The organism is uncultured Draconibacterium sp., assembly GCF_913060805.1.
Taxonomy (GTDB): Bacteria; Bacteroidota; Bacteroidia; order Bacteroidales; family Prolixibacteraceae; genus Draconibacterium.
Map to the genome: position 1 here is coordinate 1 of NZ_CAJXTC010000007.1, position 115,343 is coordinate 115,343.

The window sequence follows — 115,343 nt, forward strand, 5'->3', positions numbered from 1 at the left end:
GAGCCAATGGAAAGCGACACAATTTATGCGAGCATTTGTGCCAACGAATTACCATTCGATTGGAATGGTACAGATATATTCAGTGCCGGACAATATTTAGATACGATTCCTGGCGAGATTGGAGTAGGTTGTGATACGATCCGAATGTTGGATCTGTATATCGAGCCGATGGAAGAGGATACGATGTACTTAAGTTTGTGTACGAATGAATTACCTTATGATTGGAACGGTAATCCAATTGTGTCTGCCGGTCAATACCTGGATACTTTACCGGGAGTTGTAGGTGTAAGTTGTGATACTTTATTGGTATTATTTGTTGATGTTCATGAACCTGATTCCGTATACATTGACACCACCATTTGTGAAGGAGAGCCTACCTTTGCCTGGGGAGTAAATACCATCCATCAGGTAGACTCTTATACAGATAACATTTATACCGATGTTCTTCAAAACCAGTTTGGCTGCGACTCGATCGTTTATCTCGATGTTGAGATACTGCGTCCGTTTGTAATAACAGATACTATTGAAGTTTGCGAAAACGAACCGGCATTTGCATGGCATTCGCTTAATATTCTAACAGACCGGGATAGTATTTACACTGATACACTTTATTACGAGGCTGGTTGCGACTCGCTGCGTTTGGAGTTAACACTTATCTCGCATCCAATTTCGGATACTATTATAGATACAACACTTTGTGAGGGAAGTCCGGAATTTGCATGGAATACACATGTCGTTTCAACTTTTATAGACAGTACCTACCTTGACACGATGACAAACATGTATGGTTGTGATTCAACCATAACACTTAATGTATTTATTTCGCCGGCGATAAAAGATACTTTCCCGCTTGAAGTATGTTACGGAGAGCCAATAGAAGATTGGTATGGACAAACAATATCTTCAACAACCGACAGTATTTACGAACATATTCTACCTGATCCTTCGGGTTGCGATACCTTGTTCTATTATGAAGTAACCATTAATCCGGTAACCGACACAGTGCTGTATTATACATTCTGTGCCGGACCTGGTGATACAACAATAAATAGTCAGACAATTACTTTCGATCAATCGCAGATATATTTTGATACGCTATATGCAGCAAATCAGTTTGACTGCGACTCTACTCTTATTTACGACGTAACTATCCTGGCCCCTGATACAACTCCGGTATACGAAACATACTGTATGGATGAAACTGTGCCCGATTGGAATGGATTGCCAATTCAAACGCAAGCAGATAGTATTTATCAGGCAACCATTACGAATGAAGAGGGCTGCGATTCAGTTGTAATACTTTACACTACAATTATTCAAGGTGGTGCTACTTTCGATACGGTTTATGCTTGTGTAGAATACGAGTGGATTGAAGGTGACGGATCAATTTTAACCGAATCGGGAGACTACTCAAATATCCTTGGCACTGCCACTGCCTGCCCCGATACTACTTGGCTGCATCTGGTAATCAGTAATCCGAAAATCGTCGCTGATCCGGTTAATGTACTTTGTTACGGCGATAGCACCGGAACGATTGATATTGAAGTTACTGGAGGTGTTGAACCGTATAGTTACCAGTGGAGTAACGGAGAAACCATAGAAGATATTAGTGGCTTGCCTGCCGGAACGTATTTCGTAACCGTTACCGATGCACTTTCGGATACACTTGGCTGTTTCGATACATTGACGGTGGTAATTACCGAACCAACTCCGATTACCATAACCGAAGAATTAATAACTCCGGTTCTCGTTGCCGGCGAATCAACCGGAAGCATCGAAGTTTCGGTTAGTGGTGGAACTCCTGACTATGACTTCGCATGGATAAATGTAGCTGGTGATACTGTGGGCTTCGACGAAGATCTGTTCAACCAGCCGGCAGGTGAGTACACTTTAATCGTAACCGATGAATACGATTGTCAGGCAACATTTACTGCTACTATTATTGAACCTGTTCCGATTGACAAATACATGGCACCGCTGGCTGATGAGATTTGTTATGAAGATCTGGAAAATTATCCTGTTGCGAATTCGCTTTCAGAATATTTGGCACTGGATACGACTGCGGATGTTTATTCACTTACCTGCGGACTTGATACTACAACATTCGATGTAGATATTGAAAAAATTACGATCGGAGTTTATTGTTACGAAGAAATTCGTACATACAGTATTGTCGATCTTTGTGGCGACACGCTAAGTGCAACGCATGTAATTATTGTTGATGATCAGGAGGATCCGACAATGTCTTGTCGTTCTCCGATAGTAATTACTAATGATGGAGTACCACCGGCATATGCTTCTGCAGACGAATTTCTGGCTGATGGTGGTATTTTCGATGATAATTGTGGTGTTGTTAGTTTCCGCCAGGTAGGTTCTGATGTTACCGATGGCGGAACAGAGCCGGAAGTGATAACTCGTGTTTACGAAGTGGCAGATTATTGTGGAAATACATTCCAATGTACACAGGAAATACAAATCTATCGTTCTGCTGCTTTCAGTATCGGCTGCGGTGGTTTGCCAAATATAAGTTATGAATGTAGAGAAGATGTACCTGTATATCAAGATTTGGATGAGTTTAGAAATGCAGGCGGTTATGCCCATAGCGACCCATTTGAAATCGATTCATTCTGGGTAAGTACTTCGAGTAATGGACAGACTTGCCCTGAAGAGATTACAGTAACATACTATATTCGAAATGAGAATGGAGAAATTGATTGGTGTAATCAAAAAATTACAGTTGATGATAAAACGCCACCCGAATTTTATTTGCCGGATAAAGTATTTTACGATTGCGATGATGCTAGTGAGTGGTTACGTGACCCACGTAATTTTTATAGCAATGGACTTGATGTAGTTAGATACGGAAGATTTGGAGGAGAGGGGGCTTCAATTTCAGATAACTGTACTGATATGAATAGAGCGAAGGTATATTCCAGCGGACAACTTGCTCCGGTAGGAACCTGCCCAACTTTAATTCAACGTGTTTATACCGCTGAAGATGATTGTGAAAACGAGACTACCATTACAGAAAATATTTACATCTACGATAATATTCCGCCTGTTGTTAATGCTAATTTCCCAACAGAAATTTCGGCTGAGTGTGATATGCCGGAACCTTACACAGATGTTAGTTCTTATGTTACTGAAGATTGTGGTCCGCTCGTAATCGCCTCTCGTGACTCCTTGGGTGGAATGGAAGAAACTGGTGTGGTTTATCGAATTTATACTTTTAGCGATCCATGTAACTCGGTAGAAGTAACTCAGAAGATTACTATTGAACTTACCAATGATCCAAAATTTGATGATATCGATCCATTGTGCCAGTTCTCAGTAGCACCATTATTGCCAACTACATCATTAAATAGTACACCAATTACCGGTTACTGGTTGCCTGATACAATTAGTACCGATCTTGCAGGTACATTTGACTATATCTTCTATCCTGATTCTGGATACTGCGCAGGTCCATACAGTATGAGTATTATAGTTATTCCGGCTATCCAACTGGATACAATTTTGGTTGATCAGGGCTATAATCCAAATCCTGTGGGAAGTATCGCCCTGGATATTAGCGGAGGAAGCGGAGCTTACACCATTAACTGGACCGGACCTGATGGATATACCGATTCGATTAAAGATATTGCCAACTTATATGCCGGCGATTACCGGGTGGAAGTAAGCGACAATATTGGCTGTTACGATAGCCTTTCGGTAACCTTGTTGGCATTTGAACCGGAGTTCAGTTGTCCACCGGATACTGCGATTGAATGTCCGGATGTAACACAATATCCTGCTGCTACAAATATTGATGAGTTTATAGCCATGGGTGGTCATTATCATCCGGGTGAGATATTGGCTGATTTCACAAGTTTCGAAGAAATGGTTTCAAGTGAGCACTGTTTGACTATTGAGCGTACCTATGTGATTGAAGATATTTATGGAAGACTGGATTCATGCAGACAAACCATCGACTTCTACGATACTATTCCGCCGATAATTATTGCACCTGTAGGTGATACTGTTGAATGTTTGTCATCGATAGATTCTGATATCGAAACTTATGCTGATTTTCTGGCATTGGGTGTTCCTGTAGTTGACGACAATTGTGCAATCGATCCGTCGTCATTTACAATTCGCGATACCATTATTTCTCTGCAACCGGGCCGCTCTCAGTTGATCTACTACTACAGTATTGCCGACATGTGCGGAAATATTGGTCGCGATACCTCTTATTATCTCATTATCGATGATAAGGCGCCTGAAGTATTCTGTGCAGATATTACCGTTTACCTGGACGAAAACGGACAGTATCACCTCACTATTCAGGACTCAATTGCTATGATCGATAGTATGTATGATAATTGTACTGCTCTTGAAGATTTGAGGGTTGAGATTGAAATTAAAGAAATTACTTGCGAGGATATAGAATCAGGAACGCAGGCGCGAATTATAGTATACGATGAAGGAGGGCTTTCGGCAGAATGTACCGCCAACATTACAGTTGTTGATACTCTTCCTCCTGAAGCTGTTTGTCAGGATATCACGGTTTACCTGGATGAAAATGGAGAGGTAACAATTACGGCCGAACAAATAAACAATACATCAACCGATAACTGTGAAATCGCATCTATCGATATTTCCAGAGATCGTTTTGACTGTACTGATGTTGGTGATAACCTCGTTCAACTAATTGTTACAGATATTTATGGATATACTGATACCTGTGAAGCAAATGTTACTGTTATTGATGAGATTCCTCCTCAAATTACCTGTATCACGGGAGATACTATACAATTAAGCGAAGAAGATGGTACCTTCTTATTAACATGGAATTATATCACAGAATCAGCCTGGGATGAATGTGGGATTGATACGGTGTTACTGGATCAGTACTTGTTGGATTGTGATGACATTGGACAAACAATAATCACAGCAACAGCTTACGATGTAAATGGCAATTCAAGCAGTTGTACTACAGAGTTTGTGATTATTGGTAATACGCCACCAAATGTTGTAAACGACTCGGCTGTTACACCAATGGATATTGCTGTTGATATACCGGTAACAAATAATGATTTCGACCTGAAGACAAATATTGATATCTCTACGCTTGGTGTTAGGATTAGTCCGCAGCATGGATCTGTTGTTGTAGATAATGAAACAGGAATTGTTACTTATACTCCCGATCTAGGATATGTTGGACCTGACATGTTCATTTATCAAATTTTCGATGATGGTATTCCATGTGAACCAGAGCCTGGAGAAGCCATTGTATTTATCACTGTAATTCCGGCGAACGAACCTCCTGTAGCTGTCGATGATTATTTTGAGGTGCCTTGTGGCGAGTTGTTCGGCAATGTTCTGTATGATAATGGTAATGGGGCAGACTCAGATCCGGATGGTGATGCGATAACAGTGAATCCTGTTCCGGTAACACCTCCTGACAGCGGAGCATTGACCTTGTTCGACGACGGACGATTCGAGTACATTCCGTTTGACGGATTCTTCGGAACCGATAGCTTCCAGTATGTAATTTGCGACAATGGAATTCCATCGTTGTGCGACACTGCCTGGGTTTACATTAAACGCGTTCCGGATAACGATTGCGACGGTGTAGCCGATGCCATTGATATTGATGATGACAACGACGGAATCCGCGATAATATCGAAAATGGTGGTTACTGGCCTGAGGATGGAATGGGACTGGTAGATTCCGATCATGACGGAATTCCTGACTACATGGATATCGATTCGGATAACGATGGAATTCCGGATAATATTGAAGGTCAGGGTGAACACAATTATATACCGCCAACAGGAATTGATGCCAACGGAGATGGTTGGGATGATGTTTACGACGTTTCAATTGGTGGTGTAATTACCTTCGACGAAGAGCTGACCGATACCGATGGCGACTCGATGCCGGATTACCTGGATATTGATTCGGATAACGACGGTGTATTCGATATGATTGAAGGACACGATGCCGACCACAACGGTATTGCCGATGTATTGAGATGGTACAGCGACGAAGACCACGACGGATTGGATGACGCTTACGATACTTATTCGGGATGGGCCGATTACGGAAATGAGATCGGAAGTAACGCACCGTTGCAAGATTTCGATGATGACGGAACCCGCGACTGGCGCGATACCAACGATGAAGATGACGAGTACCCAACAGTAATAGAAGACCTGAATGGTAACGGCGATTACAGCGACGATGACCTCGACCTGGATGGATATCCGGAATACCTGGATACCGAGCTGAACTGCGAGCTGTTTATACCTGAAGGATTCTCGCCAAACGACGATGGTGTTCACGACTTCTTCCAGATCTTGTGTATCCAGAAATATCCGAATAACAAACTCATGATATTCAACCGTAATGGTGTTAAACTTTGGGAGAAGGAGCACTATGGAATCCTTGAAGTTTGGGGAACGTACCAGGATGCATGGTGGTGGGGAACTTCAGAAAACAGACTTACTATTGGCCGATCAGGTGGATTGCCGGCAGGTAACTACATTTATGTACTGATACTGAATGATGGATTGGGTACGGTTAAGAATGGTACGGTAATGTTAGCATACTAAAAAGAATATCACTAAATAGAAAATGAGGATTTCACTTGATGTGAAGTCCTCATTTTTTTTTGTTTTGAGACAAGCTCTGAATGACGAATCGATTCTTAAAGTCAGCCAATCATTTCAGCGCCACCTCAATATCAGCAATAATATCAGCCACATTTTCAATACCCACCGAAAGGCGCATCATGCGGTCGTTTATGCAGGCTGCAATACGTTCTTCTTCGGTGAACTCGGCATAAATAGTCGAGTGCGGGTGAATAATCAGCGATTTGTTGTCGTTCAAATTAGTGGCCCGGCGAATGATTTGCAGCTTGTTCATAAAGGTGTAACAGGCTGCTTTCGATTCCAGCTCGAAACTCATAATCGTTCCCGGAACTCCGTTAAAATATTTTTGCGCTAACTCGTAACGATTATCCATTTCTAATCCAGGGTAACTCACTGTTTTAATTCGCGGATGTGCTTTCATAAATTCGCCTAAAGCCAGGCAGTTCTGGTAGCATTTTTCTACCCGAAGTTCCAGAATGTCGAGCCCCTGAATTTGAAAGCGCGCCGTTTGCGGAGCCATGCTTCCGCCCGTATTTCGGTAAACGTTTTTTCTAACCTTAATAAGAAAGGCATTGTCCTTAAATTTTTCAGTGTATGAAGCCGTGTTCGGATTCTTGTTCCAGTCGAAATTTCCATGATCGACAATGGCACCACCAAACGAAGTAGCTCCTCCCGAAATATATTTTGTGGTTGACATCACCTCGATATTCACACCAAATTTCCCGCCGCTAAAAACATTGGGTGGTGTAATCGTGCTATCGGCAACTAAAACCAGGTTATGTTTTTTTGCCACTCGCGACAACATTTCAATATCAGCAATATCCAGTTGAGGATTGGTTACCGTTTCAAAATAGATGGCACGTGTATTTTCGTCGATCAATTTTTCAATTTCTTCTTCCGAGCTTAAATCGCTAAAACGTGTTTCCATCCCAAATTCAGAAAGTGTGTTTTGTAGCAAGGCATAACTGTGCCCGAACAAACGATTTCCGGAAATAATATTGTCGCCCGTTTTGGTAAGCGCCATAATGGTATTTGTAATGGCTGCCATGCCCGAGCTTACAGCAATTACGCCGCTACTCTGTGTTAGCGCTTTTAATTTTAGCTCGAAATATTCCACGGTTGGGCTTGCCGTTCGCGAGTAAACATGGGCAATGTACTCGCCTCTGAAATTGGCCTCGATCTGTTCGGCCGTATCAAATTCGTAAGCCACCGATTCGTATAAAGGCATTTGCAGTGCCTTGTGTGGATCTTGTTTGGCGTAGGGTACATTTAATGCTGTAGTAGTAAATCCGGTTTTCTTCATTTGTCAATTTTTAACGGCGCAAAAGTAAGCTTTGTATTGCTTTTTTGCCTGTTTAATACAAAATACCAGTTGAAAAAGCCTGACATTTGACATCCCCACAACAATTTTAAAACATAAAAGTTTTTGGGGTGCCAATGCACTATGGTACAATAATTGTTACTTACCTTTGCATTTTAAGTTATAATTAAACAGCATTTAATTTAATACTTATAAACCATGGCGCCCCCCGTCATGGTTTTTTTTATTGTCTTTCCCGGAATAACTCAAAAACGGTATTCCTTTTTCAACTTATCAATTCGATTTCCTGAGTACCGGCAATTTTTCGCAGTTAAATAAATCTGAATCTTCAATGTCATGCATAAGAAGTCTGCACGTCAGACACTTAATGGCTCATAAGGAAAAAGAACTGGTGTTGAAGCGCATTTTCTTTTAATAATCTGCATTTTCACGCACGATTCTCTATCTTTAAAAAACGAATTCGAGCTTGTTGTTCGGATTTGAACGACTTAAAAGAAAGGAGCCCAACCTATGAAAAAATATCTGCCAAAATTAGTTCAGAACGATAAGTGGCTGGAGCCTTATGCCGGAGTAATTTCCGACCGGATGATTCTAGCCGATCGTAAAGAAAAAGAAATTACCGGCGGTAAGTCGCTGGCCGATTTTGCTACCGGACATTTGTATTTTGGTTTGCACCGAACCAATTCGGGGTGGGTAATTCGCGAGTGGGCTCCCAATGCAACCCACATTTATTTGGTTGGTACATTTAACGACTGGCAGGAAAGTGTTGAGTACTCTTTTGCAAGTCTCGATCATGGTGTTTGGGAATTGCATCTTGCGGCCGATCAAATGGCACATGGCGATTTGTATGCTTTAAATGTTCATTGGGCAGTAAATCATGGAAAACGTATTCCTGCCTGGGCTACGCGTGTTGTTCAGGACGAAAATACGCACATGTTTAACGCGCAGGTTTGGGCACCCGAAAATAATTACGAGTGGAAGAATCCGGAGTTTCAGCGTGCCGATGAACAACCACTGATTTACGAAGGTCATGTTGGAATGGCCGGAGAAGAGGAGCGCGTTCACACCTACAATGAATTTCGCGAGCAAATGTTGCCGCGCATAAAAGCCAACGGCTACAATGTTATTCAGTTAATGGCGATTCCGGAGCATCCGTATTACGGGAGTTTTGGTTATCACGTAAGCAGCTTTTTTGCCGCATCGTCGCGTTTTGGAACGCCCGAAGAACTGAAGCAACTGATTGATGAGGCGCACGGAATGGGAATTGCCGTGATTATGGATTTGGTACATTCGCACGCCGTAAAAAACGAAGTTGAAGGACTTGGAAACTACGACGGCACACGCTATCAATTTTTTCACGAGGGTGGAAAAGGCGAGCACCCGGCATGGGACAGCTATTGTTTTAACTACGATAAAAACGAGGTTTTACACTTCCTTTTATCAAATATTAGCTACTGGCTCACAGAGTATAAATTCGATGGATTCCGTTTCGACGGTGTAACCAGCATGTTATATTTTAACCATGGATTGGAAATCGCATTCACCACTTACGACGACTATTTTAATGCCAATGTCGATCAGGAGGCAACTACCTATTTTAAACTGGCAAATAAGTTGATTAAAGAAATTAATCCACGCGCGCTGTCGATTGCTGAAGATATGAGTGGAATGCCCGGACTGGCGACATCAATAGACGATGGCGGTTTAGGGTTTGATTTCCGAATGGCAATGGGCGTTCCTGACTTCTGGATAAAAATGATAAAAGAAAAGTCGGACGACGAATGGGAGGTTGGCGACATTTTTTACCAGCTCACCTCGAAACGAATGGACGAGCAGGTGGTAAGTTATGCCGAGTCGCACGACCAGGCTTTGGTAGGCGATAAAACCATTATTTTCCGATTGATAGATAAAGAGATGTATTTTTCCATGCGAAAAGATCAGCCGAACCTGATCGTTGATCGTGGAATAGCACTGCATAAAATGATCCGTTTGGCAACAGCAAGTACTGCCGGCGGTGCTTACCTGAATTTTATGGGAAATGAATTCGGGCACCCGGAGTGGATCGATTTTCCGCGCGAAGGTAACAACTGGTCGTACAGTCATGCGCGCCGAATTTGGAGCATCTCCGAAGATCAGGACCTGAAATTTCATTGGCTGTATGATTTTGATAAGGAGATGATTCAGCTGATCAACCAAAATAAAATACTTTCCATTCCTCCGGTTGACAAGGTGTTGGAAAATAAACCGGATAAAGTGCTGGCCTACCACCGCGGACTCTTTTTATTTGTTTTCAATTTTAATCCAACGCAGTCGTTTACTGATTATGGAATTCCGTTGGGTGCCGGAAAATATCAAATTGTACTGAATTCGGACTCCGGTCGCTTTGGTGGTCACGATCGGGTTGATGAGGAGATCAGTTACTACACCATGCCAAGCAAAGGAATGGACAGCCAGCATTACCTGAAACTTTACCTGCCGGCGAGAACGGCGCTGGTGCTGAAAAAAGTTGATATCCCGAAAGCGAAATAAATGGCCGAAGCAAAATTTCAAACCATCGTAGATGTGCCGCAATTTCCGTGGCAAACAGGTTATAAAATGAAAAACCTGTTTATGGGATCGTGTTTTACCGAAAATGTCGGGGCAAAAATGGAGGCTCTGAAATACCCGGTCGACATCAATCCATTTGGAATTTTGTATAACCCGCTTTCCGTTGCCAACGGGCTGCAGCTTTTACTCGAAGAAAAGGAGTTTTCAGCCGATGATCTTATAGAACACAATGGCCTTTGGCATAGCTTTAGTCATCATGGCCGATTTTCGAATACCGAGCAAAAGATGGCGCTGGACGACATTAATTCGCGTATTAAAAGTTCTGCATCATTTTTGAAGCAAGCCGATTTTCTGTTTCTCACCTTTGGAACAGCCTGGATTTATCGTTACAAAAAAAGCGGCGAGCTGGTTTCGAATTGCCATAAAATTCCGGCCCGTGAGTTTGTGCGCGAACGTTTGTCGGTGCAGCAGATCGTTGAGGTTTATCGCGATTTGCTAACAAAGATCTGGCAAATAAATCCTGATCTGAAAGTGGTTTTTACGGTCAGCCCAATTCGTCATTGGAAAGATGGCGCCATTGAAAATCAGCGAAGTAAGTCGGCGTTGATACTGGCTGTTGATCAATTGATTCAGGAGCTTGGTGCTGAAAAATGTGCGTATTTTCCGTCGTACGAAATAGTGATGGATGAACTGCGCGATTATCGTTTTTATGCCGAAGATATGTTGCACATTTCGGAGGTGGCCATAAAGCATATTTGGTCGCGTTTTGAAGCGGTACTAATCAATCCTGAAAGTATTGAAATTGCTAGAGAAGTTCAAAAAATAAGCAATGCTGTAAAGCATCGCCCAATCAACAAAAAATCCCTTGAATATTCCAAATTTCTCCTTAGTTTTCTTAATAAATTAGAGTTGCTGGAAAAAAGATTCCCGTATCTTAATTTAAAGTTAGAAAAAGAATATTTTAATGTACAGATTGAGCAATTTGGAGGGGGTGACCAAACAATTGTAAGTTAAATCTCTTAACTTAGTAGGGACAACTTCGTTGTGACTGCTGAACCAATACTCAATTTACCAAAGTGTTACTGATATGCATTACCTTCAATTTGATAAGGAACAGCTGGTAAATCTTGAATATTCGCTGTTCAAAGAAATATTACGATCAAACAGAGCCGGTTCTTATTTAAGTACCACGCTAAATGGGTGCAATACGCGCAAATACCACGGTTTGCTGGTGTGTCCTATTGAGAATTTTGGAGGTGAAAAGCATGTGTTGCTTTCATCGCTCGATGAAACAGTAATACAAAACGAGGCTGAATTCAACCTCGGAATCCACCGCTACAAAGGCGGAACCTACGAACCTAAAGGGCACAAATACATCCGTAATGTGGAGTTTGATGCCATACCAAAAATCACATACCGGGTTGGAGGAGTAGTGCTAACCAAAGAACGACTACTGGTTGAAAAAGAGGAACAAATTCTGATAAAATATACGCTTGAGGAAGCGAAGTCGCCAACAACGCTGCGACTAAAACCGTTTCTGGCTTTCCGAAATATTCATCAGCTGAGTAAGGCAAATATGTTTGTAAACCGTAAGGTTGGCAAAACCAAAAACGGGGTTAAAGCATGTTTGTACGACGGTTACCCCGATTTGTTTATGCAATGCAGCAAAGCGGTTGATTATGTGGCCGCGCCCGACTGGTATTACGATATCGAATACCTGAAAGAACTGAACCGCGGCTACGATTATTTGGAAGATCTTTTTGTGCCGGGCTATTTTGAGTTCCCCATGAAAAAAGGCGAGTCTATCGTTTTTGCCGCGGGTTTAACCGAAGCGAATCCAGTGTCGTTAAAACAACGATTTACCAAAGAGCAGAAAAAACGTGGCGGCAAAGAAACCTTCAACAGTGTTTTGGAGCGGGCCGCGCATCAGTTTATAATGCACGAAGGATACACGGCCGATATTATTGCCGGATTTCCCTGGTACAACAGCATTACGCGCCAAACTTTTGTGTCTCTTCCCGGATTGTGCCTGTCGTTTAACGACCCGAAACTGTGTGAGAAAATACTCGATTCGTACCTGAAATATTTTAACGATGGTTTTTTCCCCGATCAGATCAAGGATAAAGAGCTGCAGTACCATTCTGCCGACACATCGTTGTGGTTTATCTGGGTCATTCAGCAATATTTAAAGAAAAAGAACAATCCAAAGTTTCTGTGGAAAATGTATGGCGAAGTGATCAAAAGGATTCTCAACGCTTATACCGATCAGAAACTGGACTATATAAAAGTGCTGCCCAACGGATTAATTTATGCCGAAAAGGAAGATGCCGCATTAACCTGGATGAATTCGAGCATAGACGAGAAAGCAGTTTTGCCGCGTGCGGGAATGCCGGTTGAAGTGAATGCACTGTGGTTTAACGCCATTTGTTTTGCGCTCGATTTGGCTGATATGGCCGGCGATCGTGAATTTATTACGCAGTGGAAACACATGGTGAATAAAGTGGCGCAGTCGTTCCTGAAAACATTCTGGAGCGAAGGGCACGGTTACCTTGCCGATGTGGTAAAAGATGAGCAGCAAGAATGGGCAGTGAGGCCAAATATGGTAATTGCTGTGGCCATGGATTATACGCCGCTTACCAAAGAACAACAAAAACAAGTGTTAAGTGTGGTGAAGCGAAAACTGCTTACAAACAGGGGGCTGCGAACATTGTCGCCCGACCATTTGCGTTACATTGGCGATATTGACGGTGGTCCGAAAGAACGTGAATTGGCGGTTCATCAGGGAGCAGTTTGGCCCTGGTTGCTACAGTTTTTTGTTGAAGCCTATTTGAAAATTCATAAGCGCGGAGGCTTGCCGTTTGTGAAACAGATTATGGAAAGTTTTGAAGCCGAAATGACAGAACACTGTATCGGGAACATTCCTGAAATGTACGATGGCGATCCGCCGCATGTTGGCAAAGGAGCCATTTCGCAAGCCTGGAATGTGGCAGGCGTTTCGTATGCACTCGATTTGGTGCAGAATTATAATGAATAAGCCAAAGTCGATTGATTTTGGTTGCAACCGGAAAATTAGAAGATTAGATGAAGGTATTAATGTTTGGATGGGAATTTCCTCCCCATATCTCCGGTGGATTGGGGACAGCCTGTTACGGGCTTACAAAAGGAATGGCGGAGATTGAAGATGTCGACGTAACTTTTGTGGTTCCTAAGGCTTTTGGCGACGAAAATCCGTCGCGAATGAAGCTGGTTGGAGCCAATACAATTCCCGTAAACCGAACGACCTTTACTTTTGATGAGGGCGGAAAAACAATGGAATACCTCGAAGTAGATTCGCCCATTCTTCCGTATGTTACCGAAGATGAATTCTGGACACTAAAAAGCAAACGTTACTCGGGCCAGACAAAATTTGTTGAAACCGACGAAAACTCAAAAATAGAATTCAGCGGAGGCTACGGCCCCGATCTGTTAAAAGAAATTCGCGATTACGCGCTTGTGGCCCGTTTAATTGCGGAAGATAATCCCTGCGACATCATTCATGCGCACGATTGGCTCACTTATCCGGCAGGAATTGCTGCCAGTAGGGCCACCGGAAAACCTTTGGTTATTCATGTGCACGCTACTGATTTTGATAGGAGCGGAGGCGATGTAAATCCCAGAGTTTATGCCATTGAGCGCGAAGGAATGGAGGCTGCCGATAAAATTATTGCAGTGAGCAATCTTACCCGAAGAATGGTAATCGATAAGTACGGAATTCCGCCCGAGAAAGTGGTTACCGTTTATAATGCGGTGGAGTCGGTAAATAAAGAAAAAGGAACTTTGCCGCCAAAAGGCGTTAACGATAAAGTGGTTACTTTTTTAGGACGGATAACCATGCAAAAAGGCCCCGGCTATTTTGTTGAAGCTGCCAACCTGGTACTGAAAAAAATGCAAAATGCACGTTTTGTTATGGCCGGAAGCGGCGATATGATGAACGAAATGATTGCGCGAACAGCAGCGCTTGGCATCGCCGATAAGTTTCATTTTACCGGTTTTCTGAAAGGAAACGATGTGAACGATCTTTTTAGCATGACCGATGTGTTTGTTATGCCGTCGGTGTCGGAACCTTTCGGAATTGTTCCGCTTGAAGCCATGCAGTTAAATGTTCCGGTAATTATATCCAACCAGTCGGGGGTGTCGGAAATAGTAAAACATGCCATAAAAATCGATTTTTGGGATACTTATGCAATGGCCGATGCGATTTATGGTGTTTTGAATTATTCCTCTTTGGCACAGCATTTTAAAAGTGCCGGAAAAACCGAAGTGGAAGAATTGAAGTGGACACACTCGGCCAACGAAGTGAGAAAAGTTTACGAGAGTACCTTGCAAGAACATTAACCCAGTTACTATGAAATCAATTTGTTTGTTTTTTCAAATACATCAACCGTTCAGGCATCGTCGCTACCGTTTTTTCGACATCGGTAACGACCACTATTATTACGACGATTATTCGAACGAAAGCATTATCCGAAATATCGCCGACAAAAGTTATTTGCCGGCCAATAAATTGTTGCTTGAGCTGGCGAAAAAACTGGGCAGTAAGTTTAAAGTGGCCTTTTCGATAACCGGCGTGGCCCAAGAGCAGTTTGAGCTTTATGCGCCCGAAGTTATTGAGTCGTTTCAGAAACTGGCAAAAACAGGTTGTGTTGAGTTTTTAGCCGAAACTTACTCGCATTCATTAAGCTCGTTAAAAGATATACATGCTTTTACCGACCAGGTGAAAAAGCACGATGATCAGATATTCCGATTATTCGGACAGAAGCCACGTGTTTTCAGAAATACCGAAATGATCTACTCCGACGAAATCGGGGAAAAAGTGGCAAAGCTGGGTTATTCGGCCATGTTAACCGAAGGAGCTAAACACGTGCTGGGATGGAAAAGTCCGGATTTTCTGTATGTAAATGCCATTAATCCGCGCTTAAAAGTATTAATGCGCAACTATAAACTGAGCGACGATATTGGATTTCGTTTCTCGGATGAAAACTGGGATAAATACCCCTTAACAGCAGAAAAATATGTGAGTTGGCTGGAACATGTTGGCGAAAAAGAAGAGGTAATAAACCTGTTTATGGGTTACGATTCGTTCGGAGCCCGTCAGCCAAAAGAAGCTGGAATATTCGATTTTTTAAAAGCCTTGGCCGAACAGATCGTAAAAAGCGATAAGCTAAAATTTGCAACTCCCTCAGAAGCAGTTGATGAACTTCAGCCGATTTCGGTTGTTAGTGTTCCACATCCAATTTCCTGGAGCGACGAAGAGCGCGACCTTAGCGCCTGGCTTGGAAACGAGATGCAAAAAGAGGCCTTTGAAAAATTGTATGCTATGAAAGATCAAATGGCCCGGTGTACCGACGCCGATCTTCAAAAGGATTGGAATTACCTGCAGGCAAGTGATCACTTTTTTTATATGTCGACTAAGTTTTTTGCCGGTGGTGATCCGCATAAATCGTACAGCCATTTCGATTCGCCTTACGAGGCTTTTATCAATTATATGAATGTGCTGAGCGATTTTAAAATCCGTTTAAATACACACGTTCCCGAAAGTGAAGTGGAAAATGAAATTGCTTCGCTTCATCGAATGCTGGAAGAAAAAGAAGAAAAAATTAAAAGAATGGAAGCCGATTTGCTCCGCTTGCAAAAAGCAAAAAAGCAAAAAACGGCTTCACGAAAAAAGAAATAGGCTATTTATCGCCAACATTAAATTCACTTAACGATAATTATAGAACAAACAATTTGTTGAAATGATAATTTAATTTTGCAGCTCGTTCTAAGCAAGTTAGAGCGATCAGCTTGCCCGCCGGGCATAGTTTGTAATTAATAAAACAAGAAGAAAATGGAAGAGAAAAAATTTATAAAAAACCCGGTAGTGGGAGAGCCGGTATGGAAAAGGATTATTGTAGAATCTAACGTTCCGGAAAGTCTTTCACCACTGCGCGATCTTTCAAAAAACCTGTGGTGGGTTTGGAATACTGAAGCACGCGAATTGTTTCAGGAAATAGATGCGGAAATTTGGGAAGAGTGCGCTCATAACCCAATTGTTTTGCTCGACCAGGTGAGCTACAATCGTTTTAAAGAGCTGGAAAACGATGAAATGTTCTTAGCCCGCATGCACGAAGTAAATGCGAAGTTCAATCAATATCTCGAAGAAAGAAAGAATCTGGCCGGGCCGGAGATTGCTTATTTCAGTATGGAGTATGGATTGCACGACAGCTTAAAGATATTCTCGGGAGGTCTAGGTATTCTTGCCGGCGACTACCTGAAAGAGGCCAGCGATATGAAGACAAATCTTGTTGCCGTAGGTTTGCTGTATCGTTATGGTTATTTTAAACAAAACCTGAATTTGCACGGAGAGCAGATGGCCATTTATGATGCTCAGCAATTCTCTAAAATTCCTGTTCAGCCGGCGCTTGATGCCAATGGCGAATGGGTGAGAGTTGAAGTGCAATATCCGGGAAGAACGGTAATTGGCCGTGTTTGGCAAACCAATATCGGATCGGTGAAACTGTTCTTACTCGACACCGACCATCACGAAAACAGCGATGCCGATCGTTTTGTTACGCACCATTTATATGGCGGCGATAACGAAAACCGACTGAAACAGGAAATGTTACTCGGTTTAGGTGGTATTCAGGCATTAAAAAAACTGGGATACAAATCAGACGTTTACCACTGTAACGAAGGCCATGCGGCGTTTATTGGCATTGAGCGTATTGCCAACATGATGGCAGAAGAAAAACTGTCGTATGCCGAAGCGAAAGAAGTGGTAAATGCATCAACCGTATTTACTACACATACACCTGTTCCGGCGGGTCACGATTCGTTCCACAACGATCTGTTCCGTCATTACATGGATTTCTATCCTGAAAAGCTTGGTTTAAGCTGGGAGAACTTTGAAATGTTGGGTAAAGCACGTGCCGAGGAAGACCACTTTAACATGAGTTATCTGGCCAGCAACCTGTCGCAGGGAATTAACGGCGTTAGTATGTTGCACGGCGATGTAAGTAAGGCCGTTCTTAAAAATCTTTACCAGGGTTATCTTGAAGAAGAGCTGGAGATTGGTTATGTAACCAACGGTGTTCACTATCCAACGTGGGCAGCGCAAGAGTGGAAAGACATTCATAAACGATATTTTGGCGAGCAGTTTCCAGCCAATCAGTTGGATTTTGATGTTTGGAAAAACATTTACAATGTTCCTGATCACGAAATTTGGGAGCTGCGTAAAAAGTTGCGTCAAAAACTGATCAACTACATTAAACAGCGTTTTTCTGATAACTGGATCAAACGTTCGGAGAATCCGAAGTTGATTACCGAGATTCTTGGAAAATTGAATCCAAATACGCTTACCATCGGTTTTGCCCGAAGGTTTGCCACTTATAAACGTGCACATTTGTTGTTCCGCAACCTCGACAGGTTGGCAAAGATCGTAAACGATCCGGCGCGTCCGGTGCAGTTTATCTTTGCAGGTAAAGCGCACCCGGCCGACCAGGCTGGTCAGGACTTGATCAAACACATTGTGGAAGTATCAAAACGTCCTGAGTTCCGCGGTAAAATTCTTTTCGTTCAGAATTACGATATGAACCTGGCAAAAATGCTGTTACAAGGTGTTGACGTTTGGATGAACACACCAACCCGTCCGTTGGAAGCATCGGGAACCAGTGGTGAAAAAGGCGTAATGAACGGAACGTTGCACTTCTCGGTACTCGACGGCTGGTGGGTTGAAGGTTACCAGAAAGATGCCGGTTGGGCACTGCCTGCAGAGCGCGCTTACGATGTTCAGGATTTCCAGGATGAGCTGGATGCTGAAACCATCTACAATATTTTAGAAGAGGAAGTTGTATCGGCATACTACGATCGCAACCAGTACGATGTTCCTGAAAAATGGGTAGGATATGTGAAAAATACCATTGCAAATGTGTCGCCAGACTTTACCACATCGCGAATGATGCGCGACTACAAGGATCGTTATTACAATCCGCAGTATGAACGCACTCAGAAAGTGAAAGCCGACGGTTTTAAACTGGCAAAAGAATTGGCTGCATGGAAAGAAAAAGTTGCCGCAAAATGGGATGAAATTGAAGTGAAAAACATCGAAATTATCGACGGAATTGCGCATACCATGATTATGGGCGACGAGTATCCGGTAAAAGTTTCGGTTGATCTTAAAGGATTGAAGCCCGAGGATGTTGGTTTAGAGTTGGTAATTACAGAAAGTGATGACGACGGACAGGAAAAAATTGTACGAACAATAGAATTTGCTCCAGAAAAATGTGAAGGTACAGGATGTTGTTACAAACACTCCATTTTACCAGATCATCCGGGATCGTTCGCTTACAGTTTCCGTTTGTACGCGAAACATCCGGAACTGCCACACCGCCAGGATTTCCGATTCATTAAATGGATCAGTTAATTCGGCAGTAAAGCCTTGATAATATTTGCAAAAGCAAAATTGAAATACAAAAAAAGGTGCTCGTTTGGGCACCTTTTTTTATTGCTGTGAACCAACGCTGCCGTGCAACTTTAGTTTCAAAAAGCGGACGATTAGCAAAATAGTAATTAGCGTCATTTTTACATTTCATTCAAACTGTTATTTTTACGTCGTAATCAAACGTCTTATGAAACGAGTCTCGGAAGTTCGGGGCGAGTTCCATCTTAGACCATAAAGCAATAAATAAATAAGATGAAACAAGCATGTAAAATAATTACACCCTAAGGGATAATTTGATACGTGCGAGTTCCATACGATACCTTAATAAAAAACAATTTTAATCGTATGAAAAACCGGAAAAAGATTGGTAATAAAATCAAGGAGTTTCGTGAGTTCAGGCAACTCTCGCGCGGTGATTTGGCAATACAGGCTAACTTGGATGAAGCCCAGTTGCAGCTGATTGAAGACGAGGGGAATGTTCCTTCGTTAGGAGTGCTAATTAAAATATCGCGCGCCATGGGCGTTCGAATCGGTACCTTCCTCGACGACCAGGAAACCATTGGTCCGGCTCTGGTAAATGCAGGCAAAGCTGAAGAAAGCCTGAGCTTTTCTACCAAAGACGAAAGTACTCGCGAGCACCTCAACTTTTTCTCGCTGGCACAGGCAAAATCCGGAAGACATATGGAGCCGTTTTTGGTTGAAATAGAACCTGCTGAAGAGTCGGATTATAAACTGTCGTCGCACGAAGGCGAAGAGTTTATCTACGTGCTCGAAGGAAGTATTGAGATCAATTACGGAAAGGAAGTGTACCTCTTAAAAAAAGGCGATACCATCTATCTTGATTCGGTTGTTGCCCACAATATTCACGCAGCCGGCGAACAAGCCGCAAAAATTCTTGCAGTGGTTTACACACCCGTATAATTTAAAAATATTTACATGCAGCTACTTGATTATACCTTAGGAAATATACTTGAAAAATGGGCCTTCGAAACACCAGACAAAGATTTTATTGTTTATCCCGATCGTAACCTGCGGTTTTCATATAAGCAGTTTAACGAACGGGTAGACCGCCTGGCAAAAGGTCTGCTTTTTATCGGTATAAAGCCGGGTGACAAAGTAGGTGTATGGGCAAAAAATGTTCCCGACTGGACAACGCTGATGTTTGCTACAGCCAAAATCGGGGCAATTCTGGTTACGGTAAATACCAATTACAAATTATCGGAGCTGGAATACATTTTAAAAAATGCCGATATAAATTCGCTTTTTATTGTTGACGGTTATCGCGACAGCGATTATGTGAAAATGGTGTTTGAGCTGGTGCCCGAACTAAAATCACAGCCACGTGGTAAACTGAAATCTGAAAAGTTCCCGCAACTAAAAAATGTAGGATTTATTGGTCAGCAAAAACATCGTGGAATGTACAGTACCGATGAGTTGATGTTGCTGGGAAGCCACATCGATGATCTGGAACTGGAAAGCGTAAAACTTGGGCTCAATTGCCACGATGTGGTGAATATGCAATACACCTCGGGAACGACGGGTTTCCCGAAGGGTGTAATGCTTTCGCACCACAATATTCTGAATAACGGATTTGCTACCGGCGAGTGCATGAAATACACCGAAGACGATCGTTTGCTGGTTTGTGTGCCGCTGTTCCATTGTTTTGGATGCGTGCTGGCCGTCTGTTCCATTGTTACGCACGGAGCCACAATGGTATTCACAGAAGATTTTGATCCGCTGCTGGTGCTGGCATCCGTACAAAAGGAAAAATGTACGGCGCTTTACGGGGTGCCAACCATGTTTATTGCCGAGCTGAATCATCCGATGTTCGATATGTTTGATCTGTCGTCGCTGCGCACAGGAATTATGGCGGGGGCACTTTGCCCCATCGAAACCATGCGCCAGGTGATGGATAAAATGAATATGAAAGACATTATTATTGTGTACGGATTAACCGAAAGTTCGCCAGGAATGACGGCAACGCGTACGCATAATTCGGTTGAAGTTCGGTCGACCACAGTTGGTTTCGAATTTCCGAATGTTGAGGTAAAAATTGTAGATCCAGAAACCGGTGAAGAATGTAAGCAGGGAGAACAGGGTGAAATTTGTTGTCGTGGTTACAATGTAATGAAAGGTTATTACAACAATCCGGAAGAAACTGCAAAAGTAATCGATAAAGAAGGGTGGTTGCACTCGGGCGATCTGGCAGTAAAAACCGAAGATGGATTCTATAAAATTACAGGCCGCATAAAAGACATGATTGTGCGCGGTGGCGAAAATATCTACCCGCGCGAGATTGAAAATTACCTGTATCGTTTGCCGCAAATCGAAGCGGTTGAAGTGGCCGGTGTCCCAAGCCAAAAATATGGCGAGGCTGTTGGTGCCTTTATTAAACTGAAAAAGGGAGCATCGCTAACCGAGGAAGAGATTGTTGATTTCTGCCGCGGAAATATTGCCCGTTTTAAAATTCCGAAATACATCTTTTTTGTTGATGGATTCCCGATGACAGCCAGTGGTAAGATCCAAAAATACAAACTGAGTGAAATGTCGGTGGAACTGTGTAAAAATCAGGGGATAGAGATTATTTAGTCCGTGCTTCATCGTTTGATTCTATGGGTAATTAATATTCGATAGGTAGAATCGAATAGCTTTTTGATCTTTTTTAAGAAGTTACGATCTGCAAGGGAAAATCTGAAAACGCTAACATTTTTTGTTCTCCTAACAATTTCAATTAGGGTTTCGTTTATTTTATCCAAATTCACTTAAAAGCAGTAAATCGGCCGGGTTCGGCCGCCGACGAGTATTGATTTTTGTCATGTTTTCGGCATGTAAAAAACGCAATTTTCGCAGCTGTTCAGAAAAGCAGTTTTTTTATGAGTATTTAATTACCACTGCGAAGGGTAATTGATTAGACAGCACAGAGTTTTTTGAAGCCATTTGCAAAACGCAAGTGGCTTTTTTAGTTCCAGAAACCACGAAACTGCAGCCGGATTCCGGTTTTTCAAAGTGGTTATACTATATTTGTGCATCAAAAAAACGCAAATAATCATGGCAAAATACAAACGCATTCTACTAAAACTCAGCGGCGAATCGTTGATGGGTGATCAACAATACGGAATTGACCAGCAACGATTAGGTGATTACGCCGAAGAGATTGCAGAGATTGTAAAATCGGGAGTACAGGTTGGAATTGTAATTGGCGGCGGTAATATTTTTCGCGGATTAAGCGGGGCGGCCAAAGGTTTCGATCGTGTAAAAGGCGACCAAATGGGGATGCTCGCAACAGTAATAAACAGCCTGGCTTTAAACTCGGCCCTGGTTGGTCAGGGAATCAAATCGAAAGTTCTAACGGCTATCCGTATGGAGCCTGTAGGCGAATTCTACTCGAAAGACAAAGCTGTTGAGGCTTTGGAAAATGGCGAGGTGGTAATAATCTCAGCCGGAACCGGTAATCCGTACTTCACTACCGATACTGCAAGTGCGCTTCGTGGAATCGAGATTGAAGCCGATGTAATGCTAAAAGGAACCCGCGTTGACGGTATTTATACGGCCGATCCGGAAAAGGATAAAACAGCCACCAAGTTCGATAAAATCAGTTTCGACGAAATTTATAATCGGAACCTCCGAATAATGGATCTTACGGCTACCACATTGTGTAAAGAAAACAATTTGCCGATTTATGTTTTCAATATGGACCAAAAGGGTAGTTTACAGCGAGTTATGGGTGGTGAAGATCTTGGAACTTTGGTTCATAGCTAAGCTCATTTTATTTGAAATAGGAATAAATTGATTAAAAAATTTTTGGGAATTTATATTTTTTCTATATTTGCTGACAGTCCACAGTTGGATAGACAGTGTTATACCGATGCAAGAAGAAGTAGAATTTATTTTAGATCATTGTAAAGAGAAAATGGCAGCTGCCGTTGAACACCTTGAGAAGGAATTAGTTCACATCCGTGCAGGTAAAGCAAATCCGGCCATGTTGGATGGAGTTCATGTGGAATATTATGGTAGTCAAACGCCACTAAGTCAGGTTTCTAACGTAAGTACACCTGATGCACGAACAATTGCAGTTCAACCATGGGAAAAGAATTTGATCCCGGAAATTGAGAAAGCAATTCAAAATGCAAATCTGGGATTGAACCCGGATAACAACGGCGAGATTATTCGAATTAATATTCCGGTACTGACTGAAGAAAGACGAAGAGGTTTGGTAAAACAAGCCCATCAGGAAGGCGAAAACGCAAAAGTAAGCGTTCGCGGTGCACGAAAAGATTCGAACGATAGTCTTAAGAAACTTTTAAAAGAAGGTTTGTCGGAGGATATCGAGAAAGACGCGGAAGCGGAAGTGCAAAAAATGACTGATGATTTTGGTAAGAAGATCGACGCCTTGGTGGAAGCCAAGGAAGAAGATATAATGACTATTTAATTGTTTCTAGTTTTCTGTTTTCTGAACATTGTTTAATTGTTTTCATGGCTTTGAGGCAGCTTGTAGAAGCTGCCTTTTTTTTTGCCCTAATTTTTACTTCCTTCTGAAGTAATAGCTTTTTCGCTCTTCTTTAATATCAAATGTAAATACCTCTGATTGTGTGTTATGGAACACGGAAAGTAAGCCGATATCGCCGGCGCAGAACAAACTATGGATGCACATTATAAGTGTAAATGCATAAACGAGCGGATGACTAAAAAAGATAATAATCCCGGCAAGTGTGATTAGTTTGACAACTACCAGCGGAGCAAGTGCAACAAAGGTAAACTGACTGCGATTAAAAACATGGCGGTCGGCTTCGGCATAAAAGATAAACTTCTTAAAATACGCCCCATACCTCACATTTTTTGATCCGGTTAGTTTTATGGCAATTCCATGCAGCAATTCATGAATGATAACAAGCAGCGTTACACAAAAAACGATAGCTGCGATGCTGTACCAAAGTGGCTCGTGCATACCTTTAAAACTAAAAACCACTGCCCGTGTAATGATGAATAAACCCAACAAAACCATTGTTGCCTGATACACCATAAATCCCTTTACAAGCCAACCACCTTTTTCCAGTTGCGACAGCACAAACGATTTAATCTCATCATGTTCCAGTTCTGCCAGAAGTTCGTAGTCGTCTCCGTTTTTTAATTCTTCAATCGATGGATTATTCCTTTTCATACCGAATGATCTGATAGAGATCTTTTAAGTTAAAAAGCTTAAACAAGACCGCCAAAATTGCCGAGCCGGCCAGCATTGCCAGGTAGCCGTAAAACCACTGACCGATTTGTTTCGAAACCACCCCAACAACAACTATTGCTCCGGTAAAAAGCACTAGCTGGAGGATGTAAGAAATCTGAGGTTTTATCTTAAAAATGAAAAGGGCAAGGGCAAGTTGGGTAAATCCGGTGAACAGCTGCGTTGATAAACTGGCATATGCCGAGCCGTAAGCCATAAATCGCGGAATTAGCACAAGGTTCAGCACAATATTCAACACCATTCCGCAAAAAGCCATAATGTTCAGTTGTTTCATGCTGCCATTGGCAGTTAGCAAAGTGCCAAAAATATAGGTACAGGCAATGCCAATAAATCCGGTCATCAGTACTCCCAGAATACCGGAAGAATGCTCAGTGCTTGACGTGTATAAAGCTCCCATAATCTCGTTATCGTAGAAGATACTCGAGACTGCAATAATAATTGCCGGCACAATTAAAAGTGTAAAAGAAAGCTTCACCATCTGTCCGACATGCTCTTTTTGTTTGATCATTTTAGCAAATATGGGGAGCAACAATCCGGCGAAAAGCAATCCGAACATCGATACGGCATCCAGCAAACGAAAGGAGTGTGCATAAATACCGGCCTGTTCTTTACCGATGGGATTCGGAAGCAAGCGCTCCAGCATTACAGAGTCAATTCGGTTGTAAAACGACATCAGCAAAATGAGCAGTGCGTAGGGATACGACTTCCGAAGAAATACCCGGAAAAAGGAAAGGTCGAACCGCAATTTTATGCGCCCCGATTTTGCAAGCACTACAACAAAAGTTGTTACAGCAGTCAGCACATAAGCAATGGTTTGCACGTAAACGTACCATTCAATTGAAAATTGGATGTTTGTCCACGATGTGAAAATTAAAATAGCACATAAAACCAGCATGATACTTCGGTCTAAAACCGATATTAAACTATCGGTGCGGAATAGATGCAGGGCGCTAAGATTGGACCTTAAATAGAGCGTGAAAGAGATCAGAAACTGGTTAAATATCAAAAAGAACAGCAGGTGAAACTGAATATTGTTGTACCCGATAATGGCCGCAATTCCTAAGCTGAAAACGGCATAAACAACAGCCAAAACTACCTTCAATCCAATGATATTGGAAAGGTGCTTTGGCAACAAAAAGTTATGCTGTGCAATGTTGCGGTTGTTGTAGTTGGTAATCCCAACATCGAGCAAAATATTAAGCAACATCGAGAAGTTGAACAACGCGAAATACAGACCAAAAGTCTCGTCGCCAACAGTGTTTTGCACCGTCCTGTCGATACCAAAAATCCAGATAGGTTTTATCAGCAGATTCAGGAAAAGTAATAATATCAGGTTGGTTACAAATTTGCGTTTCAAAACACCGTGTTTCTTGAATAGTACCTAGAATTTGAACGCTTAAAAGTAACAAATATTTGAACAGACTTTGTACATTTACGAAAAATCGACAGCACTTATGGTTATTGCCGTAAATACTCGTTTATTAATAAAAGGGAAGCTTGAGGGAATAGGCTGGTTTACTTATGAAACGCTAAAAAGGATGACGATAAATCATCCTGAACATGAGTTTATTTTCATATTCGACAGGCCGTACAATCAGGATTATATTTTTGCCGAAAATGTTACGCCGGTAGTTGTTGGACCACCAACACGCCACCCGGTTTTGTGGTATCTTTGGTTTGAATTTCGGATACCAAGGATTCTGAAAAAATACAAAGCCGATCTTTTTCTTTCGCCCGATGGTTATCTTTCGCAACGCACAAAAGTGCCGCAGTTGGGCGTAATTCACGACATTAACTTTGTGCACCGTCCCGATGATTTGCCTTGGCTAAAAGCTAAATATTACAATCATTATTTTCCGAGATTTGCCCAGCTGGCTAAACGGATCGCCACGGTTTCGTTTTATTCAAAAGAAGATATTACCCGTTCGTTTAAAGTAGACTACGACAAAATTGACGTGGTTTACGACGGAATTAACCAGATTTTTGAGCCCATCTCGGAAGAGGATAAAATGAAGGTGCGCTCCATGTTTACCAAGGGCGCTGAATATTTTCTGTTCGTTGGAGCCTTGCATCCGCGGAAAAATGTTTGTGGTTTGCTAAAGGCTTTTGATGCCTTTAAAAGTGTGGTTGCCGATGGAACAAAACTGGTAATTGTTGGCGGCGAAATGCATAAAACGGGAGATATTTTTGAAACCTACGAAAATATGCGCCATAAAGATGATGTGGTGTTTACGGGGCGGGTAACAACAGCCGATCTGCACGACATTTTTGGGGCCGCAATGGCGCTTACTTTTGTTCCGTTTTTCGAAGGTTTTGGAATTCCGGTGGTGGAGGCCATGAGTGCCGGTGTTCCGGTAATTTGTTCCAATACTACATCGATTCCCGAAGTTGGTGGCAACGCCGTATTGTATGCCGACCCGTTAAAAATCGATCAGATTACCGATGCGATGATTAAGTTGCACAAAGACGTCGATTTGCGAACAGAACTGGTGGAAAAGGGATATCTACAGAAAAATAAATTTAGTTGGGACGAAACCGCGCGTTTGCTGTGGATGAGCGTTGAAAAGAGTCTACAGTAACAGTTTTCAGTTGCAGTTAAAAACAATTTATCAGTTTAACAATTTGTCAATTTGGCCGTTTCATGAATAAACAAAAACTACTTCCCTTTTATAATAAGAATACCATTGAAGCCGGTTGCGACGAAGCCGGACGGGGCTGTTTGGCCGGGCCCGTATTTGCCGCCGCGGTAATTCTTCCGGCCGACTTTGAGAATGAGCTGCTGAATGACTCCAAAAAATTGACTGAAAAACAACGTTACCAGTTGCGTCCGATTGTTGAAGAGCAGGCGCTGGCGTGGGCAGTAGTTGCGGTCGACAACAAGGAAATTGATGAGGTAAATATTCTGAATGCTTCGTTTTTGGCCATGAACCGGGCGGTTGAAAAGCTACAAACGGTTCCGGAACATTTGCTGATAGATGGTAACCGCTTCCGAACAAAAAGCAAAATTCCGTACACCTGTATGATTAAAGGCGACGGACGATTTTATTCCATTGCTGCAGCATCAGTACTGGCAAAAACCTACCGCGACGATTATATGGCAGAGATTCACCAGGAATTTCCCTATTACGATTGGCAAAAGAACAAAGGTTACCCAACAAAAAAACATCGTGCGGCGATAAAAGAACATGGTGCAACCAAATACCATCGGATGACCTTTCGTTTGTTGGATGAACAACTTGCGCTTGAATTTTAAATACTCAAGATAAATAGACTGTTATTGGTATTACGAAAACAATCAATGCCAATCTAAGGAGTGAGGCATCGTTACCATAACGAATGTTGCCTACCCAAGAATTTGGCCATCGTAGTCAGTACGATTGCTGTCCAACCCAGAAGTGGAGCATCGTAGTTTGTACGATTGCTGCCTAACTCAAAAGTGGAGCATCGTAGTTTGTACGATTACCGCCCAACTCAGAAGTGGAGCATCGTAGTCAGTACGTTCGTCAAAAGAGGTATTAAACGTTTTTTTTACCCTTCAGGCAACGTTTTTCATTTACCTTGCATTTTAAAGTTGAAAGCAAACAATTCAAGTGCAACTCGAAAAAGTAATTCATAAAGTAAAAAAGGGCGACCGGCGGGCTCAGAAGCTGCTGTTCGATAAATATGTCGACCGCTTGTTTGCTGTTGCCCGGCGTTATGCTGCTAATGATGAACTGGCAGAGGACGCGCTTTTTCAGGCTTTTATGAAGATCTATACCAAGTTGCCTGAGTTTGAATACATCAACGAGCCGGCGTTGGTAGGGTGGTTAACGCGCATTGTTATTAACCAAACGCTGATGGACAGGCGAAAGGAACTGAGCACCCTTTATAAAGTGGAAACGCTGGACGAAGAACGACACGAAACCAGTTGGATTGAGGAGATGGACGACGGAGCGCTGATTGACCTGGTAAATGAATTGCCGGATGGATACCGAACCGTGTTTTTAATGAATGCTGTGGATGGTTATGCGCATAAAGAGATTGCCGAGGTGTTGGGAATTTCGGAAAGCACATCGCGGTCGCAATTTTTTAAAGCACGCAAATTTTTACAAAAGAAACTCGCACAGGATTATGGACAATCTGGAACATAGAATAAAAAAGGCTATCGAGTCGAACGATAAAAAAACATCGTTCGCCGGAAAAGAGCAAATGTGGAGCCGCCTCGATTCTGAAATGAACGGAAGAAAAGGAGTGGCCGCATTCTGGAGAATTGCCGCGGTTTTTCTGGGTTTATTGCTTACGTTGGGCGTTGTTGCTTCGCTGAACAACCGGGCAAAACAACGTGCAGAAATGGAAAATGTAAAGCACGAAATTACACGATTGCAGCTACTGGTCGACTCATTGCAAACCGTTCCTGCACAAGTACGAACCGAGGTGCAGGTGGTTGAAAAAGAGAAGGTGGTTTACCGCGACAGGGTGGTGGAAAAGGATGTTCCTGATGAAACAATTAAATGGCAGAAAAACTATGAGGATGCAATTGATTCAATGCAAGCACTACAAAATGTAAATGCTGCTTTTAAAGCTGAAATACAAACGCTAAATGAGGAATTGCTTGCTCTAAAAAACCATGCAGCATCTGAAAGCACGGAGCTTCCTCAGTCTGCAAATCCTTTTGAGCTAAAAAGCGAGCGCGTAGAGTTAGGGCCGCAACAAAAACCGTCGGTTAAGTCACCGGAAATGGAAATGAAAGTGTTCCAGAAAAACTTTATCGAGAACCGAAATAACCTGAACAGTACGATATTCAAAAAATGATAAACAAGTAAACCATGAAAACAATTATTACAATTTTTCTTTTTCTTTCGCTGGCATTTTCAGCATCGGCAATGGATGGCTATTTTAAAGCCGACACGGTTCGGTATAAATTCGACAAAATGCTGATTGAGGTGGCCAGTACCAATGCCGTGAAAAAAACGCCACACAAAATGAGCATGCAGGGCAGGGTGGAACAGATACAAAAAGTGTTGGCCGAAATGACTGTTGTGCCACCGGCCGATGATGAAATGATCACCATTGCATTTCGTGACCAGGGCGAAGATATGTGGGTGTGGAATTTCAAAGAGATTGAGTTGTCGCGTAGCAAAAGGAATACCAAAAGCCTGGTGGTTTTCGACGATGGAACCACTTTTGAAAAAGACTTTGGCCGCTACTGCATTTACTTTTCCTATCGCGCCATGGAAATGAAAATCTTTGTCGACGATTTGAATGATCTTGACTTTTTTCTCTCCGATGAATTTGATAAGAAAGCACAACAAAGCGAGGATTTCCTGAAAAAGGAGTACGGCGAAAAGTACAAGAAAGGAATCATTGCCTGGCTCGATTTGCGAGATGACCAGGTGAAAGCTTACTACCAAAGCAACGCTGAAAAAAATCTTGATATGCTTATCATTTCAGGAGGAATCGGATCGGGCTGGATTAAGAATACTTTTGTTTCGGATGTCAATTTCAGACTGGGTGTTTCGTTTAGCAAAAAAGGAATGTTCAAAAATCTGTACGCCATTGATTACAGTATGATGTACGATTTCTCCGAGTCGAACGACAACAAGTTTTTTGAACTCAATCACTTCGTTTCGCTGGCTTGGGAACACAATTTTTCGGATGTTACGGGGCAGGATAAATGGTATGGCTTTTCAGTGGGTTACCTGGTAAAACGCAACAACGACTTCTTTAAAGACAACACCTTTAGAGTGTCGGTGAACAAGAAGATCAACAATACATTTATGATTAAACCTGAACTTTATTTCAACGACTTCTTTAAAAATGTTTATCCGGGAATACGTTTGTCGGTGGCATTTTAAACGGTAGTCTGTTATTGAGCGGGTGACTTGGAGTCACCTGCTCAATAAATCACAAAAAGGCAATTTGTTCGCCCATCCGGATGGTGGTTTCCATCCCTTTTTTTGTGTTTTCAATCAGGTCGGCGTCAAACGCGATCGTTCCTTTTTCGAAGAGCAAAACCAATGTTGAGCCGCCAAAAGCGAAGTAGCCCTTTTCGTCTCCTTTTTCAACTTTTGTTCCGGCCCCGTAGGTTTGAATAATACTACCAACCATAGTTGCGCCCACATCAACAATCAAAATATCGCCGAAGTTTTCAGTTGAAAGTGTACAGTGTTCGCGTTTGTTTTCGCAGAAAATCTTCAGGCTGCCGCGCAATGCAAGTGGCGAAACCGAATAATAATGTCCTTTAATTTTAACCGATTCAGAAGCTTTGCCCGAAGCCGGGAAATGATAGCGGTGATAATCAACCGGTGCTAAGCGAATAATGGCCATTGCTCCCGCTTCATATTTCTGTGCCAGACTTTCATCGTTAAGGAAGGTCTGCAAATTAAATTCAGAGCCTTTTATAAAAAACGACGGAACATCCTTCATCGATTGAAAGGCCAGAATCTTGCCGTCGGCCGGAGAAACAACACCTTCTCCCAATGGGCGAGCATCCGGGTTTAGCTTACGATAGAAAAATTCGTTGAAGGTTTTATAATGCTTAATGTCGCTGAATTCGCATTCGTTTAAATTTATGTGGTGTTCGTTTACAAAATTAGGGATGCGTTTTGCCGAAAGTTTGGAATCCATGTACCAACCGCCCATTGCCGAAACAATTTTGCGTTTAACCAACACGTTCAGAGCAGCATTGCCGGTTGCCGATGTGTACAACCATTTCAGCATTCCTTCGCCGGGAACATTTTCGGTTTTAATTTCCCCGCTTGCTCTTTCTATATATTTTATGGTTTCCATTTTGTTATCCGGCTCAACTTCTTTTTGACAAGAAATAAAAGTAAAAAGAAGCAATACCAAACTTAGACGTTTCATTTGAAATTATTCCGGTTTATAACCTTCGTCAACTAAAAGATTTGGTTTCATCGAGGCTTCAACCGCCAGCTCATCACATCGTTCGTTAAGCGGGTTGTTGGCATGGCCTTTTACCCAAACAAACTTAACTACATGCTTTTTATAAATCTCGAGAAAACGCATCCAAAGATCGGGATTTTTTTTGCCTTTAAAACGCTTCTTCACCCAATTAAACACCCATCCTTTTTCAACCGCATCGGCAACATATTTCGAGTCGGTGTAAATGGTAACATCGCAGCCTTCAATCTTCAGCGATTCCAGTGCCACAATTACCGCCAGCAACTCCATTCGGTTATTGGTGGTATGTTTAAAACCTTCCGAAAGTTCTTTGCGGTGAGGTCCCGAAAGCAGCACAATTCCGTAGCCTCCGTTACCCGGGTTTCCGCGGGCTGCACCATCGGTGTATATCGTAATTTTTGGACGAGCCATTTGTTGATTTGTATTTTGATTACAAAATAGGGAGTATTATTCTAAATAAGCAAACAATGTTTTGGGTAAGCTTATTGAAAAGCGTTACTTCTAATTAAGGTAAACAAAAAACCCCGCCAAAATTGACGAGGTTTTCAATGAATATCTTTAGTTCGCTTAGCGAATAATTGTCATTTCATCAATCAGGTTTTGTGCTCCGGCGTAAATATCAACTACCCAAAGAACAAAACGGATGTCAACGTTAATACAGCGCTGCAGGTTTTCTTCAAAATCAAGGTCGCCACTCATGGCTTCCCAGTTTCCGTCGAAAGCGATACCGATCAGTTCGCCTTTACCGTTAATAACAGGACTTCCAGAGTTACCACCGGTAATATCGTTGTCGGTGATAAAACAAGTGTGCAATTTACCGTCAGCATCGGCATACTCGCCAAAGTCTTTGTCCAACAGCAGCTCTTTCATTCGTTTTGGAACGTCGAACTCGTAATCACCCGGAATTTCTTTTTCAAGGTAACCGTCGGTGGTTGTGTAATATTTGTACGTTACACCATCGCGCGGATCATAAGGCATTACAGTTCCGTAAGTTAAACGCATGGTTGAGTTGGCATCCGGGTAGAATTTTTTGTCAGGTTGCATTTCCATCAAACCGGCAACAAACAATCTTCTACCTTTCAGTAATTTCTCGTTACCTGCCTGTAATCCCATCGATGTTGAGCGGTACATATCAAAAATGTCGACAGCTGCCTGGAAAGCCATATCTTTCTCCAGCACTTTCAGCGTTGGATTTTCGAGGAAATCAGCCAATTCTTCTTTGCTGTCGAAAATTGTTTTCTGAAACATTTTTGCGGTGTACTTTTCGTAGTCGCCTTTGTATTTGTTCAGAATTTCAGAATAGAATGCAGGATAATATTTCGATGAGTTGTTGTCGGCATAAATTTTCATCAGCGCAGCAACGATTTTTTCATCAGTAGCAGCATCGTAATCTTTGAAATAACCGTCTAAAGTTCCTTCTAATCTTGCCGCGAATGCCGCAATTCTATCTTTGTTCTCTTCAGGTTTTTTCAACAGATCTGCCAATTGATTTGCACGGTAAGCAAACATGAAAATTTCGGGTCCGCGCAACAGTGCTTCAGCAGCGTACGACATTGCTTTTTCGGCCTCAACATCCTGATACGATCCTTCGATTAAAGGAAGTGCTTCGCCGTATTTTGCTTTTCTTTCGGCATTGGCATTTACCCAATTGGTAAATTCTTTTTCCAGCTCTTGTTTCTGAGCAATGATACCCAGTTTAGTCAACGCTTCATTTTGTCCGATCGCATTTTTGTAGTAGTTGGCACTGCTGGCATGTTTCGACGCGTACTGAATTTTTGCCTTTTGGCTGGTAGCCATATAGTCAGAAATAATTTCCAGTTTTTTCTCGCGAGCCACAATACGTGCAGTGTTTGTTACTTTCATGGTGTAGTCAATTCCCCACGATGTTTTGTAACGGTTGGTGCTTCCCGGGTATCCAAATACCATGGCAAAGTCGTTCTCTTTTACGCCTTTTAACGAAATTGGCAAGTGGTGTTTTGGCTGGTAAGGAACATTGTCTTCCGAATATTCTGCAGGGCTTCCATCAGGAGCGCAATAAATGCGGAACATCGAGAAGTCGTTGGTGTGGCGAGGCCACATCCAGTTATCAGTGTCGCCACCAAATTTACCCAACGCTTGCGGAGGTGCTCCTACCAAACGTATATCTTTAAACGTTTCGGTAACGAACAGGAAGTACTGATTGGCATTAAAAAAGTCTCTGATGTAAACTTCGTAATGTGTATCACCTTTTGCTTCACGTTCCAACTGGCGGGTGGCTTCATCGATTTTTTGCGCGCGCTCACCTTCGCTCATATCATCGGTAACGTTGGCTAAAACTTTGGCGGTAACATCTTCAACCGAAAGAAGAAAAGTAACTGTTTTTCCCGGGTTAGGAAGTTCTTCGTCTTTCGACATAGCCCAGAAACCATCTTGCAGGTAATCGTGCTCAACGCTCGAGTGTTGCTGAATTTCGCCAAAACCACAGTGGTGGTTGGTTAACAACAACCCGTCTTTCGAAATTACTTCGGCAGTACACGATCCGCGGTCGAGTGCTACGATCGCATCTTTCAGGCTCGATTGATTGATGCTGTAAATATCTTCAGCACTCAATTCGCAGCCCATATCTTGCATGGTTTTAATGTTCAGTTTGTGAATAAGCGAAGGAAGCCACATTCCTTCTTTTGCAACTGCCGAACCAACCATGAAGATCGATATCAACAGTATCAGATTTAATTTTCTCATCATATTATTAATTGTTCTATTCAAAAAATTTGTGCAAATATAGTTTTTCAAAATACTTGACAACGTGATTTATATCTCTTTTGTCCTTCGGTTTAACAGAAAGGAAGACATTATAGACTTTAATTATTAGGTCAATTTACAGGAGCACTTTTAACTTTCCTGTAAATTTTGGTCCGGTTTTAACATTTGTATTTGAAATGCTATCTGAATTACACGAATTACATTATATTGAAAATAAAAAATTGATATGAGCCGATTTGTCCGAATTATTATGTGGGTTTTGTTGTGGGGAGCGCTGTTTGTTGCCATCGCTTATTTTTTGCCCAAAACGGTTGTAGTTGAGCGGAGCACTGATATTCAGGCCCCGACAAAAACCGTGTATGCACAAATTGTTGATTTGCACCAGTGGGATAATTGGTCGCCGTGGAAACGAATTGGCGAAAACGATAGTGTAGAATACATTAACCACGGAATTGGTGTGGGCGGCGGCTATATCTGGAGAAATAAAACCAAAGAAAGCAGTGCAACCATCGAGATTATTAAGGCAGAACCGTTAAGCAAAGTTTCCGTTTTGCTCGATTTTATGGAGCGCGGAGAGGCTTTAAGTAGTTTTAATCTTGCAGAAAAAGACGGGGGAACCACAGTTGACTGGACACTGACTTATGATGTTGGGAATAATCCTTTTGCCCGTTGGGTCGGCTTACTCATGAAAAAAAGTATGGGAACCGATTTCGACAATGGACTGGTAAAATTAAAGGCACTTTGCCAGGTAATTGAGAAAGAGAATGAGCAGGTAATATTGCTCGACGAGGTTAAAGAAATGACCTATGCAGGTATTCGCGAAACAGTACCTTTTATTGAAGTTAGCCGCGAAATGAGTGAAATGTACAGCGAGATAAGCCGTTTTCTGGCGCAAAAGGAAATTGAAATGGCCGGAATGCCTTTTGCCCTTTACCATCTGATGGATGAGGAAAATATTGATTTGGAATGTGGCATCCCGATCGATGCCGATGTTGAAGGAAACAGAACCGTGAAAGTGGCTACTTTCCCTACCACAACTTGTGCTTGCCTCGATTTTTATGGCGACTACAGTAATTTGCAGGAAGGACACATTGCCCTACAAAAATGGGTAGAAGCACATGGTTTTAACCTAGCCAGTGCGCCAATGGAAATTTACCTTACCGATCCGCAACAGGAACCCGATCCGGCAAAATGGTTAACCCGAATTTGCTATCCGGTTGAACAATAGATAATCTGCAAAATCCGTTCGTTATCAATCAATTGGTTAAAAATACCTAAACGGCAGGGCTATGTCTCAATTCTTGCTAAATTTGTAGCCTTAAAATTTTTTGGGGAGTGGAAGAGAAGAAGTTTTTTGATAAACTAAAAAATCAATACCGGTTAATCATTTACAACGATACCACGTTTCAGTCGGTGTGGAGCATGAAGCTTTCGCGACTGAAAGTGTTTACTGTAACCAGTTTAACGTCGGCGATTTTGGTAATACTGGTAATTTTGCTGATTGCAACTACCGGATTGCGCGAATATATTCCGGGTTACCCAAAAGCGGAGTACCGTCAAATGCTGGTGCGTAATGCTTTGGTAGTCGATTCGCTGGAACAGGAGCTGGCAAAACGCGATCAGTTCTTTAAAGGTATTCAGGCAATAATGGCCGGCGAAGTACCCGAAGATGATCAGTTGGCCGCAGCCGATATCGAAAAGGATGAGGTAGAATTTAAACAGTACAATCACGATTCTGTTTTTCAGGATAAATTGCTGGCCGAACAGTTGAGTCTGTCAATCCGAAATGATAACGCTGATGCCACGCAGCTAAGCCAGGTGCACTTTTTTGTACCGGTAAAAGGTGTAATCTCCGAGCATTTTAAAAATACACCCGAGCATTTTGGTGTCGATTTGGTGAGCGAGCCGAACGCCCGAATTTCATCGGTATTAGACGGAACGGTAATTTTTGCCGGCTGGACACTCGAAACAGGCTACGTTGCCTATATTCAGCACGAAGCAAATTTGGTTTCGGTGTATAAACACAACGCCGAATTATTGAAAAAAACCGGGCAGACAGTAAAAGCCGGCGAGGCGATTGCCATAATCGGAAACACAGGAGAATTATCAAGTGGGCCGCACCTGCACTTTGAGTTGTGGCACGATGGAATCGCACTTGATCCGGAACAGTACATTGACTTTTAAGATGAAGAAAAGAATAGCAATTCTTGGATCTACCGGATCCATAGGAACCCAGGCGCTCGAGGTTATTGAGCAAAATCCCGAATTGTTTGAAGTTGAGGTTTTAACAGCAAATAACAGCGTGGAACTGCTCATTCAGCAGGCAAAAAAGTTTCAGCCCAATGTGGTGGTTATCGCCAACAAGGAGAAATACCAACTGGTTAGCGGTGCCCTTGAGGATGAAGATATAAAAGTTTATGCCGGAGAAGAGGCATTAAACCAGGTGGTGGAAATGGATACTGTTGATTTGGTGTTGACTGCCATGGTTGGTTACTCCGGATTGATTCCGACTTATAACGCCGTAAATGCCGGAAAACCAATTGCACTGGCAAATAAAGAAACGCTGGTTGTTGCCGGCGAAATTATAACAAAAGCAGCGCGCGAAAAACAGGTCGACCTGTTGCCGGTTGATTCGGAACACTCGGCCATTTTCCAATGTTTGGTGGGCGAGTTTATGAATCCGATTGAAAAGATTTACCTTACCTGTTCCGGCGGTCCGTTCCGTGGAAAAACACTCGACGATTTGCAGCATGTTACGGTTGATAATGCTTTGGCGCACCCCAACTGGGATATGGGAGCAAAAATCACCATCGATTCGGCAACGCTTATGAACAAAGGATTCGAGGTAATTGAGGCGCACTGGCTTTTTGGTTTGCCTGCTTCAAAAATCGATGTTATCGTTCATCCCGAGTCAATCGTTCACTCCATCGTTCAGTTTGAAGATGGTTCGATGAAAGCGCAAATGGGCTTGCCCGATATGAAGTTGCCCATACAATATGCCATGGGATTTCCGAACAGAATTGCAAATAACTTCCCGCGTTTCAACTTTTTAGATTACCCTAGTTTGCATTTTGAACAGCCAAATACAGAAATTTTTCGTAACCTTGCACTCGCTTTTGCGGCAATGGAAAAGGGCGGAAATATGCCCTGTATTTTAAATGCTGCAAATGAAATAGTTGTTGAGGCATTTTTAAAACGAAAAATTAGCTTTTTACAAATGCCCGAAATAATAGAACAGGCCATGAACAAGGTTGATTTTGTTAATCAGCCAACACTCAATGATTTAATTGAGACCAACAACGAAACAAGAACGGTGGCACAGTTGTTAACAGAAAACAAAATTTAGAAGAATTTAATGGAGTCGATATTAATTAAAACAGCGCAATTACTTTTAAGCCTTTCAATATTAGTGGTTTTACACGAGGCGGGACACTTTATGTTCGCCCGACTTTTTAAAACCCGCGTAGAAAAATTTTACCTCTTTTTTAACCCATGGTTTTCGCTTTTTAAAATGAAAAAGGGCGAAACTGAATACGGAATTGGCTGGTTGCCACTTGGTGGTTACGTGAAAATTTCGGGAATGATCGATGAATCGATGGACAAGGAAGCGATGAAACTTCCGCCTCAACCATGGGAATTTCGTGCAAAACCGGCCTGGCAACGTTTGCTGATTATGGTTGGTGGAGTTTTAATGAACTTCATTTTTGCAATGGTAATTTACATTGGTGTGCTTTATGCCTGGGGCGAACAATACCTGCCCACCGAGAATGTAAAATACGGCGTTGTTGTGAACGAAACCGGTAAGCAACTTGGATTTGAAACAGGCGATAAAATTCTTACCGTTGATAATCAATATATCGAGCAGTTCAGCAAAATTGTACCAACCATTGTTTTAGATGGCGCTAAAACCGTTCAGGTAGAGCGCGACGGGCAAAAGGTTGATGTGCAGATTACAGGCGAAGATCTGGCGCTGTTGCTAAAAAGCAAAGGTATTTGGGAAGAACGTTTTCCTTACGATATTCAGATCGGACGTTTGGCAAAAGATTTTCCGGCACAACAAGCAGGTCTCGAGGTAGGCGATGTTTTAGGAAATGTTGATGGGAGATCGTTTGATTATTACGATCAGTTTACCAGCTATTTAGAGTCGAAGAAGGATCAGGAAATTGCGATCGATATTACCCGCGACGGTCAGCATATGACTAAAACGCTAACGGTAAATGAAGAAGGGAAACTCGGATTTAATCCGGCTTTTAATAATGCTGAAGATATGTTCGAGTTCAAAACCATAAAATATGGTTTTCTTGAGTCGATTCCAGCAGGTATCGATCGTGGTGTTCAAACTACCGGAAATTACCTGAAACAGTTTAAACTGTTCTTCAAAAAAGAAACAAAAGCATACGAATCGTTGGGTGGATTTGCAACCATTGGAAGCATCTTTTCTTCTTCATGGGACTGGGCGCATTTCTGGAATATGACAGCGTTTATTTCAATCATTCTGGCCATTATGAACCTCCTGCCAATTCCGGCACTGGACGGTGGACACGTAATGTTTTTATTTGGCGAAATGATAACCGGACGCAAGCCCGGAGAAAAATTTCTGGAGTATGCTCAAATTGCCGGAATGGTATTACTTTTGGCTTTGGTACTTTATGCCAATGCCAACGATATAATTAAAATGATTAACGGCACATTTTAATGAAAAAAAACTATTTTTGTCGTGGAACCAATTAACTTATTAGATATGAATTTATTTGTAGTAGCAGGATTTATCGGACCTCAGGAAATAATAATCATCTTAATAATTGTTTTACTTCTGTTTGGTGGTCGTAAAATTCCGGAGTTGATGAAAGGACTTGGAAAAGGAATGAAGGAATTTAAAGAAGCCACAAAAGAAGATGAGGCTGACGATAAAAAACCGGAAAGCGAAAAAATCGAAAAGTAATTAATATCGAAATAGATATTACAAATCCCGTTCTGTATTACAGTTACGGGATTTTTTGTATTTCAGCGGATTGCCTTTTCATTTGCCATGTTGCAGATTTACAGTATGGTAAGGTTTTTGTTATCTATCTTAGAAATCCAAAAAAACAGATTATATGAAACGTATTAACCACCTTGTTTTTCTAGTGCTCGTTGCCGCAATTTTTGCGAGCTGCGATTCCGACTCTACTGTTATGTACAAAAATATTACCGGGAAAGCCGGTGAGATGGTTGTCGTAATTTCTAAAGATTCGTGGAATGGAAAACCCGGAGAAGTTGTTCGCGAAACACTGGCGCAGCCGCACGCAGGTTTGCCGCAGGAAGAGCCGCTTTTCGATTTGATTAACGTTCCGCACGAAGCCTTTAAAGATATTTTCAGATCGACACGAAACATTGTACAAACTACTATTTCGCCAAATGTTGATGAGAGCGGAATTAAATTCACCGACGATGTGTGGGCTTATCCACAGGCTACCGTACAAATTAGTGCTAAAAATGCCGACGAGTTTGCAAAGATCTTCGACGAAAATAAGGACAGAATACTATCATATTTTGTACAGGCTGAGAAAGAGCGCGTAACAATGACTTATAAAAACACCTACGAAAAGGCCGTTTTTAATACGCTGAATACCGAGTTCGATGTTACCATGAAAGTGCCTCCGGGCTTCCGTATCATGGAAAATAAAAAGGATTTTTTGTGGGTACAATTCGATTCGCCTGAAATTACCCAGGGAATTGTGATTTATTCGTATCCGTATGTTTCCGACAGTGCATTTACTGTTGGTTACCAGCTGCCAATTCGCGACAGTTTACTTAAAAAATACGTTCCGGGCCCGACTGACGGAAGTTACATGTCGACAGAAAAACGCGTCGACCAGATTAATAATGTAATTAAGCACAATGGAAATTATGCCTCCGAAATGCGTGGTTTGTGGCGTGTAGAGAATGATTTTATGGGTGGACCATACATTTCACTGTCAGAATTGGATGCTTCGAACCAGCGTGTAATTAACGCTTTTGGTTTTGTGTATGCGCCGAGTAAAGATAAACGCAATTTATTGCGTCAGGTTGAAGGGATGATCTATTCGTTAAAACTCAACAACCAGGCTGATAACGATAAACTAAATCAGCAGGATATTGAAATTCAGGTGGAAGGATAGTCGAAAATAATATATACGATATAAAAAAAGCAGGCTGGAAAAATTAATTTCCAGCCTGCTTTTTTTGTATGATTTTGGCTTCTTTCCGTTTAGAAAGCAGCCTTTACAATTTCACTAACATTATCAGAAATACCGTAAGTATAAATGTGCAGCGACGGTACGTTATGTGAAACCAAATCTTTCGATTGGAAAATGGCCCACTCTGTTCCTACACGTCGGGCGTCATCGTTGTTTTTACATTTTGCCAGCTCTTTTGATAATTCCAGTGGTAAGTCGATGCTAAAAATTTTTGGAAGTACCGTTAACTGGTTTTTCAGGTTGATCGGTTTGATACCCGGAATAATTGGCACCGTAATTCCCATTGCACGGCATTTATCAACAAAATCGTAATACACCTGGTTATCGAAAAACATTTGTGTTACAATGTAATCAGCGCCTTCGTCAACTTTTTGTTTCAGGTAAGCCATGTCCTGCTCCATATTGGGCGATTCAAAATGTTTCTCCGGATAACCGGCAACACCAATACAAAAGTCAAGCGGTTTATTGTTTTTCAGATCCGCATCCAGGTATTTTCCTTTTCCGAGATCTTTAATTTGTTTTACTAACTCGTTGGCGTTTGAGTGCCCGTTTTCGGTAGGTTTAAAAACGTGTTGGTTTTTAAGACCATCGCCACGCAGCGCAAGAACATTGTTGATTCCCAGAAAATTCAGGTCGATCAAAACGTGTTCAGTTTCACTTTTGGTAAAACCGCCACACAAAATATGCGGTACTACCGGAATGCCGTATTTGTGCTGAATATCGGCAGCAATAGCCACTGTTCCCGGACGTTTGCGAACTGTTTGTTTTACAATGCTTCTGTCTGCGAGTTCTTTAAATTCAATCTCGTCGCGGTGAGTAGTTATATTAATGTATTTTGGATCGAATTCTGTTAAACTCTCAATCGTTTTATGCAGGCGCGAAACATCGTTGCCCTTTAATGGCGGCAGCAGCTCAAAAGAAAAAACGGTTTTCTTTGCCTGATTTATGGTGTCTATAACTTTCATTATTTAGTCTGTATTTTGTTACGAAGTGCAAAGATAACAAAATCGCACCTCTTTATCTGATTCTAATTATAAGAGCATTATTAGCTGGCATTTATTTAACCGCTGTTTAAAATTTAATGGAAAGAAGTTGGTTGACAGGCACTACTTCAATGTTTTCAGTTAAAAAGAATTTACGTGTCCCCCGGTTAATCAGGTATAATTTATCTAGTTTTAAATCTTCAATAACGCTATGTACCGATCGGGTGGTTTTGGCTGCATCCGAGAATTTTACCTCAAAACCTATTCTTTTGCCGTTTTTTAGTACCAGCAAATCCAATTCGGCTCCGGCATGTGTACGCCAGTAAAAAAAATCGCGGGTGTCGGCATGTTGAATCAATTGCTCAATAACAAATCCTTCCCACGATGCGCCGAGCTTTGGGTGAGTATAAATAGCATCTCCTTCCAGAGATAGCAGGGAATGAAGTATTCCGCTGTCGCGAATGTAAACTTTGGGCGATTTTACCTGACGTTTTTTAAGGTTCTCGTGCCAGGGTTGTAGCTGGCGGACCATAAAGGTTCCGGTTAACAGATCAAGGTAACGTTTTACTGTCGGCTCCGAAACGCCCAGCGAACGCGCAAATTCGGCTCCTGTCCAAATCTGTGCATGATAGTGTGCCAGCATTTGCCAAAACCTTCGTAATGCAACCGGTGCAACGTTAAACCCAATTTGCGAAATATCACGTTCTAAAAATGTTTGGGTAAAATTATTCCGCCAGCTAAAGCTTTGCTTCTCGTTTTCTGCTAAAAACGAACGCGGAAAACCACCACGAAACCATAGCTGTTCCATTTTATCTTTTCCAACTTCGTTGAGCCGAAATCCTGTTAAGTTGATAAATCCTATTCGTCCGGCCAGACTTTCAGATGATTTTCGGATTAAATCTGGCGAGGCACTGCCGAGAATTAGAAACTTCCGGTCTGTATTTTCCTGATCAACCAATACCCGAAGTAATGGAAACAATTCCGGTAGAAGCTGAATCTCGTCGATTATTATAAGTCCTCGCGCATTTTGCAGCAACGATTTTGGAGCTGCTTTTAACAGCTCAAAATCTGCCGGGTCTTCCAAATCAAAAATATTTTCGGGTTGTTGTGAGGAAGCAATTATTCTCGCTAATGTTGTTTTTCCGCATTGTCGAGGCCCTAATATTGCTGTGATTGGGTTAAACCTAATGGATTCTTTTAATTCGTTTACAAACCGTTCTCTTGTTAATAACATAAACCCGTGTTTTCTTTAAAATTACGCTTTTATATTGAAAAAGAAATGTTGGATGTTAGAAATTCAAGATAAACAATAAAAAATAACCTTGAAATACTAATATCAAATATTAGTATTTCAAGGTTAATATTTATTCCGGTAGTCTCACAAAAGTGAGGCTTTTACTAATTTGTTATTTGTAATTCAGGTTTGTTGGCAAGAATTTCTCAACAAATTCTACCGATTCATTTTTACGTTTCGCATAATCTTCCACTTGGTCTTTGCTAATTTTTTCAAGACTGAAATAGCGCGACTCAGGATGCACAAAATACTGTCCTGACACCGATGCGTTTGGATACATGGCAAAGTGCTCTGTTAATGTAATACCAATCTTTTCAGCATCGAGTAGTTTAAATAAGTTCTCTTTTTCGGAGTGTTCCGGACATGCCGGATAGCCCAATGCCGGACGAATTCCCTGGTATTTAATTTTCAGAATCTCATCGAGCGACAGGTTTTCGTCAGGTGCATAACCCCAGTAATTCTTACGAATTTCGAGGTGAAGCAGCTCGGCAAAAGCTTCACTTAAACGATCGGCCAGTGCTTCCACCATAATGGCTTTATAATCGTTGTGTTCCTCGCGGAACTGCTTGGTCCATTTCTCAATGCCAATTCCTGCAGTGGTGGCAAAACCACCACAATAATCCACTTTTCCCGATCCTTTTGGTGCCACAAAATCGGCCAGTCCGAAATTGGCTACACCCTCTTTTTTCTTCTCTTGCTGACGAAGGTGATAGAAACGTCCAATCTCTTTTTCGCACGATTCATCTTCGTAAAGAACTACGTCGTCGCCATCCGATTGCGCCGGCCAAATACCGAAAGCAGCATTGGCCTGCAGCATTTTTTTCTCGATAATTTCATCCAGAAATTCGTTGCCTTCTTTAAACAGTTTTTTGGCTTCTTCGCCCTGTTTTTCATCGGCCAGAATTTGCGGATAATGACCTTTTAATCCCCAGGTGATAAAAAAGAATGTCCAGTCGATGTACTTACGCAATTCTTCCAGCGGGAAGTCGGTCAAATGTTTTACGCCCGTGAAATTCGGTTTATAAATGGGTGTGTTGTTCCAATCGATCGGGAATTTATTCTCGCGTGCTTTTTTAAGGCTTAAGTATTCTTTTGTTTTTCGTTTTCCCTGGAATTCACGAATCTGAGCGTACTCAGCATCCAGATTCTGTAGGAATTTTTCGTTCCTGGAAATCAGGTGGGAAACCACATTAACAGCCAGCGAAGCATCTTTTACATGAACAACCGGTGCCGAATATTCAGGAGCAATTTTAACGGCAGTGTGTATTTTTGACGTGGTTGCACCACCGATCATCACCGGAATATTCATTTTGCGGCGTTCCATTTCTTTGGCAATCTCTACCATAATTTCCAGCGATGGAGTGATCAAACCACTCAACCCGATTACATCCACTTCGTTTTTAATGGCTTCTTCAAGGATTTTTTCGGTTGGTATCATAACGCCTAAATCAATGATTTCGTAGTTGTTACAAGCCAGCACTACACCAACAATGTTTTTGCCAATATCATGTACATCGCCTTTAACGGTGGCCATCAGTACCTTTTTCTGCGACGTGCTGTTTTTGAATTTCGCTTTATCCGCTTCAATAAATGGCAGCAAATAAGCCACAGCTTTTTTCATCACGCGTGCCGATTTGATCACCTGTGGCAGGAACATCTTACCTGAGCCAAACAACTCACCAACGATGTTCATGCCGTCCATCAATGGGCCTTCGATAATGTCTAATGCCGGCGAATATTTCTGAACGGCTTCGGCCATATCTTCGTCAACAAATTCGGGCAATCCTTTTACCAGCGAGTGAGCAATTCGTTTTTCAAGTGGCAGTTCGCGCCATTCGTCTTTTTTCTCTTCTTTTTTCGAAGTCGACTTTAGGTTTTCAGCAAACTCCAACAGCCTTTCCGTAGCATCCGGCCTGCGATTTAATACAAGGTCTTCAATCCGTTCCAGGAAATCTTTTGGAATTTCATCGTAAATCTGCAGCATTCCGGGATTTACAATCCCCATGTCGAGACCCGCTTTTATGGCGTGAAACAGGAACACCGAGTGCATGGCTTCGCGCACCACGTTGTTTCCGCGGAAAGCAAATGAAACATTACTAACACCCGCGCTAACTTTTGCCAGCGGCAGATTCTCTTTTATCCATTTCACCGATTCGATAAACGAAACGGCGTAGTTGTTATGCTCTTCAATTCCGGTACCGATAGTCAGCACGTTTGGATCGAAAATTACATCCTGTGCCGGTAATCCAACCTTTTCGGTAAGAATTTTATAGGCGCGGCTGCATATTTCTTTGCGGCGTTCGGTGTTGTCGGCCTGGCCTTTTTCATCAAAAGCCATAACGATAACGGCAGCACCGTAACGTTTAATTTTTTGTGCCTGCTCGATAAAAACTTCTTCGCCTTCTTTTAAACTTATAGAGTTTACAATGGCTTTTCCCTGCAAACATTTTAACCCGGCTTCAATTACGTGCCATTTTGATGAGTCGATCATTATGGGCAGTTTGGCAATGTCGGGTTCGGCCATAATCAGGTTTAGGAAAGTCGTCATTTCCTTTTCGGCGTCGAGCATGGCATCATCCATGTTTACATCAATTACCTGTGCGCCGTTTTCAACCTGGTGACGTGCAATTGTCAGTGCCTCCTCGTATTTTTCTTCGCTAATCAATCGTGCAAATTTGCGCGATCCGGCAACGTTACAACGTTCTCCTATATTCAGGAAATTGGTATTTTCGGTGATGGTAACCGGCTCCAGACCACTAAGTTTAGTGTAAGTGGTAGCTTCGGCGCGGTGGTGCGGATTTGCTTTGGCCGCCATATCGGCAAAAGCTTTTATGTGGGCAGGTGTTGTACCACAGCAACCACCAATAATATTTACATAGTTATTATCGAGATATTGTTTGATGTGCCCGGCCATAATTTCGGGCGTTTCATCGTACTCGCCAAACTGGTTGGGTAATCCGGCATTGGGGTGCGCACTGATGTGAAACGGTGCTTTCCCGGCCAGCTCTTTTATGTAGGGCTGAAGATCGGTGGCTCCCAACGAACAGTTTAGTCCGATACTTAACAAATCGACATGCGAAACCGAGTTCAGGAAGGCTTCAAGCGTTTGACCTGAAAGTGTACGGCCACTGGCATCGGTTATGGTTCCCGAAACCATCAGCGGGATAGTTATGCCTCTTGCGTCCAATACTTCTTCAATGGCAAAAATGGCTGCCTTGCTATTTAGCGTATCGAAAATTGTTTCGATCAATAACAGATCAACTCCGCCATCGAGCAATGCTTCCACCTGTTCGCGATAGGCGATTTTTACCTCGTCGAATGAGATAGCACGATAACCGGGATCGTTCACATCGGGCGAAAGTGATAAGGTTTTATTGGTAGGACCCACTGATCCTGCAACGTAACGTGGTTTATCCGGATTGACTTCGGTGTATTTGTCGGTCAGTTTTTTGGCCACTTCAGCCGAAGCCTTATTCATTTCATAGACATACTTCTCAGTATTGTAATCGGCCTGCGAAATGCTTGTTGCATTAAAGGTGTTGGTACAGATAATATCAGCACCAGCCTCCAAATATGCCTCATGGATCTCCGAAATTACATCAGGGCGGGTTAGCGACAACATGTCGTTGTTGCCTTTCATATCACTGGGATGATCTTTCAATAATTCGCCCCTGTAATCGGCCTCGTCCAGTTTATATTCCTGAATCAGAGAACCCATTGCTCCATCCAATACCAACACTCTCTTTTTGAGTTCTTCCCGTATGTCTCTTTTATTAATCATTTTTTCTCTCTTTCAATTTCTACGTAACCGTTGTTTGTCTGTTCTCCCCTTGAGGGGATTAAGGGGTGAGTCTATTTCAATATCCTAATTTCGTTGTCTCCTTTAATCCCAATTTTGTCTTCGCAAATAATGAGCAACGATTGTATCTCCTGAAAGTTTTCTGCCTGTTTAATCACTTTCTCAACATGGTCAGGTGTTTTAACCTTATTTCCCAGAGCCGTTGCCAGTGCATCTGCCATAAGAATATCGTTGCAAACCACCACCACGGCATCAGCTTTTCCATAACTTAACGACGGACCAACAGTTCCTGCAGAAGTACAAATCCCAAAGGTACTACTCCCTGCTGAAATTACCAGCCCGATGCGCTCAGATAGAATGGATTCGCCGGCAAAAACCGACAAAACCAATTCGTCCTGTAAAAGCAAATAAATGTCGCCGCCGTTTTCAACTAACAGCTCCTTCACCGAAAAGTTTTTACAAATTTCTTCTCCAATTTCGCGGGCAAACAATCCTGCCACTGCCGACATCGGTCCAATTCCGGCTTTTTCGGCAGCGAGCGCCATTTCTTTGGCTTCATCCGGGGCAAAGTCAGACGGCTGAAACGGTTTAAGGCTTTTCTTGAAAAACGGTTCTTTTTCGATGTAAGCATCGAAAGTTTGGCGTAGCGATCTCATTTTTGCCAAAGCCACTTCGTGCATTTCTTCTTTGTACGATGCCGGATCGACACCGATCCAAAGATCAGTTTCCAGGTGTTTTACCTCGACTCCGGTAAAACGTTCGGTATTAAACTGGCTGCGGTATGTACGTTCTTCAAAAATATTCATTAGACAGAAATTATTTATTACGTCATTCTGAACTTGATTCAGCATCTTTTCAATGAGATTCCGAAACAAGTTCGGAATGACGGTTCATGAGTAAACTTATCTAAAATCAATTTCAAACAAATTCAGTGGGCACGCCGGAATACAAAGTTCGCAAACCACACATTTGCTTTTGTCGAATTCCAGTTCCCACGACTTTTTGTTCATATTTAAAGCTCCGGCAAAACATACGGCGGTGCAGTTTCCGCAATCGATACATTTTTCCTCTTTCCAGCGAATGCGTTTGTCCAACGATTCGCAGGTAATTTTATGGCTTTTAATGTATTCAACACCCTTTTCAATGTTCTCCTTTTTTCCATGAAGCTCCAATAAAAGGCTTCCACGTTTTCCGGGATAAACTTCTGCTTTTAGAATATTAATCCGGATATCGTACTCTTTCACCAGGTGATAGGTAAAAGCTTTGTCGCCGCTTTGCGGAGGGAAGTTCAGTATATATCTTTTCTTAATCATTGTCGACCTCCGTTTCTTTTAGTCCGTTTAATGCTGTATTTGAAGGGAACATTTGCACCGGTTTGGTAACTTCAAATTCGCCGTTTTGCAACCATTTCTTCAGTTCATCTGCAATTTTACGTGCTTTCTTTAAGCTGGCAACAGGGGCTGTTCTTATCTTTTTGCCTTTTACTTTTATGGTTCCCGACTGCAATTCTTCGTAGGTAACCTGCCCCAGTTTTGGTGTTCCAACTGTTCCGTAATCGAGTACCGAAGTTTCAATCTGGCTGTTGTTAATCGATACGCGTTTAGCAATATCAGCATTTAACACCGGGATGGGAATTCCAATTCCTACAAACATACTCACACCATATTTTTCGTACGAAGCCGCCTGAATGTACTCGGGCGACATTTCTTTCAGGTTCCCCATTACCGCAATTGTAGCGGCGTTGGTAACCGGAACTCCCAATTCGTTTTTGGGTTTTGTGGTGTGAAACTGCGTTCCCGGCCAAACGACAAATCCTTGCGTACCACCCAAAAATATACGTGTTCCGAGCCCGATGGTTTTAAACTCCGGATCATTCAGCAGCGGACTTAATTCGCCCGAAGTGGAGTAGGTGGCATTCCGTAAATTGGGTAACAAAGTACCCATGTAGGTATGTTTTATCGTTGATGTGGTGTTTACCGCCACGTTGTAGTTCTGGTAAGCATTTCGCGGATTAAAAAGCGTGAACTCGTTTACCGTATTAATGTTGATCTTGGTTTTTATGTGTTTCCGCGGATAACAATCGGTGCCTTTTGCCCAGGCTTCTAAAAGTACATCTTTGCCTTCCAACAGATCCTGAATAACATGCGCGCCGCCGTATTCCGGATTGTCGGGATCGCAGGCAGTTGCGCCGATGTATGAATCAACAGCGGCGAGCCCTTCGTAGCACGGAACGCCGTTCAAACGTATTTTTTCCATTCGGATTGGCGGATCGGCATGGCCAAAATTTATAATCGCCCCCGACGAACACATGGCGCCAAAGGTTGCTGTGGTTACTACATCTACTTTCTCAACTATTTCTTCGGGCGACATTTCTTTCGCCATCTCTGCAACTTCTTCGGCGGTTAAAACAACTGCTTTTCCGGCCTTCAGTTTTTGGTTAATTTCTTCGTACGATTTTGTTGTCGACATATTTTTTAAGTCGGAAGGTGAAGCTCGAAGTCGGAAGTATAAACTTTCGAAATCGGCTACTGTCTTCATTTAAAGTTCTTAATGATATTTTTACTCGGCTAGTTTTATGCGGTTAAAACCGCTGGCGCATACACATATTTGCCCCGTGCAGATAGCTTGTAAAAAATAATTTGTAGTGCAGTTTCTTCATCGATCGTGTTTTAATTATAATTCCGTTTCCGGCCGGGTATTGGCACCGTTTTATCCGCCGGTTGGCTGACAAGGTTGCCAGAGTTTCGCAGAGCCCGATCTCTCCACTCTTCTGTATAACCAAACACCCTTATTGAAAGAATATTTGATGCCGCAAAGATAGTTGATTTTGTGATTTAACAAATAAACCTCAACTTGCAGTTGACGAATTAAAGATATTTTGAACTATTTATTTAAGAAATGTGAACTATGACAAACAAATTCTTACCAATTCTACTGCTGTTTTTCTGTTTCGCGTGTTCTCCGAAACTGGATCAGGAAACCTACAAAAAGTACCAAAACAGCGGGCAGGAAATTACTGTCAATGTACAAGCAGTGCTTTTGAGTAATGTGGGAAAAGCCATTCAAACCGGCGGACCTGAATATGCTGTTGAGTTTTGTAATCTTGAAGCAAGTTCGATTGTGGATAGTTTGAATGGAGTATTTGATTGTGAAATTTCAAGAGTTTCGGCCAAAAACCGTAATCCGCAAAATGCGCTGGATACTGAGCAGGAAAAACAAATGTGGAAACTTTTTGCTGAAGAACAACTGGCTGACACCTTACTACAAAGTGGCAATGATTTGGTTTATTACAAACCGATCAGAACCGGAATGCCGGCCTGTTTAAAATGTCATGGCAATCCGGAAACGGATATTAACGAGGCCACAAAATTTAAGCTGAAAGAATTGTATCCGGCCGATTTGGCAACGGGTTATAAATTGAATGATTTTCGTGGGCTGTGGAAAGTTGAGTTTAAAGGAGGTTTGTAAACTGGCAGAAAAGAAAACAGGCATTTCGCTAATGGAAATGCCTGCACCTGAAAGTTAGCAAGCGATGTTTTCAGTTCCGTTAATCGCTCATTAGATCTATTTCAAAACAAAAGTATGATGTAATCCTTCATCAGAATTCGGGCCGATCCAAAGATCAAAATCTCCCGGTTCTATTACGTAATCGTCGCCGTTAAAAAACTGCAGATCTTCAGCTTTTAACTCGAAGCTTACCGTTTTAACATCGCCCGGGTTTAAGTTTATCTTTTCAAAACCTTTCAATTCTTTTATTGGTCGGGTAATACTGCCCACTTTGTCGTGCACGTAAAGCTGAACGATCTCTTCGGATTGGTAGTTGCCAATATTCTTAATGTCGGCCGAAACCGTAATTGATCCGTTAGTAGACATTTCGTGCGATGACAATTTTAGATTTTCGTATTTAAACTCGGTATAGCTCAATCCAAAACCAAAGGGCAGGAGAGGAGTAATGCCATAGTCGATGTGCATGGTTTTAAAACCCAGCGACAATTGTTTTGAATCGCGTGGAATATCATCGATATAAGTAACATCGTTCTCGGTAGCCGGGCGGCCGGTGTTTTTACGATAGTAGTAAAACGGAATCTGTCCGGCGCCTTTAACAAATGTAACCGGTAATTTTCCCGATGGAGAGTAGTCGCCAAAAACCAGGTCGGCCACTGCAGGGCCTGCCATTGTTCCCGGATGCCAGGCATAAAGCACGGCGTCGGCCATCTCCATTTCGGCGCCAATTGCCAGCGGTCTGCCGGCCATTACCACTAAAATAAGCGGTTTGCCTGTTTTTTTCAATTCGGTAATCAGTTCCGACTGAACTCCCGGAAGGTCGATCATTCCTCGCGCATTTGCTTCGCCCGAAAGAATGGACTCTTCGCCGGCAAAGAACAAAATGGCATCAGAGCCTTTGGCGGCGGCAACAGCTTGTGCAAATCCTTTTGTCGATTTATCACGGCTGTATTCGAGGCCGGCAATGTAGTGCATTCTCGAACCCAAAATATCGTCGAAAGCCTGCTTTGGTGTTGTTGAGTCTTCACCTTGTCCGTCGAAAATCCAGGTTCCCAACTGGTCGCGTGCAGCATCGGCCAACGGCCCGATTACTGCCAGCGAATGAATATTTCTGGAGATGGGCAAAGTGTTATTGTTGTTTTTCAGCAAAACCATACTTTTTCGTGCTGCTTCGCGCGACACAGCCAAATGGCTTGGTGCCAAAATCGTGTCGGTTGAAACGTGATTGTCGTAAGGTTTATCGAACAATCCGAGCTTGAACTTCACCCGCAAAATATTACCAACATAAGTGTCGATCATCGCTTCGGTTATCACGCCCTCTTCAATCAATGTCTTTAAATTATCGGCGTAACAAGTTGTTGCCATTTCCATATCAACACCGGCTTCTGCAGCAATTTCAGCGGCTTGTTTTTTATCGGCAGCAAAACCGTGGTTGATCATTTCCTCAATCGATCCCCAGTCGCTAACCACCATTCCTTTGTAGCTCCACTCGTCGCGCAAAATTTGTTTTAGCGTGAATTTATTTCCAGAAGTTGGCACTCCGTTCAAGTCGTTAAATGCCGACATAAAAGTTAATGCTCCTGCATCGGCTGCAGCTTTAAACGGACGAAGATGAACGTTTCTGAGCAACGGTTCCGGAATGTAAGTGGTGTTATAATCTCGGCCGGCTTCCGACATTCCGTAACCCACAAAGTGTTTGGCACAGGCTGCCACTGCTGTTGGATCGCTTAAATCACCCTGAATTCCCTTTACCATAGCGGCTGCAAACATCGAAGTCAGCAGCGGATCTTCGCCACAACTTTCGGCAATTCGTCCCCAGCGCGGATCCCACGTAACATCCATCATTGGTGCAAATGTCCAGTTAATTCCCATCGATGAGGCTTCAATCGCCGAAATACGCATCGCTTTTTCAGCCAGCTCGGGCTCCCACGATGCTGCCATTCCCAACGGAATTGGGAAAATGGTGCGATATCCGTGAATTACATCGCGCCCAAAAAGTAGCGGAATGCCGTGTTTGCTTTCTTCCAATGCCACACGCTGAAATTCTGCAACCCGGTCGGCTCCCATCATGTTCAGAAACGATCCAACCTTGCCGTCTCTAATGGCTTGTTTTGTCGCTTCATCGTCGCCAAACGAACCGTCGTTTACCTGTTGCATCTGGCCGATCTTTTCATCCAGCGTCATCTCGCTTAGCAAACTGTTGATTTTCTGTTCAACAGGATCGGGATGATCGGTCAACGTTGCTGTGCAACCTGTCACCAGCCAGGTCCCGATAATTAATATTAAAGCTCTCATTTTCATTATAGTTAGTTTTAGTTCTACATCTCCTGATATACGCGAACGTAATCCACTTCCATCGATTGAGGGAAAATGGAATTATCAACGCCCTGGGCGCCTCCCCAGTTGCCACCAACAGCCACATTCAGGATAAAAAACTGTGGTTTGTCGAATGGCCAGTTATCGTCGTTTTTGCTTGTGGGTGCATAGCGGTGTGTAATATTTTCGGGTGAATCGGTATAAAAAACCAGTTCTTTTTCAGTCCAGAAAAGACCGTAAACATGAAATTCTTCTTCGGCGGTTTGAAGGGGCTTTTTGTTGCCACTTCCGTTTCCGCCAAATCCAGCAGATGTGTGCACTGTTGCATGAACGGTATTGGGTTCGTAACCTACATATTCCATAATATCGATTTCGCCGCAAGCGGGCCAGCCCACGTTGCCAATGTTGGCACCGAGCATCCAGATTGCGGGCCAAATACCTGTTCCCGATGGCAGTTTGGCGCGGATTTCCATGCGTCCGTAGGTAAATTCTTTTTTGCCACTGGTGATCATTCGCGATGAGGTGTACGATCCGGCTACTTTGGCGTCGTTTACTTTTTCGGCGGTAATGGTGAGAATTCCATCCTGAACCACCGCATTGTCTCCGGCGGTATAATTCTGAAGTTCGTTGTTTCCCCAACCTCCCGAGCCGGTTTCGAAGGTCCAGTTGTCGCTATTTACTGCATCTCCATCAAAATTATCTTCCCAAACCAATTCCAATTTCGAGAAGTATTCCGAGTCGTCAGCGGCAATGGTAATATCTTGAGTTGACGAAAAAGTATCTCCGTTTTTGGTAATCATCAACTCAACCGTGTACGTTCCTGCGTAAGGAAAATAGGCCACAGCATTTGTTTCGTTTTCAATGATTTTATTTCTGAACTTCCATTGAAAAGAATCGAAATCGCCAACCGAGGTATTTTTCAGATTGATGTTGTTCGGATTTGTTGCATCTGCTTCGGCCGTAAAACTTATGGCAAAATCGGTGCTGGAAATATTTATCGATTTCGCAGCAGACTTTTGCTCACTGTCGAGGCCAATCACCAAAAGGTTTACGTTATAATCTCCGGCTTCAGGATAATAAACATCGTACGATTGAGATTTTGTCGTGGTCGATTCCGTGCGGCCGTTTCCGAAATTCCAGTTCAATCTTAAATAGTCTCCTTCCGACTCGTTGATAAACCGAACGTTGTTATCATCAATAAATGAATACGAAAAATCGGCAGTAAAACCTGCTTCTGTTCCCTCTTCGCTGCACCCCTTTAAAGGAGCAATGAGAATAAGAAGTGCCAGTAAATAAGGCCAGTTCCGTTTTTGTTTGTTGAATGATTTAAGCATATTTTTTCTTATTGAATTACTATTTTTTGTGACGCAGATCGCTTGCCATCGTCGATCATTACAATGTACTGGCCTTTCCGAAAGCCGGTAGTTTTTATTCCTGTGGTATTGCTGAAAGTTTTGTTTAGTACTAACTTTCCGGAAATATCGAGCAGTTTAACTTCGTAGGTTCCCGGGTTTTTGGCAGTAACCGTAAAATTCTCTTTTACAGGGTTGGGATAGATTTTAAATTCCCTTGCTGAATGTTGGTTAAAACCCACACTTATATCGAGTTGGTACACCCTCAACCAATCGATAAAAACCGAGCAAGGAAATTCTGCTTCATCGTTAACTGCACCGCCATATGAATATTCGCTTCCGGTAACGCCGGCACTTAAAATCGGGTACATTTTATGCTCGAAAGGCTGCCATTCGTTAAAATGATTGGAATATTCAGAAATACCAACTCGCTTCCCATCGCGCATTGCAACTTCAGACTGATCTTCGCCATCTACCGAAAAAGCGCCACCATCGTTTAAATAGTGGATGTGGTACACATTGTCGTCGATAAAAAACTCAATTCGGTCGGAATACCAATCGATACCGTAGGAATGAAAGCCGTAGCTTCCTGCATTTGTATTGTTTTCGTCGGGCGGATAATTTCCGTAACCCGGCTCGGCAGGATTTGGTACTTGCTGCGTTTCGTAGCTGTAATAAAAACCCTGGTGTCCGTGGTTCCAGTCGGTCCATTCGTTGTTTTGCCAAAACCAGGCGTAGTGTACGCTGCCGAGATTATGGAAGGGAATAGATCCAACGTATTCCATAATATCGATTTCGCCACCTTGCGGCCACATCAGGCTGTTCCATCCCCCGGGAATTTCGTCGGGCATCATCCAGAATGCAAAACCTTGCCCCATTTGTTTTACGTCGCGCGGATAAATTCGGGCAACAATGCGGTGTCCCGGTCCCCACGATTTTTTACCGGCCGTGTTTAATCGGGCACTGGTGTAATTTCTGTCGATGTAAAATTCTTTTCGTGTAGTAATTACCAGGCAGCCATCGTCAGCTCCCGGCACGTCGTTGCTAAAACTGATGTTTTCTTCGCGGCTGGTAGCACGATCTACCTGTCCGGTTCCAAAATCGCCATTCACCCCGGTTCCTGTTTCAATATTCCAGTCGTCGAGGTTGAGCTGTCCGGTATTAAAATTGTCTTCCCACAACAATTCGCCAACCTGCCCAAATGTGCTCAGAGCAGTGAAAAGCGTAAATAATATGGAAAGCGTAAGTCTCATTTGTTAGGTGAAATAAAAAGATACCAATAAATGCTGTTGTGTGGAAAATGCTGTCGTAGTTTAGATAATACAAGCCACGGATACCAACTTTTGGGTATCGAAAAAATGGTGTTTAAAAAACTATCGGAAAGGGGAGGATTGCCTCCCCTTTCGATAGCTAAACTCTAATAAATAATCAAATAATCAGGGGGTTAATCTATTTTATTCTGCCGGTACGAATACCCATGTCCAACCGGTTCCTCCGTTGTTGGTTGGTGTAAACAGTACCATTTTGTCTTCAGTAAGCTCAACGATATTATAAATACCGTCAGGATTCACGCGGTCGCCATCATAACCCAAAATTGAAGCTCCGTTAAAAATCAGCTGTTGGTTCTGTGTATCCAATACAAAAGAAGCGTTGGTTACATTGCCGTTGCCATCGTCGTAGATATAATTGGCAGCTCCATCAAGGTTAAAAGTCATGCTTCCGGCGGCATCTCCCGGAGGACAGCAGTCTCCACCTGCATTCCACCATAATCCCCATGGATTACCCGGATCGGCCATAAACCACCACATTCTACCATCAGGATCAGGACCACCATCGAATACCCATGTTTTTCCTGCAGATGTATTGTCGCTAACAAGGTCGTACCAATCCTGCTCAAGCGGAGTGTCGAGTACATCAACGGTTACGTCAATTGTTTTTTCGAAAAACTCGGCTCCTAAGGTTCCCACGAAAGTAAAAGTTGAAGTTCCAGGAATAGGATAAACAATTTCAACTTTATTGGTTAGTGCTACACCAAGGTTGTAGTTCCAGTAACCTGTAACGCCCGGCGTATTCATACTTAATTCGATCGTATTTCCATTCGCTGAGTTTTGAGTAGCAACTAACTCAACGCCTTCAACAGTTGTACTGTTTTCAAGGAATTGTTCGTCTACAATGGCATCGCACGACACAATCATCAGTGCCAGCAATGCAACAAAAATACCTTGTATTATATTATTTCGTTTCATATCTCTTTCTATTAAAATTAAAACCTGTTACCATCCAGGGTTTTGTTCATAAACTTCATTCGATAATCTCACTTCCGTTTCCGGAATTGGAACTAAACCTTTGGTTTCCGGTCTGTAGGTAACCGAGTAGTTTGCGTCGCTTCCTGAGTTTCTAACAGGTATTGTTTCGTTAAAAGCAGTATTTACGTCTCCCCAGCGAACAAGGTCGAACCAACGTAAAGCTTCAAAAGCCAATTCGTGCTTTCTTTCTTCTTTAAGCGCATCAAGAGAATAAGAAACAGGGTCTAATCCTGCTCTGGCTCTTACCTGGTTCATTCCGTCGGCAGTTCCGGTAACTTCAGAGTGCATGAGCAATACATCGGCAAAACGCATGAAAATAAAGTCTTGCGCGTGCATCAGCTGCATATCGGTATTTCCCCAGCCGTACAACTGAACAAACATACCCACGTTTGCCTGGTCGTCGTTGCTGTAATATTGAATAGAAGTATATTTCTTATTGAAAAATCCTGTTTCATGATCACCTTTGTCTCCAACGTAATCGCCGGTTCCCTGGTCGGCCTGACCAACCTGAAGGATCGAACCCAGTTTTCTTGGGTCGTTGTCATCCCATCCGGTAAACAAATTAGGATTAACAGTACACCATCCCCAGCCCTGACCAAAAGGTACTAAAGAGTTATCTCTAAGACCTGTGAACAAAGCGAGTCTGTTGGTATAAATATTTCCGTTCGACCATCCCCAGTCGCCGAAAGAGAATCGTTGTACGAACATCGACTCGTTATTTCCGCGACCAAAAGTTGGTGTGTGGCCATCCTGGCCTACCCACGATAGTCCGTTTTGGTGTGCCCATGGCAATACGGTTGTATCATTAGCGGCAATGTTTACGTACGAGTAAGGCCACAGATTTCTGAAATCATCAACCAGTCCGTAACCGCTATTAGCAATACAGTCATCTAAATAAGCTGCAACATTTGAAGAAGATACTGATCCACCTTCAACCAGTGGAAGATCGCTTGTAGCTTGTCCTTCAATATTGGTCATGTAACCGGTGTAGAACAAAAATACTCTTGCCATGTAAGCTTGTGCTACCCATTTGTTTGCATGTCCGTAATCCGCTTCCGGGATACTGTTGAACGGAACCGATGGCATAGTTTCGATAGCGAGTTTAAGATCTGATGCGATTTGTGCAAAAGTCTCGGTATAAGTGGCTCTTGGAACATCACGTGGTGCATCGAATGTAACGATTAAAGGTACACCACCAAAGAATTTCGCTAAGCGGAAATAGTAGAATGCACGCATAAACAGTGCTTCTCCAATTGCCTGATCTTTATAGCTTTGAGCTTCTTCAGGGCTGCTGAAATAGGCCGAGAAGTCAGCTTCTGCAGTTTTTTCGATAATGGCGCTTGCTCTTGAAATACCATTGTAGCATTGTACCCACATATCTCTGTAAGTATCTTCTGCCGGGTCTTCGAAATTGTCAACCCATTTTGCCGATTTATCATCAGCACCACCGCCGCCAAGCATTAAGTCTGACATTAAACTTGCAGCAACCGATTCGTTACTGTGCACGTTAGGCGTGTAGATTGCATTGTAAACCCCTGCCATTGCCTCCTTAATATCCTGAGGCGTGCTGTAAAAGGTTTCTAAACTTTTTCCGTATAGATTATCGGTATCCAGATAATCCTGACTACAACTCGTTGCAAGTACAAGGCCTGCAATGAATGTTATATATAATAGTTTTTTCATCATCATCAATTTTTAGAATTAAAAGGCAACACTTAGTCCAAACATCACTGTTCTTGGCAGTGGGTATAATCCCAGGTCAATTCCGGATGCCCAACCGGCATCGTGTCCGAAACGAACTTCAGGATCCATTCCATCGTAGCTTGTGAAAGTGTGCAGGTTGTTTACTGCTACGTAAGCTTTTAGCGTTGAAACAGCATCGAAACTTGAAAGTAATTTGCTGAAATCGTATCCAAATGTCAGGTTGTTGATTCTCACATAGTCTGCATCGTGCATGTAAATGTCAGAAACGTACTGCTGGTTACGGTTTGAAACAGAAGACAATCGTGGCATTCTGTCGGAAGTACCTTCGCCGTGCCAACGCTCAAAAACAGATGAGGTGTAGTTTTGTGTTGGACTATCAGCAAATGAACGGTACGACTGCATTACCTGCATTCCGAATTTTCCGGCCAAAGTGGTATTTACATAAAATCCTTTGTAAGCAAGGTTCAACTGCAATCCCATTTCAAAATCAGGATTAGGATTTCCGAGGTAACCTTTATCGTTTTCGTCGATAATACCATCCATGTTTTTATCTACAAAACGAACATCACCAGGGCGTTGGTCATTAAAATAAGGAGATCCGTCAGGACCAACATAAGCATCAACTTCGTCCTGATTCTGCAGAATACCATCTGTTTCGTATCCGTAGAAATAACCAATTGGGAATCCTTCTTCAACTCTTGAAACCTCTGCTGTACCTTGCGAAATTACGTGAGAAGGTCCGTGAATAATACCATCGGTATTGTCAATTCGTGTTACTTCGTTTTTGTTGTGAGCTCCGCTTAAAACAACGGTGTATTTAAAATCACCGATATTATCGTTCCAGTTCACTACCATTTCAAAACCTTTGTTCTCAATATCTCCACCATTGATAAATGGAGCACCGGCGCCTGAAGTACCCAAAATAGGTGCTACAACCAACCAGTCTTTTGTGGTTTTCTTGTACCAGTCTAAGGCAATACCCAATCTTGAATCCAATAATCTGGCATCAAGTCCGATGTTCAACTGCTCCGAAGTTTCCCAGGTTACATCCGGGTTTGGAACTTTTGAAGGATATGCTGTAGTTCCCGATACCGGTTTTGTATCTCCGAAGAAATAACCAGGGAAAGCATAAGTAATTTGCGACGAGTAAATAAAGTTGTCGATTGACTGGTTACCGTTCTGTCCCCAGCTTAAACGCACTTTTGCGAAATCAAGAAAGTCTGAAGTGCTTTCCATAAAGTCTTCGCTGGTAAGTACCCATCCTGCTGAAACTGATGGGAAATATCCCCAACGGTTTCCTTTGGCAAAGTTAGAAGAACCATCAGCACGCATTGTTACCGATAGCAAGTATTTCTCCTGGTAATTGTATTGTGCTCTTGCCATGTACGACATTAAACCACCGCCGCCGGCAGCCCAGTCAGCTCCCCATGTATTGATTTCGCTGATTGAAGAAGGACTTTCGGTATTGTTAATGTATGCGTAGCGAGGATCGCCGGGGAATAATAAATTATTTCTTGATCCGCCAACTTCCATATTAACGTCGTTCTGAAGTAGCTCATAACCAACCAAACCTGTAATATCATGATCTCCAAACTTACGATCGTATGAAAGTGTGGTTGTCCATGTCCAGTTACTTCCCAGGTATTGGTTTTGAGAAGCTCCGTCGGTAGCATCAGTATAAAGCGTACCTAATCGGTAAGTAGGGTTCATCGATCTGCCCCAACCAAACCATGCATCCAATCCGTAAGAAGATCTTAATTTTAAGTCTTTAATAGGTTCAACTATTGCGTACACGTTTCCAACAACGCGGTTTCCTTTTCCATAATTGTAATTTGTAGCATAGTACATCGAGGCAATTGGGTTGGTAGCCTGGTTTACGTCATCCATGGTTGGCGTAAAACCAAATTCGTTGATGTTATTATCAATCGCCGGTTGCCAGTAAGCAGGCATTAACGGGTGCTGAACCAGTGCGTTGTGCAAGTCATTCCAGTAAATGTTACCGGTCCGGGCACTTCTGTTTTCAGTATTGGTATAGGTGATATTTTCACCAACAGTAATAATGTTGTGATTCTTATTCTTTTTCAATACCATTTCTGTATTTAATCGCGCTGTCAATCTTTTGTATCCGGCATCAGTAATTTCGCTTCCGATAATACTTTTTTGGTCGAAATACGAAACACCTGCAGAGTAGGTAATGTCTTTACTTCCTCCGGTGATGTTTAAAGCATGACTTTGCATTGGAACATTACTACTGGTAATTTCATCTATCCAGTTAGTGCCTTCCCAACCGTTTTGAAGAGCTCCCCAAACGTCGTTACCTAGCTGATCTGCCAGTGCGTCGCCATAGTTGCTTCTAAGCCAGTTGTTTCCTGTAATTTCTTTTTGCCAATCAATCGGAGCCTTGCCATCGTTCACAAAACCTTCATCCATAATGTACATGTACTCCTGGGCAGTTAACGGATCCAGGTTTTTATAGATATTCTGAATACCATAATAAGCGTCGTAAGTAATTTTTGCTGGTCGGTCTTCGCTACCTTTTACAGTGGTTACCAACACAACACCGTTTGCCGCTCTCGAACCATAAATGGCTGCCGATGCCGCATCTTTTAATACATCAATCGACTGAATGTCAGAAGGACTCAAATAGTCAATGTCGCCAACTGCAACACCGTCAACAATGTATAAAGGATTCGAATTACCAATGGTTCCTAAACCACGAATAGTTACCCTGGTTCCTGCGCCTGGCGCACCATTGTTACGTGTAATACTAATACCGGCAGCAACACCTTGCAAAGCTTCCATTGCTGAACCTGTATTCAGTTCGGCAATATCTTCACCTTTTACATTTAAGTTTGCACCAGTGGTTAAAGCTTTCTTTTGTACACCATAACCAACAACAACAACTTCATCAACGTTAAACAAATCGGGCTCGAGTTGTACGTTAATCTCAGTTTTTCCTTCTACACCGATAACCTGTGGTTTCATTCCGATATACGAATACACAAGCATTGCATTTGATGGTACTGTCAGTTCATAATTACCATCAAAGTCGGTTACTGTTCCGTCTGTGGTTCCTTGAACTGTGATAGTCACCCCCGGCAGGGGTTGATTATCTTCAGAAGAGGTTACCGTACCTTTCAGAACAACTTCCTGGGCAAAAGCCCCCAAGACGAAAAATGTACCCACGAATAACATGAGCATTTTTCTCATTACTAGTTTTTCTTTCATAGATCTAATTTTGATAATAGTTTTAATAGTAGATACTGAAAGCTCACACACTAAATGTGAAATTTCAATACTTCGTTCTTCAAATTCATGTGAAATAAAATGCAGGAGGTTCTAATAAGACCAAGCTTTAGTTTCATAGAAATAGTGATTAGTTAAAAATTTATTGTTTTAGCTTCCCAAAAGAGGGATTCTCAAGTTTATGACGGCAAATATTTCAACTAGAAAGCTAAATTCCCAATAAAATAGCATCACAATAATTTCTCACATGTATTTCTGAACTACATCAAAAATACATCACAAAAAATTTAAGTATCAGAAAATGAGTAGTATAAAAATTTTAATATAAGGTTAATAGTACCTCATAGCAAATTGTATTATACAACAGAAAATCTATTTATTATAAGTTTATAAGAAATGTTGAAAGGTTTATTTCTCGCGAGAGTTCAAGTTTTTTGCGAAGGCGATAACGGCTGATTTCAACACCGCGATCGGAGATATTTAACAAGGTAGCAATCTCTTTTGTCGACATGTTCATTCGAATGTAAGCACAAAGTCGCAAATCTTTTGGCGACAAGTGAGGGAACTTGTCTTTTAAACGATCAAAGAAATCAGCATGTACTTCTTCAAAATAACTCTCGAATATCTGGTTCTGATTTTGATTGTCGATTTCCTTGTCGATACGTTTTTTAAGTATCGCCATTTTTGTTTTAACCGCTCCGTCAGAAGTTTCATTCGAAACCCGTTTAAGTTCCTCGTTAATCTTCATCAGGAACTTATTTTTATTTACAATACTAAGCGTTTGGTTGGCCAGCTCTTTATCCAGCGAAAGTTTCTGAGCCTGCAACTTTTCGTTTTTTAAGCGAATGATCTCTTTTTCGGCGATCAACGATTGGTCTTTAAATTCTTGTTCTTTTTTGCGCAGCGCCTTTTCGTGCTTTTTGCGTTCCCTTTGTTTCGATTTCTCGAAACGCCGATTAATAAACCAAGCCACAATTAGCACCAAAATAAATACAATGAAAATATAGATGTAAACGGCTGTTTTCGACCGGTGCCACGGAGGCGTGATGACAAATGAAAATTGGGCTTCGTTACTTTCAATACCAAAACTGTTTCGGGCTTTTACCCGAAATATATAGTCGTTTTCCGGAAGGTTGGTTAAATCGCGGTAGTTATCGTTCGACCACGATGACCATGAATCGGAGTAATTATCGATAAAGTAACTAAATTCCAACTGTTCGGGATTCTGATAAAAAGGTGCTGAAAATTTAAAACGAAAAGCATTTTTCTGATAAGGAAATTTGATGGGCTCCACACCTTCTTTTGGATACACGACAGTGTCGAGGTTGGGAACATCTACCTGCGTTATAAAACATTTAAACGGCTGGTCGTGGCGAGTTACAATTCGCGAAGAATAATGTGCAAAGCCGTTTTCGGTGGCAAATATTACGTTATTTAAATCGTACACATATAAAAACTCCCATTCGCGCACCAGTTTGTTGCGTAATTGCCGAAACGGAGTAGTAATTTTAGTGTAGCTGGTATCGTCGTTTTTGTGCAGAACACCTACCTCGTTTTCGGCAATGTACCAGTAATTTCCCTGGAAATCTTTTTCCACATATTTCAGCCGGTTATCCAGGTCGAACATTTCATTTAAACGTGTATTTTCTTCAAACCGATCATTAGCCGCATTGTAGCTGTAAATTCCGTTAACTGTTGATATATACCACGAATCGTCGATTCTGAGAAGCACATTCATCAGGTTTGATGGAAGGCCATCTTTTGCACCGTACAGTTTTATATTGGTGGCCGAATCGCGGCTGGCATTTAGCGTAACACGAAATACACCCTTGGCTCCGTGGCTAATCCAGATATCTCCGTTTTTATCTTCCGACAGAAAACGGCTTGACTCGTAAAAACCGGCTATTTCATGCAGAAATCTCCATTCATTATTTTCGAAATGATATAATGATAGGCCGGAAAATTTACCTCCAATTGCATAATCCGGTTCATTTTTTAGCTGGATAAATGTCCATCCTCCCGGTTCATCATTAATCAGGCGTGCCTGTCTTCCGTTTACAACAAAAGTTCCCAGATTGTGACCACACAATAACTGACCGTTCAATACTTTCAGGCTCCAAACCTGTCCCTCCGTTCCGGGAACTATTTTAAAAGGTTCGGTGCCATTTTGCCCGACAGATGAAAATGGCCGGGTAAAAAGTCCCTGGTTGGTGCCCAGATAAAGAATATTATTTTGAATGACGGAACAGTAACCGGTGCCAATATCTTCGGAGCGGGAGGTATAACTTATCGGAGAATTTAATTCCACGTAATCGATACCATTATCGAGGCCCAGCCACAAGTTGCCCGATCGATCGTTGCTAAGGCTTAGTATCGTGTTGTTTTGCAGACCGTTATTCCGGTTTAAATGCTGAATGATTTCGCCGTCGGAATTCGCAATAATCAGCCCGTTCAATATGGTACCAATGGCCAGGTTGTTCCCATTAAGTTTAACGCCGCAGTACAAAACATCATTTTCGGTTTGTGTGTTGGCAGGAACATCCCACTTTTGGAGTTTCCCATTTTTATATTCGAACCATCCTGATTGAGAAGTTCCAATAAGCAAGTGATTTTCGAAAAAACTAACCATTGATTGAATTTCATGGTCTTTCAACTCATCGGCCCACGGCACTTTATTTACAAAACCGTTGATATATTCAAATAAACCTACTCCGGGTTCGTGAAAAAAGAGTCGGTTGTTGATATAGAAAGAATAATAAAATGCCCTTTCAGGTTTTAGAATATTTATTTTGCCATCGTTGTAAATAAAAATATACTGATAAGATTGAAATACAATTCCATACTGTGTGTCGTAAATTTTCCAAATAACATCAGGGCCGGGAATCTCGTCCGGAATTTTATCGAGTAAACTTGTAAATGCCGGACCGTTTGCTGATGCGGGATCAAAAATTCCAAAATCGTCGTCCATTCCTATGTAAATCACACCATCGTCATCAATACATACCGAGCGAATATTTGAAGTAGACGACACGTTGTACACATCCCAGTTCCGTCCGTCGAAACGTAGTAAACCAAGATTATTGGCGAAGTACATAAAACCATTGGGATCTTGTGCCACACCCCAGTTTTGCGTTCCTGCATTATAAACTGCTTTCGGATAAATTAGAATATTAGGGACTCCAATCCTTTTAACTTGTCCAAAAGCAAGCGCGGGGAAAATGAATATCAGTATGAGTAAAATCTTTTTCAAATCTCAGGTTTGTTGGTAGAATAATAAATTAAAATCAGTTCCTAAAATACAATATTAATATCAAGTGGTGAAATTTGGCGAAAAATCTAATCTTTGCGCCAGATTTCAGGTTGCTGAACATTGGTATCGATTCAAGATTTTTGGTTTTAAAGTGAACGAAAATAAATGTTTGGCTGTATTAGTAAATGGAAGAGAAAAATATGAATATTGATAAATATAAAAATCTGCGTTACCGGCTAATGGAAACAGAAAGCTGGCCACTGAAATATATGTTTAAGTTTATTACGCCTAATGAAGAGGGGAAAGTTGATCAGGTAAAAGCTTTGCTGCCCAAAGAAGGTGAGGTAACTTTTAAGCATACAGCAAGCCTTAAACATGTATCGGTTACCTGTGTGGCGCTTATGGAATCGGCCGATAAAATTGTAGAGATCACCGAAAAGGTGGACAAGATTGAAGGGGTGATTGTGCTTTAAGATTAACTGTAAATCTTGCATAAAAAAAAGCAGCTATATTTTGTACCTGCTTTTCTGTGGGCCCACTTGGGTGGTCCCTTTGACCGTTTTTTCCAACTAGAAAGGTCTGGAGAAGTTGGTGCTGGAGCATCTTATAAATTGATTGGCTCATAAATGGCTCAATTGGCTCATAAATGATTCAATATGGACTCAAAAAGAATCGCGCCATAACTGTACAAAATTCAATTATGAATACCTCAGAGAAAAAGGATCACCCGTAGAATGTTTGATATACCATGAATATGTCCGATAAGTGGTTATAAATTATTGGATATTCGGTGAAACCAAAAAATGCACGCTAATGTTGGAAAACAAAATTACTTACCAATCAGCTTGGTTGTGTTGAGTTTAATGAGCAAATAGGTTTTTCAGTCGGCAAATGCATTGTTGGTTGATTATTAATATAATAAACCTAAAATTGCACAATAAACCAAGTGGGTATATTGTGCAAAAATATGTTTATCATGAAAACTCTTCAGGAATATATAAAGGAAGTCCTCGGTGAAACACTGGTTGTGAACCGGTTACCTGAAAACGAGGTAGCTAAACTTCCAATGTATGTAACCCCTTTGTATACCAGCAAATAAAAAGAATCCTTTCTTTAGATTAAACACGCCAAATCTCTGTTCAGTCCCGAAAATGCTTCCTTCAACATTTTCGGAAAATTTTGTTGTACCCATGTTTTTCCCGACTAAAAAACGAAAAGCACCTCCATCGCTGAAAGTGCCTTGTTTATTAGGGTGGGCCCACCTGGGCTTGAACCAGGGACCCCCTGATTATGAGCGGGAAAAATTTCTTTTTCATCAATTTTCATTTGTCTGTATATATGAGAAAATCAGATATTTAGATGATTTTTGTTTTGAGACCAAATGGTATTTATTTACCTTTATTTGACCATTTGTTGTACCTATGTTGTACCCTAATTTGATGAAATGATTAGTATTAAAACTGTTTTAAGAAAGAAGAAATTACTTACGGGTAAGTACCCCATTTTTTTAAGAATTACCATGAATCGGAAGTCGATATTTTTCCGTACTCCGTATACCTCTTTTGAGAATGAGTGGGACGCTAACCAAGGCATGTTTACAGTAAAAGCGACCGACCACCTACATAAAAACAGGTTACTGTTTAAGTTTATGGACAGAGCCACAAGTGTGATTACCGAGTTGGAGCAAGAAAAAGGGTATTATACACTGGAAGAAGTAGAGGGTGCATTGCGTTTAGAAACCAATCCAAACAGCAAATTGTTGTACCCGTTTTGGGAAGAAATAATTGCAGAACAGAGGCTGGCCGGTAGAACTGGCAACGCAAGGGTGCATGCCGAGGTCCTGACCTCTGTAAAAAGGTTCAGAAATGGCAAAGAGTTAACTTTCTTTCAAATTACTCCTGAATTTCTGGAAAAGTATGAAGTTTGGTTGCGCTCGCGTGGTGGAACGGGTGGCGGTATAGGAGTAAAAATGAGATGTATACGTGCTCTTTTTAATACGGCAATAAGGCGCGGATTAGTAAAGGATAATCTTTATCCGTTCCGTGTTTATAAAGTTTCAAAACATAAATCAAATGGAGTAAAGAGGGCTATAAGTATAGAAGACATTCATAAAATTGCCGGTTTTGATCTAAGCGAACATCCAACATTAATCGATTATCGAAACTATTTTGTATTTAGCTTTTTCACACGAGGGATGAATTTTGCCGATATGATGACTTTAGAATGGAATGATATTGTAGATGATAAAATTTACTATGTCCGTTCAAAGACAAAAAGTAAGTTTCAGATTAAAATACTTCCTCCTGCCCAAAAAATTATTGATTACTATAGGGCTCAAAATCGCGGGACTAAATATGTGTTCCCAATTTTGCTTCAGGATAAAATGACCTTTTCTCATTTGGAGAACCGCAAAAGAAAAATGCTAAAAAGATATAATAACAGGTTGAAGGAAATTGGTGAAGTATGTGAAATTACAAAACCACTGTCAAGCTATGTGGCACGGCACAGTTATGCCAACTGCCTAAAGCAAAAAGGCATAGCAACCGATATTATTAGTGAATCACTTGGGCATCAGAATTTGGCTATTACCCAAGCTTATTTGAAAGAGTTAGACAATACATTGGTTGATGAAGCGATGGAAGTATTATTGTAAAAATTAGAATACTTTTACACCGATGAAACGAGCATGGAAGTACTTCGCATAAAAGAAAGTAGTTAAAATGCGAGTTCCATGTGATACCTCTGAAAATAAACAATTTTAATCACGTGAAAATACAATATTGCTCAGATTTACATTTGGAGTTTCCAGAGAATAAGAAGTATTTATTGGAGAACCCAATAACGCCAGGTGGAGATATTCTTATATTGGCTGGCGACATTGTACCTTTTAAGGTTATGAATGAGCACAATGATTTCTGGGATTATGTATCATCTAATTTTCGTTACACATATTGGGTGCCGGGCAATCATGAATATTATTATTCAGAGATAGGAGAACGTTCGGGAAAGTTCGTTGAAAAAATACGCAGCAATGTTCTTTTGGTTAACAATACTTCATTTGTACACGATGGTGTGAGATTAATTTTCACAACGCTGTGGACTGCTTTGTCGGGAGTTAATCAATTTGCGATACAACAACAACTATCCGATTTCAGGGTGATAAAAAACAAAGGTCGTGTATTTGCCCCGGATGACTATAATCAAATACATAACTCTTGCTTGAGTTATCTAAAGCAAGAATTAGCTAAAAATAATTGCGAGCAAACCATAGTGGTAACCCATCATGTTCCAACAATGCTAAATTATCCCGAGAAATATAAAGGCAGTATCTTAAATGCGGCTTTCGCTGTTGAGTTACATGATTTAATCGCGGATTCGGATATTGATTGCTGGATATTTGGTCACCATCATCAGAATGGTTCTGATTTTACGGTTGGAAAGACAAAACTACTTACCTGCCAGCTTGGTTATGTTGAGTTTAATGAGCATATAGGTTTTTCAGCTGGCAAATGCATTGTTGTTTGATTATTAATATAATAAACCTATATTTGCACAATAAACTTAGTAGGTTTATTGTGCAAAAGACAAGTTTATCATGAAAACACTTCTGGAATATATAAAGGAAGTCCTCGGTGAAACAATTGTTGTGAACCGATTGCCAGAATACGAGATGTCGAAACTTCCGATGTATGTAAGCCAAATGTATAGGATTTATACAACCAGACTTTTAGGAATGGAGTTGGTATTGGCACAACTTATTGATGAAGAAAATATATCAATTGCCCAAACAGAAAAGCAGATAAGAAATCTAAGAAATCTATTCAATAAAACCGTAGTTCTTTTACTCGACCATGTGGTGTCATATAACCGCATCAGGCTAATAAGAAAGAAAGTGAATTTTATTGTGCCAGGGAAACAAGTTTTTTTGCCAGAAATGTTGGTTGACTTAAAGGACGGGAACACCACAAAAAGCTCATTTAAAGAAAAACAGAAATTAATACCATCAGCACAAGTTATTGTACTGTGCCAGATTTTAGGATTAAGCGAGTCGTGGGATATTGAGCAGAAGCCTTTTAAAGAAATAGCTTTAAAATTGAATTATTCTCCAATGGCAATTAGCAAAGCAGTTGAGAATCTTCAGGCACTTGACTTAGTAACAGTTGCTGGTGAAAAAGAAAAATTCGTTCAATTCAATTACGAAAAGGTAAAGCTTTGGGAAAAAATTGATGAAAATGACTTCTGGAATTATCCGGTGTTTAAACGTGTTTATATCGATTCATTACCTCCAGGGATAAAAACATGGGACTGCAACACATCTGCCTTACCTGAATACTCAGATATGAATCCGAGCCGACAAAATTATGTGGCTATAGGAAGAACAGAATACAATAGATTGAACAAACAAAACTTGCTTCGAAATGCCAATCCTACAGAAGGAAACTATTGTATAGAAGTCTGGAAATATAACCCAGGGATTTTAGCAGATGCAGCAATTTTTACAGAGCAGACAGTTGATCCTTTATCTTTGTATTTGACTTTGAAAAGTACACCGGACGAAAGGATTGAAATGGCATTGGAACAAATAAAAGAGAAATACATTTATGGTTAGAGGGCTGGAAATATTCAAAGAGTATTTTAAAGACTATTCTGAAAATTATATAATTATCGGAGGTACGGCATGCGATGTAATTATTGACAATGCCGGATTTGAAGCCAGAGCTACTAGAGACATCGATATAATATTAATCGTCGAAGCTTTATCTAAAGAATTCGTTCAAAAGTTTTGGGAATTCATTAATGATGGTGACTATGAACGGAGAGAAAAAAGTGAAGATGAACGAAAATACTATCGTTTTATTAAGCCAAAAACTGTTGGTTTCCCTCTTCAAATTGAACTCTTTTCTAAGATTCCCGATTTGATGGACCTGGACGGCGAGCCTCAGTTAACTCCCATTCCTGTTGATGATGATTTGTCAAGTCTTTCAGCAATTTTGATGGACGACGAATATTATAAGTTCACCATCGATAATAGCAAGAAGGAAGAAGGTGCCCACTTTGCAGGAACAGAAGCTTTAATTTGCTTAAAAGCAAAAGCATTTCTGGATTTATCGCAACGAAAACTGGAGGGAGAGAAAATTGACGGTCGGAACATCAGAAAACACAAAACAGATATATTTCGATTGGCTGTACTTCTGCCAGCAGAGCACAAGGTTGAATTACCGACCGGAATAAAAAGCGATCTTAAGACATTCGTTGACTCAATTTCCAAAGAATTGCCCGACAATGCAATTTTTAAACAAATGGGCATGGGGGCTATCGATGCAGAACCAGTTTTCCAACAAATAAAAATTATCTTTTCTTTAGATTAAACACACCAAATCTCAGTTCAACCCCGTAAACACTTCCTTCAACATTTTCGGAAAATTTTCAAAAGGAAAAGAAATAAATAATGAATGGAAAAGGCGGAAGTGTTGATGTGGGATTTCAAAAAGTTTTAACCGGAGTCTACGCAGGTTAATTCATTTTGAAATTAGGATAGTGCGATGGCAGAAATTAACTCTTCCGTTTTTGGAATGAATGGCTTTATGTCGGAAGCTTTTGAAAACCCGGAGGGCTTGTTTTTCGAAAATGTAAGTATTTTATGAGAGGGGTTGGTCCCTTTTATTGCCAATCTGTTGTCGACAGTATATGATCTTACACAAAACAGAATAGTTCAATTTGTTTTTTTTACTGGCCATGACAACTACCCTTAAATCCTAAACAAACTTTGAACAATTTTCTTTACGTCCAGAACAAGGACAGGATTTATTTTGCAATGTTCTAGTTATCAGTGATTTTGTCAGTCTGTTTCTCTAATGGTCCCTTTTAGGTAACTCTATAATTACTTGTTGTTTAATAATTCAAATATCGTTTAAATATACCAAATTTTATGGAGATGTGATAACATGATTTCAAGATTATTGGGAAATTGTTGATTAGAAAGTAGATTCATCCACCTATGTTTTCTAATTTAACTAATTCAGATGAATAAGCTTGATTGGCATAATAGATCTCGTAATTAATTATCTCAAGTATAAATATTTTAATTCTTCAGGAATTCAATCTTAGGAAATAGCTTCAATAAGACATAAATCCGTTAACCATTTAATTTTAATTGAGACTGGTGAAACAGAAACCAAACTCCTGCATTTAAAGAGCATACTTATTTCTAAGCATTATGTTCAGCCATTTTGAAAGATCCTGGTTAAATTGTAATAAAAAACAATTTTTTAAAAAAAAATATTACTCTGGCAATTGAATATTGTTTGTATATATTTGCATGCTGTAATATGCAGTTTAACAGATGTTTGTGTTGCGCGGTGTATTAAGAAAGTTTTCATTTTTGTGTTAGTTTAGAGTTCTGTCGATAAATTAATTGAACTTTTTTTGATTTTGGATAGTACAGTTAGATTACACTTGCATTTATAAGTCAAACTAAATTAGTAGAACTTGTCTAGAACTGAAAGCGATATCCGGATATGGCAGAATTTTAGGAAGGGGCACAAGGTGGCTTTTCAAAAAATTTACTTCGATCATTATCGATTTTTATATAACTACTGCCGTAAGTTTACGTCTGATACTTCTCTTGTTGAAGATCTGATACAAGATTTATTTATAAATATTTTGGTTCGAAAAGACCGGTTAAGCGATACGGATAATATTCGCCTGTATTTGCTTTGTTCCATACGTAGAAGGCTGTTTAAAGCCTTGAACGACAAGGTGCATAAAGTTACAGATTTGTTCGATCCTCTTAATCCGGATTTTAGTTTTGATGAAGGTATTGAACCTGCGTTTGGCGAAAATGAAGAGGAGAACAGAACGTTGAAAGTACTCTTCAAATCAGTGAATAATCTTGGTGCCCGCCAAAAGGAAATTATTTACATGAAATATTTTTCAGGTTTAAATAATAAAGAAATTGCAGAAGTACTTGGTGTATCGTATCAAACAGTGCGAAATACCTTGTGTAATGCGCTTAAGAATATCCGTAAAGATTTTGATAATGAGCAACCAAAAGGAAAAATGATAGTGCTCCTGAATTTATTTCTGAAAATGGGATAGTACAATACTGAAGATTCTCTATTTTACTGATAAAGAAAGATTTTAATGCAAAGGAAATATACAGATATCGATGATTTTTTGTTTAGTGAAAACTACAACGAGTATGTCATTAAAGAGTCGGTTAGGCAGCAAAAGAAATGGAAAGCTTACTTTAAAGAGTTTCCTGATACAAAATATGCTGCCACGCAAGCTCGCAAAATAATACTTGGATTAGATTCGATGGAGGATTATACTTCTCTAAAAGAAATTCCTGATGTAAAACTTCATAATCAGTTTGAAGATACCTGGAGTAAGTACCGTGGCGAAAAATCGAAGACCGTTTTATTAAAAACATCAAAGGTTATTTATCGCAGCGTGGCGGCAGCAGCTGCAGTTGTTTTCCTAATGATATCATTTACGCTGGTTAATAATTATATCAGCAACAAAAATACAGCACCCGAATATTTTGGAATTTATGTTCCAACAGCTGAACAAAGCAGACTTACACTTCCTGATGGAACTAAAGTTTGGGTGAACTCAGAAACTGAGATAAAATACTCAAACCAGTTTAACACCAAAGAACGCGATATTATTCTGTTAGGCGAAGCTTATTTCGAAGTTGCGCACAACGAAAAGCTCCCCTTTAATGTAATTGCAAACGGTGCAAAAATTAAGGTTACTGGTACTAAATTTAATGTAAAAGGATATGGGGATGACGATAGTGTTGAAACCGTCTTGCTTGAAGGCAGAGTTGAACTAAGCCGTGTGGGAGATAAGTCGGGAAACAGTATTGAATTAGAACCAGGAGATAAGGCAACTTTAAATCTAGAAGATAGCAAAGTGTTAATTTCGCGCGAGGATGTTCTGGATGTTATTGCCTGGAAAGATGGCAAGATGGTATTTCGGAATATTCCTTTACACGAAGTTTGCAAGACGTTACAGCGACATTTTGATGCAGATATCGTTTTAGCAGGTGATGCTGAGAATTTATACAATCATCCATTTACGTTTACCATCGAAAACGAAACTCTCCCAATGATACTCGAATATTTATGCAAGGCTGCACCTCTTATGTACAATACAAAATATATTGATGAAGACGGGCAGAATGGAATTGAAAAGATTGAATATATAGTGAGTGCCAGATAGATTAGCCATACAAGGTTTGGCAACAAAAAAACTAAAAATACATACAGCGAGATAAGCATAGTGCCTTTTTTGGGCATTAAAGTATCTCATAAAACCAAATTAAGAACTAAAAGACTTACCAATGAAATAATACCTAAAAAAACGAAATGGAAAGTGCACCACCACCTTCCATCTCAGATCTGAATTTTTACGATAACAAAAAGAATAAAATTGTCAAATTCAAACCATCACAAAATTATGGAAAAAAATCGAAAAATGGTTGGATCGGATTTTTTGTGTCCCGATCTAACAAAATTGATTAGAATTATGAAACTAACTAGCTTTTTGATATGTTTTGCTGTAGCCCAGGTTTTTGCGGTAAATACTTACGCGCAAGTAACTCGTTTGTCGCTTGATATGAAAGGCGTTACAGTTAAAGATGTCCTATTTGAAATTGAAGGAAGTAGTGAATTTTACTTTCTCTATTCAAACAAACTTATAGACGTAAAACGAAAAGTTGATGTGAACATCAACAATAAAAAAATTGAAGATGTACTTAACGACTTATTTCTTGGAGAAGGTGTAAAATACCTCATCAATGATCGCCAAATTATTTTGAGTTCTGAAGATTTGCAATTTCGCGATTCTGATAACTTCTTACAGCAATCAAGGAAAGTAACAGGAACCGTAAAATCCGAAACAGGAGAAACGCTTCCCGGAGTAACTGTGGTTATTCAAGGAACAACAATTGGTACAGTTACAGATATGGACGGAAAATTTTCGCTGAGTGTTGAAAACAGTTCCCAGGTTCTAGTATTCTCGTTTGTGGGAATGGCAACTCAGGAAGTTTCGGTTGGTAGCCAAAACAATTTTTCGGTTGTTATGCAATCGGAAGCAATTGGAATTGAGGAAGTAGTCGCCATTGGTTACGGAACTGTAAAAAAGAGCGACTTAACCGGTGCTGTGGGGGCAGTTAAGGGCTCGGTAGTGTCCGAACGCCAAACTACTCAGGTTTCGCAAGCTTTACAGGGAGCCATGGCAGGTGTTATGGTAACCCGCGATAATAGTGCGCCTGGAGCTAGCTCAACCATTCGAATCAGGGGGATTACAACAATCGGTGAGAGTAGCCCGCTTGTAATTGTTGATGGAGTCCCGGTTGGAAGTATAAACGATGTAAACCCGAATGACATCGAAAATATTTCAGTACTAAAAGATGCAGCTTCAGCTTCAATATACGGTTCGAGAGCAGCTGCGGGAGTAATCTTGGTTACAACAAAACGTGCAAAATCGGGCGATCTGTCGTTGGATTATAATTTTGAATATGGTATTGAGAAACCTACAGAAATGGTTGATTATACTGATGCGGTTCGTTATATGCAAATGGTAAACGAGTTGCGTTGGAACGATAATGGAAATATTGAAGGTGGTGAATACCCAACATACACGCAGGATCTTGTGGACAATTATGCGTCGCTTAATGCTGAGAATCCTGACCAGTATCCTGATACTGACTGGTCGGCCCTGATATTGAAAGATAACGCACCACGTCAAAGTCATTCGATTGGTATTACTGCCGGATCGAAAGCCGTTAGAACCAAGGCAATTTTATCGTACGACAAAACAGATGGGTTATACATGGGGCGGAGTTACGAACGGCTGACAGCACGCTTTAACAACGATGTTAAAATAAATAACGCTTTGTCTGCTTCAATAGACTTTTACGCAAAGAGGTCTATTTCCAATAATCCGAGTAGAGATCCGATGTATAGCATGCGTATAGCTGCACCAGTTTATGCTGCTGTTTGGTCTAATGGACTGATTGCAGAAGGAAAAGCCGGCGGCAACATTTACGGAGAAATTAAAGAGGGAGGTTATATAACAAATTGGTATAATCAGGTCGGTGGTAAAATTGCTTTAGACTTTACTCCGATTGAAGGACTAAAACTTTCAGCTGTTATTTCTCCGCGGTTCAATTACAACAAAGGAAAAGATTTTCAGAAAAAAGTAGAATATACTAACTACGATGATCCCAATACCTTTGTGGGAACTCTGGCTTATTCTACATCAACAAGTTTAACTGAATCGCGTGATGATAGTTACCAGATAACAAAGCAGTTTATTGCAAATTACACAGAGTCTCTGAACGCGCATAATCTGAATCTGATGGCTGGTTATGAGGATTACTCCGCATTTTATGAAGAATTGGGTGCCTCAAGCGATCAGTTTGAGCTATCATCATTCCCCTATCTTGACCTAGGAAATGAGAACTACCTAAGCAACAGTGGAAATGCATATGAGAATGCCTACCGTTCTTATTTTGGCCGTGTAATGTACAATTACAATAACAGGTATTTCGTACAGGGAAATATTCGTTACGACGGATCATCTCGTTTTGCAAAAGATTACCGCTGGGGAGCTTTCCCATCCTTTTCGGCAGGTTGGGTAATTTCCGAGGAATCATTTATGCAGGATATTTCATTGTTATCATTTCTAAAACTTCGTGCTTCTTGGGGATCATTAGGTAATGAACGTATTGGTAATTATCCATACCAGTCGACAATGGGATATGCACATGCACTTTTTTACCAGGGGCACGAAGTAGTTTCTGCTCAAACAGCAGCGCAGTGGGCTTATGCAATTGAGGATATCTCGTGGGAAACAACCGAATCGCTCGATTTTGGTTTCGATGCGGTTTTCTTTGATAACCGATTTCATGTAACGGCTGATTATTACAGGAAAAAAACAAAAGATATGTTACTCGATTTGGAGATTCCTGATTACATCGGATTTGATAATCCGGATCAAAATACCGGAGAAATGAAAACTAAAGGCTGGGAGCTGGAGTTAAGCTGGAACGACCGTATTGGTGATTTCTCTTACTCCGTATCTGCTAACTTATCCGATTTTACATCTGAAATGGGCGATCTTGGAGGTATTCAATTCCTTGGCAGCCAGGTAAAATTCAAGGGTAGTGAATTCAACGAGTGGTACGGTTACATTTCAGATGGCTTGTATCAAAGGCAGGAAGAGGTGGATAATTCAGCCGTGCTGAATTCGGTTGTAGCTCCCGGCGATATAAAATACAAAGATATCAGTGGACCGGATGGAGTGCCGGATGGTATTATCTCTTCAGATTATGACCGTGTGTTACTTGGAGGTTCATTGCCGCGCTACATGTACGGAGGTAATATTCGTTTAGGTTATAAAAACTTCGATTTCTCGATGGTAATTCAGGGCGTTGGTAAACAAAACGTTCGGATGAGCAATATGATGGTACAACCATTGCTTGACAACTGGGGAAATATGCAGAAAGAAATTGATGGAAATTACTGGAGTGTATACAATTCAGAAGCTGAAAATCTTAGTGTAAAATACCCACGTTTAACCTATAACAACAGAAGCAATAACTATGCAATGTCGGATTACTGGTTGTTTAACGGAAGATATATGCGCTTAAAAAATATGACACTGGGATACAATATCCCGACTTCAGTATGTGAGAAGATGAATATCAATAATATCCGTATTTATGGAACTGTTTCAGATATTTTGTCGATTAATAAATATCCAAAAGGATGGGACCCAGAGGTGTCTGGAAAAGGGTATCCGATTACTGCTTCTTATCTTTTTGGTGTTTCTGTTAAATTTTAAAGGCTAGCAATTATGAAAATTAAATTAATATATACACTATTAGTACTTCTGGTATTTACGGCTTGTGCAGACCTGGATTTAAGTCCGCTGTCTGAAGGATCAAGCGAGAACTGGTATTCTGATGAGACTGAGATAGAAATGGCTATCAACGACCTGTACAGAGAGGTATTCTGGAAAGCAGATGACGATTTATGGACTGACGATATGTTAAATCGTGATGCAACTACTGCCATTACAGGAGGAACCTTAAGTGGCGAAGACGTTACTGTTTCAACCTGGTGGGGACATATTTATAAAGCAATAACACGGGCCAATACACTGTTAAAAAATCTTGATGAAATTACAGATGAAGTTTCGGCTGATAACTTGAATAAGTATAAAGCTAATGCACGATTTAACAGGGCTTCGCAATACTCAATTCTTATTTCACACTGGGGCGACGTAATATTTTCAACTGAAATAATTGGTTTGGATGAATCGTTCACCATGTCGAGAACAGACAAGGAAGTAATACTTCAGCAGATTTATGAAGATTATGATTTTTCAGCTACATATTTACCTTTAAATTACGGTGGCTCTGAAAATCAACAGGCTACAAAAGGTGCAGCTTTAGCAATGAAAGCCAGAATTGCTCTTTATATGGGAGATTTTGATATTGCACGCGACGCCGCCAAAGCATGTATGGATTTGGGGCAATATGTATTGGCTGCAGATTATGGCAAAATGTTTTTGAGTTCAACAAAAAATTCGGAAGAAGCCATTTTTGTAATTCCCCGCTCAGTAGAATTGGGTGTTGCTCCAACATACTGTAAAGGTTTTGCTACACGCAACCCGGGAGGTTATGCAAGATATTCTCCCTCATATGAGCTATTCTCTTCGTACCTATGTACAGATGGTTTACCTATTGATGAATCGGCACTTTACGATCCGCATAATCCGTTTGTAAACCGTGATCCACGTTGTACCGAAACAATTGTTGAATTTCAGACAAGACACCTGGGGTATATGTATCAGCCACATCCCGATTCTTTAACATGTTATAATTTTGGTTCGGGAACTTATGTGAAGAATAACGATTCACGAGCAAATAACCAGTATGCTGCTTTTAACGGGCTGGTATATAAGAAAGGAATTGATGAAGATTATACGGATGATTGGAAAACAGATCCGGATAGAATCGTTATGCGTTATGCAGATGTATTGTTGATGTACGCTGAAGCAAAAATTGAGTTGAACGATATTGACCAATCAGTGTTGGATGCAATTAACCAGGTGCGAGCGCGAGCCTATAAAGTAGATGTTGAAGATGTAGCATCATATCCTTCGGTAACAGCAACTGATCAGGCTGAATTGCGCACAATAATTCGCACTGAAAGACGCATGGAGTTTGCTCTTGAGGGGCTTCGCTATATGGATATTTTACGTTGGAAATTAGCAGAACAAGTTTTAAACTTACCTATTTACGGGGTGTTGGATCCTGAAGAGGCAAGAGAAAAATTGGTTAATACCGGATTGTGGTTTTTTGCTAGTACTCCTGAAATTGACGAAAATGGAATTGCTGATTTTTCCTCAATGTATAACAACGGATATTTGAAGCTTTTAGCATTACGTGTATTCGATCCAGAAAAAAATTATTTATGGCCAATACCTTCGAAAGAGATTCTAATTAACGAGAATCTTGTACAAAATGAAGGCTATTAATAGTTTAGTTATTATGAAGCCTGCCTGAAAAGGCAGGCTTTTTCCCGTGTCTTTGATTCCGTTTTTGTTATGTCGTTCTGTTTTCCTCAGTAGATTTTTTCTGAGTTTTCCGGGTAACCGGTAGCAGGCAAAGTATACTTACTTGCCACTACTATAATGAATATTGGCAGAAAAATTCCACATCTCAAAAATGGAATTGCTACCCGTGTAATATTTTATCACGTTAGATTTTTAATAGTGGAATTAGTATGGTTGAATAAGCAAAATTCTAACATGTAAGCATATAGCATTGTCTTTCCGTGGGGTGATTTTAAGAGAGAATGATCGATCTACATTGCTGTAATTTTCCTGTTAGTTTAAATGAGGAAGAACAATGAGAAACTCAGATCAACTTATTTTAAACGAATTACGAAAGAAGAACAAACACGTTTTTGAGGCAATTTTTTACGAATATCATCAACCTTTGTTAAGGTTTGCCGAACACATTGTTTTTAATCGCGATGTGTGCGAAGATATCGTTCAATCAGTATTTATATCGCTCTGGGAAAATACAGATTCCATACATATTCATAAATCTTTACAATCATGGCTTTTTCAGGCCGTACGTTACAAAGGTCTTACATATCTGCGCGATCTTAATATCCACGACAAGCACAAGTTAATCTATCTTGAATACGAAATCTCTGAAATGATAGAATCGGAAAGCAGCGATACTTCAGAACTGGAAAAGAAAATAAGTAGCGCAATTGAAAACCTCCCTCCCGAAATGCAGAAAATATTTCGCTTAAAATATCTCGAAGGATTAAAAGTGAAAGAAATTGCCACCGAATTTCAGATTTCAGAAAACACCGTAAAGACCCAGCTAAAGCGCGCGAAACGCAACCTTCGGGCGCAACTTTCAAAGGTGTCATTTATCTACTTTTATTTTTAGGAATATTTTTTCCTGCTTTTGTCACCCCTTTACATTTTTCATGGGACATTGATAATGTACAGCAGAGCTAAAGCAATTTATTGCAAGTAATTAGGCGCTAATACATGAATAAAAAACGAAATATTGATTTTAGTCTGATCTGGAAAAAAATTCACCAGAATGAGTCTGACGACAGTGAGCTGAACGAGTGGTTAAATGGATCGGAAAAGAACATAGCCTTTTTCAAAAATGCCAAAAGGTTTTATTACGGGGGATCAACATTTAAAACCAACCCGGTTTCTTCTGACGCCGCTTTCAAAAAACTTCGTACGGTAATTATGCGTCACCGTATTATTCAAATTGGGGCATCGGCAGCAGCAATTCTGGCAGTAGTATTTTCAGTTTCTATTCTGCTTAATAAAACGCACACCGAAGATTTTGTTTCAAGTGCAGAGATTACGCCGGGATCAAACAAGGCAGTTCTTGTGTTGAATAATGGTTCGGAGGTGAATCTTTCAGAGCGGCAGAAAGTGCTCTTAAAAGAGGAAGATACACAAATAACCAGTAATGGTAAAATGCTTGAGTATCATTCTGCAAAAAAGAAAAAAATACACAAAAAGCAAATCATTTATAACACATTAAAAGTGCCACGTGGAGGTCAGTTTTTTGTGGTCTTGTCTGACAGTACCTGTGTTTGGCTAAATGCAGAGTCAGAGCTTCATTATCCGGTTACTTTTTCCGGTAAAAAAAGGGAAGTTACACTGGTTGGTGAAGCTTATTTTGAGGTTGCGAAAAATGAACATCAGCCCTTTATTGTAGATTCTGAAAACCAGAAGATTGAGGTTCTGGGTACATCCTTCAACGTTTCGGCTTACGCAAACAACGAGTTTATAAAAACCACCCTTGTTGAAGGGAGTGTAAAGATCAACAGCTCTACGCAAGAGGTTTTCCTCGAGCCATCGCTTCAGGCAGTAGTCGATCCCAAAAATGGAAATACAGTTACACTGCCGGTAAAGACTGAATTATATACGGGTTGGAAGGAGGGGAATTACTATTTCGAAAATGAAGCGATTGAAACCATCCTGAAAACCATCTCGCGGTGGTACGATTTTGAATACGAATTTAAGAAACCGGCTGCAAAAAAGATGAGATTTACCGGAAGTATAAACAGGGAACAAGAACTGGAAAATATATTTAAAATTATTGAAGAAACTCAACAAATTAAAATGACTGCCTATGAAAGAAAACTTGTGATTCATTAAAAAAAAAAGCGGCAGATGCTGACATCATCTACCGCCAAATACTTTTTAGAATAACCAAAAGATTAATTCCAAATCAAATTTATGAAAAAAAATGAAGGAAAGGCTTCCCTTTTGGGGAGAAGCATGATTTTACGAACGAAGATTACATTACTCTTTGTAGCTCTTTTTGTAATGCAGGGTTTCTCCAGCGTGTACTCGCAAACCGAAATATTAAAGCTAACAAAAACAACAGGAACTATCAGTGAGATACTGGAAGCGATTGACAGACAAAGCGAATTTCGTTTCTTTTATGCCGCTGATTTATTTGATGAAACCGGAGATATAGAAGTGGAAGAAACTGAGCTTACCATGGATGTTTTTCTGGGAAAATACATTGCACCACTGGGCTTTCATTATACTGTTACTGACCGAACCGTTATTATTCGTAAAAAGACCGAAGAGCCGGCGGAAACTAAATCTAAATTAAATGACATTGAGGAAACAATTCCGGTAAAGGGGGTTGTAAGCGATGATATAGGAGCACCACTTCCCGGAGTAACAGTAGTGGTTGTTGGTAGTACCCGTGGAGTAATTACAGATATTGATGGAAAGTTTGAGATTGATGTGGAACCAACTGCAAAATTAAATTTCTCTTTTATTGGCATGACTGACCAGCAAATTGACGTAAGTAACCGCTCAGTTATAAACGTAACACTTCAACAGAAATCAGAAGAACTGGATGATATTACAGTTGTAGCATTCGGCCGGCAAAAGAAAGAGAGTGTTCTGGCTTCAATTAGTACGATAAAAACAGAAGATTTAAAAGTGCCGTCGAGTAACCTTACGACTGCACTGGCAGGTCGGATATCAGGATTGATCTCTTATCAGCGAAGTGGTGAGCCGGGACAGGATGATGCCAGCTTCTTTGTGCGTGGTGTTACTTCTTTCTCGTATGCTTCCGGTCCGCTTATTTTGATTGACGGTGTTGAAATGTCGTCATCGGATTTAGCTCGTTTGCAACCTGATGATATCGCCAGTTTTTCGATTATGAAGGATGCTGCTGCAACTGCACTTTATGGGGCGCGAGGAGCCAATGGTGTTATTCTGGTTACTACAAAAGAAGGTAAAGAAGGAAAAGCAACCATATCTTTTCGTTACGAAACCTCTTTTTCTATGCCGACGCAGGAGGTTGATTTAGCCGATCCGGTTACATATATGAAGATGAATAATGAAGCTGTTCTGGCACGCAATCCCTTATCGGCCGTTCCGTATTCTTACGAGAAAATTGATAATACGATTGCCGGAACCAATCCTTACGTTTACCCGGCTACCGACTGGTATAACATGTTGTTTAAAAACTATACCATAAACCACCGAGCAAATTTTAATGTAAGTGGTGGTGGTAAAGTTGCTCGCTATTATATTGCCGGAACCTACAACCAGGATAATGGTGTTTTAAAAGTAGACCAAAACAATAATTTCAATAATAATATCGATTTAAAAAGGTATCTGCTACGCTCAAATGTCAATATTAATATTACAAAAACAACAGAAGCTGTTGTTCGACTGCACGGAACATTTGACGACTATACCGGGCCTATCGATGGTGGAACTTCATTATATAAAAAGGTAATGCGTTCAGACCCTGTTTTGTTTCCTGCCTATTTTGAGCCCGACGAGCAATATAGCCATGTTACTCATACTCTTTTTGGGAACTATGATCAAGGACAATACATAAATCCCTATGCCGATATGGTAAAAGGCTACAAAGATTATTCAAAATCAAAAATGCTCGCTCAATTTGAATTAAAACAGGATTTGAGTTTTGTAACGGAAGGCTTGAGTATTCGTGGACTTTTTAATACCACCCGCTACTCTTATTTTGACGTTAGCAGATATTATAATCCCTTTTGGTATTCAGTCGCGAGCTACGATAAACCCACTGACACTTATGTCCTAACGCGATTAAATCCGGAAGATGGAACCGAATGGCTTAGCTACGATGAAGGTGCTAAAATTATTTCTTCAACGACCTATGCCGAAGCAGCTATTAATTACGATAGAACCTTTGAAAAGCATAGTGTAAGTGGTTTGCTGGTTACGCAAATGAGAAATAGAATTGAGCCTAATGCTTCGACATTAGCACTTTCACTTCCGTCGCGAAACCTTGGGCTTTCAGGTCGTTTTACCTATTCGTATGACAGTCGTTATTTTACCGAATTCAATTTCGGTTATAATGGTTCCGAAAGGTTTGCCGAAAACGAACGTTTTGGATTCTTTCCATCCGTTGGTGCAGCATGGATAGTTTCAAACGAAGGATTCTGGAACGCGGATATCAGCAAAATCGTTAATAACTTAAAATTGAAGGCAACCTATGGTTTGGTTGGTAACGATGCAATAGGGGATGCTAACGATCGTTTTTTCTACCTGTCAGAGGTTAACCTTAATAATTCCGGAAGGGGTTTTACCTGGGGGGAAGATTCCAAATATTCTGTTAATGGAGTTGGAACATCGCGTTATGCTAACGATCAGATTACTTGGGAAATATCGAAAAAGCTGAATACCGGAATTGAGCTTGGTCTATTTGATAAGCTTAATATTCAGGCTGATTTTTACACCGAGCATCGCACAAATATATTAATGGATCGTGCCGACATTCCGACAACAATGGGATTACAGGCTACGCCTCAAACAAATGTTGGAGAGGCAAAAGGTAAAGGGATTGATCTTTCGGCAGACTATCAGCATTCTATTAACAATGATTTCTGGATTACCGGTCGTGCCAATTTCACATATGCAACATCAAAATTTGAAGTTTACGAAGAGGTTGACAACACAAACACACCCTGGTTATCGCATGTGGGGCAGCCAATTTCGCAAACCTGGGGTTATGTCGCCGAACGTTTGTTTATTGATGAGTACGATGTAATTAATTCTCCGACACAAACTTTTAGTGAGTATATGAGTGGCGATATTAAATACCGCGATATTAACGGAGACGGTCAGATAAACTCCTTGGACAAAGTGCCGATTGGGTATCCTACTCAGCCTGAAATTGTTTACGGTTTTGGTATTTCTACCGGATACAGGAACATTGATTTTTCTTGCTTTTTCCAGGGACTTGCAAGAGAATCGTTCTGGATAGATGCATATAACACTGCTCCATTTATTGATACTGACGGCAGCTCAAGTACCATATCTAAAAATTCATTGCTACAAGTTTATGCCGATAATCATTTTTCAGATGATAATCCTGACATTTATGCTTTGTGGCCTCGTTTATCGGACCAATACATTTCTAACAATACACAAACCAGTACCTGGTTTATGAGAAATGGTTCTTTTTTGCGACTGAAATCGGTTGAGTTCGGGTACACACTACCTAAAATGCTAACTGAACAGATTGGTATTACAAATCTTAGATTTTATTTCTCGGGAACCAACCTGTTAACCTTTAGCAAATTCAAGCTTTGGGATCCTGAAATGGCAGGAAACGGATTGGGCTATCCAATTCAGAAGATATTTAATCTTGGTGTTCAGGTTTCATTCTAAAAAACAGAAAAAATGAAAAAGTTAAAAATTACTGTAATATTATTTATTCTGCTTTTCAACTTTGCGTGTTCCGATTATTTAGATGTGGTTCCGGATAATGTCCCCACAATCGATCATGCTTTTTTGGACAGAACCAGTGCTGAGAGATATTTAGCAACTTGTTATACGTATTTTCCAAATTTATCCGATCCTGCTGGCGATCCGACCATTCTTGGTAGTGATGAATGGTGGGCGATCGAAGAGGATCAGTACTTGGGGCGTTCAGCAAATTTTGCTGGACTAAAAATTAAAAAAGGTGAGCAAAATTCGAACAGCCCTTTCTTTAATGCCTGGGATGGCTACAATGGTGGAAGAGCCTGTTACAGGGCCATTCGCGATTGTAATGTCTTCCTCGAAAATGTCCACAAGGTAGGAAATGACTTAAGCGATGCCGAAAAAAGCCGGTGGATTGCCGAAGTAAAAGTGTTAAAAGCGTATTATCATTTTTACCTGATGAGAATGTATGGACCGATACCGTTGGTTAAAGAGAATTTGCCAATTTCTGCCGGTATTGATGAGGTACGGGTTTACAGAGATTCTTTTGAGGAAGGAATCGATTATATTGTTGGTCTTCTGGAAGAGGCTACTCCCGACTTACCATTGGAAATTCTGAATGTAAGTACCGAGCTGGGACGAATAACAAAGCCTATAGCATTGGCGTTAAAAGCTCAGATATTGGTTACAGCTGCAAGTCCTCTGTTTAATGGCAACTCTGACCTTGTGGGTATGGTTGATAGCCGTGGGATGCAGTTGGTAAATTCTGATTACGATCCTGCAAAATGGGTAAGGGCTGCCACTGCATGTAAGAATGCAATTGATATTTGTTTAATGGCAGGACATGAGCTTTATGAGTTCACCAAGCAAACCAACATCTCTGATTCAACAAAACGTTTAATGTCACTACGACATGTGGTTACCGACCGGTGGAACAAGGAGATTATCTGGACGGAGTCAAAATTGAATATGGATGCCTATCAGTATTCTACTACTCCGTTCTTTACAGTCGAAGAAGCTCAGTGGGGTCATGTTCACCCATTTATGTATCCTACTTTACGAATGGCAGAGCTATTTTACTCGAGTAATGGTGTTCCGATTGATGAAGACACGCAATTTGATTACCAGGGAAGGTTCGATACTGAAGCTGCTCCCGAAGAATCGAAATATTACATCCAGCCTGGTTACGAAACTGCAAAATTGAATATTGGAAGGGAAACAAGGTTTTATGCCAACCTGGCATTTGATGGAGCTACATGGTTTGGAAACGGAAGGTTTAAAGATGTTGGAGATGGAAACATCAACGAGCAACCCTGGATTATTCGCACCAAAAAAGGTGAGCCACAGGGAAAAACATCAAATCTGAGGTATTCCTCATCAGGTTATTGGGTGAAAAAAACAAGTCATTTTGAAAGTGTGAGTTCATCGTCATCTTCAAATGTGAGAGTGCGGTCTACATTCCCGATTATTCGCCTGGCCGATCTGTACTTGTTATATGCTGAAGCGCTCAACGAGTCGCTTGATGCCCCTAATCATGAAGTTTATGAATATATCGACAGAGTGCGTGAACGTGCAGGATTACCGGGAGTTGTTGAAAGTTGGCAAAATGCATCACGCTATCCATCAAAGCCCACCTCTAAAGAGGGAATGCGAGAAATAATTCAGCGTGAAAGAATGATTGAACTTGCATTTGAAGGGAAACGCTTCTGGGATATTCGCCGTTGGAAAACTGCCCTGGAGTGGTTAAATCAGCCAATCAGAGGTTTAAATCCCGACGGGGAAACAGCTGCGGAGTTCAATTCGGTAAGGGTAATTTATACACCACATTTTTCAACAAAAGATTACCTGTTCCCAATTCGACAGTATAACATGAGGGTTAATCCTAACTTGATCCAAAATCCATACTGGCAATAAAAATTGTAAACTTAATTTATGCATGAAATGGAACAAGCATTCAAAAGGACTTTCGTAAGAAATGAAGAAATTGATACGAGTTCCGGAGTTATGCTAAATTTTTAAAATATAAACGAATGAAAAAATATATTATAAACATTGCGTTTCTTATGTTCTTTGTGTATTCGTGTACTGAGGAACAGATTGGGCAGTATCCTGTCGACGATATTCCTCCGCAGGAGGTGTTGAATCCGGTTGTGGAAAATTTTAAAGGAGGAGCATCCATAACATATGATCTGCCCGGTGATAAGGATCTACAGTATGTAAAAGCTGTTTATTCCTTACCAACAGGCGAAGTAAAAGAAAAACTGGCATCATCATTTATTAATGAGTTAACTATTGAAGGTTTTGCCAGAGCAGCAAAAACGAATGTTAACCTAATTTCAGTAGATAAGAGCAGAAATGAATCGGATCCGGTTATCATTGAAATAGAACCGGCTGATTCACCCATTTTCGATGTTTATGCGAGTCTTGCTGTAGTTGCCAGCTTTGGTGGTATTAAAATCACCTGGGAAAACCCGGAACAAAAAGATATTGTGGTAGGAGTGGTTATTAAAAATGAAGATGGCACCTATGATCAGGTGGAAAGTTTTTATACTTCGGTAAGTAATGGTCTGGGAGCTGTGCGGGGTATGGAACCTGTGGAAACTGAATTCGGTGTTTATATTCGGGATGTTTACGATAATTACACTGATACGCTTATTACTGTACTCTCTCCATGGGAAGAATCTGAACTGGATAAGGATCAGTGGCGTGGCTTACCGCTTTGTTCAGAGTTTTCGCTTTCGCAATGGGGAAAACCGATTGAATGTATGTGGGACGGTGCCACAACAAACAGCGACTTTTATTATATAAACAGAACATCTTCCACCCCCATATTCTTTACGATGGATCTGGGTGTGACAACTAAACTTTCGCGCTTTAAGTTTTGGGCTCGTAACGGTTATTATTTTAACCTGCACCATCCAAAGGAGTTTGAAGTTTGGGGAACGAATGATCCGGCTATTGCCAATGCCAACGGTGATGCATGTTCGTGGGATGGCTGGGAATTGCTATACACGGGCATTTCAGAAAAACCATCTGGCCCAGATGTTGTTTCGCAAAGTAATCTGTCAAGCGAAGATTTGGCTCTGGCTATGTCGGGTGAAGAGTTTGAGTTTCCATTGGAAGTTCCTGAAGTACGGTACATTCGTTTCCGTACGCTTCGCACCTGGACTGATTCAAATAGCTCATTCATTGCAGAGTTAACGTTCTGGGGACAGATTAATGAGTAAACACATGGTAAATGAGAGTTAATTTTTATGGAATCAAGTAGTGGTGAAGCAGAACCGATTTCATCAAAATCATTAAAATTTAGAATTAAAACACATGAAAAATATAAAATATTTAGGATTGATATTCGTATCCATGTTTATGATTCTGCTTTCTTGTTCAGATATGAATGATGTTCATGATCAATATCTGCGAGATGGTGAAATTATTTACATCGGACGCGTTGATTCTGCCAAAGTTTTTGCCGGCAATGAGCGATTTGATTTACGCTATTGGATTACTGATCCAAGAGCTAAAGAATTAAAAATCTATTGGGATGAAAAACGTGATTCTGTAGTGGTGCCAATTCCTGAACACTTGGCTTCTGAAAGTATTGATGTTAGTGTTGGAGATGAAACTCCAATGACTGAGGGAAGTTATACATTTCAATTAGTTTCAAATGATAAAGATGGCCTTACATCAGTTGTTTTCGATCAGATCGGAAACGTTTATGGTTCAATGTTTCAATCCACCCTAGTTCAACGGTTTGTAAAAGAAACATCATACAATGCAGATAACAACCAGTTAATCATTACCTGGGGAGATCCAATGTCAGTCAGAGACATAGGTGTTGAAATGACTTATTTCGAAGGAGATGAAGAAAAAGTTATCGAAATATTGAATGAAGATGGTACACAAACGGTAATTGATGATTATAATATTGAAAAGGGAGCAACTTTCAGGACAATGTATTTGCCCGAGGAAGGAGCAATCGATACGTTCTTTACAGCATCGTCTTCAGTTGAGATCATTCAGAATGTAGCACTGAAGAAAATCGTTACCGCGAGCAGTTTCCTCAGAGAAGGATTTGAGGGATCGAATGCTGTTGATGGTGTTATTTCTTCTGCCTCGCGATGGATAACCGTTTCCGATGCAGGACTGGAACACTGGATTGAAATTGATTTGGGACGAGAATATAGTTTAACTTCGTTTAAGGTGTACAAATACCTATACAACCAGTACCTTATTCCAAATTTTTATTTCCAGGTAAATGTTAGTGGTGAATGGGTAAATGCTACTGAAGTGAATAACTTTTTAGGGGAAACCTACACCGGAACTTTTGATGAGGAAATTAGTACAGATAAAGTGCGGATTTTTGTTCCCGATTACGAAGACAACATGGTGAGAATAATGGAAATTGAAGTATATGCTAAGCTTTAGGTAGACAGTAGCTTATAGGGAATAGAGGAGAGGAAAGGCTGCATAATCGTATTTTGAATTATTGGATCAGAATTGCTATCAAATTGAGCTAGAATTCTGTAGAAGTATCCAATTCTTTTGTGTAGCCTTTTTCTTGTTTTTGAACGTCAGATCGATTGTCCTTTGCTCGTTTTTAAAGGGTATATATACAAGAAAGAATTTAAACAACTTAAACCATAGTCAATGAATATTTTATATGCAGGCAGTAAAACTGTTTTTAGGGTACTGGTAAGTGGATTATTTATGGTTGCTTGTTTTTATACAGGGAATGCTCAAACACGGGCAATCCTGAAAAACGACACATTAACACTTTCGAATTCATTAATAAAACGACAATTCCTCTGGAATAATGGAGAGTTGTTAGCTTTAAATTTGACAGATATTCAAAGTGGTAAGAATCTGCTTAAAACAGCGAGCAATCCTGCATTTCGTATTACCGAAAAAATTTCGTTAAAGGAATCATCCTTTAAAACAGAAGAGCTTGCTGCTAACAATCTGCATTACGCCTATTTAAAGGCAGAGGTTATACTTGATTATGGAACTTTTAAACTGAAACGTATATTTCGGATCCTTGAGAATGTGCCGGCAATCGAGTGCGAAAATTATCTTTGGATAGCGGAGGATTCTGATTTTGATAGGACGGAAAACTTTCTGCAAACACCGGTTATACTTGAAAATATCGAAACAAGTATAAAGTATCCGCATTTGAAAGCTGTTGAATTTTTCGATAGAACCGATCAGAATAATAACCTTGTAAAAGAAGAGGACGCGGTGGCATTTACAAATCCTGTGGAGTTAAAAGGTAATTTGTTGCAGATTACTTCTTCTGAATTCGGCGAACCGGGTGTTTTTATACTGAAGAAAGCGCCTTGCTCATTTGTGCAGTTAAGTTATCCCGGCTATGATTTTAAGTCGGCCCGAAATTCGATAAGTGTTGTCGGTGCCGGTATTTCAAACCAAGCCTTAATTAAAGGCGAATGGATAAAACTTTACGGTTCAGTGGTTGGCGTTTTTGATGGCTCCGAACGTGGTTTTACACACGCTTTGCATTCATATCAGAAATCAATTCGCAGAACTTTTGCCGAACGCGATGAAATGATCATGATGAATACCTGGGGTGACAGAAACAAGGATGCCAGCATCAGCGAAGCGTTTTTAAAAGCCGAATTGGATGCCTGCGAAAAGTTAGGTGTTTCACATTTTCAGGTCGACGATGGCTGGCAACAGGGACTTTCGCAAAACTCTGCTCAGGCGGCCGGAGATAAATGGGATTTGTGGTCGAAAGAAGACTGGGAACCTCATGCAGAACGTTTGCCAAATGGCTTTAAACCAATCGTAGAATATGCCCGAAAAAAGAATATTCAGCTTGGGCTTTGGTTTGCTCCAAGTAATTATAATAGTTATGAAAACTGGGAGATGGATGCAGAAATTATTCTGAATTTATATCACACTTATTCCATTCGATACTTTAAAATTGATGGAACGATGTTGCCCGACAAGCTTGCTGATCATCGTTTACGAATGCTTTTTGATAAAGTGTCAACCGAGTCCGATGGAAATATTGTAATCAATCTGGATGCTACAGCCGGCAACCGAGCCGGGTATCATTACCTGAGTTCATACGGCAATATTTTCCTTGAAAATCGCTATACCGATTGGGGGAATTATTATCCGCACTGGACGCTTCGAAATTTGTGGCAACTATCTGCCTATGTTCCTACCAGAAATTTCCAGATTGAGTTTCTGAATAAATGGCGCAATAAAGCCGTTTATGGCGAAGATGATCCATTGGCGCCGTATTTCATTCCGTTCGAGTACCAATTTGCAATTACCATGATGGCGCAGCCACTGGCCTGGTTTGAAGGAACCGGTTTGCCGGAAGAAGCAATGAATATTGGAGGTGTCATAAAAAAATACCGCAGCATTCAGGCCGATATTCACACAGGCGATATTTATCCTATTGGAGACGAACCCAGTGGTTATGGCTGGACAGGTTTTCAGTCGGTTAAAGATGAAAAAAGCGGTTATGTACTGGTCTTTCGTGAGAAAAACAAGGAAGCATCCCGGTTGATGAAAACACTGTTGCCTGAGAAAAAAAATATAGTGTTGACACCCGTTTTAGGCCAGGGGAAACGAATTGAAACCATGCCTGATTCAAACCATGAAATACAGTTAGAGTTACCTGACGAGTTTTCTTACTGTTTATATGAATATACCGTTGAAGATTAGAATAAATTTCCTGAGTTTGTTAGCATGCAGATAAAGATGCCATTATATGGTTCCTGTTTCATAATCCTTGTTTTAATTTTCGGTTTATGTGCATGTAATGTGGAAAAACAAAAGGAACAGAATTTAAAACAAACCAAACGAATAACACTCCTTGGTTTGGGAGATTCGATTACCGAAGGAGGAGAAGCTTTTCATTCGTATCTGTTTCCGTTGTGGGAGCGTTTATTTACCGCTGGCTACCAGGTCGATTTTATCGGGCCGCGAAGTAGTAAATGTCGCATCGGGCAAATTAAACATTGTGGTTTTAGCGGAAAAGATGCTGAGTTTCTGGACACACAAACCGATAGCATTTACCGCACATTTCCGGCTGATGTGGTGTTGCTTCATTCCGGTCACAACCATTTTAATTCCGAAAGTCCGGTTCAAGGAATTGTGAAGGCTCAAAAATCAATAATTACCAAAATATTGGCCATTAATCCTGATGCAAAAGTTCTGGTTGCAAACGTTATTGAAAGTGGCAAGTTGCCTAAATATGCCTATCTCCCTGAGTTGAATCAGAAGATTGAGAAGATGGTGGATGAGTTGAATCTTCCAAATGTTATTTTAGTAGATCAGTCAAAAGGTTTTAAATGGGAAAAGCATAGCATCAACGATAAAGTGCATCCAAATTCTGATGGTGCTGAATTAATGGCTAATGTATGGTTTGAGACTTTAAAAGAGATTCTACCAGAGCCTGCACATGCTTTTCAACCGGAAGTAGTAAATTATAAAACTACAAAACAAGGAAGTTTAGATCTTCATATTTTTAATCCTGAAGATTTCTCTGAAAAGCAGAAGCATCCGGCGATTGTATTCTTTTTCGCCGGTGGCTGGAACCTGGGAACGCCCTTGCAGTTTTATCGCGAATGTGCCTATTACGCATCAAAAGGATTTGTAGCTATTTCTGCCGATTACCGTATCAATTACCTTAACCACTCAACACCATTTGAAAGTGTGGAAGATGCCAAAGATGCAATTCGCTGGGTTTGTGCAAATGCCGATGAGTGGGACATTGATCCGCGGCGTATTGTTGCAGCAGGGGCTTCTGCCGGTGGGCACTTGGCAGCCGCTACCGGAACGCTGAGAGAGGAGGGAGCAAATGATTGTAAACCGAATTTATTGCTGTTGTATTACCCGGTTATCGACAACAGTGAAAATGGTTATGGCCCCGACACGATTAGAAGTAACTATCAGAAAATATCGCCTCTGCATAATATCGATTCAGAAACGCCACCGGCACTTTTTATTCTGGGAACTGAAGATCCGTATATTCCGGTAAATACTGCCAAGGTATTTCAGGCGCGTATGGAAGAAAATGGAGTTGAGTGTGAACTACATCTTATTGAAGGAGCCGGACACCCGATTTTTTATTATTCGAAGACTTTGACACAGGAATTTTACACCATTAGAAAACTCACCGATGAGTTTCTTTTCAAGTATGGCTATCTGAATAAATTTCGGAAGGGGAACAATAATGGCTGGTACAAATTGGATAAAACAGCATTATAAAAGTAAATATCTGAAAAACGGAATATACATGTTACAGGAAAAAATCAATAAAGCTATGAAATACACATTCTTAATTACTTTTTTATTTTGCTCATTTTTGCTTTCAGCACAAAAAAACTCAGTGCTTATTGAAGCCGAAAGTTTCAGTGAGAAAGGTGGCTGGGTTGTCGATCAGCAATTTATGGACCTAATGGGATCGTCGTATCTGATGGCCCATGGAATGGGAGTTCCTGTGCCCGATGCAAAAGCAACAATTATGGTTCCTTCAACCGGAGAATACAAGGTTTTTGTACGCACGTTCAACTGGACTTCGCCATGGTATAAAGGCGAAGGTCCCGGGAAGTTCAAACTCTTGATCAACGGTAATCCTGTAGGCGATGTTTTAGGAAATTCAGGTTCTGAGTGGATGTGGCAAAGAGCCGGAGAGGTGAACATACCGAATAAAGAAGTAACGCTAAGTTTACACGATCTGACCGGCTTTAACGGCCGTGTAGATGCAATTTATCTTACAAAAGGCGATGTTGTACCTCCTGCAGATTTGGCGTCGCTGACCAGGTTCAGAAATAAACTGCTTGGTTTACCCAAAAAACCAACAGATGCGGGTGAATTTGATTTAGTGGTAGTCGGTGGCGGTGTGGCTGGAGTGTCTGCTGCAATATCCGGTGCCCGACTGGGAATAAAAGTGGCACTTATTCAGGATCGCCCGGTTTTAGGAGGAAATAACAGTTCTGAGGTTCGTGTACATTTGGGCGGTAGAGTTATGGTTGAGCCTAATCCTTCACTGGGTAAGATCGTTAATGAAATTGGGCCAACCAAAGAAGGAAACGCCCAGCCTGCAGCTTATTACGAAGATGATAAGAAAATGAGCATGGTACTGGCTGAAGAAAATATTACATTGTTTGCAAGTTGTCGGGCTTTTGCTGTAAAAAAGAAAAGTTCGCGGATTACACAGGTAATTGCTAAAAATATCGAAACCTCGGAAGAATTATCTTTTTCTGCTCCCTTGTTTGCCGATTGTACCGGTGACGGAACCATTGGTTATTTGGCAGGAGCCGACTTTGCAATGGGCCGTGAAGGACGGAATGAATACGACGAACCCAGTGCCCCAGAAGTTGCTGACGGTATGACGATGGGTGCTTCTGTTCAGTGGTATTCGCGCGAAGGTGAAAATGCAAGTTCATTTCCTGATTTTCAATATGGAGTTGAATTTAATCAAGCAAATACACAGCACGTAACAATGGGAGAATGGACCTGGGAAACCGGTATGAACTATGATCAGATTTCAGAATTCGAACGAATCAGAGATTATGGATTGTTGGTCGTGTATTCCAACTGGTCATTCCTAAAAAATCACAGTGCGGAGAAAGATAAATACCAAAACCGAAAACTTGCCTGGGTGGCCTATGTTGCTGGAAAGAGAGAGTCGAGGCGATTAATGGGAGATGTGATTCTAAAAGAGCAGGATCTTACTGATTATGTGGTTTATCCTGATGGCTCAGCACCAACTTCATGGAGTATCGATTTGCATTACCCCGATCCTATAAATACCAAACACTTTCCTGAAAATGAATTTAAATCAATTGCTGTTCATAAAACCATTCATTTATATCCAATTCCTTATCGTTGCTTTTATTCGCGCAATGTGGATAACCTTTTTATGGCCGGACGAAATATTAGTGTAACGCATGTTGCGTTGGGAACGGTTCGCGTGATGCGTACCACAGGGATGATGGGCGAAGTAGTAGGAATGGCCGCATCTATTGCAACTGAACATGATACTAATCCGCGCGGAGTTTACGAAAACTATTTGGGTGAGCTAAAAAGTTTAATTGATAATGGAGTTGGTAAGTACGACATGGAGAATGCACAGGAATATAACATGGGAAGAACTTTAGGACCCAAAAAGTAGAATTACACAAAACAGCATTAAATGGTTAATGATAGAAAACTCACCAGTTATATACAGCTGGCGATAGTAATTGTTTTGTTTATTGGTTTTGCAACAGCGTGCACCCAAAATGAAAAGGGTAACGATCCATTAAACAGTCGGATAAATGGACTTGTTGCTCAAATGACCCTGAACGAAAAGCTGGGGCAACTCTCTCAGCGATTTGTTGAGGATATAGATCAGGAATTACTTGATGATATTAAGGCCGGAAAGGTTGGGTCGGTGTTAAACGGAGGAACCAATTTTGTTTCACCGGAAGAGCGAAACCGCATACAGCAAGCTGCTGTTGAAGGTTCTCGATTAGGAATTCCGATCATTTTCGGCCACGACGTAATTCATGGATTTCGTACGATTTTTCCCACTTCGCTGGCTCAATCGTGTAGCTGGAATCCGGAACTGGTTCGCAAGGCAGCTTCTATTGCCGCGTTGGAATCTTCTGCTTCCGGTGTCGACTGGACTTTCGCGCCGATGGTAGATGTCTCGCGAGACCCGCGCTGGGGAAGAATTGCTGAAAGTTACGGTGAGGATACTTATTTGAATTCAGTGCTTGGAGCTGCTGCTGTTAAAGGATTTCAGGGCGAGGATTTAACTGATGAAAGAAGCGTGGTTGCCTGCATGAAACACTTTGTTGGATACGGTGTTGCCATGGGGGGACGCGATTATCAATATACTGATATCTCTGAAAGAAGCATGCACGAAGTTTATTTGCCATCGTTTAAAGCGGGGGTTGAAGCCGGTGCTTTAACGGTGATGAGTTCTTTCAACGATATAAACGGTGTGCCGTCGTCGGCAAATAAAAAATACCTGCGCGAAACACTAAAAGAAAAATGGGGCTTTGAAGGTTTCGTGGTTAGCGACTGGGACGCGGTCTCAGAATTAATTCTGCATGGTTATGCCGCTGATTCAGTAAGTGCCGCTGTCAGGGCTCTGGAGGGAGGCGTTGATATGGAAATGAAAACACTGACCTACCGAAAATTGAAAGGTCTGGTTGAAAATGGTCAGTTTCCGGAATCGATAATTGACGAAGCAGTTAAACGAATTCTTTTTGTGAAAATGAAAAAGGGACTGTTTCAAAATCCTTATGTTGATACAACCCGGATGAGCCGTGAATTACTTACAAAAGAATCAAGGGAGTTTGCGCGTAAAGCTGGTCGCGAGTCGATGGTGCTTTTAAAAAATGAAAAACATGTACTTCCGCTTACCGAGAAAATAAAATCGGTAGCTGTTCTTGGTCCTTTTGCCGAAGAATCGGAGTTAATGGGTTGGTGGAAATCCACAGGAAAAACTAGCGATGTGATTACGCCGTTAGACGGCTTAAAAGCTAATGCCCCTCACGGACTTCAGGTAACAACAAAAGTGACCAATGCAACCGATGTAGTAATTGTTTGCCTGGGAGAACCTTATAATATGTTTGGCGAAAATCATAGCCGTTCAGATATTCAGCTATACAAAGATCAGGAGGAGTTGCTAAAGAAACTAGCCAAAAGTGGAAAGCCGGTTATCACGGTAATCTTTAACGGGCGGCCATTGGATTTAAGTAATGTTGTCCCGGTATCGGATGTTGTATTACTGGCCTGGCATCCGGGAACTGAAGCCGGAAATTCATTAGCCGATGTGCTGTATGGAAAATACAATCCGGCGGGAAGATTAACCACCAGTTTCCCAAAATCAGTGGGACAACTGCCAGTATTTTATAATCACCGGAGTAGTGGCAGACCACAGTCTAACGATTATGAAGATTTGAATGCTCAGCCGCTTTTCCCTTTCGGTTACGGACTAAGTTACTCTTCGTTTAAATATGATGCTTTGCACTTATCGGCAAAAACACTTTATACCAACGATTCATTAGTAATTCAGGCTAAAATTACCAACGAAAGTGAGTTGGCCGGAGAAGAAGTGGTTCAATTGTATATCCGCGATTTGGTCGGCTCAACAACGCGTCCTGTTAAAGAACTGAAAGGATTTAAAAAGATTTGGCTGGACGCTGGTGAGTCAAAACTGGTAAGTTTTATACTAAAACCGGAAGAACTGTGTGTGTTGGATGAAAACTTCGAACCAAAGCTTGAAGCCGGAGAATTTCAACTTTGGCTGGGACCAAACTCCAAGGAGGGGCTTCAGGGAGCTCTCGAACTGGAAACAACGCCAAAGAATTAATACTTAAATTTCTGACTCGAATAAACTTGTAATGAAATCAAATGAACTAATAATAAGCCTGTTGCTGTTGTTGCTAAGTACAATGTCTCAGGCGGCACGAATTGATTTAACGATCAATAATAAATGGAAGTTTTACAAAGGAGAATTAGAAGGGCCCGAGATGTGGGAAACGGTAAAATGGGACAATTTAACCATTCCACACTCGTACAACACAGAAGATATTTATGACGAGCCAACGGGTTATTATCGTGGCGAAACCTGTTACCGAAAGGAGCTGACTAATTTGCTGAAAGGGCAGGAGTATTCGCTGTATTTCGAGGGAGTAAATCAAGAGGCTGAGGTGTATGTTAACAATCAACTGGCAGGCACACACAAAGGAGGTTACACCGGGTTTGTTGTTCCAATTTCTGCCTTTTTGAACGACGATGGCACGAACATCATCTTCGTAAAAGTAAATAACAGATTTAGTAAAGACATTCCTACTTTGAGTGCCGATTTCAGTTTTATGGGAGGGATTTACCGCGATGTGCATTTGATTGCCACTCCTTCGGTTCATTTTGCTTTAAACGAATATGGCTCGTTGGGGGTATACATTTCTTCACCGGAAGTCTCCGAAAAGAAGGCCAAGATTAAGGTTCAGGCACTTGTTCAAAACGATTCAGATAAAAAGAAAGATGTAAAAGTTTCTATTTCTATAAACGATGCCAATGGAAACATTGTAAGTAAATTCGACCGTGAAATTTCAGTTTCGGCAAATGAAACAGAAGAGTTTTTGGCCGATATGCCGGAATTGGAAGCGCCAAATTTATGGTCCCCTGATTCTCCCTATTTGTACCAGGTGGAATGTCTGTTGTGCGAATCAGGTTCTGATGAAGTTATTGACGAAGTTTCATCAGCATATGGAGTGCGGTGGTACGAATTTGATGCCGAAAAGGGTTTTTATATCAACGGTGAATTTTGCAAATTGATAGGACCAAACAGGCATCAGGATTATCAGGGGCTGGCAAATGCCTTACCCGATGCCTTGCACGAAAATGATGTGCGCTATCTGAAAGAAATGGGAGCTAACTACCTTCGGATTGCGCATTATCCGCAAGATCCTAGAATCCTTGAATTGTGTGACAAGATTGGAATAATTACTTCTGTTGAAATTCCGATTGTAAATTACATTACTGAATCGGAAGCCTTTTATAACAATTGCAAGCACATGATGAAGGAGATGATTCATCAGAATTTCAATCATCCTTCAGTTGTAATCTGGGCTTATATGAACGAAGTTTTGATCAACGATTTATACAGCAAACAACCGGAAAGACGTGAAATTTATATAGAGAATTTGTGTCATTTGGCCGGAGAGCTGGATTTGATAGCTCGTAGCCTGGATAGTGAGCGATATACAATGATTCCTAATCATGGCGATTTCTGGAAATACAACAATGTCGGGCTCACGAAGATCCCGATGATTGTGGGTTGGAACCTGTATCAGGGTTGGTATGGCGACGATTTAAATAAGTTTCAGGAATACCTTGAGATGCATCATTGGATACTGCCGGATAAGCCGGTTATTGTTACCGAATACGGTGCCGGTGCAGACCCACGTTTGCGCTCCGACCATCCTGAACGTTTTGACTTCTCATTGGAATACGAACAGGTTTATCATCAGCACTACATAAAAGAGATAATGAAGCGTGATTTTGTTGTTGGTGCAAACGTATGGAATTTGGCTGATTTTAGCTCTGAATACAGGGGCGACTCCGATCCTCACATCAACAGCAAAGGACTGATGAGCCACGACCGTCGCCCAAAAGATTCGTATTTATATTATCAGGCGGCCTTATTAAAAAAGCCTTTTGTGGCAGTTGCATCGAAGATTTCTCCTTTTCGTTCGGGTATTGCAGATCGCGACAACGAAAATATTTGTACAAAACGAATAGAAGTATACAGCAATCAGCCGGAGGTTGAGTTGTTTCAAAATGGAGTTTCGTTGGGCGTTAAAACGATTGATAATTTTGTCGCCAGTTGGGAGGTGCCATTTACGAATGGTAGCAATATCCTGCAGGTAAAAGCTGCTTCCGGAGTTCAGGATTTTCATAAAATACAGTTTAAAATTCAGCCCAACCAGGTTTCAACGTTTAATGTAAATCAGAAATTATGCATTTCGTTTGGCGATGTCAGAGAATTTTGGGACGACCTGACCAATGAGGTTTGGATTCCTTCGAAGGAATATGAAAAGGGAAGCTGGGGAACAGTTGGTGGCGAAACTTTTCGGCTAAATAATGGGAAAAGTTATGGTGCAAATAAAGAGATTTTTGGTACTTCAAATGATCCGATCTTTCAAACTCAACAAGAAGACATTGGGTCTTTTAAAGCCGATGTTCCAACAGGGGAATATGAAGTAACTTTACATTTTGCCGAGATCGCCGTAGAAAATGGACAAACGATCAGTCAGTACGAAGTAGGCATGAAAAGTGGAGAAGTGGCTAAAAACACAAAACGGATTTTTAATGTGTACATCAACGATAAACTAGTACTCGATCATTTGAATATGGCTAAAGATTATGGCATTAACACTGCTGTGAGTTTTAAAATTCCGATGTATGTAAAAGGCAATTCGTTGAATATTCGTTTCGAGGCTGTGGAAGGGTATCCCGTTTTAAACGCTCTGGAATTACGAAGAAAATATTAGCACATAAAAAACGTGGCAGAGTATAGAAATATGGCTAAGCGTTTGTGGATTCTGGTTGTGATCGTCTTCGGCGGATTGTTCTGTCTTTCCTATTTAGACGTGGAAAGTACACAGGAAAACTTTCTGGACTGGGAAGGCGAGCGCGTTTTGCACACGTTTAATGACACTGCCGATGCTTCTTCTGATCAGCAAATTATTGAATTGCAGGATGCCAATGGAATGCCGCTGTGGTTTGGCCGGCATTTTTATAAAGACGTATGTATTTCGGGGAAATGCAAAATGATCCGTCTCTGGCTATTTTGGGATGGCGCCGGTAATTATCTCGGCTTTCAAGTGCCAGAGGACGAGCCATTGACAAAATCAGATCACACCATTTTTGAGCACAAAGACTACATTAAACTGGATGATATTTTAAAAGATCCTTCGTCCATTCTTAAAAAATTAAAACAGGAGGATTTGGTAATTATTCCTGATTCGATAAAAAATCCTTATGAACTGGATGGCTATACGGCAGCTACTCAGCCGGCTTTGGCAGAGGTTGTGGTGAAAGATGCGGTTTACTCGTGTCATACGCTTTGGCACACGGTTTATGGCCCTACACAACAGGAAATATTTCGCTTGCTGGATGAACGGACTGATGCTGATTTTCTAACGCAAATGCTTAGTTCAAACAAGTCCGAAAAAATTATCTGGGCGATTGAAACAATTGAAAAGCACAGGGAGTATCACGCAGAGTTTTATCCACGGATCATAATATTCATAAAATCAGAAGATGACTTGCTGGCAGAAACCGCACTGGATTATTTTCAGAAAGATGAGTTGAAAGATGAGCAGGTTAAAAAGCAGCTAGTCGATGAAATGCCTTTTTTCTCGGCAAGAACAAATGTTGAACTGATTTGGCGACTTATAGAAAATGGAGGTGTTTTGGAAGAAATTTTCCTGCAACTTCTGCGATTTGTAAAAGAGGGAAAACTTCAGGTTACCTCGCTCAACTTGGTCTACCAGCTTTATCAACCGGATTTTTTTGAGAATAGAGAAATCGAGACACTGTTAAATAACTTTTTAAAGGATAAAGATGCCTATGTGCGCACTTTAACGCAAAAGGTTTTGGAAATAAAATAGGATTTAAGATGATTACATTTATTATTTCGGTAGCGGTTTTGGTAGCGGGGTATTTTATTTACGGAGGCTATGTTGACCGCAATTTTAAAAGTGACCAGACAAGGCCAACTCCTGCAATTGAAAAGAATGACGGAGTGGATTATGTGCCTCTGAAAACAAGTAAAATCTTTTTGATTCAGTTTTTGAATATTGCTGGCCTTGGACCAATTTTTGGCGCTATTGCCGGAGCAATGTGGGGGCCGGTAGCTTTTATCTGGATTGTTTTGGGTTCCGTTTTTGCAGGAGGAGTGCACGATTATTTTTCGGGCATGCTTTCAGTACGGCATGAAGGAGAAAGTATTCCCGAAATTGTAGGGAAATATCTGGGTGTTGGCGTGAAGAATTTCATGCGGATTTTCGCGTTAGTATTGCTGATTTTGGTTGGGGTGGTTTTTGTAAAAGGCCCTGCAACAATTCTTGCCGGACTTTCGGGTGTAAAAGCCTTTTATTGGATCTTCATCATATTCCTTTATTACATTCTGGCCACCATGATTCCCATCGATAAATTAATTGGGAAAATATATCCATTCTTTGGCGGTTCGTTACTGGTAATGGCAGTAGGAATTTTTGCAGTATTACTTTTCGGAAATTATTCGATTCCCGACCTTACTCCGTCAACGTTTTCCAATATGCATGCGAATCCCGGTAAATTCCCAGTATTTCCGATGTTGTTTATTACTATAGCTTGTGGAGCGATTTCGGGTTTTCATTCTACGCAATCGCCATTAATGGCCCGCTGCCTGTCGAATGAAGCTGATGGGAAGAAGATATTTTATGGAGCTATGATCACAGAAGGAATTGTTGCATTGATTTGGGCTGCTGCTGCCATGGCTTTCTTTGGAGGAGTGCGCGAATTAGGCGAAACAATGGCTCAGCCGGGGCACAATGCAGCCTGGGTGGTCAACCAGATTTGTGACACCATGCTGGGAAAAATAGGCGGATTGCTCGCGATTATCGGAGTGGTTGCAGCCCCAATTACATCGGGCGACACTGCATTTCGGAGTGCACGATTAACCATTGCCGATACATTCAATTTTAAGCAGGGGAAACTGGTGCAACGGCTTGTTATAACCATTCCCATTTTTATTGTGGCAATCATGCTTACAACAATCAACTTCGATATTATTTGGCGATATTTTGGGTGGTCGAACCAAACGCTGGCAACCATTGTACTTTGGACTGCCTCAGTTTATATGCTTATCAGAGGCGAGAACTTTTGGATCGCACTTATACCCGCAATTTTTATGTCCGCAGTGGTGACGACTTATATTTTGGTTGCACCAGAAGGTTTGATGTTGCCCTATTCTTTGTCGGTATTTATAGGGTGTGTTGTAACAATTATTCTGGCCGGATATTTTTTCTTTTTACGATCAAAAAAGGTGGTTCCCGGCCGTTTAAAAAAGAGTTCTGTAAGGAGTAATTAATTAAATGAGTTTAGAGGCTAACTAGTAGTCATTCAGCACTATTGGTATTAAAATAATGCCGGATGGTGGTTAAATTAAATCATATGAGAAAATATAAAATACGCTTATTAGTTTTTATTACCTGTTTGTTTATTTGTCAGTTTTCAAGTGTTTGGGCACAGAATGATTGGGAAAATTCAACAATTTTCGAGATCAATAAAGAACCGGGCAGGGCTGAATTTATACCTCTAAAAACTGAAGGGAAACTTATTGACTTTAGTAAGGAAGCAAGCCCGTTTGTAAAATCACTGAACGGAATCTGGAATTTCCGTTGGAGTGCCAAACCGGCTGACCGGCCTGTGGATTTTTACCGTACGGATTATGATCTCACAAATTGGGATGAGTTACCGGTGCCTTCCAATTGGCAAATGCACGGCTACGGAATCCCTATTTATACGAATACTGTTTATCCTTTTAAAGCAAACCCGCCATACATTCAACACGATAATAACCCGGTTGGGTCGTACCAGAGAATCTTTACCATTCCCGCAGATTGGGATAAAAATCAAAACATATTTCTTCATTTCGATGGAGTGAAAAGTGCTTTTTATATTTGGGTGAATGGTGAAAAAGTGGGGTACAGCCAGGGAAGTATGACACCTGCGGAATTTAATATCAGCGAATATTTAAAAGAGGGGGAAAACTTACTGGCAGTTGAAGTTTATCGTTGGAGCGATGGTAGTTACCTCGAGGATCAAGACATGTGGCGTTTCAGTGGGATTTATCGCGATGTGTATCTGTTTACAACACCCAAAATAGCAATCAGCGATTTTTATGTGACAACTGATTTAGACGACCAGTTTAAGCACGTCGATCTGAAAATTAAAACGAAGGTGAAAAATACAACTGGCAAAGATTTATCGAAGATGGAGCTGAAAGCCTATTTATTTCCAAAGGGTAGTTGGACCGATGAGTCGGTAGTAACATTGAATGAGAAAATCAATATTGCAGAAAATAGAGAGCAGGAAATTGAACTCTCGCAAAAGATTAAGAATCCGAAATTGTGGTCGGCTGAATTTCCGAATTTATATACACTGCTTTTAGAGCTGAGAGATTCAGATGGAAGAACACTGGAGCGGGTTTCTACCGATATAGGATTTCGTGAAGTTGAGATTAGGGGCGGAGAGTTTTTTGTTAACGGTAAATCCATTTTATTCAAAGGTGTGAACCGTCATGAACATGATCCGGATCGAGGACGTGCAATTACACGCGAAAGTATGATAAAGGATATTCTGATGATGAAGCAGAATAATATCAACTCGGTGCGCTGTTCGCATTATCCGAACCAACCCGAATGGTACCGGCTTTGCAACGAATACGGAATTTACTTGGTTGATGAGGCCAATGTAGAATCACATGGAGTATCCTATGGAAAGGATATTTTACCGGGTAACGATCCGAACTGGACTGCAGCTGTTTTAGCACGTGCGGGACGAATGGTAATCCGCGACAGAAATCATCCAAGCGTTGTTTTATGGTCGTTGGGAAATGAAGCAGGACATGGTGATAATTTCTTTAAAATGTCGGATCATATTCGCGATTTGGATCCAACGCGACCAATACAGTACCGCCAGATGAATGAAGCGGCTGACATGGATAGCCAGACTTATCCTACGCCGGATTGGATTATTCAGCGCGCAACAGAAAAGCCGGATCGTCCGTTTTTGATGAACGAATATGCACATGCTATGGGAAATTCGATGGGGAATTTGCAGGAATATTGGGATGCAATTGAAGAATATCCGGCGCTGATCGGTGGTTTTATCTGGGATTGGGTAGATCAGGGATTACGCACAAAAACTGAAAATGGAATTGAATATTTTGCCTACGGTGGTGATTTCGGCGATAAACCCAACGACAATAATTTTTGTATCAACGGGCTGGTTTCTCCTGATCGGAATCCAAATCCTTCGTTATATGAAGTGAAGAAAGTGTACCAATATGTTACTACCAAATTGGTTAGTGCAGAAAATATGACAGTTGAAATTCTGAACAAGTATAATTTCACTAACCTTTCAGATTTTGATTGTAGTTGGCAAATTCTCGAGAATGGTGAAGTTGTTGAAAATGGGAAACTGCAGAATTTAAATATCGAACCGGGAATGAAAAAGCAGGTAAAAATTTCTTCTGCTTATGATCTGAAATCAGGACAGGAATATTTTTTTACCGTCCTTTTTTCACTGAGACAAAACAATAGTTGGGCGGAAGCTGGACATATAGTGGCCTGGGATCAGTTTCAGATATTTGAGGTGCTTCCGAATACACAAGTCAAAACTAAGCCGGCAGCAGAACTTCAACTTTCTGAGTCGGCTGATAATTATGAAATTAGTGGAGAGGGTTTTCAATTTCAACTATCAAAAAATAAAGGCGAAGTTCGAAGTATAAAATATGATGGGCAAGAAGTTTTGAGTACTCCGATTGTACCGAATTTTTGGAGGGTGCCGAACGACAACGACAAGGGAAGTAAATATCAGGAAACTTTAGCCTGTTGGCGCCGGGCATCTACCGATCGTAAAGTGGAAACGGTAGAAGCTAAAGCTTTTGGAAATGATAGTATAAAAATTTCCGTATCGAGCAGATTGCCTGTTTTCGGAACGGAGTATTTCGTGATTTATACCATCTACAACACCGGAATTTTACAGGTGAATTGCCAGATGGAACTGGAAGATGGCGTACCGGAGTTACCACGTTTTGGTATGCAATTTCAAATTCCCGATAGCTATAGCCAAATGCAGTGGTATGGCCGCGGTCCGTACGAAACTTATCAGGATAGGAAAAGTGGTGCTGGAATTGGTTTATATTCAGGAAAAGTAGATGAGCAAAGTTATTCATATGTTTACCCACAGGAGAATGGAAATAAAACTGATGTGCGTTGGGTGACTTTTGTAAATAGTGAAGGTCGTGGAATTAAAATCTCAGGAATTCCTACTGTTAATGTAAGTGCCTGGTCCTATTCAATGGAGGATTTGGAAAAAGCGACACATGCTTATCAGTTGCCCAACCGGTCGTTTTATTCGGTTCAGGTGGATTACAAACAGCGGGGCGTTGGCGGAAACAACAGCTGGGGTCAGAAACCATTGAAAAAGTACCGTATGCTGGATAAACAGTACAGTTATTCGTACCGTATTGAACCTGTAAACAGGTAGATATAACCAACAGAAAATAACTTTAGAAGTAACATAAACAAAATTTTAAGAATGAAAAATTCAATAAAACTGATATTACAAACATTCGTTGCTGTGATATTTTTGATGAGCTGTAAAACCCAATCAGACAAAGGGAGTTGGAAACAACTTTTTAATGGGGATAACCTGAACGGTTGGACAGTTTTAAACGGTACCGCCGAATACAAGGTTGAAAATGGCGAGATAGTGGGAACATCCAAAACCGGAACACCCAATACATTTTTGGTAACCGAAAACAATTACGGAGATTTTATTTTGGAATACGAAATGAAAATGGATGAAGGATTGAATTCCGGCGTTCAGATTCGTAGCAACAGTTTACCTGACTATCAAAACGGTCGTGTACACGGTTACCAGGTTGAATGTGATGACTCCGACCGGGCCTGGTCAGCAGGTATTTATGATGAAGGGCGTCGGGGATGGCTCTATCCGCTGGAATACAACAAATCAGCAAAAAGTGCATTCAAAAAGGGGCAATGGAACAATTATAGGGTTGAAGCCATTGGTAATTCTATCCGAACCTGGTTAAATGGAGTTCCCGTAGCAAATCTGGTTGACGATAAGACGGCTGAAGGATTTATTGGATTACAGGCGCATTCTATTGGAAATAATACCGCACATGCTGGCAAGGAAATTCGATGGAAAGATGTTCGCATCATGTCCGAAAATCTGGATGAAAATCGTATAGAAATGCCAGAAGAGGTGGCTGAGGTGAGTTACTTGACTAACAAACTCACGCAACGTGAGCAAGAAGAAGGCTGGAAACTGCTTTGGGATGGAAAAACGACCAAAGGCTGGCGTGGTGTAAAGTTGGAAAACTTTCCAGAAAAAGGCTGGCATATCGAAGATAGTAAACTGGTGGTTGAAAATGCCGATGGAGCAGAGTCGGGTAACGGTGGCGACATTATAACAATTGAACGTTATAAAAATTTTATTCTCGAAGTGGATTTTAAACTTACTGAAGGAGCCAACAGTGGAATAAAATATTTTGTACAGGGAAACATTAATCAAGGAGAAGGCTCAGCAATCGGATGCGAGTTTCAGCTTCTGGATGATAAAAACCATCCCGATGCAAAGCTTGGTGTTCTGCGTAATCGCACATTAGGATCCTTGTACGATCTGATTCCGGCTGACGGAAGCTATTTCGATCCAAACCTGCAGGTTAAACTATTCAATGGAATTGGTTCGTGGAACCGGGCACGTGTTGAAGTTCGCGGCAATAAGGTGAGCCATTTTCTGAACGGAATAAAAGTGGTAGAATACGAGCGTAATACACAAATGTGGCAGGCACTGGTCGATTATAGCAAATATCAGCAATGGGAGAATTTTGGAGATTTTGAAGACGGACACATTCTCTTGCAGGATCATGGAAATGAGGTACAGTTCCGCAATATTAAAATTAGACCATTGGATTAATTCTGCCCGGTTAGCCATTAAGAACAAATCAAAAAAAGTTATTGAGATGAATAAAACAGCGAATCATAACCGAAGAGCATTTATTAAAAAAACATCACTAGGATTAGGAGCAGTAACTATTCTTCCGTCCTATGTCGTTTTTGGAAAACCAGGAAGGGTAATGCCCAACGATAAAGTTAACCTCGCTTTCTGTGGAATTGGAAACCGGGGAGGACAGATTCTTAAAGATTTTATGAATACGGGAATGGTAAATAATGTTGCCATGTGCGATACTGATATGGGAGCCAAACATACACAGGCCTCCATCGATGCAAATCCAAAAGCAACACAATTTCAGGATTTTCGTTTGATGTTCGATAAAGCAGCGAAGACATTTGATGCTGTTGTTGTTGGAACACCCGATTTCTCGCATTTCCCGATCACTATTCTTGCTATGTCGATGGGGAAGAACGTGTATACGGAAAAACCCTTGACACGCACTTTTCAGGAATCGGAATTGCTGATAAAAGCAGCTAACAAATATAAGGTTGCTACGCAGATGGGCAACCAGGGGCACTCGGATGCTAACTATTTTCAGTTTAAAACCTGGGTGGAGAAAGGTATTATAAAAGACGTAACAAAAGTGGTGGCGCACATGAATAGTGCACGTAGATGGCATGGATGGGACACTGGCATGAAGACTTTCCCAAAAGCTGAAGCAATTCCTGGAACATTGGATTGGGATACTTGGTTGGGCACATCGCAGCACCATGATTATAACCACGATTTTATAAATGGGCAATGGCGATGCTGGTACGATTTCGGTATGGGAGCACTAGGCGACTGGGGAGCTCATATAATTGATACCATTCACGAGTTTCTAGATTTGGGCTTACCATACGAGGTTGATCCGGTAATAGTAGAAGGCCATAATCCGCTGTTTTATCCGCAGGCAACTACGCTCGATTTTAAATTCCCGAAAAGAAAAGGTATGCCACCGCTTACAATAAGCTGGTACGACGGAGTAGATAACCAACCCGAGCTGCCCGAGAATTATGGCAAATCAGAATTGGCAGCTGATATTCCTGCTACAAGTACAGGTCAGATCGAAACACGAAACCTGAACCCCGGCAAAATCATTTACAGCAAAGATCTTGTTTTCAAAGGTGGTTCTCATGGTACCACATTATCTATTCTGCCATCAGAAAAAGCAGAGGAAGTTAAAAAGCATTTACCAGATGTACCAGAAAGTCCTTCCAACCACTTTGAAAACTTTGTGTTGGCGTGCAGAGGAGAGGAGAAAACGAGGTCACCGTTTGAAGTATCTGGTCCACTCAGCCAGGTTTTTGTGTTAGGGACATTGGCACAACGACTGAATACTAAAATAAAATTCGACAGAAAATCAAAACAAATTACGAACAACAGATTGGCGAATGAGCTATTGGTTGGAACACCTCCTCGAAAAGGATGGGAGGAGTTTTATCGATTATAAATCCTTTGACAAAAAATGCATTGTGAATCTGTGAGAATTGAGCTAATAAAATGATAAGAATGAATAAAATACATTTTAGAAAATATACAGAGCGGATTTTAGCTATACTGTTTATTCTGTTTCTTACATCGGTAACAGGATACTCAGCTAATTTACAAAGAGCAGAAAAGCCAACTGAAATTGCAAACGGTCAGCCATTATTCAAGAAGAATAAGACGATACGCATATTAGCGATCGGAAACAGTTTCTCGCAAGATGCCGTTGAGCAATATTTGTATGAATTGGCTGATGCTGAAGGTATTTTTGTAGTGATTGGAAATTGTTACATTGGCGGTTGTTCCTTGGCAACTCACTTGAAAAATGCAACAAAAGATAGTCCAGTATACGACTATCGAAAGATTGAAAATAGCACAAAAACTAACCGTCCGAAGACCAGTCTGGCAGAAGCTATCGCTGATGAAAAATGGGATTATATAAGTTTACAACAAGTGAGCAGTAATTCGGGGCAATACGAGACTTTTAAAAAATCGTTGCCCGGGCTTGTTGATTACGTTAAAACACATGCAACAAATCGGAAAATGAAAATAATGCTGCACCAGACCTGGGCGTATGCTAAAAACTCAACGCACAAGGCTTTTCCGAATTACAATAATGACCAAGATGAAATGTATAAATCTTTAGTTGACGCGATAGACCGTGCTGCAGATTTGGTTGATATTGACATTATAATTCCTTCGGGAACAGCTATACAGAATGGTCGCACATCGTGTATTGGAGATCATTTCAATCGTGATGGTTACCATCTTGAAACAACTTACGGTCGGTATACTGTAGCATGTACGTGGTTCGAAAAGATATTTAAGAAGAACGTAACGCGTAATTCTTATGCTCCTGCAGGAGTAGATTCGTATAAAATTGAAATAGCTCAGCATGCTGCACATGCAGCAGTGAAGAATCCTGATGAGGTAACTGATTTGAAAAAATATGAAGCAGAATCTGTTGAGGAAGGAATGTTGGAATAAGCAGGCTGTTAAAAAGAGCCACTTTATATGTTTCGGGTTAAACAAAAAAGGCCTCGCGTTGCGCGGGCCTTTTTCATTCCTCAAACTAAGAAATTGAAATTTATATTGCCAGATCTATACTTAATTCTTGATCATTTTTGTTGTGAAGCGATTGTGTTGATTCAGTAAGGTCACAAAATATATTCCTGGCGGCATCTGACTTATTCCAATCTGGTTTAAGTGTTCACTTAATTGTTTTGACAAAACAATTGTGCCGTTGGCATTACTAATTATCAGTTGTTCAAAATCATCGGAGTTACTCACGCATAATTGATTTGTGGCAGGATTGGGAAAGACCTTTGTTTTTACCTCGGCGTGAAGGGAAACTGTGGTTGGCGTTTCTAATTCTATCGCTTCAAGAATGATTGATTCAAAATAGATATCCGAATCAGAAGCTCCCAAATCGAATTTAATGCGTGCATTGTTATCGTCTTTTGTCATGTTGAAAGTGTAAGAATACTCTTCCAGAATATCGTTCAGGGTAATTGTGTTATAATTGCTGTATGCTCCCCAGGGGGCAGCACCCTCGCCAACATATGCAGTAATGGAACGTTCGTTGTCAGCCCGTGCCTTAAAACGAACACGGTATTTCTTTCCGGCTTCCAGTTTTACATTGTATTTTACCAGCTGAATATGCCACTCCGAGCTACTGGCCGTTGAAATGGAAATTACCATTTGGTCGTTTTTATCCTGTTGTGTGGATACTGCACCACTATTATTTCTCAGGTCCCATTCTGAATTTCCCCTCGAAAAATCAGATGTATACACCGGTGTTGCAGCATAATATGCGGCTTCGGGCATTGGATTGTGTAGTAAGGCATCTACCAAAAAATTGTAATATCTGTTGGTAATTGGGTTGTAAATGCCATAGCCGTCACGAAATTCCCAGTATGCCCAACTCCAGCCTTGCGACTCGACATATCTCGCTATGTAAGTTGTCCATTTTTCCCGCGAAGCATCGTCAGCAGTACTATAAGAACCAAATTCCCCGATATGAATGGGAATATTCTGTTTCTCCTCTAACGTCTTTAACGGAGCAAAATCATTTTGAACTCGTTGGCGTTCAGGTTCTGTGTTGTTCCATTTTGTGCCTAGCCATGCATCTGAACCTTCAATCCAACTAGCACCTTGACCGGTAAAACTAAAGGGATTGTAGTAGTGGATGGTTAGAATAATGTTTTCATCGTCCGGAAGCTCTAGTTCTGAGATACTGCCAAGACCTCCCCAGTCGGCAGAGCCAATCGAAACAATCCGGTCCGGACTATCAATGCGAATGGCAGCAAGTGCATCGGATAAAAATATATTCCATTTATCGGGAGTAAGGTGACCGTGCGGTTCGTTTAATATCTCGAAAATCAATTTATAGGAGTAGTCTTTAAAGTACTCAGAGATCTGCTTCCACTGCGAGAGAAAGCGTTCTCTTTGTCCATTGGGATCATCAAAAAGTGCCTCGTGATGGTGCATATTTATGATAGCAAACATTCCATTATTGAGGCAGGAATCAACCACTTCTTTTATCTGATCCAGAAATTGGGGATTAATGTTGTAAGGTGCTTCCGGATTGCTACGTCCTTCGGGTTCCCAGCGAATAGGAATACGCACATGATTAAAACCGAGATTGGCAACCATTTGGGCATACTCAGGTTTCCATTTGCCACTGCTTACCGAGTTACTGAAGCCTTCAAACATACCACCAAAGTTTATTCCACGCCCCAGTTGTTTATTGAGCTCGAAAGCATGTTCTCTGTTTTGCGCATAAATCGAAAAGTGAAATAGAAATAAAAGTGAGAGTAGTTTAAGTTTCATCCTTGAATAATTTTGTTTAGTTGTTGAATTTGTGTATCATTTTTATTTAAAATCTTCGTAATAAATGTCTCATAAGGAGGATGAAAGGGTGACAGCAAGGAAAAAATATATTAATAACAAGCATTGATACGGGTCCTAATCTATGTAGGCTTGCAACTCATTTCATAAATATATTTAGATTTACAATATTCTATTTGGATATTTGTAAGTTTTCGGTTTTGAGTGTTTTAATCGGTTCTCACTTGCTTGATTAAAGATTCTGGTAACTTAAAACTGGCTTCGAAGTTTCCTGTATCAAATTTGATACAGGAAGTGCTACTGGAATTGCGACAGGAAGTGCGTTGGTAATCGAGAAAGTAAATCTTTCGCCCACGAAAAAAAGAGCTATTAAAAGTTTTTTAGATTTCCCTATACCACGGCATATCACACTCCCAGCCTTCAATTCACCTCCATTTGTTAATACTTCATGGAACCGGCGTTGTTTTGTCTTTATATGTGAAAAGCCTTAGGCATCACACGGAAAGAACAGCCCCTTTGTTTCACGGCAGGACTGTACTTTCCTGCAGCCTGCCCACCTATCATGTTGTTGTAGTTATATAAATTTGAAAGGTGGAAAACAAAAAAAGAAAGCCAAAGTTAGCCATCCTTCGCACCATCCGTCCCATATTTAAATACAAGGCTAAAGTAAATGCCCTGACTGTATAAACTGAATACGGAGCTTAAAGGCTAATAGTTTTCAAGGCAGCCTTGTATTTAATCCCGGATGGCAAGTCTAAGACTTTCTTTTCTTTTTTTTCTTTTTTTCTTCTCTTTTGGGGATATTTTATTTTACAAAATAAAATCAATAGAGCCTGTTTTCATATTCTTAACCTCAGGTGAATGATTTAGTTGGTGGGGGAGGGGTTGGCAAGATGTGATCTTGTTTCACAAAATCCCTTGTGCCTATCCGGCACGGACTTTTAATCTGTCGATTAAAAGCTTGATTAATTCTTCGAATTAAGGTTTTTGAAGAAATATGAAATGTTTTTTAAAAACAATGTCCATTGCGATTTAGGCAACGGACATTGAAATGTTATTCATCAAATTGCTTTTTTCTTTTCACTAAGTCTTGTTTGAAGCAAATCCATATCTTCTGAGATTTTCTGATCCAGAACTTTTGTATAAATCTGGGTTGTTTTTAACGATGTGTGTCCAAGGATTTTCGAGACAGTTTCAATAGGAACTCCGTTTGCCAATGTTACAGAAGTTGCAAAAGTATGCCTGGCGATATGCATCGTAATGTCCTTATTGATGTTGCAGATATCACCCAATTCTTTGAGGTAACTATTCATTTTCTGATTAGTTAAAACTGGAAGCAATTTTCCGCTATTTTCGTTTTTCGGATAGTTCGAATATTTATTTAAGACTCTTTTTGCTTCAGGTATTAGTGGAATCCGGCAACGATTGCTGGTCTTGGTCCGATCAATAATAATCCAGTCTTTTTTGTCGATCCCTTTATGCAGATGACTTTTGTTTAATTTATAAATATCAGAATAAGAGAGACCGGTGTAACATGTAAAAACAAAAATATCGCGAACAACTGAAAGACGTTCAATCTGTATTTCTTTTTCCTCTATTCGTGTAAGTTCTTCAATCGTCAGAATTTCTCTATGCGTCGGCTCAAGTCCTACCTTATACTTATTGTATGGATTTTTTGAAATATGCTCCATAGAAATAGCCAGGTTTAGTACTCTTCTTAAATGTTTATGGTAATTCCATGCTGTATTCTGATGGACTTTAAATTTTTGTTTTAGATATACATCAAAAGCATCTAAAAATGTAAATTTTATTTTTTCAACAGGGAAGTCACTTTGTTTATACTTATATCGGATAAAAGTTGCCAGTCTTTTTCTCGACGACTTATAATGTTTGTACGTCTCCATTGAGTAGCCTTTATTTAATTTAGCAAGGATACTTTCAAGGTAATAATCGAAAATCTCCAATATTCCTTTTGAGTTAGTTACTTGTAATAAATAATCCTTGATTGTTTTTACTGAATAATCTTCTCCGCTTGATCTTAATTGATTGAAATAATCTTGAATTTCGGTTTTTAGTTTATCAAGTCTTTCATTGACAGTATACGCATTCGGAGCGCGGTCTTTAACTCTTCCTTTTGCGTCACTCCAATGTTTGGGTTGAATAAACAATCCGGTGGAAAGATCTACTCTTTTTGATTTAACCGTGAATCTGACATAGATGGGCAGTTGACCATCATCATTTAACCTCGATTTTCGAGGATAAAAATGGATAATAACTCTCATAATTACCTCCTTTTAAATTGTTAATAAATGATTCCGGTTGATGCTTAAAACTACTGAATATTGAGTAAAATGAAAACAGTAAATAGTACCAAAAAGAATCAAATAAAATGTTAAAAATCAAATAATTATAGAGTTTCGAGGGACCATGATTTTGTGAAAACTGCTATGGTCCCTCTGTGGTCCCTCCAAATAAGGCTATATATGGCCTTTATTGGTATTTTACTAAAAATTAAAAGCGCTTAAAATCAATGATTTAAGCGCTCTGCTGTTTTTTAGTTTCTTAAAATGTGCCCAGAAGTAGGATTAGTATCTACTTTTTGGTAGAAATCAATAGTTCCCTTACATCAACCTCAAGTACTTTAGCTATTTGGAATAATGTTTCTATTCTAGGCTGCATTTCGTTTCTACACCATTTAGAAATAGTTGTTCTATTCATATTGAGTTCATCTGCAAGCCAGTTATTTGTTTTTCCTTTTTCTGCTAAAACGGCTTTAATACGATTAAATATATGTCTATCCATTGTTAATCACTTATTATGCAAATATAAAGACTTTAAATAGCATGCTTTTGGCATTATTTTATGCCCTGCTGTATTCATTTAAATATTTTTAATATCTTTGTTTAGCTTTTAAGGCATATTAATATCCTAAGTGGGATTTTTTTGAATATTTTGAAAACAAATATCTAGATACTGAATATGCCAAATCGGACCTTGAGAAAGTAGTCCTACCACATTGAGGGAATATTAATGCAATGCATGATTCTTTAGGTATCATGAAAGATCAAAATGGATTATTAACCAACACAAATAAAAAAATAGAAAGATGAATTATCCGAAATTACAGAAAAATATGTCGTCTGTCCAATTGGAAAAAGAAAGTCCAGATAAAAACTTCCTGTTTGCTAAATGTCTTTCTGATACGAAAACAAACACAGAATCAGGATTCTCAAAGGTGGAGAATAAAGCATTAAGAGAAAAACTATACCAGTTAATCCGCGAATTCCCGATAGTCTACATTTTCTATTACACGGCCAAAACAAGTGAACCTTCACACATTACGATTATTACTTCCGACCCCAAACAAGTGGAAAAGATAGAATCCCGAAAATGGATTCGTAACAGAAGGAATGAGAGCAATACATTATTTCATGTTATTTTCCATGGGAAGATGAATTTTGAATACCGTACAGGTAATCCCTTTATGGCCTGCTATTGCCGGAGGTCAGCCATCAAATATCAAAATCCAAAGGCAAAAGACTGTCCCGAAACCGACTGGGCCTCCTTTAAAAAGAGTTTTAAAAGATACAGGGAAAGTTATTATCATGACCGGGATATCCTTTTATCCGAAGCCAATCGTTTTCAAAGCCGAGGTTCGCTTACGGCAATGTTTATTTCCTACCTGGACATTTATGAATATACTATCCGTTTCCTTGAAATCCTCTTTATCGGGCATGCCTTTGATACTCTTGACTTGCATGAAAGAATCAAACAACTAGCTCATTTTGTCCCCCGCATTGATGGAGTATTTGTTAAAAAAAGCGGGAAGGAGTATTACCTTGTTTCGGAACTCGAAAAAGCTAAAGAAGTGGCAGAAAATGGAGATGAAGTGCAGCTCAATGAAAGTTTATTTGAAAGTATTGTTGAAGCAGAGCTGCAACTTCACAAATTGGTTTCAGATCGTTTTCTGGAGCTTAAAAAACAACTTAAATCCGATGCTCTGATACAAAAGAGTACTGACGATACCGGTTCTTCAACAGAAGATAAAGAGCTTTCTTCTATAATTTCTAAGGTAGTAGAAATTCACGAGGTTGAAGAGATCTATTTATTTCATCAGTCCAAGAATCATTATACAACTACCTATTTTCTTCTAATAATCGGAAAAGGTCTTGGAACAGAAATTCTGAATCAGATCGGGCAACCTGTAAAAGCAAAATCTGAAGGTAAACTAGAGGTCGTGCTTATTGGACACACCCGGATTTGGATTCAGACAAATCTGTTTTATCATCAGGCTTTTTTCAAAAAAGTAATGGTGCCGGAAAACCTTAGGTATCAATCCAATAAAAATCATCCTGCCATTCACTGGGAAAATCCTTATACACCTGAATATCCTGATTTAGACCATTATTACCTGTCTTCAATAAAAATGGCGGCTCAGTATTTTATTTTAAGAGACAATACAGAGGATGACAATATGGAAGGATTGGGCGAATTATTTGGTCGTGCTGTACTAAGAATATTAAGGACTTTTATTTATTCAAAGTTAAGCTACCTCGCTCATTATCTACCAGCTTCTAATTTTTGGAGACTCTGTGTATACGCTGAACCAAGGCTTGAGAAAATGGAGTTTCTATTTGAAAAATGTAGTGGAGAAAACTTCTTTACAGAACTGGGTAACTACAATCGGTTTTACCATGGGATTTCAATGTTAACTACGGATAAACTATTTTTCATGGATGAAATTCTACAGTTGCTACAGCAGAAACTAGAAGCGGCTTATTTCGTCATTAAGGATATAAATTCAGACGTATCATAGATTGGTCCTAAGGTTGACATTTGTTGAACTGAAAAGTCTTAAGAACTTTGGAGTGATAGGTCATGTCAGAAGCTTTTGAAAACCCCGTTGGCTTGTTTTTTTTAAATCAGATTTTTATGAGAAGGTAGTACGCAAATGAGATCTAACAACCATTAAATAGGGGCATATTAGGTGAGAGGATCTAGATGAATATTAGGAAATTACCTCTTAAAAGTAATTATAAAAAAGCCGGCTCAAACTATGCTAAGCCGGCTTAATTAATTTCTGCACGAAATAGATTCTATCCTGTATGGCAAGGGCGACTACAATAATAGCAACCATTAACCTGATTGTAATATTTGCGTGCTTCCTTCACTGCATCTGCACAATTATAGAAAAAGCCAAGGTAAATCCTATTCTCGTCCAATGGCATGTAGCTGCAACCAGTTTCATGTACCTCGTGGTCTCCGTTTGTCTGGGCATTTTTATTTACGTAGTAATTTGGCATTACGTATCAACTTTGTGTTATGAAAATGTTTTTTCATATACAATACAGGAATGAGAAAAATAATATCATTCCTGTATGGTTATCAAGCACTCGAATAGAGTATGGTCAGTAGTTCAGCTCAACTTCAAAAAGTTGGCATTTGTTCCCGAAATAGTTCTGGTTACTTTTTTCTTTTTTCCCTTTGCGATAAAGCACTGCCTGCAGCAGTTTTACTTGCTTTGCCTGTTCTTCCATCACGCAAAACTTTGGAAGCTGCTGAAGCCGCCTTTTTGCTGGTAGCCTTTTTAGCCATCTTTTAACCCTCCAATGGTTTTATCACTAACCC

At 40.8% G+C, this 115,343-nt stretch carries 74 protein-coding genes and 1 riboswitch; of the genes, 51 read left to right on the forward strand and 23 right to left on the reverse strand.

Annotated elements, in window-relative coordinates:
* The first annotated feature begins 6 nt into the window (after positions 1-6).
* The gene (locus tag QZ576_RS05540) at positions 7-6,597 is read left to right on the forward strand and encodes an Ig-like domain-containing protein (RefSeq protein ID WP_297094904.1); all 6,591 of its coding nucleotides are present in this window, start codon (positions 7-9) and stop codon (positions 6,595-6,597) included.
* Positions 6,598-6,706: 109 nt separating this feature from the next.
* On the opposite strand, the gene QZ576_RS05545 is transcribed toward QZ576_RS05540, so the two are convergent.
* A complete protein-coding gene (locus tag QZ576_RS05545) occupies positions 6,707-7,939 on the reverse strand; it encodes an aminotransferase class I/II-fold pyridoxal phosphate-dependent enzyme (RefSeq protein WP_297094905.1) in 1,233 nt (410 codons plus the stop codon).
* 528 nt (positions 7,940-8,467) lie between these two features.
* Between QZ576_RS05545 and QZ576_RS05550 the strand changes: the two genes are divergently transcribed.
* The 10 genes from QZ576_RS05550 (at position 8,468) to frr (ending at position 23,391) form a co-directional block, all read left to right on the forward strand.
* Complete coding sequence (locus tag QZ576_RS05550; RefSeq protein WP_297094906.1) at positions 8,468-10,486, forward strand: alpha amylase C-terminal domain-containing protein; 2,019 nt, start codon at positions 8,468-8,470, stop codon at positions 10,484-10,486.
* Positions 10,487-11,518, forward strand: coding sequence for a GSCFA domain-containing protein (locus QZ576_RS05555; protein WP_297094907.1), 1,032 nt, complete (start codon positions 10,487-10,489; stop codon positions 11,516-11,518).
* A gap of 73 nt (positions 11,519-11,591) precedes the next feature.
* The gene (locus QZ576_RS05560) at positions 11,592-13,538 is read left to right on the forward strand and encodes an amylo-alpha-1,6-glucosidase (protein WP_297094908.1); all 1,947 of its coding nucleotides are present in this window, start codon (positions 11,592-11,594) and stop codon (positions 13,536-13,538) included.
* A 47-nt stretch (positions 13,539-13,585) separates the two neighbouring features.
* Entirely contained in the window at positions 13,586-14,878 is a 1,293-nt protein-coding gene (locus tag QZ576_RS05565) for a glycosyltransferase family 4 protein (protein WP_297094909.1), read from the forward strand.
* 10 nt (positions 14,879-14,888) lie between these two features.
* Positions 14,889-16,217, forward strand: coding sequence for a glycoside hydrolase family 57 protein (locus QZ576_RS05570; protein WP_297094910.1), 1,329 nt, complete (start codon positions 14,889-14,891; stop codon positions 16,215-16,217).
* Between the two features lie 153 nt (positions 16,218-16,370).
* Entirely contained in the window at positions 16,371-18,944 is a 2,574-nt protein-coding gene (glgP, locus tag QZ576_RS05575) for an alpha-glucan family phosphorylase (RefSeq protein WP_297094912.1), read from the forward strand.
* Between the two features lie 363 nt (positions 18,945-19,307).
* Positions 19,308-19,883: a helix-turn-helix domain-containing protein gene (locus tag QZ576_RS05580; RefSeq protein ID WP_297094914.1), complete on the forward strand. Its 576-nt coding sequence runs from the start codon at positions 19,308-19,310 to the stop codon at positions 19,881-19,883.
* Positions 19,884-19,898: 15 nt separating this feature from the next.
* Complete coding sequence (locus tag QZ576_RS05585) at positions 19,899-21,551, forward strand: AMP-binding protein (protein ID WP_297094916.1); 1,653 nt, start codon at positions 19,899-19,901, stop codon at positions 21,549-21,551.
* Positions 21,552-22,010: 459 nt separating this feature from the next.
* Positions 22,011-22,721 (forward strand): UMP kinase, encoded by a 711-nt coding sequence (pyrH, locus tag QZ576_RS05590; protein ID WP_297094918.1) that lies wholly within the window; start codon positions 22,011-22,013, stop codon positions 22,719-22,721.
* Positions 22,722-22,827: 106 nt separating this feature from the next.
* A complete protein-coding gene (frr, locus tag QZ576_RS05595; protein WP_297094920.1) occupies positions 22,828-23,391 on the forward strand; it encodes a ribosome recycling factor in 564 nt (187 codons plus the stop codon).
* Between the two features lie 93 nt (positions 23,392-23,484).
* Here frr and QZ576_RS05600 read toward each other — a convergent pair whose 3' ends face one another.
* Both QZ576_RS05600 and QZ576_RS05605 read right to left on the reverse strand, forming a co-directional pair.
* Positions 23,485-24,120, reverse strand: coding sequence for a DUF3267 domain-containing protein (locus QZ576_RS05600; protein ID WP_297094921.1), 636 nt, complete (start codon positions 24,118-24,120; stop codon positions 23,485-23,487).
* Entirely contained in the window at positions 24,107-25,555 is a 1,449-nt protein-coding gene (locus tag QZ576_RS05605; protein ID WP_297094923.1) for an oligosaccharide flippase family protein, read from the reverse strand. The genes QZ576_RS05600 and QZ576_RS05605 overlap by 14 nt, the downstream gene beginning before the upstream one ends.
* 97 nt (positions 25,556-25,652) lie before the next feature.
* Between QZ576_RS05605 and QZ576_RS05610 the strand changes: the two genes are divergently transcribed.
* The 5 genes from QZ576_RS05610 (at position 25,653) to QZ576_RS05630 (ending at position 30,032) form a co-directional block, all read left to right on the forward strand.
* Positions 25,653-26,777, forward strand: a complete 1,125-nt coding sequence (locus QZ576_RS05610; RefSeq protein ID WP_297094925.1) for a glycosyltransferase family 1 protein — start codon at positions 25,653-25,655, stop codon at positions 26,775-26,777.
* A 62-nt stretch (positions 26,778-26,839) separates the two neighbouring features.
* Positions 26,840-27,451 (forward strand): ribonuclease HII, encoded by a 612-nt coding sequence (locus QZ576_RS05615; protein ID WP_297094927.1) that lies wholly within the window; start codon positions 26,840-26,842, stop codon positions 27,449-27,451.
* A gap of 337 nt (positions 27,452-27,788) precedes the next feature.
* A complete protein-coding gene (locus QZ576_RS05620) occupies positions 27,789-28,328 on the forward strand; it encodes a sigma-70 family RNA polymerase sigma factor (RefSeq protein ID WP_297094929.1) in 540 nt (179 codons plus the stop codon).
* Positions 28,309-28,989, forward strand: a complete 681-nt coding sequence (locus QZ576_RS05625) for a hypothetical protein (RefSeq protein WP_297094931.1) — start codon at positions 28,309-28,311, stop codon at positions 28,987-28,989. The genes QZ576_RS05620 and QZ576_RS05625 overlap by 20 nt, the downstream gene beginning before the upstream one ends.
* A gap of 14 nt (positions 28,990-29,003) precedes the next feature.
* Positions 29,004-30,032 (forward strand): hypothetical protein, encoded by a 1,029-nt coding sequence (locus tag QZ576_RS05630; RefSeq protein WP_297094933.1) that lies wholly within the window; start codon positions 29,004-29,006, stop codon positions 30,030-30,032.
* A 49-nt stretch (positions 30,033-30,081) separates the two neighbouring features.
* Here the strand turns inward: QZ576_RS05630 and QZ576_RS05635 are convergent, their stop codons facing one another.
* The 3 genes from QZ576_RS05635 to QZ576_RS05645 form a co-directional block, all read right to left on the reverse strand.
* Positions 30,082-31,041 (reverse strand): phosphatidylserine decarboxylase, encoded by a 960-nt coding sequence (locus QZ576_RS05635; protein ID WP_297094935.1) that lies wholly within the window; start codon positions 31,039-31,041, stop codon positions 30,082-30,084.
* A 6-nt stretch (positions 31,042-31,047) separates the two neighbouring features.
* Positions 31,048-31,509 carry a ribonuclease HI gene (gene rnhA, locus QZ576_RS05640; protein WP_297094937.1) on the reverse strand — a complete coding sequence of 154 codons (462 nt, stop codon included), beginning with the start codon at positions 31,507-31,509 and terminating at the stop codon, positions 31,048-31,050.
* Between the two features lie 156 nt (positions 31,510-31,665).
* Entirely contained in the window at positions 31,666-33,822 is a 2,157-nt protein-coding gene (locus QZ576_RS05645) for a S46 family peptidase (RefSeq protein ID WP_297094939.1), read from the reverse strand.
* Between the two features lie 244 nt (positions 33,823-34,066).
* On the opposite strand from QZ576_RS05645, the gene QZ576_RS05650 reads away from it, so the two are divergent.
* The 6 genes from QZ576_RS05650 to QZ576_RS05675 all read left to right on the forward strand — a co-directional run bounded on the left by QZ576_RS05650 (position 34,067) and on the right by QZ576_RS05675 (position 39,980).
* Complete coding sequence (locus tag QZ576_RS05650; protein WP_297094941.1) at positions 34,067-35,068, forward strand: GyrI-like domain-containing protein; 1,002 nt, start codon at positions 34,067-34,069, stop codon at positions 35,066-35,068.
* A gap of 107 nt (positions 35,069-35,175) precedes the next feature.
* Entirely contained in the window at positions 35,176-36,024 is an 849-nt protein-coding gene (locus QZ576_RS05655) for a M23 family metallopeptidase (protein WP_297094943.1), read from the forward strand.
* Between the two features lies 1 nt (position 36,025).
* Complete coding sequence (locus QZ576_RS05660) at positions 36,026-37,186, forward strand: 1-deoxy-D-xylulose-5-phosphate reductoisomerase (RefSeq protein ID WP_297094945.1); 1,161 nt, start codon at positions 36,026-36,028, stop codon at positions 37,184-37,186.
* A 9-nt stretch (positions 37,187-37,195) separates the two neighbouring features.
* Positions 37,196-38,536 carry an RIP metalloprotease RseP gene (gene rseP / locus QZ576_RS05665; RefSeq protein ID WP_297094947.1) on the forward strand — a complete coding sequence of 447 codons (1,341 nt, stop codon included), beginning with the start codon at positions 37,196-37,198 and terminating at the stop codon, positions 38,534-38,536.
* Positions 38,537-38,581: 45 nt separating this feature from the next.
* Positions 38,582-38,782: a twin-arginine translocase TatA/TatE family subunit gene (gene tatA / locus QZ576_RS05670; RefSeq protein ID WP_297094949.1), complete on the forward strand. Its 201-nt coding sequence runs from the start codon at positions 38,582-38,584 to the stop codon at positions 38,780-38,782.
* Positions 38,783-38,936: 154 nt separating this feature from the next.
* Positions 38,937-39,980, forward strand: a complete 1,044-nt coding sequence (locus QZ576_RS05675; RefSeq protein WP_297094950.1) for a DUF4837 family protein — start codon at positions 38,937-38,939, stop codon at positions 39,978-39,980.
* 89 nt (positions 39,981-40,069) lie between these two features.
* On the opposite strand, the gene metF is transcribed toward QZ576_RS05675, so the two are convergent.
* The 6 genes from metF to QZ576_RS05705 all read right to left on the reverse strand — a co-directional run bounded on the left by metF (position 40,070) and on the right by QZ576_RS05705 (position 48,672).
* The gene (metF, locus tag QZ576_RS05680; RefSeq protein WP_297094952.1) at positions 40,070-41,023 is read right to left on the reverse strand and encodes a methylenetetrahydrofolate reductase [NAD(P)H]; all 954 of its coding nucleotides are present in this window, start codon (positions 41,021-41,023) and stop codon (positions 40,070-40,072) included.
* 106 nt (positions 41,024-41,129) lie between these two features.
* Positions 41,130-42,275, reverse strand: coding sequence for an ATP-binding protein (locus QZ576_RS05685; protein WP_297094955.1), 1,146 nt, complete (start codon positions 42,273-42,275; stop codon positions 41,130-41,132).
* A 172-nt stretch (positions 42,276-42,447) separates the two neighbouring features.
* Entirely contained in the window at positions 42,448-46,116 is a 3,669-nt protein-coding gene (metH, locus tag QZ576_RS05690) for a methionine synthase (protein ID WP_297094957.1), read from the reverse strand.
* A gap of 71 nt (positions 46,117-46,187) precedes the next feature.
* Positions 46,188-46,940 (reverse strand): UPF0280 family protein, encoded by a 753-nt coding sequence (locus QZ576_RS05695; RefSeq protein WP_297094958.1) that lies wholly within the window; start codon positions 46,938-46,940, stop codon positions 46,188-46,190.
* A 96-nt stretch (positions 46,941-47,036) separates the two neighbouring features.
* Positions 47,037-47,447 (reverse strand): NIL domain-containing protein, encoded by a 411-nt coding sequence (locus QZ576_RS05700; RefSeq protein WP_297094960.1) that lies wholly within the window; start codon positions 47,445-47,447, stop codon positions 47,037-47,039.
* The gene (locus tag QZ576_RS05705) at positions 47,440-48,672 is read right to left on the reverse strand and encodes a homocysteine biosynthesis protein (RefSeq protein ID WP_297094962.1); all 1,233 of its coding nucleotides are present in this window, start codon (positions 48,670-48,672) and stop codon (positions 47,440-47,442) included. The genes QZ576_RS05700 and QZ576_RS05705 overlap by 8 nt, the downstream gene beginning before the upstream one ends.
* Before the next feature lie 132 nt (positions 48,673-48,804).
* A riboswitch (SAM riboswitch) is annotated at positions 48,805-48,915 on the reverse strand.
* Between the two features lie 126 nt (positions 48,916-49,041).
* On the opposite strand from QZ576_RS05705, the gene QZ576_RS05710 reads away from it, so the two are divergent.
* Complete coding sequence (locus QZ576_RS05710) at positions 49,042-49,602, forward strand: DUF3365 domain-containing protein (protein WP_297094964.1); 561 nt, start codon at positions 49,042-49,044, stop codon at positions 49,600-49,602.
* A 96-nt stretch (positions 49,603-49,698) separates the two neighbouring features.
* Here QZ576_RS05710 and QZ576_RS05715 read toward each other — a convergent pair whose 3' ends face one another.
* The 7 genes from QZ576_RS05715 to QZ576_RS05745 form a co-directional block, all read right to left on the reverse strand.
* Positions 49,699-51,933: a glycoside hydrolase family 3 N-terminal domain-containing protein gene (locus QZ576_RS05715; protein WP_297094966.1), complete on the reverse strand. Its 2,235-nt coding sequence runs from the start codon at positions 51,931-51,933 to the stop codon at positions 49,699-49,701.
* A gap of 23 nt (positions 51,934-51,956) precedes the next feature.
* Positions 51,957-53,288: a family 16 glycosylhydrolase gene (locus QZ576_RS05720; protein ID WP_297094969.1), complete on the reverse strand. Its 1,332-nt coding sequence runs from the start codon at positions 53,286-53,288 to the stop codon at positions 51,957-51,959.
* 8 nt (positions 53,289-53,296) lie between these two features.
* Positions 53,297-54,559 carry a T9SS type A sorting domain-containing protein gene (locus tag QZ576_RS05725; protein ID WP_297094971.1) on the reverse strand — a complete coding sequence of 421 codons (1,263 nt, stop codon included), beginning with the start codon at positions 54,557-54,559 and terminating at the stop codon, positions 53,297-53,299.
* Between the two features lie 201 nt (positions 54,560-54,760).
* Positions 54,761-55,552: a hypothetical protein gene (locus QZ576_RS05730; RefSeq protein ID WP_297094973.1), complete on the reverse strand. Its 792-nt coding sequence runs from the start codon at positions 55,550-55,552 to the stop codon at positions 54,761-54,763.
* Positions 55,553-55,579: 27 nt separating this feature from the next.
* The gene (locus QZ576_RS05735; protein WP_297094975.1) at positions 55,580-57,295 is read right to left on the reverse strand and encodes a RagB/SusD family nutrient uptake outer membrane protein; all 1,716 of its coding nucleotides are present in this window, start codon (positions 57,293-57,295) and stop codon (positions 55,580-55,582) included.
* Positions 57,296-57,313: 18 nt separating this feature from the next.
* Positions 57,314-60,544 (reverse strand): TonB-dependent receptor, encoded by a 3,231-nt coding sequence (locus tag QZ576_RS05740; RefSeq protein ID WP_297094977.1) that lies wholly within the window; start codon positions 60,542-60,544, stop codon positions 57,314-57,316.
* 397 nt (positions 60,545-60,941) lie between these two features.
* The gene (locus tag QZ576_RS05745) at positions 60,942-63,812 is read right to left on the reverse strand and encodes a two-component regulator propeller domain-containing protein (RefSeq protein WP_297094979.1); all 2,871 of its coding nucleotides are present in this window, start codon (positions 63,810-63,812) and stop codon (positions 60,942-60,944) included.
* Positions 63,813-64,012: 200 nt separating this feature from the next.
* Between QZ576_RS05745 and QZ576_RS05750 the strand changes: the two genes are divergently transcribed.
* The 27 genes from QZ576_RS05750 (at position 64,013) to QZ576_RS05880 (ending at position 107,852) form a co-directional block, all read left to right on the forward strand.
* On the forward strand, positions 64,013-64,285 hold the full coding sequence (locus QZ576_RS05750) for a DUF493 family protein (protein WP_297094981.1): 273 nt from the start codon (positions 64,013-64,015) through the stop codon (positions 64,283-64,285).
* Between the two features lie 503 nt (positions 64,286-64,788).
* Positions 64,789-64,911 carry a hypothetical protein gene (locus tag QZ576_RS05755; RefSeq protein ID WP_297094983.1) on the forward strand — a complete coding sequence of 41 codons (123 nt, stop codon included), beginning with the start codon at positions 64,789-64,791 and terminating at the stop codon, positions 64,909-64,911.
* Positions 64,912-65,256: 345 nt separating this feature from the next.
* Positions 65,257-66,465 (forward strand): site-specific integrase, encoded by a 1,209-nt coding sequence (locus tag QZ576_RS05760; protein WP_297094986.1) that lies wholly within the window; start codon positions 65,257-65,259, stop codon positions 66,463-66,465.
* A gap of 113 nt (positions 66,466-66,578) precedes the next feature.
* Complete coding sequence (locus QZ576_RS05765; protein WP_297094988.1) at positions 66,579-67,337, forward strand: metallophosphoesterase; 759 nt, start codon at positions 66,579-66,581, stop codon at positions 67,335-67,337.
* 70 nt (positions 67,338-67,407) lie between these two features.
* Positions 67,408-68,421: a hypothetical protein gene (locus QZ576_RS05770; RefSeq protein ID WP_297094990.1), complete on the forward strand. Its 1,014-nt coding sequence runs from the start codon at positions 67,408-67,410 to the stop codon at positions 68,419-68,421.
* Positions 68,414-69,181, forward strand: a complete 768-nt coding sequence (locus QZ576_RS05775) for a hypothetical protein (RefSeq protein WP_297094992.1) — start codon at positions 68,414-68,416, stop codon at positions 69,179-69,181. Before QZ576_RS05770 ends, QZ576_RS05775 begins: the two co-directional genes overlap by 8 nt.
* A 1,120-nt stretch (positions 69,182-70,301) precedes the next feature.
* Complete coding sequence (locus tag QZ576_RS05780; RefSeq protein ID WP_297094994.1) at positions 70,302-70,910, forward strand: sigma-70 family RNA polymerase sigma factor; 609 nt, start codon at positions 70,302-70,304, stop codon at positions 70,908-70,910.
* Between the two features lie 45 nt (positions 70,911-70,955).
* Entirely contained in the window at positions 70,956-72,038 is a 1,083-nt protein-coding gene (locus QZ576_RS05785) for a FecR family protein (RefSeq protein ID WP_297094996.1), read from the forward strand.
* Positions 72,039-72,344: 306 nt separating this feature from the next.
* Positions 72,345-75,668: a TonB-dependent receptor gene (locus tag QZ576_RS05790; RefSeq protein WP_297094998.1), complete on the forward strand. Its 3,324-nt coding sequence runs from the start codon at positions 72,345-72,347 to the stop codon at positions 75,666-75,668.
* A gap of 12 nt (positions 75,669-75,680) precedes the next feature.
* A complete protein-coding gene (locus QZ576_RS05795) occupies positions 75,681-77,369 on the forward strand; it encodes a RagB/SusD family nutrient uptake outer membrane protein (RefSeq protein ID WP_297095000.1) in 1,689 nt (562 codons plus the stop codon).
* 373 nt (positions 77,370-77,742) lie between these two features.
* Complete coding sequence (locus QZ576_RS05800) at positions 77,743-78,300, forward strand: RNA polymerase sigma-70 factor (RefSeq protein WP_297095002.1); 558 nt, start codon at positions 77,743-77,745, stop codon at positions 78,298-78,300.
* A gap of 104 nt (positions 78,301-78,404) precedes the next feature.
* The gene (locus QZ576_RS05805) at positions 78,405-79,541 is read left to right on the forward strand and encodes a FecR family protein (RefSeq protein WP_297095004.1); all 1,137 of its coding nucleotides are present in this window, start codon (positions 78,405-78,407) and stop codon (positions 79,539-79,541) included.
* Between the two features lie 81 nt (positions 79,542-79,622).
* On the forward strand, positions 79,623-83,072 hold the full coding sequence (locus QZ576_RS05810; RefSeq protein WP_297095007.1) for a TonB-dependent receptor: 3,450 nt from the start codon (positions 79,623-79,625) through the stop codon (positions 83,070-83,072).
* Between the two features lie 12 nt (positions 83,073-83,084).
* Positions 83,085-85,019 (forward strand): RagB/SusD family nutrient uptake outer membrane protein, encoded by a 1,935-nt coding sequence (locus QZ576_RS05815; protein WP_297095009.1) that lies wholly within the window; start codon positions 83,085-83,087, stop codon positions 85,017-85,019.
* A 116-nt stretch (positions 85,020-85,135) separates the two neighbouring features.
* The gene (locus QZ576_RS05820) at positions 85,136-86,332 is read left to right on the forward strand and encodes a DUF5000 domain-containing lipoprotein (protein WP_297095011.1); all 1,197 of its coding nucleotides are present in this window, start codon (positions 85,136-85,138) and stop codon (positions 86,330-86,332) included.
* 94 nt (positions 86,333-86,426) lie between these two features.
* A complete protein-coding gene (locus QZ576_RS05825) occupies positions 86,427-87,530 on the forward strand; it encodes a DUF4998 domain-containing protein (RefSeq protein ID WP_297095013.1) in 1,104 nt (367 codons plus the stop codon).
* Between the two features lie 222 nt (positions 87,531-87,752).
* Positions 87,753-89,798 carry an alpha-galactosidase gene (locus QZ576_RS05830; protein WP_297095014.1) on the forward strand — a complete coding sequence of 682 codons (2,046 nt, stop codon included), beginning with the start codon at positions 87,753-87,755 and terminating at the stop codon, positions 89,796-89,798.
* Between the two features lie 99 nt (positions 89,799-89,897).
* A complete protein-coding gene (locus QZ576_RS05835) occupies positions 89,898-91,346 on the forward strand; it encodes an alpha/beta hydrolase fold domain-containing protein (RefSeq protein ID WP_297095016.1) in 1,449 nt (482 codons plus the stop codon).
* Positions 91,347-91,401: 55 nt separating this feature from the next.
* Positions 91,402-93,255 (forward strand): FAD-dependent oxidoreductase, encoded by a 1,854-nt coding sequence (locus QZ576_RS05840; RefSeq protein ID WP_297095018.1) that lies wholly within the window; start codon positions 91,402-91,404, stop codon positions 93,253-93,255.
* A 21-nt stretch (positions 93,256-93,276) separates the two neighbouring features.
* Positions 93,277-95,448 (forward strand): glycoside hydrolase family 3 N-terminal domain-containing protein, encoded by a 2,172-nt coding sequence (locus QZ576_RS05845; RefSeq protein ID WP_297095020.1) that lies wholly within the window; start codon positions 93,277-93,279, stop codon positions 95,446-95,448.
* A gap of 31 nt (positions 95,449-95,479) precedes the next feature.
* The gene (locus QZ576_RS05850) at positions 95,480-98,134 is read left to right on the forward strand and encodes a glycoside hydrolase family 2 TIM barrel-domain containing protein (RefSeq protein WP_297095022.1); all 2,655 of its coding nucleotides are present in this window, start codon (positions 95,480-95,482) and stop codon (positions 98,132-98,134) included.
* Between the two features lie 12 nt (positions 98,135-98,146).
* On the forward strand, positions 98,147-99,256 hold the full coding sequence (locus tag QZ576_RS05855; protein ID WP_297095024.1) for a hypothetical protein: 1,110 nt from the start codon (positions 98,147-98,149) through the stop codon (positions 99,254-99,256).
* Positions 99,257-99,264: 8 nt separating this feature from the next.
* A complete protein-coding gene (locus tag QZ576_RS05860) occupies positions 99,265-100,719 on the forward strand; it encodes a carbon starvation protein A (RefSeq protein WP_297095026.1) in 1,455 nt (484 codons plus the stop codon).
* 83 nt (positions 100,720-100,802) lie between these two features.
* On the forward strand, positions 100,803-103,904 hold the full coding sequence (locus tag QZ576_RS05865; RefSeq protein WP_297095029.1) for a glycoside hydrolase family 2 TIM barrel-domain containing protein: 3,102 nt from the start codon (positions 100,803-100,805) through the stop codon (positions 103,902-103,904).
* A 51-nt stretch (positions 103,905-103,955) separates the two neighbouring features.
* Positions 103,956-105,359 (forward strand): DUF1080 domain-containing protein, encoded by a 1,404-nt coding sequence (locus QZ576_RS05870; RefSeq protein ID WP_297095031.1) that lies wholly within the window; start codon positions 103,956-103,958, stop codon positions 105,357-105,359.
* Between the two features lie 46 nt (positions 105,360-105,405).
* Positions 105,406-106,830 carry a Gfo/Idh/MocA family oxidoreductase gene (locus tag QZ576_RS05875; protein ID WP_297095034.1) on the forward strand — a complete coding sequence of 475 codons (1,425 nt, stop codon included), beginning with the start codon at positions 105,406-105,408 and terminating at the stop codon, positions 106,828-106,830.
* 59 nt (positions 106,831-106,889) lie between these two features.
* Positions 106,890-107,852, forward strand: coding sequence for a DUF4886 domain-containing protein (locus tag QZ576_RS05880; protein ID WP_297095035.1), 963 nt, complete (start codon positions 106,890-106,892; stop codon positions 107,850-107,852).
* A 120-nt stretch (positions 107,853-107,972) separates the two neighbouring features.
* On the opposite strand, the gene QZ576_RS05885 is transcribed toward QZ576_RS05880, so the two are convergent.
* From QZ576_RS05885 to QZ576_RS05895, 3 genes are all read right to left on the reverse strand, one after another.
* Complete coding sequence (locus tag QZ576_RS05885; protein WP_297095037.1) at positions 107,973-109,697, reverse strand: cellulase family glycosylhydrolase; 1,725 nt, start codon at positions 109,695-109,697, stop codon at positions 107,973-107,975.
* Positions 109,698-110,776: 1,079 nt separating this feature from the next.
* Entirely contained in the window at positions 110,777-111,997 is a 1,221-nt protein-coding gene (locus QZ576_RS05890; protein WP_297095039.1) for a site-specific integrase, read from the reverse strand.
* A 310-nt stretch (positions 111,998-112,307) separates the two neighbouring features.
* Complete coding sequence (locus tag QZ576_RS05895) at positions 112,308-112,517, reverse strand: helix-turn-helix transcriptional regulator (protein WP_297095041.1); 210 nt, start codon at positions 112,515-112,517, stop codon at positions 112,308-112,310.
* Between the two features lie 304 nt (positions 112,518-112,821).
* On the opposite strand from QZ576_RS05895, the gene QZ576_RS05900 reads away from it, so the two are divergent.
* Positions 112,822-114,531 (forward strand): hypothetical protein, encoded by a 1,710-nt coding sequence (locus QZ576_RS05900; protein ID WP_297095042.1) that lies wholly within the window; start codon positions 112,822-112,824, stop codon positions 114,529-114,531.
* Positions 114,532-115,178: 647 nt separating this feature from the next.
* On the opposite strand, the gene QZ576_RS05905 is transcribed toward QZ576_RS05900, so the two are convergent.
* On the reverse strand, positions 115,179-115,310 hold the full coding sequence (locus QZ576_RS05905) for a hypothetical protein (protein WP_297095044.1): 132 nt from the start codon (positions 115,308-115,310) through the stop codon (positions 115,179-115,181).
* Positions 115,311-115,343 lie beyond the last annotated feature (33 nt).

Bases quoted from the DNA above. Each gene is read 5' to 3' on its own strand.
- QZ576_RS05540 (WP_297094904.1), top strand. From the start codon at position 7: ATGGAAAGCGACACAATTTATGCGAGCATTTGTGCCAACGAATTACCA.
- QZ576_RS05545 (WP_297094905.1), bottom strand. From the start codon at position 7,939: ATGAAGAAAACCGGATTTACTACTACAGCATTAAATGTACCCTACGCC.
- QZ576_RS05550 (WP_297094906.1), top strand. From the start codon at position 8,468: ATGAAAAAATATCTGCCAAAATTAGTTCAGAACGATAAGTGGCTGGAG.
- QZ576_RS05555 (WP_297094907.1), top strand. From the start codon at position 10,487: ATGGCCGAAGCAAAATTTCAAACCATCGTAGATGTGCCGCAATTTCCG.
- QZ576_RS05560 (WP_297094908.1), top strand. From the start codon at position 11,592: ATGCATTACCTTCAATTTGATAAGGAACAGCTGGTAAATCTTGAATAT.
- QZ576_RS05565 (WP_297094909.1), top strand. From the start codon at position 13,586: ATGAAGGTATTAATGTTTGGATGGGAATTTCCTCCCCATATCTCCGGT.
- QZ576_RS05570 (WP_297094910.1), top strand. From the start codon at position 14,889: ATGAAATCAATTTGTTTGTTTTTTCAAATACATCAACCGTTCAGGCAT.
- glgP (WP_297094912.1), top strand. From the start codon at position 16,371: ATGGAAGAGAAAAAATTTATAAAAAACCCGGTAGTGGGAGAGCCGGTA.
- QZ576_RS05580 (WP_297094914.1), top strand. From the start codon at position 19,308: ATGAAAAACCGGAAAAAGATTGGTAATAAAATCAAGGAGTTTCGTGAG.
- QZ576_RS05585 (WP_297094916.1), top strand. From the start codon at position 19,899: ATGCAGCTACTTGATTATACCTTAGGAAATATACTTGAAAAATGGGCC.
- pyrH (WP_297094918.1), top strand. From the start codon at position 22,011: ATGGCAAAATACAAACGCATTCTACTAAAACTCAGCGGCGAATCGTTG.
- frr (WP_297094920.1), top strand. From the start codon at position 22,828: ATGCAAGAAGAAGTAGAATTTATTTTAGATCATTGTAAAGAGAAAATG.
- QZ576_RS05600 (WP_297094921.1), bottom strand. From the start codon at position 24,120: ATGAAAAGGAATAATCCATCGATTGAAGAATTAAAAAACGGAGACGAC.
- QZ576_RS05610 (WP_297094925.1), top strand. From the start codon at position 25,653: ATGGTTATTGCCGTAAATACTCGTTTATTAATAAAAGGGAAGCTTGAG.
- QZ576_RS05615 (WP_297094927.1), top strand. From the start codon at position 26,840: ATGAATAAACAAAAACTACTTCCCTTTTATAATAAGAATACCATTGAA.
- QZ576_RS05625 (WP_297094931.1), top strand. From the start codon at position 28,309: ATGGACAATCTGGAACATAGAATAAAAAAGGCTATCGAGTCGAACGAT.
- QZ576_RS05630 (WP_297094933.1), top strand. From the start codon at position 29,004: ATGAAAACAATTATTACAATTTTTCTTTTTCTTTCGCTGGCATTTTCA.
- QZ576_RS05635 (WP_297094935.1), bottom strand. From the start codon at position 31,041: ATGAAACGTCTAAGTTTGGTATTGCTTCTTTTTACTTTTATTTCTTGT.
- rnhA (WP_297094937.1), bottom strand. From the start codon at position 31,509: ATGGCTCGTCCAAAAATTACGATATACACCGATGGTGCAGCCCGCGGA.
- QZ576_RS05645 (WP_297094939.1), bottom strand. From the start codon at position 33,822: ATGATGAGAAAATTAAATCTGATACTGTTGATATCGATCTTCATGGTT.
- QZ576_RS05650 (WP_297094941.1), top strand. From the start codon at position 34,067: ATGAGCCGATTTGTCCGAATTATTATGTGGGTTTTGTTGTGGGGAGCG.
- QZ576_RS05660 (WP_297094945.1), top strand. From the start codon at position 36,026: ATGAAGAAAAGAATAGCAATTCTTGGATCTACCGGATCCATAGGAACC.
- rseP (WP_297094947.1), top strand. From the start codon at position 37,196: ATGGAGTCGATATTAATTAAAACAGCGCAATTACTTTTAAGCCTTTCA.
- tatA (WP_297094949.1), top strand. From the start codon at position 38,582: ATGAATTTATTTGTAGTAGCAGGATTTATCGGACCTCAGGAAATAATA.
- QZ576_RS05675 (WP_297094950.1), top strand. From the start codon at position 38,937: ATGAAACGTATTAACCACCTTGTTTTTCTAGTGCTCGTTGCCGCAATT.
- metF (WP_297094952.1), bottom strand. From the start codon at position 41,023: ATGAAAGTTATAGACACCATAAATCAGGCAAAGAAAACCGTTTTTTCT.
- QZ576_RS05685 (WP_297094955.1), bottom strand. From the start codon at position 42,275: ATGTTATTAACAAGAGAACGGTTTGTAAACGAATTAAAAGAATCCATT.
- metH (WP_297094957.1), bottom strand. From the start codon at position 46,116: ATGATTAATAAAAGAGACATACGGGAAGAACTCAAAAAGAGAGTGTTG.
- QZ576_RS05695 (WP_297094958.1), bottom strand. From the start codon at position 46,940: ATGAATATTTTTGAAGAACGTACATACCGCAGCCAGTTTAATACCGAA.
- QZ576_RS05700 (WP_297094960.1), bottom strand. From the start codon at position 47,447: ATGATTAAGAAAAGATATATACTGAACTTCCCTCCGCAAAGCGGCGAC.
- QZ576_RS05705 (WP_297094962.1), bottom strand. From the start codon at position 48,672: ATGAAGACAGTAGCCGATTTCGAAAGTTTATACTTCCGACTTCGAGCT.
- QZ576_RS05710 (WP_297094964.1), top strand. From the start codon at position 49,042: ATGACAAACAAATTCTTACCAATTCTACTGCTGTTTTTCTGTTTCGCG.
- QZ576_RS05715 (WP_297094966.1), bottom strand. From the start codon at position 51,933: ATGAGAGCTTTAATATTAATTATCGGGACCTGGCTGGTGACAGGTTGC.
- QZ576_RS05720 (WP_297094969.1), bottom strand. From the start codon at position 53,288: ATGCTTAAATCATTCAACAAACAAAAACGGAACTGGCCTTATTTACTG.
- QZ576_RS05725 (WP_297094971.1), bottom strand. From the start codon at position 54,559: ATGAGACTTACGCTTTCCATATTATTTACGCTTTTCACTGCTCTGAGC.
- QZ576_RS05730 (WP_297094973.1), bottom strand. From the start codon at position 55,552: ATGAAACGAAATAATATAATACAAGGTATTTTTGTTGCATTGCTGGCA.
- QZ576_RS05735 (WP_297094975.1), bottom strand. From the start codon at position 57,295: ATGAAAAAACTATTATATATAACATTCATTGCAGGCCTTGTACTTGCA.
- QZ576_RS05740 (WP_297094977.1), bottom strand. From the start codon at position 60,544: ATGAAAGAAAAACTAGTAATGAGAAAAATGCTCATGTTATTCGTGGGT.
- QZ576_RS05750 (WP_297094981.1), top strand. From the start codon at position 64,013: ATGAATATTGATAAATATAAAAATCTGCGTTACCGGCTAATGGAAACA.
- QZ576_RS05755 (WP_297094983.1), top strand. From the start codon at position 64,789: ATGAAAACTCTTCAGGAATATATAAAGGAAGTCCTCGGTGAAACACTG.
- QZ576_RS05760 (WP_297094986.1), top strand. From the start codon at position 65,257: ATGATTAGTATTAAAACTGTTTTAAGAAAGAAGAAATTACTTACGGGT.
- QZ576_RS05770 (WP_297094990.1), top strand. From the start codon at position 67,408: ATGAAAACACTTCTGGAATATATAAAGGAAGTCCTCGGTGAAACAATT.
- QZ576_RS05775 (WP_297094992.1), top strand. From the start codon at position 68,414: ATGGTTAGAGGGCTGGAAATATTCAAAGAGTATTTTAAAGACTATTCT.
- QZ576_RS05785 (WP_297094996.1), top strand. From the start codon at position 70,956: ATGCAAAGGAAATATACAGATATCGATGATTTTTTGTTTAGTGAAAAC.
- QZ576_RS05790 (WP_297094998.1), top strand. From the start codon at position 72,345: ATGAAACTAACTAGCTTTTTGATATGTTTTGCTGTAGCCCAGGTTTTT.
- QZ576_RS05795 (WP_297095000.1), top strand. From the start codon at position 75,681: ATGAAAATTAAATTAATATATACACTATTAGTACTTCTGGTATTTACG.
- QZ576_RS05800 (WP_297095002.1), top strand. From the start codon at position 77,743: ATGAGAAACTCAGATCAACTTATTTTAAACGAATTACGAAAGAAGAAC.
- QZ576_RS05805 (WP_297095004.1), top strand. From the start codon at position 78,405: ATGAATAAAAAACGAAATATTGATTTTAGTCTGATCTGGAAAAAAATT.
- QZ576_RS05810 (WP_297095007.1), top strand. From the start codon at position 79,623: ATGAAAAAAAATGAAGGAAAGGCTTCCCTTTTGGGGAGAAGCATGATT.
- QZ576_RS05815 (WP_297095009.1), top strand. From the start codon at position 83,085: ATGAAAAAGTTAAAAATTACTGTAATATTATTTATTCTGCTTTTCAAC.
- QZ576_RS05820 (WP_297095011.1), top strand. From the start codon at position 85,136: ATGAAAAAATATATTATAAACATTGCGTTTCTTATGTTCTTTGTGTAT.
- QZ576_RS05825 (WP_297095013.1), top strand. From the start codon at position 86,427: ATGAAAAATATAAAATATTTAGGATTGATATTCGTATCCATGTTTATG.
- QZ576_RS05830 (WP_297095014.1), top strand. From the start codon at position 87,753: ATGAATATTTTATATGCAGGCAGTAAAACTGTTTTTAGGGTACTGGTA.
- QZ576_RS05840 (WP_297095018.1), top strand. From the start codon at position 91,402: ATGAAATACACATTCTTAATTACTTTTTTATTTTGCTCATTTTTGCTT.
- QZ576_RS05845 (WP_297095020.1), top strand. From the start codon at position 93,277: ATGGTTAATGATAGAAAACTCACCAGTTATATACAGCTGGCGATAGTA.
- QZ576_RS05850 (WP_297095022.1), top strand. From the start codon at position 95,480: ATGAAATCAAATGAACTAATAATAAGCCTGTTGCTGTTGTTGCTAAGT.
- QZ576_RS05860 (WP_297095026.1), top strand. From the start codon at position 99,265: ATGATTACATTTATTATTTCGGTAGCGGTTTTGGTAGCGGGGTATTTT.
- QZ576_RS05865 (WP_297095029.1), top strand. From the start codon at position 100,803: ATGAGAAAATATAAAATACGCTTATTAGTTTTTATTACCTGTTTGTTT.
- QZ576_RS05870 (WP_297095031.1), top strand. From the start codon at position 103,956: ATGAAAAATTCAATAAAACTGATATTACAAACATTCGTTGCTGTGATA.
- QZ576_RS05875 (WP_297095034.1), top strand. From the start codon at position 105,406: ATGAATAAAACAGCGAATCATAACCGAAGAGCATTTATTAAAAAAACA.
- QZ576_RS05880 (WP_297095035.1), top strand. From the start codon at position 106,890: ATGAATAAAATACATTTTAGAAAATATACAGAGCGGATTTTAGCTATA.
- QZ576_RS05885 (WP_297095037.1), bottom strand. From the start codon at position 109,697: ATGAAACTTAAACTACTCTCACTTTTATTTCTATTTCACTTTTCGATT.
- QZ576_RS05890 (WP_297095039.1), bottom strand. From the start codon at position 111,997: ATGAGAGTTATTATCCATTTTTATCCTCGAAAATCGAGGTTAAATGAT.
- QZ576_RS05895 (WP_297095041.1), bottom strand. From the start codon at position 112,517: ATGGATAGACATATATTTAATCGTATTAAAGCCGTTTTAGCAGAAAAA.
- QZ576_RS05900 (WP_297095042.1), top strand. From the start codon at position 112,822: ATGAATTATCCGAAATTACAGAAAAATATGTCGTCTGTCCAATTGGAA.
- QZ576_RS05905 (WP_297095044.1), bottom strand. From the start codon at position 115,310: ATGGCTAAAAAGGCTACCAGCAAAAAGGCGGCTTCAGCAGCTTCCAAA.